This window comes from Lacinutrix sp. MEBiC02595 (assembly GCF_053601555.1).
In genome coordinates, this window is record NZ_JBSHNU010000243.1 from 576,714 (window position 1) to 692,056 (window position 115,343).

Below are 115,343 nucleotides of genomic sequence, written 5' to 3' on the forward strand. Positions count from 1 at the left end.
AGCTTTTAAAGGATACATTCGAAATCCAGATTGTGTGTCTGTAAGTTTAATTCCGGTTTCAAACCAAAACCAGAAGTTAGAAAACTTATTACCAAAGCTACTTTTTCCAGGAACTGTTTCATGACTCATGTTACGCGCTCCAATAAGTAATAGGTTTTTATTTTCCGATTGCTCTAAAGCGGCTACAAATACTTGTATGTCTTCTGGGAAATGTTGTCCGTCAGAATCTATAGTAATGGCATAATCATAACCTAAAGTCGTTGCTTTTATAAAACCTTGACGTAAGGCATTTCCTTTTCCTTGGTTTTTAGGAACTAGAATATGCTGTACTTGAGTATAGTTTTCTAGAATTTGAGAAGTGCTATCTGTAGCGCCATCATTAATAATAATAATATTTTTAGTGTATTGCAAAACCCCATCGATTACACGTTTTAAGGTGCGCTCGTTGTTGTATGTTGGGATTAACACACAGATTTTCAGTCTGTTTATTTTATTAATTAATAGCTCGTTAGTCACTTAAGAAAGTGTTTTCTTTTTAGGACTCTAAAATTAATGATTTTTCTTCATCTGTAAAGCCTTTAGACTGTAAAATATAGTCTTTTATGTGTTTTTTTAATGCGGAGGATTTTATGCCATGGAATTGTTTTAAGATGAAATGTTTATCTTCATCTATATTGCCTTTGTATTTTAAAAGCTTTGGTGTGTTTTCTTGAATACCAATACGTATAAAACGAACTTCTATATTGTTAGGGGCTTTTTCGACTGCATATTCTACTAAAGTAACACCTGCTATAAAGTCCTCTTTTTTTTCTTTTAGTGTTTTTGCATGCTTAGCAACTAATGCCATTGCAGCTCCTTTATATGCTACAAATTCTATTTTATCCTTTTTGGTAACTTCTGCTAGTGACGTATTAAAAGCTTCGGTTTTTGTCTTGTCTTGCGCTGCAATTTTATAAGCATCTCTTACGGTATTCAAATCTAAAGATTGAATAGTAATTAAAAAACTGGCAATAAGTACAAGTATAAGTTTCATTTTGAATTTTTATAAACCTACAAGGTTTTAGCTACTGAAATAAATGCAGCACCATGCCTTGCACGTTATTTTTCTATAAAGTTACTAGTCAATTTTAATGCCACAGTTTCATCAAATTTGGTTATATTTTTTACTTTATAGCCTTCTTCCGTTTCACTAATATCTATAGTTAGCACTAAATCTGGTGTTTTCTCCGGATTTATAATGGCCATAAATTTAATGTTGCTGGAGGATTGCATCATTAATTTTTTACCAACGACTTCTTCCGTTAACTCCTTAATAATTTGCATCATGCAAACTCCTGGAGTTACAGGGTTTCCTGGAAAATGTCCTTTAAAGATGTCGTGATCTTTGTTTATTGTAATGTTTGCAGTTGCCAAATTCTCGGCAACTGCTACATTATTTACGGTATAAAAGTCTTTTAATTGCATCGTTTTAGTTGCTAAAATCAAATTTATAAGAAACACCAATTTGAAAAACGCCATTTAGATTATTATCATCTCTTTCATCATCATAATAGTAATCACCACTTCCGCTATCTCCAAATTCAGAAAAACCGTCGTCATAATCAATAATACCTTGTTTGTAACGTGCTTCCACAGATAAACCAAAAGGGAAATCATAACCAATTCCTCCTGTAAAGGTAATATCTATTGGAGCGGTATCATAAGAATTATAATACGGATCATAATAAGAGTCATAACGATAATTGCTTTGTACATTATCACTAACTTTTACATCGATTCCAGGTCCTACTAAGAAATGTAATCCAAGGTTTTTAATTGGTGAAAATTTATTGATTACAGTTAAACCTACATATTGTAAATCAAGATCATCAACGCCAGAAATATCATATTTTGCTCCTTGTCTAGAATAGGTGACTTCTGGTTGCAAGGCATAAAAATCTGCTAATTGCATCTCTAAAAAAGCGCCAATATAGAAGTCTGTCTTTTGGTCTGTTTTTAAGTTACTTACATTTGCAAAATTAGCACCAGCTCTAACTCCTGGTTTTAAGGTTACTTGCGAAAAAGCGGTTGTACCGGCAATAAGTAATGCTAGGCTTAAAATAATTTTTTTCATTTGTTTTTTGTTTGTTGAAAATAATTTGAGGCTGGTAAAGTATAAAATTTAGTTCTTTTTAAGAAGTATTTTGCCATCATAAAATAAATATGCTTCTTCTAAAAAGGATACCATGTCTGGCCAGTTTGCAGCAGATTCAAAATAGTTCTGATAGTATTTATTGGTTTTGATGGTTAGAATGTTATCGGTAACGGAAGCTTCACTAGTAAAACCTCCAGTTTGATTTTGAACATTTTTATTCAGTTTTTCTAATCCTTGTACCGAATATCCTTCCGGAATAGTTAACGATATATTATTGCTATACGATCTTGGATAGTTCATATAAACATTGTTATCGCGTTGTTTATGTTCTTCGTCGATATCTGCTTGTCCGCCAATAAGTTTTCCTATTAAAAGGATATAATTATTACCAGCTTTTCGAATAAGTTCTTCTTTTAAAGTAAACGCTTCTTCGAATTCTAAAGGGTCTTCCACTCCAAAACGGCCATTATTGAGCACCTTAAAAGTATAATCGTCTATTTCTAGATCGTATTCGTTTTCGGTTTGTTTTTCTAATTGTTCTAGTTGTTTTTCCTTTTGCTTATCTAATAAACTTTTATATTCTTTTTTATAACGAAGTCTGTCTTTCTCTTTTCTGACTTGATCTAAAACAGGTTCGGTACCATACTTTTTATGATCTTTATAGATGTAATCATAAAAGTTTAATCGATCCTTTTGTGCATCTATCTTGTTGTGTCCTGTTGTTGCCGAAATTCTGTTTATTTGCATTCCAGAAAAATCATCAGGAAGTGTAATTGCAATAGATTCTGTAGTGTTATTTATTTTGTGATCGGAAGCTGGTAAACTCGTTAATTGAATATCTTCAATATGTTTTCTGTCTACCACTTTTAAAGCATAGGCATCCGAGTTTTCTAACAAAGGTGATATTTGATTCACTGTTGAAAATTGATTGAAATGCTCTATATACAAAGGTTTTTCGGTTAGAATTTTTAGTACAAAATCTACATTGTCTTCTATCAGTAAATCTTTAATTGGGCCATTGTATCTTTTGGTACCGATTAATATTTCATAATCTATTTTATTGTCTTTTAAAAAGGCTGCAAAAAACTTGATAAATTGGGCATCCGAATTAAATATTATCGGATTCTTATAATAGCCATACGGATACATAATATCACTTTCATCTAACACAAAAGCTTCTACATAATTAGTGAAGTATTTATGACGAATAAAATAAAACGCTTCTTTTACCTTTTCTTCTTCCGTTGTAAAACTTTTATCTTTTAAGAATCTTTCTACATCTCCAAGATTTCCATACGGACTGAATTTATCTTCATATAGATTAAAAATTTCTTCCTTTTTAATATCCTTTTTTATGGTATTTACATCGGTTGGCATAAATGCATCTGCTCGTTTTTCATGCTTTCTTGTTCTAGCAAACAACACTTGAAACTTATACGCAGGAAGTTCTACTAAAGGATAAAACCATCTTGGAAAATCATTAGATGCCACATTTTGCATGGTGAAACCATAAAGTCTTGTTTTGTTTTCTTTGGAAAGTGCTTTGTATGTTTCTAATTCTGGAGCATTATTGTAGGTGTTTAAACTCACAAAGAAATCTTTTTCGGTTTCTAAAGAAAATTTAAAATCTAGAATCGGATAATGCTCTCCTACAATATCTTCAACGTCATCAAATTGATACAAATCATTTTCACTGACAATGATATTGGAGTAGAAGTAATAGTCTAAAATATCTCCTTTTTCCAGGTTCGGAATTGCTAGTTTGTTTTCGTCTTCTTCTTTAATCGCTTCGTTATCTACATCTATTTGAATTTCTTCACCATCAGGTTTAATGATTTTAACACCTAATATAAATGTGTTTAATAAACCTTCGATATGTGCTGTTTTTTGAAATTTAAATTCTGAAAAATCATTCACAGCAACTTGGTCTAATAGTTTAATTTGCTCGTGTTCTATTTTTGTATATTCTATGCTATTATGCGGTCTGTTGTAAATATATTTGACCTCTCTATATAGTATTATTGCAGATTGGTCTTCTAAATCTGTTGGTATAGTAATAGCGCTAAAATCTTTTTTCTCGCTCCAAATATATTCTTTTACACTAGCTTCCTTTTTTAAATGTTCTTTCGATTTTTTTTGTGCGAAAGTAGGTACGCTCATTAAAAATACTAGGGTTATAAGTAATGCTTTATTCATATTTAATTAAGACTTGGTTAGTATTATTTGTTCGTTATAAATAGCATTTAATTTAGTTATTGCAGCATTCCATGCTTCAAAATCATCTGTAGTAATCGTTGCTTTTTTTATTTCGAATTCCTTTTTGTAAACAATGTAATCGGATTCTTTTTCTAAAGAAACACTAATTTTAAAGTTATCGTTATCTACAGTAAAAGATGCTGGTAATGTAGAAACTGTGTAGGTTTCTGGGATTTTTAACCGCATTTCTGTAAGTACGTCTTTCTTGTACGAAAAATTGTAATTGGTTTGTCTTTCTTCAAAAGTATAGTTATCAAATTCTTTATAAAAGTCTAAATCAATATACATTTCATTGTCAAAAGAAGAAACGGCATTGTTGTGTTTTAAAGCATAGTTAACATCAATAGTTGCTTCTCTATTTTCTAGATTAGAGGTTTCTATATCACTAACCAAAACGTTTCTATTGTAACTGGCTAAATAATCTTTTAGTGCTTCCTGTTTTTTATTACTTTTTAAATTATTGAAATTGTATAAAAAGTCGGCTCTACTTTCTCCTTCATACGCTCTGGTAGCTAGGCCTTCAATTTCTTCATTTATAATAGTTGCATTAAATAAAAAAGACTCTTTGTTTCGGGTAGATGTGCTTGTTGGTACTTCTTCTAGCAAAAACGAATCGTTATCTTCTATCATACTTTGCTTGCCTTGAATTCTTTCGGCATATTCACCAAAGGCATTAAATTTTTCGGTAGGATCTAGAAATATTTTTTTTCCATCTTTAAATAAAGTACAAATCATGTGATTGTCTACAGCAAGAGATGGCGTACTGTAATTGTATGCAATTCGTTTGGTACCAATCCACGTTAATCGAGCATCAAAACCTGCAATAACGAGCATTTCTTTCGCTAGGTTAGCCATTCCTTTACAGTCACCATATCTTTTTTTAAGCACGTTTTCTGCAGTTTCTGGTTTAAAACCGGCAATACCATCTTCAAAAGCAATATATCTAATATTGTCTTGTACCCAATAGTAGATGTTTTTAATTTTTTCTTCGTCTGTTGTAGCGTCTTTAGTTAGTTCTGCAACTTTTTGATTTAGTAACTCGCTTTCGTGACTAATATCTTTAGTTAAAGATTTATACCAGGTATATAAGTCTTTGGTTTCGTTAAAAAGCGTTTGTTTTTCGCCTTTAGAAGTAAAATCTTTAGCTAGTAATAGTATATGCGGATAAATGTAACTTGGTCCAGGAGAGCCTTTTTCATCATAATATGCATCTAAATTCGATACTTTATAGGTGATGATTCTTTTATCTCCTTCTTGTTTTTCGGTTTTCTGAATGTCGAAATTTTCAAAATTATTTTCAAATAAATCGACGTTTAGCCATTCCGGAATTTCAATGACAATCTTTCTGCTTAAACTAGGATATTCGCTAGTAAAATAAATACTTGTAAAGTACTTGATGTCTTTGGTGTGTTTTATCGATTCGAAAAAATAGGTGTAGCCTTGTGTTGGGAAATCCACATTAGCGAACTTTACACGAGCGTCATTATGAAATAAATCGTTGTCTGTATAGGAAACATCTTTGCTAAGAATACGTGCTTCTTTTTTATTGCGATAATAGAATTGAAATTTTTCAATTTTGGATTCACCATCATAAAACACGGGTTTTTGAATATCAGATCGATAATTGATATTCATTAAGTGTTCCGTAGTATAATTATTTACAGCAACTTTATTGTCTTCGATAGAGAAAGTAACTAGGTTATCACTTTCTAATAAAACAATATCTTCTTCTTCATAAATAGCTCTTAGTTCTTTTGCTTTGGAAATATCTTCTGGCGTTGGATCAATTTTTTTCTGACAATAACCAATAAACGGAAGCAGCAAAATGATTAAAAATATTTTTTTCATTTTGTAATAGATTTGAGGTTGATTTTTAGCTTAATATTAGAGTGAATGATCTCTATATGTTGTGCAATATTATCCTTTAAATCGGTAAACAGAAATCTTACTTTTTCTTTATGGCTATTGGCTCTAATGATTTTAGTGATTTCTGGGGATTCAAAGTAGTAGTAGGTTTTATTGTCTAAACTTGTTTTTTTTATGGTTTCATTAGTAATGGTGTAGGTTTTTTCAGCTATTAAATGCTCCGTAATTAAAACTTTGAAATCTTTTTTTAATACGTTGATTAGTATTTTTTTATTAAGATCATCTAGAATATAATTTACGGTAAAGGTGTCTTTATTAAAGGTGAAATCCAAAAGCTTGTTTCCCATTTCTGTGGTAAAAACAATTCTGTGGTGTTGTTCGCCTATTTTTTTTACAATAAAAATCCCGCCAAAAGAATTTTCATACACTTCTATATTGGCTTTGTAAATATAATCTTGATTGGGATTAGCAAAATATGGATTAATAATATTGCTAGTTATAGCAGCTGCTTCGAAGTTGTTCTTTTTAGGAAACGATGCACAGCCAATAAAGATAAAGCATATACTAATTAGTAAATATCGCATTATCTAATGTTTGGTTTAATACTTTATTGCTGAATACGATTCTTGTATAATCTTGTGAAGGTTCTACCATTTTTACTTCTATTACATCTCCTTTTGTATTGAATGTAATATGAAATGCTTGAATGTATTTTGCGAATTTTTTGTCTTTCGGACTAAAATAAACCAAGCTGTTTTGGTCTTTACGGAAGTATGTTATGCTAAACTCATTTTCATCAAACATATCGCCTTTTACGCTGCTTATAATAAGTTTGTTTAATTGTTTAAACATTTTATTACTGCCAATATCCACATTGCTTTTATTGCCTTCGTCGTTAATATAAAGGGTTTCGTTTTTAAATAAAACCGAGTATTTAAACGGATCTAGATATTCCCATTTTACTAAATCTGGCGCTTGAAACGCTAATTTTCCAGAGGTTTCAATATCGTTATCCAAAAAATCTAAATGTTTGTATTGTACAAAATCACTAGAAATGGTTTTGGTTGTATTTGCTAATGCTTTTACTTTTGTTTTTAAAGCTGCAGCTTCTGTGGTATCCATTGGTGTTTGTGCGTGCGCAGCAAAAACAGTGAAGAATAATATATATACTAGCTTACGCATAGGCTTTTATTTGGAATAAGTTGTCTATTGTAACAGACGTTATTTTTTGTTGTTGTAAAAATAACAATAACTGTTCCAAAACAGCAATAGTTTTGTCGCTAGTATCGTGTAATAGAATAACATCGCCCTTTTTAAGGTTTTTGGTTACTCTTTTTAATATTGTTTTTTCACTTAAATTTCTAGTGTCTAGCGAACGTTTATTCCACCCAATAGAATGTAATTTAATAATTTGTAAAGCACGTTTTATTCGCGGATTTGTAACGCCAAAAGTTGGTCTGTATAGTAATGCTTCTAAACCTATTTGTTGTTTAATGATGTTGTTGGTTTGTTGTAATTCTGAAACGATTTCTTCCACCGAAAAAAAGCCAAACTTAGTACTATGGGAATAGGTGTGGTTACCAATAGTATGTCCTTGTTCTACAATGCTTTTGAAGGTTTCCGGATGCATTTCTATTTCTTTCCCAATACAGAAAAAAGTAGCTTTCGCATTGTAGGTATTAAGAAGCGCTAAAACTTTTGGTGTGAATTCAGGATTTGGGCCGTCATCAAAAGTAATTGCGATTTGGTTTTTAGATGTTTTCGGATTGGAATTTAAGGACGTATAGTGATAGTTCCAACCAACAAAAGAAGAACCTGCAACGGTAATTAAAAACCAAGCAAACAGGAATAAAATAATAAACCAAAACGAAAAACTATAAAAGCTGTAAGCAAGTAACAAACCAATTAAAAGAAGGCTTGAGATAATATTTACAGATTTAAAATTTAGCATTGTTTAAGTAACGTGAAACTATGATTTTCTCCACGATACTGGTTGTATAATAAGATAGTTTTAATAGAAGTTGTTGCTTTATCATTGCGTTTCACAACTTCTGGAAGTGTTTGTGTTTTTAATACTTTTGAAGCTAACCAAAATCCAAAAGAAGATGCGGTGTTAAACTCACCACATAAATGCTTGTAGTAACCTTGTTGTGTGTTTTTAAAACCTTCCGATAAAGTAGTATAAAAAGAATCAAACTCTATATCGCCATTGTTTCCAAGAACTAAAAGATCTATAGCTTCTATATTAAGGTTGTTTTCCTGTAAAAAACGAGAAGCTTCCTGTAAAAGTTCAGCTTCCGCTAAAGTATTATAAGTTTGTATGGCAACAAGTTCTCCGTAAGAAGATGCTTGTTTTTCGTTAGAAAGTACAAAGAAATTTGCACCTTCACCAAAAACAGCGCCTTTCGTTTTAGATTCTAATAGTTGGGAAACTTTTACGTTTTCCTGTTTTACTAGATGAACTGCTTTTTGAATTTCTGTGGTATGTTCCCCTAATTCATCGACACCACCAACTAATATGTTTTTTTCTTCGTCTAATTCTAATTGCAATTTTGCGTCTAACAAAGTAGATTCAAAAGAATTACTAGAATGCACGTAGGTGAAATTATAGCCTTTACATTGTAACTCTAAAGCTATTTGTCCGCCAACGGTATTGTGTGTAGATTGTATAAAGGAAGTAGGCGTAAGGTATTGCTCGTCATTATCTATAATAGCACTTACAAATTTTTCAGAATCGCGTACGCAACCCATTCCGGTACCGGTAATAATGGCATCTACATTGTCTAAACCAGATTCTTGTACTGCTATTTTGGAAGCTACAACTCCCATTTTAATTCCTTTTGCCATGCGTCTTGCAGCAGCTGGTGGAATATAATCTTTGTAATTCGGATTTATCGCAGGAATTACATTGGCTTCGTAATCTTCAATTTCTGTTAAAAAGGAAGCGTTATCCAATGTTTTTTGAGCAGATATGGAAGCGATACTATTTATATAAACGGTCTTCATAATTATTGCTCTTTTGAAAATATTACAGTAGAACAATTTCCTCCAAAACCAAAAGAGTTAGACATCACAGATTGCAATGGCTTTTCTTTTAATTCTAATTGTGGTGTAATACTAAATTCCTTCATCTGTGTTTTAAAATTCAGATTTGGGTAAATGATATTGTTTTGCAATGCTAAAACGGAATATACCGCTTCAATTGCTCCAGCAGCAGCCAAGGTATGTCCGGTATATGCTTTGGTAGAACTAAAATCTGGAACGTTTTCACCAAAGACTCTTATAATGGCTCTTCCTTCGGATAAATCATTATTTCCAGTTGCAGTTCCATGTGCATTTACATAATCGATATCTTCGGCTTTGTAACCCGCAATATCTAATGCTTTTTGCATGGCTAGTGTTGCACCATCGCCATTTTCTGAAGATGCAGTTTGGTGATATGCATCATTGGCATTACCATACCCTTTTACGTAAGCAAGCACTTTTTTGTTTTCTGCTTGTACTACTTTGTCGGATTCTAAAACTAAAAAAGCAGCGGCTTCACCAAGATTTAAACCTTTTCGGTTTTCATCAAAAGGTGTGCTATACGTATCCGATAAGATCATCAAGGTTTTAAAACCGTTAATGGTGAATTTAGATAAGCAATCTGCTCCACCAACAATCACACGATCTAGTTGACCAGATTTTATTAATCGAGCGCCTAGCATTATGGAATTTGCTGCCGAAGAACATGCCGTACTTATTGTGGTAACTAGGCTTTTTTCTATACCTAATTGTTCTGCTATTTTTTGAGTAGAATCTCCAGCATGATGTGCTGAAATATATTTCTGAGTGCTTTTATCTTCTAAATATTCATAATAATAACGCTCTGTCATGTCCATGCCACCAACGCTTGTTGCCGAAATTAAACCTGTTTTGTATGCGTTAATATCTGTGATACCAGCATCTTGTATCGCTTGTTTTGCAGCTACGACGCCAAGTAATGCGGTTCTTGAATAATTATTATCTGAAGGTAAACCAAGTTGTTGTTCTAATGCTTCATTAGTAAAATCAATCTCACCAACCATAATATCATTGACATGATTGGTTTTAATTTTAGAAACACGAGAGATTCCTTTTTTACCATGTATAAGCGATTGGTAGTTTTCTGCAACATTGTTTCCAATGGCAGAAATAATTCCCATTCCTGTTATAGCAACTCCTTTACTCATATTTACTTCCTGTGAAAACAGGGTTTTTTAGATTTCAGACCTGCCAGGTTTTTAAAACCTGGCAGGTCTCTTTTTTAAGTTTGTTACTTAGATCTGTGTTCTGTAATATAAGCAGCCATGGTGTTAATAGACTCAAAAATAGAACGTCCTTCTTTTGGGTCTGTTAATTTAATACCATAACTTTTATCTAACATTACAATTAGCTCTAATGCATCAATAGAGTCTAAACCTAAACCATCACCAAAAAGCATATCATCATCTGCGATGTCTGCAATAGTCATGTCTTCTAAGTTTAATTGCTCAATAAGGTTTTCTTTTAATTCTTGTTTTAATGCCTCCATACTATGTATTATATAATTTTATTATGTCTTTTTTACTATGTGTTATTGTGCCTTCTGTAGCCACTAAATATAAAAATGCTTCGTAGTTGTCTTCGCCATCAAATTCTACCCAGCCACAAAGTACTTGATCTGCTTTGTTGCTGGATAATAAACTATTGGCATACGTTAACAAATGTGTTGCGTTAAAGTTTTCAAAGATAAAAAAACTATTTTCAGAATACAGCTTATATTTTATACTTATCTCACCAATACAAATATTTGGTAATGTATATACAAAAACCGCAGGACTAGGAAAGTAGCTTTCTTTGTTTTGAATAGATTCTTGGTGTTTTCTGTCGGTATCTAAACTAGATGCTTTGTTAGAAAACACGATGGCAATGTTGTTTTCTTCTTCAGAAGAGAGGTTTTCGTTTTTTAATAGAATATCGGCAGTTAAAAAAGCAAGTTTACTCAAATTATCCATTTTAAAAAATTTTGGATATTTCGTGTTCTGGTCTTTGTAAGCAGCTTTTATAAAAGGAGAAAACGATTCCTCTTCGTCTTTATATACCACAGAACCGTTTAAAGAAACTTGATTGTTCTTTATACTGCAATAGGATTTTATGTGGTAATTGGTATTCATCTATTATGCTTTGCTAAAAGTAAACATCGTGTGATATTCACCAATTTCAACATCTTCGTTAAGTTGTAAACCAGCTTCTTCTGCTATTTCTTTAAATTCTGTTGCTTTGTACATTTTAGAATTCCCATTTGCAATTACGGTAAAGTAAAGCGATGTCGCTTCTAAAATAAATTTAGCATTATCAAATTTCTGTCTGTCGGTAAAGGTTTCTATGATGATTAATTCTGAGTTTTCATTCATAGAATTCACACAAGTTTTAAGCACTTTTAGGATTTCTTCTTTAGAAAAACAATCTAAAAACTGACTCATCCAAATCGTTTCCGCATCACTTGGTATTGTTGGGTTGTCAGACAGCCAATCTATTTCATGACCTTTTACTCGGTCTTCAAAACCTGCTTTTTTAACATTCGCTTTCGCTTTGTTTAATTGTCCAGGAAGATCAATCATTGTTATGTTTACATCGCTATTGTAAGTACAACATTTTACGGTGAATTTCCCTGTATTTGCCCCGATATCAAATATTTTCTTACGGTCTTTTTTAAATAAAAGACCTAAAGCTTCTGTAAAGATGTCATCCGAATAATGATGGTCAAAGTCAAACCAAGATTTTTGTTGTAAAGGTGTAAGTTGTGATAAGCCTTCGTAAACCGTTGGCCAATCTCCAAGTTCTTTTAAACCCGTTGGTTCTCCTGTTTTTATAGCTTCGTCTAAATGAAATAAACCTTTATAACAAACCTCATTCGTGAAATTAATATTTACGTTAACCGTTTCGTTATATGCTAAAAAGTAACCAATAGTAGTAAGTTCAAAATGTGCTGTTTCGTTTTTGGAAACAATGTTTGAACTTTCAGCAATTTCTAATAATACACCAACACCATAGGTGCTAAGTTTTAATTCTTCAGCAATTGCTTCTAAAGTGATTCCTCCTTTTTTTCTTTTCTCGAAAATAAGATCGAAAATACCAAGTTTTCTTAAAGATACTGTTGCTTGAAATACAAAAGGAGCCATTGCTATTTTTTGTGCTTCTTGAATTGCGTCTATAGCTTTTATAGATGGGTTTGACATATTTATTTAGTTTTTTGAAATAATATTGCTGTATTACAACCTCCAAATCCGGAAGCCGTTTTTAAGAATCTATGACTGTTTTTTTTAGTTGTTTCTGTGATTACGTTAATTGGTTTAGTAACTCCGGAAGTCTCAAAACCTAACGATTTATACAACGTGTTATTTTTTAAGGAATGCATTCCAACAATGGTTTCTACCAATCCGGAAGCACCTAAACTATGTCCGAAATAGCCTTTTAAACTATGTAAAGGAACACTGCTTAAGTCCATTCTGCTAAACGCAATGGCTTCCATTTCATCGTTGAACATGGTTGCTGTTCCGTGTGCTGAAATAAAATCGACATCTTCTGCTGTAATATTTGCTTGCTTAAATGCAGATTGCATGCTTCGGTATAGACCTTCACCTGTTCTGGAAGGACCAGAAATATGGTTTGCATCATTACAAGAACCTTCGCCTAAAATAGTAACGGATTCTTCCGCTAGATTATTAGGGTTATTAGTAACTAAAACACTTGCTGCAACTTCCCCGATATTTATTCCTGTTCTATTAACGTCATAAGGTTTACAGGGTTCGCTGCTTAAAGCTTGAAAAGAATTAAATCCAGATAAAATAAACTCTGTAATGACGTCTCCACTGGTGATAAATACGTGGTCGTAAGTGCCTTGTTGTATATATCTTTTTGCAATTGCAACGGCTAGAATTCCAGAAACACAAGCATTAGAAACAACAATTGCGTCGTTTTTAAAATGGAAAAAATCTTTGATTTGATTACCAAGCTCACTTAAGTACGCTCTGTCTTTATGAAAAGGATTGTTTGTATCTAAAGCATCTACGTTTCCTTTTGTAGTAGAAATAATTAGTCCTACACGATCATTAATTTCTATGTTTGAAGCATCTATGACGTTACTTAAAGAAGTAATCATCATTTGTTCTAAACGCGTATAATCGGCTTTCGGATTTAGGGTATTAAATTTTTCTTGTAAAGCTTCCGTAGGAATTAAAGAAGTATAAAAAGGTTCTGGTAATATCGATTTGTCATCTATACGTTGTAAACCGGAAACCTCATTGCTAATGTTAGCAACAACCGCTTCACTAGTAAAACCTAGTGACGAAATAATATTGTTATGTGAAACGTACACTTTACTCATCTAGTAAGCCTACGGTTTTTTTCCATTCCATAAAAAATTCTGGAATAGCTAATGATAAATCTCCTTCACCAATTTTATCTACAAATACCTGAACGGTTTCTCCTGTGCATACTAATTGCTCTTTTTGGTTATAAATTTCATAACGAAAAACCATTTTAGCAGCAGGACTATCTATATAGATTGTTTTTATGGTTGCAACGTCACCATAGCGTAAAGGTAATTTGTGGTCTGTACTTGATTTTACAATTGGTGTTGCGTATCCATACTCTTTTTGGTCGAGGTAAGAAATACCATGTTTTCTGCCAAAAGATTCACGCCCATCTTCGAAATACTGAATATAATTTCCATGCCAAACAATACCCAACGGATCTGTTTCTACAAAGCGTACACGTACTTGATTGGTATGTTCTACGAGTTTATTAGACTGCATTTTTCTTTTCATTATAAACAATAGCGATTAGCGTGGTTACTATAAAAAATACAAATAGTAAACCTATTTCTGGTAAAATTTCTACAAGACCGGAATTTCGTAAAAATACGTCGTAAAATGCATTTAATCCCCAATTCATTGGAGAAATATTAGATAAAGTTTGCATAAACTTAGGCATAATAAATACAGGAACCCAAACACCACCAAGTGCCGCTAAAATAACAACAAACGTAGCGCCAAAAGGAGCAGATTGTTCTTGTGTTTTTGCAACGGTACCAAGTAATAGACCTAAACCAATTGCTGCTAAACCTGAAAATATAGCAACAACAAAAAGTAGGGGTAAGCGTCCTGAAATATCCAACGTTGGTAAGCCCATTATTGGGAAAAGATACACGCCAATGGCAAGCATTAACATAAACTGGATAATACAAACACAGAGATAGACCAATGTTTTTCCTCCTAAAACCGTGGCATAAGAAACTGGATTTGTACGTAAGCGCACAAAAGTACCTTGACTTTTTTCTTTAACTATATTGATAGACAAAGGCACGATTATAAAGAAAATGGCAAATAATGTCCAAGCAGGAACGTTGTGTTGTACCGAGTTTGGTTTTATTTCTTCATCATTCTTTATTGGTAAAATTTCTTTAAAGCTGATAAAATTATCGGTTTCAAAAATAGCTTCTGAAGGATCATCTGTTATTTGTTGCTGAAAGGCTTTATAGATAGACTGTGTTTCAATTTTTGAAATCATTTTATCTATTCCGTTTTTAACCGAAGACTTAAAAGTAAGCTGTGTTGCAGGGTCAAAATAGAGTTTTACTTCTTTTTTTGGAATAGGAAGGATTTCGGTTTCGCCTTCTTCATCTAAACCAAATTTAGAAAGAATACCATCTACGTTTTGCGTTACTTTTTTATTTAAATCGGAAGAAAGATTTTCTGGAATAATGATCGCAAGTTGATACTTTCCCGAAAAAACCAAGTCCTTAGCAACGGTTTCATTCTCTTTTACAATAACTTGAAAAGTGTTAGAATTTGCTAATCCATCTTGTATCGTTTGCGAAACGGTACCTTTGTCATTGTCTACAATTAAAACAGGGATTTTAGCATCGCTAATTGTTTTAAACGTGCTGTCTTGAATGATGGTTATGGTAATAATAAGTACTAATGGCATTACAAATAATACCACGAGACCTCCAAAATCTTTAATTAGAAGTAAATACTCTTTATATGCCGAAGCCCAAAGTTTACGCATGATCTCTTAAGGCTTTTCCTGTTAAACTTAAAAATACATCTTCTAGATTATGAGCACCTTTATGGTTACTTATTAGCGTTTCTGGTTTTCCTGTTATTATCAGTTTCCCATGATCTATTATAGCAACTCTGGTGCAAAAAGATTCGGCCTCATTTAAATGATGCGAAGTATAAATTATGGTAGTTCCTTTTTTGTTTAAACCTTGAAGAAACTGTATGATTACATTTTTAGATTGTACATCTACACCAACGGTTGGTTCGTCTAAGAATAAAATTTTTGGTTCGTGCAAAATACTTGCAATAAGATTTATACGACGTTTCATTCCTCCAGAAAAAGTTTCTATTTTTTTATTGGCAAATTGTGATAGCCCTAATATTTGTAAATACTCTGCTATTTTTTTATTTAAATCCTTTCCATGTAAACCATACATGCTTCCAAAATATTTTAGGTTTTCGTTGGCGGTAAGCGTAGGGTAAAGTGCGTACTCTTGCGGTACAATACCTATACGTTGTTTTAGTTCGTTTTTATTGGCTTGATAGGTTAAACCGTTAATAGTAAAAGTACCGGAAGTTGGTTTTATTAAGGAACATAATATAGAAATTAAGGTCGTTTTTCCTGCTCCATTTGGACCAAGAAGACCGAATATTTCCTTTTCTTCAATAAACAAATCTAAATCGACTAACGAAAAATTTTCGGCAGTCTTATATTTTTTAGATATGTGTTCAATACGGATCATATTAAATAGCTTTTTTTAAAGCTTTAAAAAACACTTCTTCTTTGTCTGCAATAGCTTCTAACTGTGAAGCTACTTCGTTATAACCATCTGCTTTTGCTCCTCTATTTTTATAAATTCGGGAAGCATCTACAGCAAAATCACGCCATAAATCACCAATTTGTGTCATTTCTTTAGAAAGATCTGCTAGTTTAGGATTGTTTAATATTTTGCTAGACTCTTGTAAAAATGCTGCAAAAATATATCGGAAACCTCCGCCTCCAGTTCCTATTTCTTCTTGCATTCTTACTATTTGCCCTAAATAATGATTTGCTTTTTTAACGCCTAGTTTTTTAGGCCATTTTCTTATTTGCTTTGCAGTAAAACGAATTCCTTTAACACCAAGAACAGGCATTGGAGCTAACATATCTCTGCAGGTATGTTTAATTCCTTTTAGTATTGCTTTTTCTAAATCAAGTTCTTTTGGGAAATTTGTTGGGTAATAAATATGCCCTTTTGGTGGTAAAGCGCCTTTCGCAAATCTTACTTTTTCAAGTTCTTTATCTGTTAAAGTGGTTACCGTTTCCATAACCGGATCACTTATTAAATAGGTGTCTTCCGTTTTTCCGTAAACGACTAAATTGTGTGCGTTAAAATGAAAACGATATTCGTCTGGAAAATATGTTAAGTTGTAAACACCAACTTGTAAACCAACCGGATTATTATTGTTTAGGTTTTCATCTAAAACAGCTTTCGCTTTTATAGGATCTTTAAATTTTTCTCGTTTTATTTTAATACCAACACGTTTCGCAAATCGTTTAAAAATAAAACCAGGCATTGCTCTGTATGTAATTGCAGGAGCATGATTTACTTTTAAAAATGGAATATAACAAAACAGCAATCCAGAACCAATACCAAAAACCATTGGCTCACTAACATTAAAGCCATGATGTTTCATTAAATTAGAAACCACACCATTTTCGCAATGCGCAGATTGATGATGTGTAAAGTTAATTTGCATGTTGTAGGTTTTTAAGTTGGTCTATGGTAATTTCAAAAACATCTGCATATTTTTGAAGGATTTTATTGGATAATTTATTAAATACATTGGGTTTAAAATGACGTTTTACGCGCCATTGCCAAAGGCCAACATAGCTTGCTAAAATTGGAAGATCCATTTTATGAAATTCCATATAATATTCTATCGGACTGGTTTGGTTGTTTTGGACTCTTTTTTTAGCGTCGGCAACTCGTTGATTAATATCGTCAATCGCATTGTCTAAAGCAATGGTTTTAGGATCCCAACCGGTTGTGTGTGCAGTTGTATATTCTCCGTTTTCATCTACAGCATAGCATAATTCTCTAAAATTTGCGGACTCTAAATTACTTTTATCCTGAGGTACTTCGCTTTTTTTCATGACCTTTAATTTTTAGGTATTTCCTGAATAAACAAATTCATTTCACAAGATAATAATTCTTTGTTTGAAGTAGCAATAGTGCACTCTAAAGTACAAATGCTATAATGATTGGCGTCAAACCTAGATTTTAAATTTGCATTCGATATTATGATCTCTCCAATGGAAGGAGACGCAAATATGGATACTTTTTTTATAGCGGAAATAAAACCGATAAGCTTTGTTCCTTCTCCTTCTAGATCATCTTCTTCAAAGTAGCTTTTACCAACAATAGAAGAGCAAGTCTGCGCTGCGTTTTCAATGAGACCTAATTCATTAAACCGCATGTCTTCATCTACAAAAATGCAATCTTCTTTTATTTCAAACGAAGTGGTTACGTGTTCATCATCAATAGATATTACATGGTCTACCATTAAAAATGGCGTACGATGTGGTAAAAATTTTGTGATATCTAGTGACTGAAACTTATTCATTAGCTAGCAATAACGGTTTTCATTTGTGCAAAGGCAATTTCCTCTTTATCTTGATTAAAGGCTTTAACTTCTACCATTGTTACTCCCATAAACTCATGAAGTATGGTTGCTTCGGTTGTAATGGTTTCATTAAGTTTTGGAAGCTTCTGTACTTCTACTTTTTTTATAGAACCAATATAACCTGTTGGTGCTTGTTCTCCTTTTAAAAAGAAGTCGTAACCAGTGTGTAAGGCAACGGTTTGTGCTAAGTTTTCTATCAAGCCAGATTCTAAAAAATAATTATCTTTTACAAAAAGGTTGGTGTCTAAAATAGTGAAACTAGACACAATTTTATCTGCAGTGAAATCCAACAAAGTATCTACCATTACAAATGGTGTTTTTTGCGGAATTAAATGCGAAATATCTGTTATTGGTAAACCCATTTAGCAAACAGTTAAAAGTGCATAAGCATAAGCAAAACGAGCACTCTCTGGAACAGAAAGTAATATTTTGTCTCCTTTTTTAAGTTTTCCAGAACTTGCTAATTCTTCTAACATGATGTAGATAGAACCTGCTCCTACATTACCTACTTTGCTTAAGTTCATAAACCAGTTTTCCCAAGGTATTTCAACACCTTGCGCTACCATTTCTTTATATAAACTGTCTTTAAAGTAATACGAAGAAACGTGTGGTAAATAGTAATCTATATCTTCTGGTTTTAGGTCGTGTTTTGCAATAGCCATTTTTAAGCTATCCACACCTTTTACTAGTATGTTTTCACTTAGAAGTTTGACATCTTGCTTCATGGCAAATAATGATTTTTTACTCCATTGGTCGGAAGGATATTCACTCCAAGGTTTTAAAAACCCATCTTCTAATTTGTCACTTCCTGCATACATACACGCTTCAATTTCATGTGCATATGAGTAGCCTTCCATCCATTCAATTTTTAAAGGGTGGTTTCCTTTTGGTTCGCTTTCTAGTAAAAAAGCACCAGCACCATCGGATAGCATCCAACGCAAAAAGTCTTTATTAAAGGCTAATATTGGGTTGTCTTCTAATGTTTCTAAGTGTTTTACTTCTTCTTCAAAAGTATCTGACATCATCCAAGAAGAGGTACGTTCCGATCCTGTACAAACCGCATTTTTAGTTTCCCCAGATTTTACAGACATGTATCCATACTTAAGGGCATTCATCCCCGAAACACAAGCACCAGAAGGCGAATTAATTTCCAAGTTTCCGTTTTTTAGAAAACCATGAACCATTGCTGCGTGTGATGGTAAAATTTGATCTGGACTCGAGGTACCACAAGAAAGTAACTCAATATCTTCTGCTTTAAAATCTGCATCACATAAGGCAACTATTGCTTCTTTTGTAAGTTGTGCGTTATTGTGTGTGATATTGCCATTATCATCAATAGCATAATATCTGGTTTTAATTTTATTGTTACGCAAAACAATACGTCTTCCTTTTGAAGTCTTACCGTTTATGGTACCTAATTTTTCTTCCATCTCGTCATTTGAAATTGGACGATTTGGTAAAAATTTTGAAATTTTGTTGATGTAAACTTCCTTCATATTAATGCCTTACTCTATATAATTTACAGACGAATAGTATAATTTGTCTTTTTTTATTTTATGTATTGATAACACATAAGTCAACAAAAATAAGATAAAAACAATTGGTGCAAGAATCCAAATAGCAAATAATAAGTAATAAGTAAAAAATTTAACCCAAAAACTACGTTTCGGACTATTTTTATCGCCTTTAGATTGAATTAATTTGGACCATTTAGAAAAAATAACGTTTGCTCGGCTATCTGTAACTACTAAAAAGGGCTTAATTAGAATTGCACCTTGTTTTAAAAGGTTGTCTTGTAAATTGTTGAAATTGTTTTCTTTTAAATGTTTTAATATAATTGGACCAAACTTGACAGCTTCATCGATATCTTTTTGCGAAACTCCTGGTTTAGGAAAAATACCAAGATATTTTTCTTTTTTTCCAGACATTAACCACTTTTCAATGGTAATAACGCTTATGTGATTGATATGACGGTCTACCAAAGCAATATTACCAACTAGATTGGCTTCTAATGCTTTTAGTTTTTTCTTCATTTTTTCCTGCGCCATAATCCACATGTTTCGACAAGCAATCACTGTAATTACTGGTGTGTTTTTGAAGATTTGTTTTGCTTCTGGTGTGCTTAAAAAGGAATTTATAGGAATAGATGGTGTTAAGTACCACACTTGATATCCTAAAATAATGAGATCGTATTTTTTGTTAAGAATATCTAATGAAATTGGTTTTACTTTTTCTGGGACTTGTTGAAAGGTCTCTGGAAAAGCACCATAAAACGCATCTGCTTTCCACGGAAAAGGGAAAGGAGTTTCCATTTTTATATCGTGATAATCTATTTGTATAGCATCATTGGCTAAAGGAGAAACTATATTCTTTACAATTTCTGTTAATTGTCCAGATTGAGAATAGTGTATAACTAAAACGTTTTTCAAAAGATAGATTTTTTGGTAATTTCGGAATAAAAGTCTAGATATAGAAGTTTCGCTCTTTGTAAATAATAGAACTTATTAACTTTTACGAAAGGTGTAATAAAAATGGAGGTATTCTTAGTTTTTTTTATCGAAAGCCCCCCAAAAATCAAAATAGTTAAACCATTGTAAAGGATATTTGTTCAGCATCCAAGAAACACTTTCTGTATATTCTTTTAAAAGTGCTTGTGCATCTCTATGTTTTGCTTCTGCTTTTCTAGTAAATAGATGGTAATGCTTGTTGGTTTCTTTCATTACATACACAAAAAGTACAGGAACTTTTAAACGGGAAGCTAGCATAAATGGGCCGGCAGGAAATTTTGCTACTTGGTCTAATAAGTCTTGTGTTAGGTGTTTGGATCCTGTTATGTATCTGTCTCCTGTAATGACAACAAGTTCATTTCTTGTAAGTGCCGCATTAATTTCGAAAATATGACCTAAATCTTCTTGTATTAGAATAATCTTTACTTTCGGTTTATCGGTTACGCTTTCTAGGTATGCTTTAATATTAGAATGTTCGGCATCTGTAGTTAAAATACTTATGGAAGTATTTTCTTCAAGCTCACCAAAAAAGTGTTCGGCAATTTCAAAATTACCAACATGGGCACTGATTAAAATGCCTCCTTTTTTTTGTTTTAAAGCTTTGTCAATAAGTTCGAATCCATCAAAATGATAGGTGAATTTATTTCGTAAACCCGAAGATATCGCTATTTTATCTATAATGGTTTGCCCAAAAACATAATAGCTTTTATAGATATTTATAAAGCTTTTAAGTTTAGAGTTTTTACGTCTTTCCCGAAAATAATAGTAACTAGCTTTTGTGCTATCTTTAGAGAAGAAGCAAAAGTAAAGCGCAACAAAATGTAGAATGAAGTATGCAGAACCAATTCCGAATGTCTTCATACAAAATACAAAAATCTTGTATCCAAAAACAGTTCCTCTGGACTTTCCTTGCCATTCAGCAGCCATAAATATTTAAAGTAAAGTGTTTAGTCTAATTTTTTTTCAATTAGATCATAGAAATCTTGAAGGGATTCTACATTCACAAAATCTTCTCCAACTAATTTTACGCTGAAGTTAGACTCTACTGCAACCACAAGGTCAACAAAGTCTAAACTATCTAATTCTAGAGTGTCTTTTAAGTTTGCTTCAGGTGCTATATCATCTGATTCCACTTCAAATTCATCTATAAGAAAGTCGTTTATTTTTTCAATAATAACTTCTTTAGTCATTCTGTATTATAATTTTTTTATTATTAATGCTGAGTTTGTTCCGCCAAATCCAAACGAATTCGACAAAAATACATCAAATTTTTTATCTAGCGTTTTACTTACTAGATTTAATTTTTTAGCATCCTCGTCTGGGTCTTCTAAATTAATGTTTGGTGCAATAAAATTATTTTGCATCATTAACATAGAATATACAACTTCACTAGCTCCAGCCATCCAGCATTCATGTCCTGTCATGGATTTTGTAGAACTTACATAAGGGCCATTTTCTCCAAAAACTTTAACAATAGCCTTCGCTTCATTAGTGTCTCCTACAGGAGTGGAGGTTGCATGCGCATTAACGTAATCTATTTCTGATGGTTTTAAATTAGATTGTGCAATTGCTTTTGCCATTGCTCGTGATGGTCCGTCTACGTTTGGTGTAGAAATGTGCTCGCCATTGGACGAGAAACCATAACCAATAATTTCGGCTAAAATTGGTGCTCCACGTTTTACAGCAGATTCATAGCTTTCTACAACTAGGGTTGCTGCGCCACCACTTGGTACTAAACCATCTCTGTTTTTATCGAAAGGTCTAGATGCTTTTTCAGGATTTTCTAGGTTCATGGCAAAAACACCAAGTCCATCAAAACTTCCCATGGCATATTTATTTATTTCTTGCGCTCCTCCGCAAATAATGCAATCTTGTAAGCCACTTCTTATTAATTGGAAAGCCATACCAATGGCATGAGATCCACTAGCACAAGCTGCACTTATGGTGAAATTTACACCAGTAAGACTAAAAAGAGTAGAGAGGTTCATGGTTACTGTAGAGTTCATCGCTTGAAAAATAGCGCCAGAACCAACAAGTGTGGTATCTTTTTTTTCTCTAATTTTATCTACAGAGTCTACAATAGCCTTTGCTGTGCTATCGTTACCATACAGAATACCTACTTCGTTTGCTTTTAAAAAATCGATATCTATTTTAGCATTTTCTAAAGCTTCGGTCGTTGCAACATATGCGTATGCACCTTCGTCACCTAGGCTAATGCGCTCTCTTCTTGTAAGTTGTTTTTTTAGGTTTGGTTTTTCTACCATTCCTGTTAATGGAGAACGATAACCAAAATCTTTTCGTTCTTGGTCATAGACAATCCCAGACTTTCCATTGTATAATGAATTCTTTACTTCTTCCAGATTTTTTCCTATGCAGGAATAAATACCCATTCCTGTTATAACAACACGTTTCATACTAACTGTAAGATTATTTAAGAGTAAATTCCTCCATTAATATTTATTACTTCACCAGTAATATAAGAAGACTTTTTGGAAACTAAAAAAGAAACTAAATCTGCGACTTCTTGTGCTTCACCAAAACGATTTGCGGGAATCATTTTTTTAAGTTCTTTTTCATCTAATGCTGCCGTCATATCCGAATTTATAAATCCGGGAGCTACAGCATTTACAGTTATTTTACGTTTGGCAACTTCTTGGGCTAGTGCTTTTGTAGCAGCAATAATTGCTCCTTTTGCAGCAGAATAATTGGTTTGCCCTGGCGTTCCTTTTACACCAGAAACCGATGCTATGTTTACAATACGACCATAACGGTTTCTAAGCATTTTTTGAATAGCATAATTGGTAACGTTGAAGAACCCATTTAAAGAGGTGTTGATTACGCTTTGCCAATCTTCTTTTGGCATCCACATAAATAAACCATCTTTGGTGATACCTGCATTATTAACAACTACTTCTATTAAAGCATCTGGGTTTGCTTCTTGCCAAGCATCTAATTTAGATTTTACTTGTTCAGCATCTGTTACATTAAAACCTATGATTTCTCCAGTATTTCCTGCTGCTAGCACTGCTTTTAAAGTGTCTTTTGCAGCTTCTTCATTACTGTTATAATTTATTAATATATGATAGTCTGTATCTATTGCTAGTTGTGAGCAAATGGCTTTACCAATTCCTCTGGAACCACCTGTTATTAGGGCACATTTCATTCGTAAGTCTTTTAGATTTGGGGTGTTAATTAAATAATTCTAGTTGTTTAAATTCCATGTTTTTTAATACTTCACCTTTCGTATTAATTAAAACCCATAGTTTTTTGTCTTTCACTCGAGCTAAACCGTTTATAAAACCTTTTTCGGCATTCTTTTTAAAGAGTGCGAAACCTCCAGCTGTAATAACATATTTGTCCGTAATCACTTGTTCTCCGGAAGTATTTATAAATCCCCAAAGTTTATCGATTTTTATAGGAGCTAATCCGTCTTTACTAAAAATTTCTGCATCTCTATATTGTAATGGAATAACTACTTTTCCCGTAGTATCAATATATCCCCATTTTTTGTCTTTAGAAACAGGAGCAAGGCCATTTACAAAAGCTCTTACTTTATCATAAGTTGGTTCAATAATCCACTCTCCATTTTTATTAATGAAACCAATTTTGTCATTTTTCTTAGCGTAAGTAATGTCTCCATTTACAGAGAAATCCCAAATTTTTTGTGCGCCAGGAACTTCTTTAAATTGTCCATTAATAATTAAACCGTGAGTTTCTCCTTTTGTTGCAGTAACATTTCCGTTGTAAAATTTGCTAACGCCATCATATTCCGTTTTTACAAAATACTTTCCAGTTTTGTCTATCAATCCCCATTTTTCACCTTCTCTTACTTTAGCATAACCATTTTCAAAATCGAAAGCTTTGTTAAATTTAGGTTCAATAACTACGGTGCCAGAAGTGTTTATAAAACCAACATTATCTTCATGTCTAATTTGTGCTAGACCTTCTTCAAAATCGTAAATTTTATCTGTAGTAACATCGGTTAATACTTTTTCACCTTTTGTATTTATATAAAACCATTCTTTGTCTTTTAAAACAATTGCGATACCAGAGTTGAATGCCTTGGTTTTATCGAAAGCAGGTTGTATTGCCCATTCTCCTTTTCGGTTGATAAATCCCCATTGTTTTTTATCATTCATAGCTTCCGCTAAATCTTCAGAAAAGTTTTTAGCTACTTTGAATTTAGGTTGAATTTGCCAATCTCCTGTTTTAGTAATGTAGCCAAATTTGCCGTCTTGATTAGCAAGTGCTAGTTCTTGAGCAAAAGTTATTGCACTTAAAAAGAGTAATACGATTAATAGCGATTTCGTTTTCATGTGTTTAAATTTAATGGTTAATATTTATTACAAGAATCATGTATACACTTCTTTGGTTAGGGAAATGTTTTGTTTAAAATACTATTGTAATAATAAATTATTTTTATGCTTTATTGTTAATGATATAATCTTTAACAAGGTTAACATAAGGATACATAGTAACGTCTTCTGTAAATATAGGAACTATTTCTCTTATCTCATCATACAATTTTTTAGTTTTTGAGGAGACTTTGTCTTGAACTTTTAAATATTCAATAGCTTGAATTACAGTGATTAATTCTATTGCCATAACTTCAAATGCATTTTCAATAACTTTTTTGGTTATTAATGCTGCATTGGTTCCCATGCTTACAATATCTTGGTTATCGTTATTGTTAGGAATAGAATGTACATACATTGGGTTGGACAATGTTTGGTTTTCGGCAGTTGTAGAAGTTGCTGTAAATTGGACACCTTGCATACCGAAATTCAATCCTAATTTACCAAGATTTACAAAGGCAGGAAGTATATTATTTAAACTAGGATTTAATAAATAGTTTAATTGTCTTTCTGCAAGCATGCTCATTTTAGTAACTACTATTTTAAGCTTATCCATTTCTAGAGAAACATAATCACCATGAAAGTTTCCTCCGTGATATACGTGCTTCTTTTCTACATTTACAATTGGATTATCATTTGCAGAGTTTACTTCTTCTATTAAAATATTTTCTACACTACTTAAAGTGTCTAAAACCGGACCTAAAATTTGTGGTACACAACGTAAAGAATAATATTCTTGTACTTTATCTTGAAAAACAGAAACATCATCATTATTTGCTTCGTACAAATGATGCTCTCTTTTTCTAGTAAGTTTGCTGTCTGTTAAATGCTCACGCATACTTTTAGCAATATTTTGTTGTCCTTTATGTTTTTTGGAATTGTTTAATTCTTCCGATAAATGATCGTCATATGCTTCTACAATTTCATTAATTGCTGCAGAGCAAGAAATCATCCAGTTTAACAAGCGTCTGGTGTACATGGTGTTTACAATACCAATTCCTGTCATTACAGAAGTACCATTCATTAGGGCTAAACCTTCGCGAAGTTCTACAGAGATAGGTTTAAGGTTTTCCTTTTCAAAAACAATTGCAGTTTCTAATCTTTCTCCTTTATAAAATACTTCTCCTTCACCAATTAAAACTAATGCTAAATGCGCAAGTTGCACTAAATCTCCACTAGCACCAACGCCACCATGTTCGTAAATTAAAGGAGTAATGTCTCTGTTTATAAGTTCTGACATTAACTCAATTACAGATTTATGTACGCCGGAGTTACCTAAAGATAAGGTGTTTAGTCTAGCAAGCATAGCTGCTTTTACATACTGAGGTGCAATTGGATTTCCTGTTCCAGATGCATGACTACGAATTAAATTGTATTGTAATTGAATACGCTCTGAATCTTTAATTTTGTATTGTGCCATTGGTCCGAAACCAGTGTTTACACCATAAATTACTTTGTTTTCTGAGAATTTTTTCAGAAAATCAAAGCTTTCTTCTACTGTTTCAAAAACAGAATCCGCTACCTTAATTTTACTGTTTTCTATTATAATTTTGTAAAAATCTTCTAATCCTAGTTTTCCGTTAAATGTTAGCATCTATATGTTTTATTCTGACTATTTTTAATAAATATTTTAATAACTAAAAGTAAAGTAGTTATTTTTGTGTGCGCTAATTTAATATAATTAAGATAAAATACTATAATGATTATGAATGAAATACATGTGGATGTTTTAATTATAGGAGCTGGACCTTCTGGTTGCGTTGCTGCTTCTTACTTACACAACCAAGGAAAGCAGGTCAAAGTAGTGGAAAAGAGTGTCTTTCCAAGGTTTGTGATAGGAGAGAGCTTACTACCAAGATGTATGGATCATTTTGAAGAAGTTGGTCTTTTAGATGTTTTGAAAGATTTCGGATTTGAAAAAAAACATGGTGCTCGGTTTTTAAGAGAGGATGTGGTTTGTAATTTTGATTTTAGTAAAAAGCATACCGAAGGATGGGATTGGACTTGGCAAGTGCCTCGTGCAGATTTTGATAATATTCTTGCAACCGAATTAGTAAATAGAGGCGTAGATATTGCTTTTAATAATGAAGTGGTAGATGTTGTGTTTGATACAGATGGCACTTCTATTACTAATATAAAAGATGAAAATGGTACTACATATAAAGTACACGCAAAACACATTATAGATTCTAGTGGTTATGGTCGCGTTTTACCAAGAATACTTGGATTAGATAAACCGTCCTCGATACCAGAACATTCTTCGATTTTTACACATGTAAAAGATTTAAAAAGACCAGAAGGAGAAGAAGGAACCATTATTACTTTTGACGTTTTAGATAAAGACACTTGGTTTTGGGTGATCCCTTTTTCTAATGGAGATACTAGTATTGGTTTTGTTGGTTTAACCGATTTTATCGATTCTTTTGAAGGAGATACTGCCGAAAGAATGCAGAAAATGCTGAAGCATTCTAAATATTACCACAAGCGTTTTGAAGGATTAGATTTTAAATTTCCGCCGGTTACTATTAAAAATTATGCTAAATCAGTAACGCAACTTTATGGAAAAGGCTATGCTTTAACAGGAAATAGTGCAGAGTTTTTAGATCCTGTTTTTTCTTCAGGAGTGACTTTTGCAACAGAATCTGCCTTAAAAGCAGCAAAACTTATAACGAAAGAGTTGAATGGCGAAACGGTAGATTGGGAAACAGATTACACCGGTTATATTATGAAAGGTGTAAATGTATTTTCAACCTATGTAAAAGAATGGTACACAGGAAACTTGCAAACCTTGTTTTTTCATAGACCAGAAAATCCAGATATTAAAAAACAAATTTGTGCGGTACTTGCGGGATATGTTTGGGATGATACCAATCCTTTTGTAAGAAAACACGATAGACTAGTTAAAAATCTAGCTTATTTAATAGATATGGAAGTAAAAGAAAAAGCGAACCTTTAGGTTCGCTTTTTGCTTTTCATTAGAGAAGACTTATTTAATTTCAACTTTAATTAAAACGTCTTCTTTTTTCTTTTTATAAAACTCAATTACAAATTGGTTGTCCGCAGTTTTAATAACTCTGTTGTTGCTAAATTGAAAAACCTCTAGCTTATTTGTTACATTTCTTGTGTCTAGAATATTGTCTTTAGAAACGGCTCCTGTAGCATCATTAATCTTATATGCTGTTAAGTAACCACCTTTGCCATCGGTATGCGTTGCGGGTACTTCATAAAGTGAAAGATCTATGTTTTTTACATTGTCTAAGAAAATTAAATAGTGATTCCCTTTGGTAAACAGATAAGAATAAGACATTCCTCCTTGATAAATTTTACTAGTATCATAAATACTACCAAACATTTTAGGAGATCCACTTTGCCTTTTTGGAAGTTTTTTCATCCAAGCTAATTTACTAGAAGTATCTATTTTAGCAACAAGCATATCTTTATAGTGGAAGGTGTAAGATTCGCCGCCACCTCCATATTGATTAAAATTATGGTGCACTTGAACATAGGTTTGTTCTCCAATTAATAAAAGACTACCATCTGGATTAATAATTAGATCTTTTAAAAGTAAATCGACAAATTCTGCTTTGTCTTTCTTATCTTTTTTCTCCATTTTTTTTTTGCCTCTTTTGCCTAAATATTGGCCAATTATTTCCGCTGGAATTTCATAAGTGTTTTGATCTACAATAGTGCCTTCTTTGGAAAGCTTAAAAGTAAATAGGCCATCGGCATTTCCTCTTTTTAAATCTTTTCCTCTATGTGATTTTTCGGAACCACTTATTAGTTTGCTGTAAAAACCTGCACAAACCATTAAGTCATTATCCAATTCAAAAAGAGAAATACCATTAATAAATTTATCCTCTAAATTCATTTTCGATTTTTGAATTTCAGAATTGTTTTCCGAAAAAGCCAACATTTCAATATGGTAATTACTTTTATCTCTCTTTTTGTCATCATTACTATCATCATGAAATACGCGTACTACCATATATCCTTTTCCTCTAGAATCTACAGCATAATCTAAGATGTCCATTTTTCTTTCGGTATAAGGCATTTTATAGTCTTCAGACCATAACTTCTCTAATGCCGAGTTGAATACGTTAACGCCTATAATATCATAACTCTTGGTGTCTCTTTTTACTGTAGGTTTGCGTCTGTACTGAATCAAAATTTTAGAAGCATCTTTAGATGTTAAGAAACTAAATTTATTGACAATACCACTACCAAAGAAAGAACCAGAATTCGTGTAGCTTCGTTTTGGCGAACCAGCTAATTTACCATGAACAGTAATCAGGTTTTTTGCTTCACCAATAAACGCTCCAGTGCTAAAATTAATTTCTCTGTAGTATAAACGTTCTTGTTTGGTTTTTTTGCCAGACCAAGAAGAGTAAAAGAAATAGTATTTGTCTTGTAGCTCTAGCATGCCTTCAACTACATAGTTGTCTGGGAAGTCTTTATATTTTTTTTCTGAAATAAGGTTTAAACCTTCTACTCCAAATTTTTGAATTACGAGCTGTTTTTTCCAAGGTTTTACCGAAAGAATTTCATTGCCTTTATTGAAATAATATTTTACGGGAGCATCATAAACTGGATAAGGAGCACTTACATTAAAATTATAATCAGGTGATATTTCATTTTGAGCGTTCGCAGCAAAAACATAAAAACAAAGACAAAGAAGCAGGTATATCTTTTTCATAAGGATATTTATAGGTTAACTCTTACAAACATAACCAAATATTTATCATCTTCAAAAAGATAGTTTTAAAGGAAGAATTTAGTCAGTTGGTTTATAAAAGTATTGGTTAATGAGAGTATTTCATGAACGGTTAAGATTGGTGCTAAAAGAAAAAGCGAACCTATTGGTTCGCTTTTTAAATACTAAAAACAGCTATATACTATTTTGTGTTCTTATAAAGGTGTTTAGCAAATGCTCTACCAAAAATGATGTAAGCATCGGCAATTCGTTGACCAGAATTAAAATCGTAACCACCTTTTCCTTGACCTTCTATTTTTGTATAATCTACAGAGAATATAACATCCGATGGGCTATCTGTTTTATAAACCGATAAAGTAAGCTCTAATTTAGAATTTTTTCTAACGACACCAACATTGTATCCAGGGTACATGAAGGTAGTATGGATTTTCATTGTGTATTCAGCACCTATATCTTTACCAACTTTAACCATGCCATCTTTAATTCTATCGTTAAAGGTTTCAATAAAATTTGGCTCATAAAACTCTTCTCTATCTGAAAACCAAGATGCTTTAAATTTCTCTCCAGTACCTGCTTCTTTTTCCTCGCGTTTCGCCATTTTATCTTTTAAAAATGCTTCTTCGCTATCGTACTTAGGGATTTCAAGGTTTGAATAATCAAATTCTACATTGTATGCAGTGATGCCTTTAAGGCTTTCCCAATCGCCTTTTTGAACGTTTGCTTTTTGCGCCAAAAGTGCTGTAGAACATAATAATACTAAAATAAGAGATAATTGTTTTTTCATTTTTATGAATTTAGATTCCCGCTAAAATAACGAATATTATGCTAAAGTTAAAATTAACCTTTTGTTTTGCTTAATTGTGAAAGCATTTCTTTGGTAATATCTTCTAGTGAAAAGGCATGTTTCCAGTTCCAATCTTTTTTTGCAATGTTATCATCTATACTTTTTGGCCAAGAATCTGCAATAGCTTGTCTGAAATCTGGTTTATAGGTAATTTTAAAATCTGGAATCTGCTTTTGTATAGAAGCAGCAATTTCTTGAGGTGTAAAACTAATTGCAGCTAAATTGTAGGAAGATCTAATGCTAAGCGTATCTGGTTCGGCTTGCATAATGTCTACTGTGGCTTTTATAGCATCATCCATAAACATCATTGGAAGTTTTGTGTCTTCACTTAAAAAACATTCGTAAGCTTTGTTTTTTAGTGCTTCATGATAAATTTCTACCGCGTAATCTGTGGTTCCTCCTCCAGGTAACGTTTTCCAACTAATAATTCCTGGATAACGAATACTTCTAACATCTACACCATATTTTTCATGGTAATATTCGCACCAACGTTCACCAACTTGTTTTGTTATTCCGTAAACCGTTGAAGGTTCCATAATGGTATGTTGCGCAGTGTCTTCTTTAGGAGTTGTTGGTCCGAAAACAGCAATACTGGATGGCCAAAACACATGATCAATTTGTTTTGTTTTGGCTAAATTTAATACATGAAAAAGAGAATTCATATTTAGATCCCAAGCTTCCATTGGGTATTTTTCACCCGTTGCACTTAGTAAAGCAGCCATAAGATAGACTGTTTTCACGTTATGGTTTATGCAACAATCTTTAATAGCATTAAAGTTTTTAGCATCTAGAATTACAAAAGGACCAGCATTTACTAGTTCTAATTTTCTGGTATTAATGTCACTTGCAATAACATTATCTACACCATAAATGTCTCTAAGTTTATACGTAAGCTCAGAACCAATTTGTCCGCAAGCGCCAATAATTAAAATTTTTGAAGTCATTAATTCCTGAAATTTAAGGTGGTCAAAAATAACAAGTTTTTAAAGAAGAAAATATAAAATTCACTTAAAATAATAACAGTCTAAAGTATTTAATAATAAAAGTAAAGAATACAATATATTTGTAAACACAATAGTTAATTATAAATGAAAGCATTACTATACATTACCTTCATATTTTGTTTTTTTTCATGTAAGAAAACAGATGCAACACAAGAGTTAGAAACTACCAAAGATGAAATTTCTCTAAAAATAACGAAAGAAGACATATCTAAACTTAAATATACCCAGTTTATTCTAGATGCTAAAACAAAAAACTCCCCAGAATTTTGGCAAAAGTATACCGAATTAAATGATCTAATTTTAAAAGTAAATCAAGCTGATTTGTCTTTTTTTAAGGACAATAATGAATTGCTAATCGCTTTTATTAAGGACTTAAATGAAACCATTCCAGAAGAAGTAGATACACCAGCAATCCAGGCTAGATTAGTTGCGTTAGAAACGCAGATGCTAAAGCTAGAAGGTGTTGTTAATTTATCGCAACCAGGAAAAAAGGAAAAGCTTTTAGTGGTTAGAGATTTTTTAACTGCATTTTCAAATCTTAATCTTCAAATAAATAAGAAGTTTGAAAAAGAAGCTCAAAAAATTGAAAAGCCCTATTAATATGAAACATGCATATGTCTTCTTTTTATTAGTAGTAATTACATCTTGCACTAAGAAAGTAGAAGAGAAACAGAAGATTTCCTCTTCAGAGATTAAAAAAGAAATTAATACCAATTTAGATGCTTGGCATAAAGCTGCTGCGGAAGCAAACTTGGATGCCTACTTTAATTTAATGACTAAAGATGGTGTTTTTATAGGTACAGATGCTACCGAAAATTGGCAAAACGAAGCTTTTAAAGCTTTTTCAAAACCGTATTTTGATAAAGGGAAAGCATGGAATTTTACTGCAATAGAAAGAAATATTTATATATCGGAAGATAAAAACACGGCATGGTTTGATGAGTTACTAGATACGCAAATGAAAATTTGTAGAGGATCTGGCGTTCTAAAACGGGAAGATAATACATGGAAAATTGCACACTATGTTTTGTCTATTACAATACCTAATGACAATGTAAATGAGGTAGTGAAAATTAAAAAAGAGTGGGATAGCCTGTACGCTAAAAATCTATTAGATAAGGCTATGGATTAGCTTTATTATGTTTTATTCCAGTAAGCGCCTTTCTATTTATAGTTAGGCTTTTTTTTTATTAATTTTTTGTTAAGATGTAACGGAATTAATATTTAGCAGTCTATTTAGTATTAAATTGTAACCAAAATTAAACACTAATTATAAATGAAAACCAACTTTAAAAAACTATCACTATTTAGTGCTGTCGCTTTTTTAGGATTAGTATCTTGTAAAGAAGAAGCTAAAAAAGAAATTGCTGTAGTAGAAAAAACGCCAGGAATCAACTTAGATTATATGGATACTAGCATACCTGCTAGCGAAGATTTCTTTAAACACGTTAACGGGAAATGGCTAGAAAATAACGAAATCCCAGATGATCAAGCAACTTGGGGAAGTTTTCAAGAACTTCGTAAAAAAACAGATGATGATGCCTTAGCTATTTTAAAATCTGCTATGTCCAATAATAAAGATTTAGGGAATATTCAAGTACTTCCTGGTTCTGACCAAGAAAAAGCAGTATTCTACTACCAAACGATAATGGATACTATTAGCAGAAACGAAGCTGGTATTGATCCAATAAAACCATATTTAGCAAAAATTGAAGCGATTAAGAATGTAGATGACCTACAAGCCTTCATGATTGAAATGGAACCAAAAGGTGGTGCAGGTTTATACGGGTTTGGTGTTGGTAGCGACCCGAAAGATAGTAACAGAAATGTTGCCTATTTAGGAGGAGGAAGTACCGGATTACCAGATAGAGATTATTATGTAAAAGACGATGCCGATTCTAAAGAGAAAAGAGAAAAATATGTAGCACATATCACTAGAATGTTACAATATTTAGGAGATAGTGAAGCCGATGCAAATGCGCAAGCAAATCAGATTTTAGCTTTCGAAACTAGATTAGAAGAAGCTAAAATGGATAAAGTAGATCGTCGTGATGCTCGTAAACGTTACAATCCTCGCTCTATTGCAGAAGTTCAAAAAATGGTTCCTGCAGTAAACTGGAAAAACTTTTTATCTGGTATTGGTGTTAAAGAATTAGACACTGTAATTATTGGGGACTTAGGATACTTTAATAGATTACAAGAAGTATTAGCAGAAGGAAACGTTAGTGATTGGAAGGCATATTTAAAATGGGATGTTTTTAATGGCGCTGCTGGACTTTTAAGCACAGATATTGAAACTGCTAATTGGGAGTTTTACGGAAAAGAGCTTAATGGATCTAAAGCGCAAAGAGCAAGAGATGAAAGAGCTTTAGGTTCTTTAAATGGAACTATTGGTGAAGCTTTAGGGAAACTTTATGTGGATAAAAAATTCCCGCCAGAAGCGAAAGTGAAAGCAGAAAAAATGATTAAAAACGTTATTTTAGCTTTCGAACACAGAATCAATAAGTTGGAATGGATGAGTCCGGAAACGAAAGAAAAAGCGATTGAAAAACTAAGAGCAACGAAAGTTAAAATTGCATATCCAGACACATGGAAAGATTATTCCGCTTTAGATATTAGTAGTGTAGAAGATGGAGGTTCTTATCTTCAAAACTCTCTAAATGCTAGCGCATGGAATTTTAAAAAGGATATCGACAAATTAGGGAAGCCAGTAGATAAAAGCGAATGGTATATGGCACCACAAGTGGTAAATGCTTATTTCAATCCTGCGTATAACGAGATTGTTTTTCCTGCAGCTATTTTACAAGCGCCTTTTTATAACTATACTGCAGATGATGCTGTAAATTATGGAGGAATTGGAGCCGTTATTGGTCATGAAATTTCACACAGTTTTGATGATTCTGGTTCTAGATATGATAAAGATGGAAACTTAAATAACTGGTGGACTGATGAAGATTTGACGCAATTTGAAGGTTTAGGAAAAGCATTAGCAGATCAATATAGTGCTATTGAAGTTTTACCTGAAACCAATATTAATGGTGCATTCACTTTAGGTGAAAATATTGGTGATTTAGGTGGTGTTCTTGCTGCTTATGATGCTTTGCAAATGAGTTTTGAAGGAAACAGACCAGCCGATATTGATGGATACACAGCAGAACAACGTTTCTTTATGTCTTGGGCAACCGTTTGGAGAATTAAAATGCGTGACGAAGCATTAAAGACTAGAATTAAAACAGATTCACATTCTCCAGGAATGAATAGAGCAGTACAACCTTTATTAAATATAGATGCTTTTTATGAAGCGTTTGGTATTAAAGAAGGAGATAAAATGTACATCGCTCCAGAAGATAGAGTAAGAATCTGGTAAGATTTTTAAGATATAGTATTTTAAAAAAGGCAACTCGTTAGAGTTGCCTTTTTTTATTCTATAACAATACTGTTTTTGGTTACAATAGCATCATTTAGTATAAAGGGTTTTGGCATCATATATGTTTCCCGTTGCGTTACATTAAGCTCTTTATTTGTTAGTAAATCGTAAGTAGCTTCATAAACCTGTATACTTGTTTTTTGCGAAACAGGAACCGTTAAAATCATGTCTAAAGGCTCATTGTCTGCCACGTAATAACTAAATAAGCGATTGTTTAATCTTTCCTTAAAAACAGTTCCGGTAGTTTCGTCTTTCTTAGCAGAGATGCCGTTTATTACAAAAGAATTAAAAATGTTAGTGCTGTCTGAAAAGATTTCAAAACGCGCTGCATTTCGTTGAGAGGTTACGCAGATTGCAATTTTTCGTTCGCCATTAATAATTGTATCGTGGGATATTTCAATCTTAGGTTTTGGAATATTTCTTACTGCAGCGTTTTTTGTAAACGTAAAACTAGACTTGTACTTACTACCAATCGTGTTTTTAGAAAGTGCCGTTGCACGGTCTGGATTGTCTGTTAAAAAACCTTCCGTCCAACTGTCTAAAAGAGCATCATAGGTTGCCCAAACCGCTGTGTTTTCATTGGTATCTAAAACATATAAAAGACTGTTTGGTTTTGGTGTGTCTTTGGTGAATTTGGAGTTAAAATGTGCCGTTATAAGAAAACCAATTCCGAAGCATAAAAACAAATAAGACCAACGTTTTTTGTGTTTTAAAAATCCGAATACGGAAACTAGTAACCCAAAAATTAGGACCACAAATATTGCAGAAACAAACAGTATTTTTAAGCCTAAACCAACCGGAAACATTTTTACTAAAGGCGACATAATAAACAATACCGGAATTGCTAATAACGCTAAAAGAATAAGACTAGGTTTTTGTTGTCTAATCATTAAAAACAAGCTTAATAAACCAAAGTATACCGGAATAATAAAAAAGCTAGCACCTTCTAGTTGTAGAGCAACTAATACACAAATAAGCAACCAGAAAACTAATGGAGCGATGAGTAGGTTTACTGGTTTTTCAGAACCTTTAAATACATGATAACTATAAAAACAGATAGCCAAAGTTAAACAAGTAAATGCTGCAATGTAAGCGTGACCATTATAGGTGAAGCCATGAAGCATTTCTTGGTATTTGGGATACAGAAGTTTTAAAATTTCCCAACCAAAAAAAGTAAATAAACCTCCAATAACAAGGCTTAAAGAAAATGGAATAAATCCTTTAAGTATGTCTTTTGCATTAAGGGATTTCTCTTTAAACCCGTAAATAAGTAGTGCGATAAATCCAATAATACCTAAAATTAACATGGGCCAAATCCACGAAAAAGGATAAATAACCGTTTTAAAAATAGGGACATTAAAGTAAATATAATCCTCGGTACTTTTAACATTGTTGAGGTTGGCATTACTAAAGTGATGGAGTAGTGGCATGAGGTAAGAACCTTGATGCTCTAAAGTATTTCTATCTAATCTTTCATAGGTATCTAAAGCGGTGTGGTAATCAAAATGATCATCGATAAAAGCAAAGTTAAAACCATCAATATCTTTATCGGCTCTAAAACGCGTTAAATCGGTATCATTAGGAAGCATTTTATAAATGCTATATGCTAAGGAGTTTGCAACTGGGAATTCGGGATTAGCCTTTACAAACTCTTTCATTAAGTTTGCGTTTCCTTGGTTGGTTTCAATAAGCATATAACTTGGTCCGCCAGAACCACGCGCTTCAAAATTTAAAACCAAACCAACATCTTTCGACCAAGGATGCCTGTTTACAAAAATATCTGCACCATTTAATCCTAGTTCTTCACCGTCTGAAATAAGAATAATGATATCGTTTTTCGGCGTTTTATTTTCTGCTAAAAATGCGCGAATACCTTCTAAAATAGTGACCACTCCAGAACCGGCGTCACTAGCTCCAAAAGAAGAATGCGGATTGCTATCATAATGCGAAAGTAGGAGCAAAGCTTTACTGTTATCACTTCCTTTTATTCTTGCTAAAATGTTTTTAGGCTTCGATAGATTTCCCCATGGACTCATAGAGTAATCCTCTTGTATTTGAGTTTCTAATCCAAGCTTTTCGAGTTCTTTTATTATATAATCTCTCGCTTCTTGGTGTGCTTGATTGCCTAGAAAATGTGGTTTTTTAGAAATTTCTTTTAATTGGATTAATGCGCGTTGTGTAGAAAAAGAAGTTTCAGGTGCGTCTATTGTCGAAATTGTATTTGGCAGCAAAGCATCAAAACTACAATAGATAGCAAGACATATAATTAGGATAGCAATAATTTTTTTAAACATGTTTTTGGGATGTGATATTTCTCTATAAAAGTAGGAAATAAATACAAGGATTTTTTCTTTTAGGATAAATCGCTTAAAATCAGTATATTCAAGTTTATTAAAAGCTAATATTATGGGTATAAAAAGTTTTCAAGGAGCAAGGAAACAGCAGAGTGCTGTAGACCAAACGCAATTAAAAGTAAGTGATTATATGACCAAGAATTTAATCACTTTTAGACCAGAGCAATCTGTAGATGAAGTTATAGAATCCCTTATTATGAATAAGATTTCTGGAGGACCAGTGGTTAATGCAAACAACGAATTGGTTGGTATTATTAGTGAAGGAGATTGTTTAAAGCAAATTAGTGAAAGTAGATATTATAATATGCCGATGGCGCAAGACAATGTAGAGAAACGCATGGTTAAAAATGTGGATACTATGGATGGTAATATGAATATTTTTGATGCTGCCAATATGTTTTTAGAATCTAAACATAGACGTTTTCCAATATTAGAAAACGGTAAATTAGTGGGGCAAATTAGCCAAAAAGATATTCTTAAAGCTGCGTTACAATTAAAAGGGCATACTTGGAAGTAAACTTAACTTTCTCGCTTTACCAAAGCATAATAATCCCCTTCTAAAGGCAAATAACCTTGATCATATACAAAGTAGTAGACTGTTCCTGCTTTGGTAGTGTAGATACTTGTAAAGTAATTAAAGTCAAAACCTTTTTCTATAAGTTTTGCTCTAGAGCTTTTTGTTTTTTTCTCTGGGTTTAGCCCTTCTAGAATTCTGTAGTTTTTTCGCAATCTATTGTTGGTGTTGCGTATTAAATTCTTACTGTCTTTATTTACACTATTATTGTATGCATTTCTACATGCATCGCTACAAAATTTCTTGTCTATTCTTCCAATAATTTTATCACCACATTCTGGGCACTGTTTTTTCATCGTTATTTATTTTCTAGTGTATACCAACGTAAGTTCATTTGCTCTTGTTCAAAATAAAAGTCTTCCACATAATGCAAACCTATTTTTAATAATGCGTTATGCGAAGCTTTATTTCCTATTTCTGTAGTAGCATATATTTCTGGTAGTTTTAATATATTAAAAGCATAATCTAAAGACGCTTTTCCAGATTCGGTTGCATAGCCTTTTCCCCAAAACCGTTTTATAAGTCGGTAACCAACATCATAATATTTCGTAAAACCATTCATGTTGTATTCGGTGTTTAAACGTAAGCCAGACCAGCCAACAAAATCACCTGTACCCTTTTCTATAACAGCAAATCTACCAATGCCTCTTTCTTTGTATTGCGTGAATACGCTTTCCAGTATTTTTTGAGATTCCGCTATCGTTTTTACCGGTTTATTACCCAGATATTTATGTACTTCAGGATCCGAATCTAAAGCAAACATTCCTTCAAGGTCTGTTAGTCTAAGTTCTCTTAAAAGGAGTCTTTCTGTTTCTATATGAAATTTCATTTATTCTCTTTTGTAGCTGAATTGTACCTCTTCCGTTTTACCATTTTCTTCCATAAGCATATCATTAATTATTTCAGAATTTTTTGTTTATTTTTCTTTTGAAAGTAAACGAATACTACATGATAATGCACTTAGAAATCGGTAACATGTCCCCAGTTTTCTCCAGATTTAATTCGGTATAACTGCATTTCAGAAATACCAAATTGCTTAGCAATTAAGCGCATTCTAGTTTTGCGGTTTGGGTCGAATAATTTTCGTTTAATCATCTTTACTTTGGCTTCGGATAACTTAAAATGTCTTGTGTTTTTTTTCCGTTTTCTTTTGCCTTCTATAACTAGAGGGTTTTTCAAATTGTGCGTGGTAACCTCTTTTCGAGTAGCCCAGGACAAATTAGAAATCTCATTATTTTTTTTGTCAAAATCTTTATGAATTACAAAAGGTTTTTCTTCTGGGTTGTCTATAAATGATTTCGCCATGATACGATGTACATAAACTAAATCTGTTTTTCCAGTTTTTTTTATTGCTGAAAATGCTTCGTAACCATTAATCACAGAACATTTAAAGTTTAGTTTTAATTGTTGATGCTTTTCACTGAAAACTCTTCCCAATGAAGATACATGGTACTTTTCTTTACTATGCCAAGTATCTTTTGAAATCAATTGCCAGTGTTCACCAGGTAATTTGGTCAACATAATTAAGTGTTTTTAGAGGTTTTAAATATACGAAATTATTCGTTTGCAAACGACTACAAACATTTACAAACGATTTTAAGTGCGTAACAACCGAATAAAATTTGTGTGTTGTTTCATCTTTGCAGTGTTGAATGGAACTAATGAAATTCAATATAATAAAAACCTTATCTTATGAATACGTTAAGAAACAAAGTACAGTTAATTGGAAACTTAGGAAACGATCCAGAAATCATTAATTTAGAATCTGGCAAAATGCTAGCTAAATTTTCTATCGCTACCAATGAAAGTTATAAAAATGCAAAAGGCGAAAAGATTACAGATACACAATGGCACAATATTGTAGCCTGGGGCAAAACTGCAGAAATTGTAGAAAAGTTTGTTACCAAAGGAAAAGAAATTGCAATAGAAGGGAAACTAACCACTAGAACTTGGGATGATAAAGAAGGTGTGAAACGCTATACAACAGAAGTGGTTTGTACTGAATTGTTGATGTTTGGGAAGTAATATATGGTTAAATAATGCAAATAAAAAGCGGCTTAGGCCGCTTTTTTTTAGCTTAAAAATCAACTTATTTTTTTAGACTGCTTTACCATTACATTTAAAACTAATCCTATTATAATTAAAAGAATGGCAAATAAACTTAGTAAGCTGTAGTTTTCATTTAACCAAACCGCACCAATGATCATGGTGAAAATAACTTCAATATATTTTAATGGCGCTATTTGGTTTATTTCGCTACTTTGCAATGCCTTGGTCATGTAAACTTGTCCGAAGTACCCGAAAACACCAAGACTTAGCAGTAATAACCATTCTAAACCTATTGGGTTTTTCCAATTATTTATGGCTAAGAGACCTCCAATAACGGCAGATATTATCATAAAATAATTAACAATAACTATTGGGTGATCTCTTGTTCCAATTTTACGAATTATAATAGGAACTAGACCTGTAAATATAGCAGATATTACCGCAAGCATTAAGCCAATATTGTTCATCTGATTATCAAACCCTTTTAAAAGAACAACTCCAAAAAACGCGATACCAAAACAGAGCCATTGAATATATTTTATTTTTTCTTTAAGTAAAAACAGTGCAAATAAAGCAGAAAAAATGGGAGATATATATCGAATAGAAACCGCAGAACCCATAGACAGATGTTTTATTGCCATAAAAAATAAGGTCATACCAGCAAAACCAACGAGTCCTCTTGCGACTAGAAGTGCTTTTTTATTACCAAGAAAGGAGATTTCGTTTTTTAAAAGATAAGGAATGGTGAAAATTAAAGAGCCAATAGATCTAAAAAAAACGATTTGATAGACATTAAAATCACCTAATTTTTTAACAAAAACATTTAGTAGTGCAAAGGCTAAAGCACTAATAGACATATAGATTATAGCTTTTTTGTGCATAAACTAAATTATATTGCGCTAACTAATTAAGCGTTTAAGAGATGCTTTAAAACTTACAATGACCTCTTTTTTAAGTTCTTTTCTATTTGTTGTGTTTGAAATTTCAATATACTCAATTGGTAATTGGTTATTAATAAAAATAGAAGAATTATCTTGTTTGAAATTGGAGACCATAATGGCAGCATCTACACTACCATCATTTATGTTTTTTAAGCATTGTTCTTCTTTTTTTTGAGAAGAGAAAGATTGAAACACAAGTAATCTATACCCGTGTTTAAAAGAGAATTTTTGTATTTCTGAAATGATGCAGCCATAAAAAGAATCTGCTATTTCGGGAACAATTATCGCTAGTGTTTTAGTTTGCTGCTTTCTTAAAGATAAAGCAGTAAAGTTTGGCACATAATTGTGTTTTTGGGCAATCGTTTTTATTAAAGTCCGTGTTTTAGAGCTTATATCTGTTTTATCATTTAAAGCCTTAGAAACTGTAGAAACAGAGAATCCGGTTAAAATGGATATACTTTTAAGTGTTATTGTAGATTGATACATTAACAGTTAGTTTTTTAGCTTTTGAATAATGTCTATGGACGTTTTTGTAAGCATTTTTATTTTTTCCAAATCGTAATTACCATCTTTAGTTTTGGCAATAAGTTTAGAGCCTATTCCTACGCAAGTAACTCCGGCATTAAACCATGAGGATAAACTTTCTTGTGTTGGTTCTACACCACCAGTGGGCATAATACTAGTCCAAGGTTGTGGTCCTTTTATTGCTTTAACATAGCTAGGGTTATACGCATTACCAGGAAATAATTTTACTATCTCACAACCAAGTTCTTCCGCTTTTGCTATTTCTGTTAATGTTGCGCAACCAGGAGACCATAATACTTTTCTTCTGTTACATACAATAGCAATGTCTTCTCTTAAAACAGGTGTTACAATAAAATTTGCACCTAATTGCATATAGAGGGAAGCAGCGGCTGCATCTGTAACCGAACCAACTCCCATTATCATTCCTGGTAATTCTGCTATTACGTATTTATTAAGTGCTGCAAAAACTTCGAATGCAAAATCGCCTCTACTTGTAAACTCTAAAAGTCTTGCTCCACCATCGTAACAAGCTTTTACTATTTTTTTACTTCCTTCTATATCTTCATTATAAAATAAAGGAACTAAGCCTGTATTTTGCATTACTGTTGCAACTTCAATTCTTGAGTATTGTGCCATTTTATTTTTTTATCTGGAAACCTTTCCTGAGGCATCGCCATTTAATAATTTATCAATTTCATCTAGGGTGATTAAATTACAATCACCAGAAATGGTATGTTTTAGGCAGCAAGCTGCTACCGCAATATTTAACGCTTTTTGCTTATCGGTAGCGTTGTTTACTAATCCATAAATTAATCCACCCATAAAAGCATCTCCACTACCAACTCTATCTACAACAGGAGTTACTTCTTTAACATCTGCATTATAAATAGTTTTACCATCGTATAAAATACCGCCAATACGTTGGTGTGATGCACTGACAGAATACCTTAGCGTTGTAGCTGCAGTATGTAAATTAGGACATAATTTAAATATTTGATCGTATAAATAAGGTAACGATTTTTCGTCTTGATAGTTCGGATTTGCTTTATCTTTTCCTAACATAAAAAATGCCGTATCAATATCTCCTAAAATAATATTGCTATACTTTAAAAGTTCTGGCATTACTTCTTTTGGTTCTTTTCCGTATTGCCATAATTTGGATCTATAGTTTAAATCGGAAGAGATAGTAACGCCTAATTTATGTGCCACTTTGATTGCTTCTAAACATTCGTCTGCAGCAGACTGAGAAATAGCAGGAGTAATACCACTCCAATGAAACCATGTCGCATCTTTTAAAACGGATTCCCAATCTATAGAACCTTTTTCAATAGTTGCCATAGAACTATGTGCTCTATCATAAACTACGTTGCTACCACGTGTTCCAGCACCAGTTTCTAAGTAATAGATACCGAGTCTATCGCCACCGTAAATAACATTTTTAGATTCTACATTGAATTTGCGCATCTCTTTTAATGCACAAGCTCCAATTTCATTTTTTGGTAATCTAGTAACAAATTCGGCAGTAATACCATAATTTGCTAAGGATACTGCTACGTTAAATTCTCCACCACCATAAGAGGCTGCAAACTTTTTTGCTTGCGAAAATCTTAAATGGCGCTCTGTGGAAAGTCTTAACATAATTTCACCAAATGTGACGATCTTACTCATTTCTTGAATTTAATTTATTACTTTTAAATAAAAGCCAAATAGTTTTATTACATAATAATTCTATTTGGCTTTTTAAATATCTAATTCTAGATTCCTAATGCTTGTCCGCCACCAATTTGGATAGTTTCCGCAGTTATGAATGACGCATCTTTACCTGCTAAGAAAGAAACAACTCCAGCCACATCTTCTGGTTGTCCTAATCTACCTAACATAATATTGTTTGCCCATGAAGCAAAAACTTCTGGTTTTGTTGCTTTAATTTGTGCATGAAATGGCGTATCAATAGTACCTGGAGATACAGCATTAACTCTAATACCATATTCTGCTAAATCTTTTGCTAATGCTCTAGTAATTGCATGAACTCCAGCTTTAGATGTTCCGTAGATTCCTGCTCCAGGTCCACCAGCAGTCCATCCTGCATTAGAGGTATAATTAATTATAGAAGGGTGTTCTCCATTTTTCAGGAAAGGTATTGCAGCTCTGGATGCATAAAAAACAGAATCCAAGTTTAAAGCCATAACATTTTTGTAAAACTCAGTAGTCATTTCTTCAAATCTAGAACGTCCACCTAATCCACCTGCATTATTCACAAGTACGTCAATTCTTCCATACTTATTTCCAATTGCTTGAATGTTAGAAGTTACTTCCGCTTCATTCGTAACATCAAAGCCATGGTATTCTGCTGTAATTCCTTCGTCGGTAAGCGCTTTCAGTTTTTCAGCTCCAGCTTTATCATCTATACCGTTTAAAATTACCGTATACCCATCTTTACCTAATCTTTTTGCTACTTCAAAACCAATACCTCCTGTGGCACCTGTAACGATAGCTACTTTTTCTTTTGCTTTATTCATTTTTTCTAATTTTATTCTTTAATATTTTTTTTATTTTTTCTAATTATTCTTTAGGTTTTAAAGGCTCTATTTTAGGGCATAATAACCAAACCGCTAAAAGCGCTATTATAGCTAAAGCGCCACCTATTAAAAAAGCAGGTGTATAATTTCCTCCTGTCGTGATGAATGTAACTAAAATGGTAAGTCCAGCTGCACCAAGTTTGGCTGCCATACCTGCAAAACCTGACAATGTGCCTACTATTTTTCCGCTAAAAAGATCACTTGGTAAAGTTTGTATATTACCTATTGCTACTTGAAATCCAAAAAGTAAAACAGCCATAATAATCACTGCTTGCATAGCAGATGCAGGTGCTTTTAATAGGAAGAAGCATGGAATCATTATTAAACAACCTAAAGTGATCGTCATTTTTCGTGTTTTATCTACAGACCATCCTGCTGTAATTCTATTTTTTGCAAGTAAACCACCAAAAATAGCTCCAATCATTGCACCAACATATGGTACCCACGCCGAGAATGCTATTTGTTTAACATCCATTCCAAAAACTTCAGAAAGGTAGATTGGTATCCAAACGATAAATAGCCACCAAATAGGATCAATTGCTGCGGATGCTATTATTACTCCCCAACTCTCTTTATGTTTTAGTAATTGGCTAGTGTCGGGAGCGTAACCTTCATCAAAACTACCATCTTCATCAATATCCTGATTTCTTTGTCCGGATAGAATATATTTTTTTTCATCATCTGTCAACCAAGGGTGTGATTTAGGAGCTCCTTTTACTACGTATAACCAAGGTAGTAACCATAAAAACCCAAGTACTGCTACAACTATAAATATTGCCTTCCAATCGAAATAAACAGATAATAGCCCGATCACTGGATATGCTACGATACCTCCTATAGCTGCTCCTGAATTAAAGATTCCTTGAGCAAGAGCTCTTTCTTTAGTTGGAAACCATTCTGCATTAGCTTTAGCGGCACCAGGCCAATTTCCTGCTTCCGCAATCCCTAATATAGATCTGAAAATTCCAAAACTTAACAATCCTTGAGCAAATGCATGCATTAGAGTAGCAATAGACCATACACCAATCGAAATTGCAAAACCAATTCTGGTTCCTATCCAATCAAAAATTTTACCAAAAAGGGCTTGACCTCCAGCATATGAAAGTATGAATACTGTTGAAATTGTACCATAGATTGCTTTATGTCCATCCTTATCCATTTCTGGAAATAAATCATTAGCTATGTCTGGCCAAAGCGCTCCAAAAGCTTGTCTATCTATGTAATTAATAACTGCAGCCAAAGCCACAAGTCCTACTACCCACCATCTTAGTCCTTTTACCTTCATGCTTGTTTCGTCTAGTTAGTTTATATTTTTAATCCTTATAACAGTATTGATATAATTCACTAAAATGATCTTTCATTTTTTGTTTTGCTAATTGCGGATCTTGCCTTTCAATGGCATCGTAAATAGCTTGGTGTTCTTCAATACCTTTTTGTGCTAAGTTTTTATTACAAACATGATATTTTTCAAAATTGGTAATAATTTCAGGTGTAATAATTAACATGAAAGTATTCATAGAGCTATTGCCACTTGCTTTAGCTATAGCTAAGTGAAATAATAAGTCTTCTTGAACAGCATCTTCCCCATTTAAAACCTTTTTGGAATATGCATCTATTGTTGCTTTCATTTTTTTTAAATCCGCTTCCGTTCTTCTTATCGCGGCTAATCGTACTGTTTTTAATTCTAATAAGATTCTAGTTTCCACTAGTGATTTGAAATCTGGATCCTCTAATCTTAAAATATCGTTAATCATACCATTCATGGCAATGACACCAATGTTTGCTACAAATGTTCCGCTTTGCGGAATAGATTTTAGTAAGCCATATAACTCTAGTTTTTGAATAGCTTCTCTAACATTACTTCTAGACACTTCAAATTTTTCGGCTAGTACACGCTCTGCAGGTAGTTTATCTCCAGGTTCTAGATTTTTTAAGTTTATTAAATCTCGAATACTAGCAATGATATGTTTTTGGACATCAAATTTTTCCGTTTTTGTAGTGACCTCTAATTTCATAAATTAATGTTTTTTATTGCTGTTTTGTTTAAGTGGCTAAATTTACTAAAATCGAATAGAAGTATAATCTATAAGCCAAACTTTAAGGCCTTTTATAGACCTTTAAAGCTTAACTAAATCACAATAAGACTAATCAAAATATTTTTAATGTGTGACTTCTAAATCGTAATATCTAACTTTAGCAAAAGCATCTTTATCTCTACTTTGAAAATAGTTTCCTGCTTTAAAGTAGTTTTCAAATACTCCCCATTTTTTCATGTGTATATTTTCATACACTTTATATTCGTTTTTGTTTAAAATGATAACCATTTTACCATCCGATATTTCTACTTCTAGAGTGAATTTTTTAAAGCCTACTTCTTGTTCAAAATTAAAACCGTCATCATCTCCCCAAGCATCTTCATGTAGCATTTCTTCTTCGGTAGCATTTAAATCTTTAAGCACTTTAGTTTTCACTCTAATTTTACCTTTATCCCAGTATATTTTTAACATTGGAGGAGCATTATTATCTTTTTGACCAATTAAATCTCTTTGGTCATCTGTAAGTCTTCCATGTATTTGCATGATAATTACTCTATGGTATTTACCTTCACTATCTCGTGTTACCTCATCCATTGCTAATTTACCTTTCATGTAAGCACCTTGCTTAAAGGTCCAGTTAACATTGTTGTTTCCAGGAATCATTTGCTCTCTTAGCTCTGATCTAGAGTATTTGGTATTAGCGGTAGTTGCCTTACTAGGATATGCATAAAATACTAAAGCTCCTCTGGTAGAGTCATTGTACATGTAAGGTTTTATTTCTTCATTGGTTGCATAATTAACAACAACATCTTTTCCTTTAAAACTTTTTGCTTTACCATTTTCTCCATCTGGAATTGTTAATGACCAATGCGTTAAATCTATTTCTGGAAGTTTATACTTTTTCTTTTTTTTCTTCTTTTTTTTAGATTCTACTTTGGCTTCAGTAACTGTTTTATTAGATTGGCAATTCCCATTTAGAACTGAAGCAAATACGAATAATGCTATTAATTTAATTTTTATGCGCATTTGATTCAGTTTTTAAATTTATTTATAATTAGTTAAGGGCTGTAATTGTTACAGAATCGGCACGAATTTCTTCATCACCACTGTTATATCCGTATGTACCACCGGCAGCTCCACCCATACCTCTTACAAAAAGAGCGACACTATTATTAGCTCCTGCATTAAATGTATATGTAGTAGTATTATAATTGTCATTACCAGGGTTCACTATTGTCTCTGTTAAAAGATTGTTTGTAGTGTTTTCCACTTGAGCAACAGTTGTATAACCATAACCAGAACTTGGATATTCTGTAGCAGTAGCATAATAAGCTGGTGTATAGCCGCTAACGTATCCTGCTCCAGATAAAACTCGTACTTCGAGCATACTATCCATTGGAGGCGTATTGTTTTCTAAGCCTTTAAATGAAGTAACTATCGCTATAGAATACTCTGCATTTGGAGTAACTTCAAATTCTTGATAGATATGATCTGGCTCGTTATTATCAAATTTAAGAACGTTATCTGAACCTCCATTACCAGAACTAGATTCCCCTTGTTCTCCTATATCATCATTATCCCATCCAGAACATGCACAGTCACTTGAGTTTCCATTATTTTTAGGAAGTTTATCAAAATCGGCATTGATTAAAGTTGGGTTTGCAACTAAAGGTTCTTCCGGCTCTACCACGTCAAATGTTTCTGAATAGGTACTTACTACTCCTAAATTATCTGAAGCAGTTAAAGAAACCGTATATGTACCTTCACCCGGATAAACAGTAGCGCCATCTACATCTGTTGATGTATCTCCATTACCAAAATTCCAAGCGTAAGTTGTAGCACTTGTAGAAGCATTGGCAAATGTGTAACCTTTCCAAGCTTCTCCTACACCTTGTCCTTGTGAATAAGAAAAGAAAGCATTTGGAGGCGTTGCATCTTCTATAGAATTTTCACCAATTGGTTCGAATTGTTCAAAATCGTCACAGCTATTAATTAAGGTCACGGTTGCCATTGCAACGATAACCCAAAAACTATTTTTTAATTGTTTTTTCATTGTTTTTGTATTTTAATTAGTAACCAGGGTTTTGTGATAAAAGACCGTTACTTAAGTTAATTTCTCTTTGTGGAATTGGTAATAAAAGATCAGAAGCATTAAAAGTTCCTCCTGTAGCTGTAGAAAAAGCAGATAACACATTTTGTGCTTCGTTGAATCTAACTAAATCAAAAAATCTTTGATTTTCGAAAGCTAATTCTACGCGTCTTTCATCTAATAATTCTTGTTTGGTAATATTATTGTCATCATCAGCAAGTAAACCTGCTCTTAATCTTACAAGCTCGAAAGAATCTAGGGCTGCTTGTACCGAAGTACTACTTGTTCCTGCCATAATTGATTCTACATGCATTAAAAGTACATCTGCATAACGTAAAACAATCCAGTCATTTCCAGCAGAAGTAGGATCTGTAGATGTCGGTGATATATCTAAGGTAGCATCTCCATCAGGTATGTATTTTGCAACTTGAAATTGTGATGGTTGTTCTGTATCTACGCGATAAGAATACGGTTTTCTATCTCCTCCTAAAGCATCTATTACCGTTCTTACATCTTCTGTAGTATAGTTTACACCACTTGTTCTACCAACAGCGTTTAACCACTCTGCAGAAAAGTTTTGACTATCTTGAGAAGAATCTCCTATATATCCTATAGAAAAGATTAATTCATTATTTAATTCTGTATAAAATACATCTTTAAAATTTGGTTCTAATGTAAAACCACTTCCCATTACTGCTTCGCATAAAAGTTGTGCGTCTAAATAATTAGTACCAAGTGTTAAATATACTTTAGCTAGTAACGTCTGAGCTGCAGCTAAAGAAGCACGAGATACATAAGTGTTGTCTAAACCATCAATAGCAGTTAATAAATCGCTTTCAATTAATTCGTAAACAGTTGCTTTATCTACTCTTGTATACGCTAGCGAATTGTAATTTGGATCTGTAATTTCAAGAACTCTATCTATTAATGGAATGTCTCCGTATAAACGTACTAAGTTAAAATATGCGTAAGCACGAACAAATTTTGCTTCTCCTTCAATTTTTGCACGATTTGCATCTGTTGCAATATCTAAATGTGCTAAAACCGTGTTTGCTCTAAAAATTACATTATAAAAACTTCTGTAGTAGTCACTTACAATTCCGTTAGTTGCTACAACGCTGTAGTTTTCAAATTGAGCAGCTTCTCCTTCACTACTTTTAGTTCGGGTATTATCGCTACGCATTTCGGTTAGATAAAACTCTACTTGTAATGCATGGTTGTCGCCATTGCTTGTAGAGTTTTCACCTTGTATTCCATCGTACATGTTTACAAGAGCTGCTTCTAAATCTGCTTCAGAAGCAAAGTAAGTATCTGCAATTAATACAGATGTCGGTGCTGGGCTTAAAAAATCTTCACCGCATGAAAATAGTGTTACGGCTAGTATGAATAAATTAAGCTTTTTAATGTGTTTTGTTATGTTTTTCATTTTTATTATATTAAAATTGAACATTTAAGCCTACTGATATTGTTTGATTTATTGGAGAACCACCTCTTTGGTATCCATATGTTGTAGATAATTGTGTGCCAGAAGTATGATAAATAGATTCTGGATTAAAACCTGTATAATTATCTGCAGTAAAGTACATAAGGTTTTGACCTGTTGCATATAATCTAAGTTTACTTAGTTTTAATTTAGAAATTAAACTATCCGGTAAAGTGTAACCGATGCTTATTGTTCTTAATGCTACATAAGAAGCATCTTGTATGATAGAATTTGTGAATATTTTTTCTTTAATAAATCCTTGATTAGGTGTTGAAGAAACATAATCTTGAGAAGAGTTAAAGTGATTAAAAATATATTGATCTGCCATATTACGAACTTCTGCTCCGTGACTTCCTTGAAACATGAAAGACACATCGAAACCATAAATTTGAAAGTCATTAGATAAACTCCAAACTAAGTCTGGGTAAGGATCTCCTAAAATTGTTTTATCATCATCATCAATTATTCCATCACCATTTAAATCTTTTACATATACATCTTGAGCTTGACCTCCAATTGGATGGTAAGGGTTTGAAATGAATTCTAAAGGAATTTCTTCATCTACAACCCAACCGTAAAAAGATGAGATAGGATTACCTTGTAGGTTAACCCATTCTGCAGCTCTCTTTTCATCGACATTTTGAATTTGACCATTAGATTCTGCAAAGTCAATTAATTCGTTTTCGTTTTTAGATGCTATTAAAGTTGTGTTCCAAGAAAAATTCTCTCTTGAATAATTACGCGAACGTAATTCAAATTCCATACCACTATTCTTAACTTCACCAAGGTTTACTAAAGCTTCATTGAAACCAGTTGTAGAAGAGATAGGGTTGTTTAATAATAACTGATCACTTGTTCTTTCATAATAATCAAAAGAACCAGAGATTATATTGTTAAAAAAACCAAAGTCAATACCTGGGTTAAATTCTCTTAAACGTTCCCATTGTAGGTCTTCATTGGCAATATTTAAAGGGTTGTACCCGTTAATTGCACTACCATTTATTACTGCTGTAGATGTATCCAGTAAAGAAAGAGATGGGTAATGGTCAATTTGATCATTGTTTGTATCTAAACCATCATTACCAGTGAAACCATAACTTGCACGTAATTTTAATTTACTAACAATATTACTGTCTTCTAAAAAGCTTTCATTACTAAGTATCCATCCAACAGAAAAAGCAGGGAAGTTTCCGTATTTAGAATTATCACCAAAAATAGAACTACCATCACGTCTAAAACTAGCAGATACTAAGTATTTGTTGTCGAAAGCATAATTTGCTCTAGCAAAAAATCCGATTAATGCTTTTTCGTATTCTTCAGATTCGAAATCTATTATAGTTGTTCCAGCAGATATTGTTTGTAATTTATCTGAAGTATATCCATTTGCAGATTGTCCGTCATTGCTAAAATTCCATTTTTCTGCAGCAAAACCAAGAATAGCAGAAATGTCATGCTTACCAAAGTTTTTGTCATAAGAAAAATAGTTGTCTGTAGACATGTGTATACGCTGTTCGTTAAATAAATCTAATTGCGCGGCATCTGCTCCATTTCTACTAGCTTTTACACCTTGCCATCTACGTTGTTGTGTGTTTTGTAAATCTCCACCAAGTGTAGATTTAAAGCTTAATGCATCTGTAATATCATATTTTCCATAGATACTTCCAAAAAGTTTGAATTTATCATCTGTACGATCGCGTTCTAAAATTTTGGCAGCAGGATTTGTGTTAGAAGTATTACTAATACTTGTACCACCACTTGCCAATGTAGTTCCTGAATCTAAATCAAAATTATCAAACATACGTTGTTGCGCATAATCACCAATTTGTACATCTGCATAAGCACCACCATCTCTTAAACGGTTTACATATTGAATGTTGTCTGCAGTAACATATACTGGTAACCAAGATGGTTGACGTAAGATATCATGTGTAGATCCATCAAATCTTCTTCTATTTGTGATAGAAGGCGATAGGTTAACACCAAAAGATAATTTATCACTTAATTTAGTGTCTACTTTTAATTTAAGACTGTATTTTTTATAATCATCTGTTAATAAAACACCTTCATCATGTACATAGTTTATTGCTGTACTAAATTTTGTTCTTTTACTACCACCTCTTGCGGCGAAAGAGTGACTTGAAATAACACCACCATCAAAAATAACATCTTGCCAGTTTGTATTATCTCCTAATAATTGCTTGAATTTTGTTCTATCTGAAAGCATTCCAGTTGCTGCTAACTCTCTTTCAGCAGTTTCTTTTACAGTGAATGTGTATGCATCACTATGTCTAGCTTCTTTAAATCCTGTAAAAGTATTATAGCTAAATTTGGTAGGACCTTCCTTACCATCTTTAGTTGTAATCATAATAATACCATTAGCTCCACGAGATCCATAAATAGAAGAAGATGCAGCATCTTTTAGTACTTCAAAAGATTTTACATCATTCATGTCTAACGATCCTAAATAGTCATCGTCTACTACTAAACCATCTACAACTATTAAAGGAGTAGAGTTACCTGTAATAGATCCAGCACCACGAATAGTAATAGTTGGTGCAGAACCAGCCTCACCTTCTGTAGCAGCAATGTTTACACCAGATACTTGACCTACTAAAGCGTCATCTACACGAGAAACGGCTATTTGATCTAAATCTTCGTTTACTACTTTAGAGATAGATCCTGTTAAGTGACTTTTCTTTTGTGTACCATAACCAATTACAACAACCTCATCTAAATTATTAGCATCTGCAGCTAAAGACATGTCGATTGTACTTTGATTATCAATAATTACAGTTTGTGAGATATAACCTATATAAGAGAATTGTATTACATCACCTTTATTAACTTGTATTTGGTAGTTACCATCAAAATCAGTACTTGTACCCGTACTAGTACCTACAATAATTACATTTACACTCGGTAAAGGCATGTTGTCATTAGCATCTACCACGAGCCCTGTTATCGTTACTTTTTCTTGGGCAAAGGCAGAAATGCACATAAAGAGTAATGCAAATAATGCCGATTTAGCTTTTAAATTCATAATTAATTTTTAAGTTTTAGTTAATTAATTTGTTTTACTAAAAACACAATTATTAGGCAAGTATCAATATGTTTGTTACTTTTGTAATGTTATGTTTTATTACATAATTACTTCCGTCGAAGAAGTGTTTTTAAAAAGGGTAGGCTTTAAAACCTGTCCTTTTTTTTTGGTATTAATCCAGTAAAAAAAATTGGTTTACCAGATTGGTTTACCAAATATATATAAAATTTTGTTAATTACAACGTTTTCGTGAATTTTATATGGTAAATGAGTATATGTTTGAGTTAAAATAGCAAAGATTTGCTTTAAGTGTAAGGGTTTTACCGCTGTTTTGTAAAGTCCTCATATATAGGAGTAAAGGAATTATTTCTCAATATTCCTTCTTTATGGTAAGTTACTTCATGCATTTCTAGAGGTGAAATGTATATAGAATCTCTAAAATCCCATAAAACTGTTTTTTACCTCTAGAAATTGCTAGTATTTTTTTTAAGACTTATCTGCAAAATAAGATACTGCATCACCACTTAAAAAATCTTCTCTAACGGGACTAAAAGTATCAATTAATTCTCCTTCTTCTAAACAAACTGCACTATGTAATAAATTAGGTTCAATATAAACCCCATCTCCTGCTTCTACAATTTGCTTTTCTCCATCTATTTCAAATTCAAATTTACCAGAAACACAATAGGTTGCTTGCGTATGAAAATGTTGATGTGGAGCACCTAATGCACCTTTGTCAAACTTCACTCTTACCATCATGATTTGGTTATCGTAACCTAAGAACTTTCTGGATACTCCGCCACCAAGAACTTCCCATTCCATATCTTTTGTGATGACGTACTTTTCGCTAAATCTTTTCATAATATTTATTTTTATTAGTTTTTATATTTTTAATGTCCACTTCGACTGTGCTCTGTATGACACTTGATTTATTTTTTTATTTGAAATAATAAGAACCAGACCATTCATAATTCTTATCGTTTATTTTTACATTATGTTGTCCTTCTTTAGAAGCATCTCTGTTTGCTGTTATAAACAGTTTTGTATTCCCTTTTATATTGGTGATTTGTATTGCAGTATAATCTGCAGTATCTAAAACCACTTTTAAAGCTGTAATATTACTATTAGAGTTTACTGCGGATTCTGTAACCGGACTATAGTTTCCGTGTGCTTCAATTGCCGAAACAAAAATAGTGTTTTTAGCATTTTTTCTTCTTAACATGAAAGCAGCTTCACGTCTTAAATTAAACTCTGGATCGTTTGCTCCAATTCTAGTAAATAACAATTCATCCTTAGTATTGGTTACAGATGTTAAGGTGTAAAAGTTCCCTTTATTTAACCACGATAATTTACTGTTATCACTAGTTGCTTTTGCGGTTCCTTCTACAAATAGATGTTGATATCCATTTTTTGTTCCTAAAGGGTTTAATGTCTTAGGTGTTTTGTAGTCAAAACTTGTTTGTATTACTTGTCCTAAGAAGTAATACGGAAAATCATATTGATTTGCTTTGTTAGAAGTCACTTTCATGATATCTAATATGTATGGTTTCTCGAAATCTCCATCTTTTATAATGGCCATGGTACGAAGCATCTCTGTTCCAGGATAGGCATTACTTTCTTTTGCACTAGCAACTTGAATGTTTTCATTTTCTGAAGAAAAATAGTTTAGTACCGAATGGTGCTGACTTCCTACTTCATACTTCGCATTAAAATGAGACGTTTCGTTTTGTGTTACTGTATTATGTGCAATGGTTTGTTTTGCCCAAGTCTTGTTTTCCTTTAGGTAATTTCCACCACCTTTTTGTTCGATATTAACAAAGCGTGCTAAACCGTAATCTTGAAGAATTTCTTCGCCTTTTTCGTATAAAGAATAAGATAGCTTATCATAATGACCATGACTAGATCCTTGCGCTGCATACTTAAACACGAGTTCTATATCTTCATTTCTTAATATGGCAACACCACCTTGTGTACCATTTGGTCCATCGGAAAGATTAATAGATTTTTTGAGGAAAGGAGTTGCTTTACCATTTTTTATTCCGAGTGCTACAGCAAGACCAGAATCGTCTAACAACACACGGTCTTGTGCAGAGGCTATGCTTAATAGACCTGGATCTTGAGTTCCAAAATGATACGAAATATCTACTGCCGTAACTAAGGCACTGGTGTAATACGACATTCCTTTTTGACCATCGTTAAGTGGGAAAAAATCGCCATCCGCATCCGATAAATTCAGAAGTGCATTAATCGATTTTAAAAGTACGCCATCTTTATATTCAAATATTTTTAATTCTGGTTTGACGTTGTGTAATCCTTCCGCAAAAATTAAAAACGGATACATCGCGTAGCGTTGGTAATATGGTCCTTCGTTATAATATCCATCCGGAGAAAAAGGCTCTTCTATATTCGCTAAAAAGCCTGCTTTTCCGTCTTTATTTAAAAAACCACCATCATCATCTTTTTCTTTAGTATCTAATTTTAAATCTTTAATTCCGTACAAAGCACGATCAATTAATTCTTGGTCATTCATTACTAAACCTATCATTCCAACAGCTGCATTTCCCCAGGTACTATGGTTGTGTACTCTTTGGTAAAATTGCGGACTATCTATAGAAATGTGATCTGCAAACGGTTTAAATAAGTTAGTTTCTAGTTTATTGCGTTCTTCTTCCGATAAATAATTATAGATACAATCATAAGCCTGACTTACATATACCAACCAATTCGAATCATTTAAACATTGCCAGAATAATTTTCCTCTTGCGTACGATCTTGTTTTTGGATGCAATGGTAATGTCTTGTACATCGCTTCGTATTGCATCAACATGTCTTTTACATACTTCGCATATTTTTCGTCTTCTAAAATTTGATATAAAACACCTGCTTTTTGCAAAACAATCATGTTTCGTTTATGACGTACATGTGTATATCCTCCAGAATAATCTATAGGAATTGGCGTGTCTATACCTAGTGCAATTTCTGCATCTATTTCCTCTTTAACTGCTTTTAACGTTTTATCAAAAATTGGAATATTCCCCAATTGTGCTCTAATGTCTTTAACGCCTTGTGCAGTTAAAATTAAATTAGGATGCGCTTGCAAATTAGATGTTGCTGTTTCCTTATTGGACACCGTTGTGTTTTCTTTTTTGCATGAAAACAACAAGCATAAAACAAAGATTAGAATAAAGTGAAAAGAGAATTTATTTTTCATAAAAAAGATCTATTGTATTGGTAATATAATAAAACTACATATTATAAACACCACCATTAATATCTAGCGTAGCTCCCGTAATAAAACCGTCGTATTCTGAAGCCAAGTATAAAACTGCTCGTGCTACATCGGCAGCATTACCTGCCCGTTGTATTGGTATACCTGCAGTTGTGGCAGCTGCAGATTCTTTTGTGGTATGTGTATTGTGAAAGGAGGTACCAAGAATAAGGCCTGGAGAAACCGCGTTCACTCGAGTACCTTGTGCACCTAACTCTGTAGACAACGCGCGTGTAAATGTTAAGATGGCACCTTTACTCGTAGAGTACACAAGAGATCCTGGATGACCACCTTTACGTCCTGCAAGGGATGCTAAATTAACAATACTGCTATTGTCCTGTTTTGCTAAATATGGAGCAGCTGCTCGCGTAACAAACATCATTGATGTAAGGTTGATGTCCATTACCTTATGCCAGAACTCCGTTTCCATTTCATTCAGCATTTTTCGTGCAACCAAAGAACCTGCGTTATTGATAAGGATGTCTAAACCTCCAAAAGCTTCTACTGTTTTTTCTACCAGTGCATTTGCATCGGCTTCTTTTGTTAAGTCACCAGATATGGCAACTGCTTTTACTCCTTTGCTATGTGCGTAATCTACTAATTGATTCGCAGTATCTGCACTAGAAAAATAGTGAATAGCGACATTAGAACCACTATCTATAAAATGTCTGGTAATAGATTCTCCAATTCCTTGAGCACCTGCTGTGATTAGTATATTTTTACCTGTTAATTTATTATTTGTCATCGTAATTAGAGTTTATTTTACTTTATCATTTTTATTGAAATAGCCATCGTTAGATACTGCATTTTCACTTACCGAAATACTTCCTGTTTTAAACCATACTTCCGCGTAGTTTCCATCTGCATATTGTTTTGCAATATCGCCACCATGTGTTTCTGCACCAGAACACCAGTTTTTATTTATTTCTGGAGATTTTCCGTTGGTTTGGTTATAAGCTCCTAATTTGAAAAAACAACCTTCACCAGCGTAAGCGGCTTTGCGTTCTACACCATCTTGACCAATTGGTACAAATAGTTTTTGTGTTTGTTCTGGGATATCTGCTTTTGTTGCGTATTCAGATACTAATAAGTTTTTTGTAAATGTTTTTGTTTCATGTCCTTCACTTGTGAAATTTAAGGTCATGATACCATCTTTAACTTCTACTTCATAGCTGAACGGTTCACCAAGAGCAATACCATCTTTAGGTTCTTCAGGATAGGTATCTGCGGTTTTACCAACGACAGAAAAGTCATTTCCCCAAACTGCTGAAGAATAATCCCATCTTCCAGAATTGTCATCACCTTCCGTATTTATTTCGTAATGCCAAAAAACAGATCCTTTGGTATGTCCTGGGAATTTTTTGTAAAATATTTTAAGCGGTTCGTTTTCATGTTTATCTGCACTATGGATTTGACCAACAACTACAGCATGTGAAGCAGCTACACGCGCATCTCCAGTAGCAGAAACTTGCATCACTTTAAGAGTTGCAGTTAATTTATCATTAGCCGTTTCTGGATACCATTTTTTGGTTTGTGCCAATTCGGTTCTTGTATTGTTTGAAGTTCCGTGTGTGCTTCCTGCATTTGGTGCTTTAAAAACTACCCAATCACCATCGCTATCCTGTGCTGTGTAAAAGAAGTCTTTGTCTTCCAAATTATTTGCAATTCCAACATTAGCGCCATTTCCTAAAACTAATTTCCAATCATCGAAAAACGGAATGACATCACTTGCATATACTGTTTTTTCAATCTCTTTTTCTTCGGCTTTTACCTCTTCTTTTTTATCTGTATTCTTACAGCTACTCAGTGTGAAAATGGCACATAAAATACAAAGTGCTATTGTGGTGGTTTTTTTATTCATTTTTATATTTTTTAAATTCATTTTAAGGTCTTAAATATCGATTAGAAATATTCTGTTAAGGCTATAATTCCGTTATACGAAATAATCAAAGAGAATAGTAAAGCTGCAGATAATCCTATATTAACAAAAATACCAGTCTTATATCCTTTCATTATTTTTTTACTGTTGATCATCATTATAATGCCAAGAATTACTAGCGGTAAAACAAATACATTAAATACTTGTGATAGTATTTGAATTTCAATAGGATTTGCTCCAAATGCAGGACCAATTAAAGCTACTAAACAAGCAATAGCCGTAATGATTCTAAACTGACGTGAGTTGGTGTCTAATTCTCCCGATTGATAATCTGCAACTAATAAAGGTGCGATTAATAAACACGGGAAAATAGAGGATAAACCAGCGCTTAATGCTCCGAAAAAGAAAATAGTAACGGCCCATTTACCAGCAACAGGCTCTAAAGTATTTGCCATATCTAATACATGTGTTACTTCTTTGCCTTGGTAAAATAAAGCACCTGCAGCAACAGCCATGATCACACCACTAATTACAAAAATTAAAATAGCAGCTGTAATAGCATCCTTTTTTTGCTGATCTAGGTTTTTAATAGTCCATCCTTTTCCTTTTACAAAAAGTGGTCTAGATAAAAATGTAGCCGAAGCCATTGTAGTACCAACAAAAGCAGCAACCAACATTTTACCGCCAACCACATCTGGTATTGTTGGTATTAATCCTTTTACAACATCTAAAGGAAGTGGTTGCACAAAGCATAAGGAAAGTACAAAAGATATTCCCATTAAGGTTACAAAAATGACAAGTATTTTTTCGAAGAAAGTGTACTTACCAACTAACATTAAAAGATAAAACGTAACGATAATCACAATGGCTGTTATTAAAACGGTCTCATATTTATGGGCTGCTAAACCTTCAAAATTTATAGATAAGATTTCAAAAATAATATTGGAAGAGATTCCTAAAATCCCCATTAACGAATTCCATTGTCCAAACGTAATACCAACTATAATTAATATGGCTAATATTTTTCCGTATTTAAAGTGTTTTTTAAATCCGTAAAGCGCAGTTTCACCAGTTAATAATGCGTAATTACCATAGGCAAACATTAAAATACCAGAGAACAAACAACTTAACAAAAGTACCCAAAGTAGTTGCATATTAAACTTACTTCCTGCAACAATCATAGAGGTTACACTACCTGTGCCAATGGTGTAACCAATAGCGAAAATACCAGGGCCAAACCCCAATATTAATGCGATAATTTTTTTGAGAAAGGATTTTTTAGGTTGTGTTACGTCCATAGTATATGTTGGTTTGATTCGTTTGTGTTATTTCCAGATGGTATGATGGCTTTTTACACCATCATCATCTATTCTTTTATAGGTGTGTGCTCCAAAATAATCGCGTTGTGCTTGTAGGATGTTTGCATAAGAATTTTCTGTTGTAATGCCGTTAAAAAACGGAATAGATTCTCCTAAACAAGGCGCCGTAATATCATTAAGAATACATTGCGACACTACCTTTTTTGCAGCAGGTTTGTATTGTTTTATCGAAGCTATAAGTTGCGTGTTGGTTAATATGTTTGTCGTCTCTTTAAAAACAGAAACCAATTCTTCCATTAAAGTGGATCTTATGATGCAGCCGTTGGTCCAAATTCTAGCAATCTCGCTTAAATTTAAATCCCATGAGAATTTATTGGAAGCTTCTGAGATGAGTTTAAATCCTTGGTAATGATTTATAATTCTGGCAAATTGATACGCTTCTAAAATTTCAGAGGAAGTACTATGTACTACGGAAGAATTTTCGCTTTTAAAAATTTTATTTAGCTGAAGACGTTCTTCTTTGTAAAACGAGATATAACGAGAGAATAGGGCAGAAGCGATTAATGTGCTGGGTACTCCTAGTTCTGCGGAAGCAATAGTGGTCCAGTTTCCTGTACCTTTATTTCCTGCTTTATCTAATATTTTTTTTACTAACCAATCGGTACCTTCCTTTTTTCTTAGAATATCTATGGTTATTTCTAACAAGTAGCTATCTGCTGTGCTTTTCCAAGTTTCTAAGGTATTAGCAATCTCGTCTAAATTTTGTCCGGAAGCTTCTAAAATAGTACAAACCTCAGCAAGCAATTGCATTTCTACATACTCTACACCATTGTGTACCATTTTTATAAAATGACCACTTCCTTCTGGTCCAACATAGGTACTGCACGGTACATTGTTTTTGTCTTTTGCTGCAATTTTATCTAGAAAAGGCTTCACCTTATTATACGCTTCTAAGTCGCCGCTTGGCATTATAGATGGTCCGTTTAATGCGCCTTCTTCACCTCCTGAAACACCAGTTCCTATAAAGTGAATGCCTTTCGTTTTTAAATAGTCACCACGTTCTTTCGTTTTTAAATAATTGGAGTTTCCACCATCAATTAAAATATCGTTTTTTGATAAATACGGAAGCAGATCTTCAATAACATAATCTATTGTCTTTCCAGCGTTCACCATCAGCATTATTTTTCTTGGTGTTTGCAAAGCGTTTACAAAAGCGGAAATATCATCAAAGGCAGCAGCTTCAGATAATTCGGAATAACTTGCTTTAAAGTTTTTAGCAACATCTTCTTCAACGCCATCGACATGCCTGTTAAACATGGCGATTTTAAATCCGTTTTTTGCTAGATTTCGGCATAGGCTTTTTCCCATGACACCCAAACCAAATAATCCAAATGCTGATTTATCCATTAATCCTTTTTTTATCGTTTTTATAATATTTTCTGGTGTTGTGCTAATGTCGATTTTCAAAGCATCTTTAGGTTCTTCTAAAGTATCAAACTGCGATTGTAATAATTCCGAAGGCATAAAGTGATCTGATCTCTTATGCATTCTATTGTAAATCTGATTAAAAGTGCCACTTAAATACACCCATTTTGTTTGGGCTTCGATATTTAAACTTAATATATCTCGATACTTTTGTTTTAATGCAGAACAGACAATGACACAACTATTTTTAGTGCGTTGCTTTTTCGCTAAAGCATTCAATGTTTCTAACCAACCTTGTCTGTCGTTGTCATTTAAAGCTTCACCACTAGACATTTTTTTAATGTTAGCCTTTGGATGAAAATCGTCACCATCAAAAAAAGGAATATCTAATTCTTGCGCTAATAGTTTTCCGATAGTGCTTTTACCACAACCCGAAACTCCCATTATAAATATTACTTTTTTCATCTGCTTATACTTATTATTTTTATTTGTCAGATGTAACATCCATACAATTATTCCGCTATGCGACTAAATTTTAGCTATGGATGTTTCAAGATTTCTTTGTTTTATTCGTTGGGATTTGTTCCTTCTCCTACAGTTGCATTTTTAAACCAAACTTCTGTGTAACTTCCGTTAGCATATTGTTTTACTATATCACCATCGTAGGTTTTAGATCCTGTTTTAATATTAGCTTGATTATAGGCGCCTTGTTTGAAATAATTGATTTCGCCAGCATATGCAATTTCTCTTTCTACACCTACTTTTCTTCTGGAAGCATACCTATCTATAATCTGTTGTGGAATTTGCGCTTTTGTAGCAAAATCGGATTTCAGTAAATTTTTTGTAAAGGTGATAGTCTCATGTCCTGCACTGGTAAAAGTTAAATACATCATACCTTTATAAATATTTACCTCGTAACTAAATTCTTCGCCTAATGCAATACCATCTTCTGGCTCTGCAGGACTTGTAGTTGCATTGTCTCCAACGTTAGAAAAATCATAACCCCAAACTGCAGTAGAGTAATCCCATCTTCCAGAGTTATCCCCTTTGGTGTTTATTTCATAGTTCCAAAAAACAGCACCTTTTGTATGGCCAGGGAATTTTTTATAATAGATTTTTAAAGGCTCATTTTCATGTCCTTCATCACTATGAATTTGTCCAACGACAACTGAAAACGCAGAGGAAATATCGGCATTTCCAGTTGTAGAAACGTGTTGTACTTTAAGTGTTCCTGTTAGTTTTCCGCCAGTTTCTGGAATCCAATGTGCTTTTTCACCAAGTTCTGTTCTTGTGTTACTAGATGTTTTTGAAGTGATACCAGAGTTTGGTGTTTTGTATACCACCCAATCCGTTTTACCATCATTTTCTACATAAAAGAAGTCGTCTTTTTGAAAGTTTACTAAATCCTCCACGTAGGTTCCGTCGCCTAAAAGAATTTTCCATTTATCCATAAATGGAATGACGTCACTTGGCTGTTTTTTTGCTTGTGCCGTTTCCTTTTCAACTGGTACTTCTGGAGTAGTTTTTGTATTGTTTTTACATCCAACAATTAGTAGAAGCGTAAAAATTGTAAATATTGATTTTTTCATTTGTGGATTCATTTTTACATTTTGATTAATACATTAGTGTCATAACTAGATTTTCTTCCGTCTTAATTTGTCCGGAATTAGTTACTGTATTTTCAGATTCTACATTGTTTTTTGCTCCCCAAAGAATAGACACAAATTTCACATCATTATTTTTAAATGTGTTGTTGTGGATATTCACATTTACAATTCCGTTATGATTAAATAATCTTTTGTTTTTCTCATTTGCACCACAATTTGTGAATGTGCTGTTAGCTACTAAAAGGTTTCCTCCAATAGTAGACTCGTCATAACCACCTCTATAATAATCCACAACATTTTGTTTTACGTTGTTGAATTTACAGTTGTTAATGGTTAAATATTCGGTGTTATAATCGCCTCGATCGTTGGTTTCTTCAGATAATTCTATACCATTTTCACAGTCTGAAATGGAAGTGTTTTCAAAAGTAATACGTTCGGAAAAGGATTGTTTATACGCTCTTAAAACATAGTTGAAATCACTTATTTCTGTATTAGTAACCGTTAATCCGAAATGATTCGACATATTCTCTTTTAAACTAGCAAAAGCATAGTTGGAAGCATTTCCTTTTAAGATCAAATTGTTTACTGTCAGTTTTCCTTTAGGTTGTAAAGAAAATAATGGCGTATCGATTGCGCCTGAAAAAACGAGTTGTGCTTTTCCTTCGGATTGGATAGTCAGTGTTTTATTAATTACTATAGATTTTGAAATACCGTAAATGCCTTCCGCTACAGCGATAATATCACCATTATTTGCAGCATCTATTTTAGTTTGTAATTGTTCTGCTTTAGTTACCGTATGCGTTATTGGGTCTTTTGCTTTCATTTCGTTAGAATACCAAGAAGCACCATATTTGGATTTATCTAAAATGTTAGGATTATTAAAATCTACACCTACAACGGCACCAATACTTTTGCTGTTTTTTCTAGAGTTTCCAAATAGGTCGTTTTCAATAGTGTTGAAATCAAAACCATTATAAGCTTCTACATCACTAGGAATTCCTGTTGGAAACATGATGTTATCAGATACTTTTTTCAGCGTTAAAGATGCAGCGATAATGCCGCCATCAAAGTCTTTGAATTTTACACCTTGATTATCTACAATATTATTTTTAAAAGTAACGCCATCTGCTTTGTCATTTTCAATAACAATACTTTCTAGACCTTTATCATTATACACCACATTATTAGCAACAGTAGTTCTAATTGCTCGTGCAGAACGGATTTCGGACTTAGGCAAAACATCTGCTTGTGCAATATTGGTACCTACACCAAATTGCCAAGGCGAACTACAATTTACGTATGTGTTATATGCAACCACCACATCGGTTACCTGATTGTACCGGTTTAATGGGGATTTTGGAATACCATTCATAACTGCCAACGGACTTCTAAAGCTTTTTCCTTTTAAGTTGAAAAAATAATTATTGGTAACCCAATGTCCTGTATTTATAATTCTAATTCCACCATATTGTTCATTTACGCCATCACCAATAAAGTAGTTTCCATCAATAGTTACGTAGTTTCCATGACGCGTAACTACAGAACCTTCACTTTTATAAAAAACATTATTTCTAATTTCGTTGAAGTTAGTTTTACTTGAAATGATTTCTACTTCGCCATTACATTCCTCAAATAAGTTATTTGCAATGGTGGTGTTACTAGGGCTCATAGAAGTAAAGCTACTTCCTAACTGAATCGTTTCACCTCTTGCTCCACCTTTTCTTGGGCGTGGTCCAAAATGATTGTTTATAATTTTATGGTAATTTTTAATGCTTTCCACACCTTTTAGATCCACTCTTACTGTTGGTCCGCCGTTTGTTTTTCCAGCAAGATAGGAGTTGCTTAGCTCGTTATGTCTTCCATAAAACTGTACCCAAAGATCATCATCATCACGTTGTGGTTTGTTGAAATCTACAATAACACAGTTTGTAACTTTACAGTTATTTGCAATCGTATTTTTGTCTAAACGGAAAGCGATTACATTTTCGGATGGAGAATATCCATTTCTAAAATGTAGACCACTAACTTCTAAATATTCACCACCAAAAGCTAGGTTGGAAATCCCTTCAATAAAAACTTGACCTTCGGTTTCTGCTTTAATGGTTATAGGATTGTCTTTGGTTCCTTTTCCTGTGAATTTTATTTCGACATCTTTCCAAATTCCATTAGCTAAAACAATGTTGTCTCCAGGTTTGCTATTCTTAATGGCGTTGTTTAATTCTTCTATATTGGATACTGTATTTACGCTAGTAGTTTCTGTGTTACTGCAAGCGACTAGTAGTAAGGTTAGGATTAAAATGGAAGCTATTTTTTTCATAAAAGAATTATTAATACGTTGTTGTTTTTTAAAATACAAAAAGCCTTTCGGTTTAGAAGGCTTTAAAATTGTTTTACTTAATGCGTAACACTTAGGCTATAATATTTTACATACGAAAATGCATCTGCATCGGTAGTTGTTAAATAATTACCTGCTTTGAAGTAGTTTTCATAAGGCCATTTGTCTAGACTAATATCTTCATAAACATAAGGTGTATCTGTGTTTAGTTGTATTTCGATTTTAGCATCCCTTGCTGTTATTCTGAAATCGAAAGCGGCATTACCAACATAGCCAAGATTTACTTTAATGTCTGTCCATGTACTGCTAGATGTTTCTAATAAATCGTCTCCATCGGTGGTCTCCTCTAGTAACGATTTTTTGTGGGACCATATGTAGCCATCTTTCCAATAAATCTTTATTAATGGAGGACCATTATTGGAAGAGAATCCATGTGTATTCATATCTTCTTGAGAAATGATACCATGAATTTGCATGACAATTACTTTGTGATACGTATCACTAGATTGTGTGTTTTCGGAAACGGCATCGACTTTTAAGCGCCCTGTCATTTCACCACCTTCTAATAAGGTCCAGTTTTCACTAGAGCTATTTGGGTTTATAAGCTCTCTTAATTCGGTTCTAGAGTACGAGCTGTTTGTGGTAGAGATATCTGGAAATGTATAAAATAGCAAGGAAGCATCCGTTGTATCATCATACATATATGGTTGTACAGGCGCTAATGTTCGATACCCAAAATTTATTAATTGCGAAGGGGAATACTCATCCGGACTACCATTACTGTTTTCATCGACTGGTAAAGTTACTTTCCAATTAGAGAAGTCGATATCTGCATATGCTATGATTTCTTCTTCTTCCGAATTATCGTTTTCTGGTTCTGTTATTACCGTATTCTCTGATGCATTGTCGGCAGTAGTACAGCTAAAAACTATAGACACAATACAAATTGTGAGTACTTGTAATAGTTGGTTTTTAGTGTTTGTTTTCATCAATTGTTGTTAAATACGGCTAATTGGTTAACCAGATTGGTTTACCAAATATATGTATATATGTTTAACAAACAAATTTTATATTATGTATTTAATAAAAAACAATGCATTTTGTGGCGTTATTAGCAAGAATAATAATGAATTTATATTAAATGAACAGCTATGAAATTAAATATTTAAAGAAGCATTGCTTGTCTGTGTTCGTTGGATTCATTCCGTTTAAAGTGTGCTATGATTGTTTCCATTAAGAACGGATAATACGAGCTAGTTTATTTGTTGTTTTTCATCTTTTTTTGTTGCGGTCATTAGAGTAAATGTACTGTTTAATAAAAACGACTTTTTAAAATAAAAGTTTTTAAATCAGCTTGTTATCTGTTTTTTTGTTATTTTTATTAAATCTCCCTTCTACTTTTAATAGCATATTATAAACTCTTTAAATTTTATAATTATGTTAGGTGATACTTTAAAAATTGCATTTGGCGAACTTGGCCAAAAAGAAATTAGCGGTTCTGCACACAACGAACGTATTTTAGAATACCAAGAAATGACTGGTTTAGACTTTGGTAATGATGAGGTTGCTTGGTGCAGTATTTTTGCAAACTGGGTAGCGTTACAAGCTAATTTGGAAATGTCTAATAGTGCTATGGCTAGAAGCTGGTTGAAGGTTGGTAAAAAAACCGATTGGCCACAACCAGGGGATATTGTTGTTTTTTGGCGAAATGATATTCATAGTCTTTTTGGTCACGTCGGATTCTTTTTGGGATATACTAAAAGTGGAAAATCTATTTATTGCCTAGGCGGAAATCAATCGGATGAAGTAAATATTCAAACGTTTACATTAGATCGGATTATTGAATTTAGAAGTTTAACGGATGATTTAGTGGAAGACTTAGAAATTCCGACAGGATATCTAAGAAAAGGGGATAGCAGTGAAAAGGTGAAATTATTGCAAAAAATATTAATCCAGCTAAATTACCTTACCGGAAGTGCAGATGGTGTTTTTGGACCTAAAACAGAAACGGCTCTTAAAGCATTCCAAACCGCTAACGCTATTACCGTTGATGGTATTTATGGTAGTCAATCTAGAGCGGTTTTTGAAAGTCTTTTGAATGGGTAAATGAAACGGATTCTTGTTTTATAAAAGGTAGACTTATTTTTTAAGAAAACTCATTTTTATAGTATATGGTCTTTTATTCACCCACGTGGTGTAATTCCATTGCATAGATTTGTTTGTAATTTCTGTGATTTTTACTTTAAATCTGTCCGTACCACCATTGCTATTTTCTATTTTTAAAACAACGTCATACAGTCCTGTTTTTTTTGAAGACTTAGATACGTCAAAAGAAATGTTTCGTTTTCCAAAAGAACAATAAAGATCGTTTATTGCGTAACTTCCAGTATTGTTTAATTCGCTAAACCTCCAAAGACTTTGCTCAAAGCAAAAATTGGTTACATCATTAAAAAGAGTTATTCTATCGTACATGTCTGGTTCTACATAAGATACTTTATTAAGTAACCAGAAATCTTTCAGAATGTGTTCTGAAGAAACATCGTTAGACGATTTAAAAGAGAGTAATAAGATACACACTAGGGGAATGAGTACTAATTTTTTAATCATTTTGCTATTAATGTTGCTAGCATTACAGTATTAATATTCTGTACAACCAGGCCCTCACACTGGTAATTCGGAATTCTAAATAATGTTTTTAAAAATATTAAATAAAAAAAACTTTTATTAAATATTTCACTGCTATTGTTAGGGTTTTTAGGGGTTTTTGTCCATCTTTTAATCGACAAAGTACGAATATAACACATTAACGGTCATTTTACCAAAGGTTTTGTAGGTTTTTTACGATTTTTTACAACTATTCGTTTTGTTTTGAGGGAATATATTTTTCAAACACATTCTTTTTCAGAATTTAGCAGTGCTTTATTCGTATAAATCTAAATATGTATTAATTTCTTGAAAAAGCATCATAAACATTAGCATCATATACTAATCGACTTTAATCTTAAGATGCACAAAGCAGGCAAAATTGTTGTTAAGTAATAAGAGGTAGGTATGCCTTTTCTGAAGCTACATAGCTAAGAGGTATAGATCTTAGATTACCTAAGCGTTTTGTAATGCGGTTTTAGTAGTAGGTAAAATGCAGGGTGTTGCACATGTATATAAAAACGCTCTAATTTATTTTTTTGGTTTTAAACAATTTATTTTTAAAAGACGTTAGGATTTGTTTTTCATAAAAGGTTATACGAATTCCAAAAAGCAAAATTAAACCGCCTAAAACCATTTGTAGTGAAATGGTTTCATCTATAAATATCCAAGCGAAAATAGATGCTAAAATACCTTGTCCTAATAAACTTAATGAAACTCTAGTTGCGCGCATATGCTGTGTAGCATAGCTAATAAGTAACCATGCTAAAAGCTGACAAAAAACAGCTTGAGCAATTAAAACCAGCCAGCCTGCATTAGAAAAACCAGCAAAAGGTTCGTTTAAAGCATAACTTACTATTGCTAAATGAAGGGAAGATGCCATTAAACTTATCGTCATAAATGAAATGACATTCATGGTTTTTAAAACCTCTTTACTAATCAGCATATAAACGGCATACAAAACACCAGAAAGCACACCAAAACTAAAAGGTAAATCAAAATCAAGATTTCTAAATACCGTAAAACCAACGAGCATCATCATACCAAAAACGGCAATTATTGTTCCTATCCAAAAATTAGTTTTAGGTTTATCTTTAACAAATAACAACGAAAAAATACCAAGCCAAACAGGTGATAAGTTGGTTAGTAAAGATGCTTGCGTAGCAGTAGATTCTTGAATAGCAATATTCCATACAGCAACATCACTACCAAAGATAACACCACAAATAATGGCTAAAATGGCAGTTTTTACATTCGGAATTTTAAGTTGCTTGCTTATTAAAGCATAAGGTAATAACAACAGTAAGGAAAACAACATTCTATAGAATGCAGAAATAACTCCTGGAGTTAGGTTTAACTTCACCAAAATAGGGAATATAGAAATACACAGTATTCCAATAGCCAATGCGATTCTTGCCTTTTTCATCTAAAAATTATTTAGCGACTTAAAATGAATCGGCAAAAGTAGTTCTACTTTACGGATTTAATGATACTAAATTAATAATTGATGATTAAATCGTATCCGGTTTTTACTTTTTTTTACTTCTGTAGTTTTAGTTGAATGCGTTTTCGTGCTACATCTACTTCTAATACTTTTACAATAACCTGTTGGTGTAAATTAACATGTGCATTCACATCACTTACAAAGCTGTCTGATAAATTGGAAACATGAATCAAACCACTTTCTTTAATCCCAACATCTACAAAACAACCAAAATTGGTAATGTTATTTACAATTCCTGGTAATAACTGACCTTCCTCAAGGTCATTAATCGTTTTTATATTCTGATTAAAAGAGAATTCTTTGGCTTCTTGTCTAATATCTAAGCCTGGTTTTTCTAGCTCTTTTATTATATCTTCTAATGTTAGTAAACCTACGATTTCTGAGCTGTAATTCTTTACGTTTATTTTCTGAAGTAAAGCGGTGTTTCCTATTAGCTCTGCTACAGATACCTTTAAATCCTTCGCCATTTTTTGCACTACCTTATAACTTTCAGGATGTACTGCAGAATTGTCTAACGGATTTTTAGCATCTTTTATTCTTAAAAAAGCAGCACCTTGCTCAAAAGCTTTTCCGCCTAATCTCGGTACCTTTTTTATCTCGTTTCTAGAAGAAAACACCCCATTTTCATTTCTGTAATTAAAAATATTTTCGGCTAGTTTTGGTCCAATACCAGAAACATAACTTAGTAAACTTTTACTCGCCGTATTAATATTTACACCAACACTATTTACACAGTTTTCTACTACAACATCTAGCTGTTTTTGAAGTTTACTTTGGTCTACATCATGTTGGTATTGTCCAACACCAATAGACTTCGCGTCAATTTTCACGAGTTCTGCTAAAGGATCTTGCAAACGTCTACCAATAGAAACCGAGCCTCTAACGGTTACATCGTAGTTTGGGAATTCTTCACGAGCAATTTTAGAAGCTGAATAAATACTTGCGCCAGCTTCACTAACCACAAATACTTGCATGTCGTTTTTAAAATGAATTTTCCGAATTAAAGCTTCCGTTTCCCTGGAAGCTGTTCCGTTTCCAATCGCAATGGCTTCCATTTTGTAAGTGTCTGCCAAAGCGCTAATCGTGTTCATGGCTCCAATACTATCGTTTTTTGGCGCATGCGGATAAATGTTTTCATGGTGTTGGAGTTGTCCTTGAGCACCCAAACAAACCACTTTACATCCAGATCTAAATCCGGGATCTATGGCTAGCACACGTTTTTGTCCGAGTGGAGAACCTAATAATAACTGTTTTAAATTTTTGGCAAAAACAGTAATTGCAGATTCGTCTGCTTTGTCTTTTGCATTTTGTAATGCTTCGTTAGATAAGGAAGGTAAAAGCAAGCGTTTATAGGCGTCGGCTATTGCTAATTCTATTTGATGCGCACATGCATTTTGTGAACGTATCAATTTATTTTCTATTTTTTGTAAAGCACGTGCATTATCGATCTCGATCTTTACGCGGATAAACCCTTCGGATTCTGCTCTTAAAATAGCAAGTAATCTATGCGAAGGAATTCTGTTTAAGGACTCTTCCCATGCAAAGTAATCTCTGAATTTTTGTGCTTTTTCGTCCTCTTTTTTTGTTTTTATCACTTTCGTGGAAATGATTGCGTAACGTTCCAGCTGGTTTCTAATGTTATTTCTAACATCTGTACGTTCGTTAATCCATTCGGCAATAATATGTCTTGCGCCATCTAAAGCATCTTCGGTGGAAGTGACTTCTCCTTTGATATATGTATAAGCTATGGATTCTATATCGTTCGCATTTTGGCTCATAATAATCTTTGCCAAAGGTTCTAATCCGTTTTTTCTAGCAGTTTCTGCCTTGGTTTTTCGTTTCTTCTTATAGGGTAAGTATAGATCTTCCAGTGTGGTTAAATCGGTACAACCTTTAATTTTTACTTCTAATTCTGAAGTTAAAACATCTTGTTCCTTCAAGGCTTTTAAAATGGCTGCTTTTCGTTTCTCTAAAGCTTCAAATTGCTCTTTATATTTTACAATATCTCCAATTTGTACTTCGTCTAGATTTCCAGTAGCTTCTTTTCTATATCTAGAAATAAAAGGAATGGTGCAGTCTTCGTTTAAAAGTGCAACCGTATTTTTTACTGAAGTTTCTGGTAATTGGGTTTTGGAAATTATAAAACGTAATAAGTGGCTCATTGGTTATGCTGAAAAAATTAAAAGGATATAAAAAATCTCGTTTTCAAAATAACAATGAAAACGAGATATATACAAATGTAAATAAAATTTTAATTACCAGTTTGTTGATTGGCTTCATCAATCATTGTTTGATTAGGCAAAATAGCCACATTTACACGTCTGTTTTTTGCTCTACCTTCTGCAGTTGCATTGTCGTGCATTGGTTGTGATTCCCCAAACCAATTGGTTGTAAAACGACCATAACTTAAGCCTTGACTCGTTAAATAATTAGTCACTGCATTCGCTCTATTTTTAGAAAGTGTCATATTGTAGTCTTCATTACCAGCGCTATCTGTGTGGCCTACTACTAATATGTTTGTGTTAGGATACTCTTTAAAAATACCTACTAGTTTGTTTAAAGTTTCTTGGGAAGCAGTATTAATATTGTATTTTTCTGTAGCGAAATAAACACCGCTGTTTTCATCAAAAGTAACGACAATACCATCGTCAATACGTTCTACTGTTGCTCCTGGGATTTCTTCTTCAATTTTTTGAGCTTGCTTATCCATTTTGTTTCCAATAAGAACACCAGCGCCACCACCAACAACGCCGCCAATAACCGCACCTAGTTCTCCATTGCCTCCTTTTCCTATGTTGTTTCCAAGAATGGCACCTAAAAGAGCGCCACCTGTAGCTCCAATAACAGCACCTTTTTGTTTGTTGTTTGCATTTTCAACCGATTTACAATTACTTAAGCTAATTGCTAAAAGCATTGTGAAAAGTATTATTCCTGTTTTTTTTATAGTATTTTTCATAGGGTTTTAAAGTTTTGAAAAGTTAATAGTTATTGTAAACGGTTTTCCTTCTAGAGCTACCGTTTGTTTCCACTGCATCTGCGTATCCGACAATGCAGTTAGGTTTAATCGGAAGCCAGTATTTGTTTCCGATTTGTTTTTTTCGTTTGTAGGTTTTAGTAAGAAATCATATAAACCAGTTAGTTCATCAATTTCTTTAATAGTAAATACAAAGTTTCTTACTCCTTCTGTACATTCGGTACTATTTACAGTGTAGGTTCCAGTATTGTTATTCGGAATGAAATTCCATGTACTACCTTCAAAGCATTCTTTTGAAGCGTCGCCCAATAGTTTGACATTAAAAGTTCCTATTTCGCTGTACGTAATGTTATCTATTACCCAATCGCCTTTGATTACTTTTTTGGATTGTCTAACCGTTTTCGTTGTGCCACAAGAAACGAGGCAAACGGTTAATAAGCATAGTATTAAATGTTTCATAAATTAGTTTTAAGTTTTTTTTCAATATAAATTTTATACTAGATAGGGAATGACATTATCCAATAAAATGATAACGCATACCATAATTTAAGTACTAGTAAAGGTACGAGATACGCGGTGTGAATAGATTTTTGAACCCTTAGTTTTGGCTAAAATTTAACTAAAATAAATGTGTATATAAGTCCGTAGTAAAACAAACAGTAGTACTGCTATTCTTGAGGAAGTATTTGTAGATGCAGGTATTAAATAAGAGGTGACTTTTTTGAAGTATGCGGCGCTCTTTGATTAGATGGTAATAATTTGTTTTATAGAAATTGGGTTAGGGATTAACCGGTAGGAAATATATAATAAAAAAACCTCGAAGTTCTATACTACGAGGTTTTTATTAATATGGGTTTACTATGCTTTTTGAAATTGCATATTAACCGTATATCGTTTGTTTTTAACATACACAACGTAATTCCATTGCATCGAATCGTTGGAAAGCTCTGTTATTTTAATTCTGTAATCTTGCGCTTTTCCAGCTTTATTCTCTGCATTTAAAACGATATGAGAATACCCTGTTTTTTCTTCGGTTTTAAGAAATCGATACGAAATTTTACGCTTGCCAATAGTACAATAAAGGTCATTTATTGCATAGGTGCCAACCGAGTCTTTTGAATTAAAATACCAACGACTATCTTTAAAACAAAGGTTTGTTGCATCATTAAAGAGAATTGTCTTGTCATACATGTTGGGTTCTACAAAAGATACTTTTGTGAGTAACCAACTATCGGAAAGACTAAACGTTGCTATCTTTTTTTTAGGTATTGCAGTTTTACAGGATATAACAAATAAAAGAATAGAGAGCAGGATTAAATTTTTCATTTTAACGTTTTTATAATTTTTAAAATGAAGTATTAGTTTCTAAATTTTGTAAACGTATATATTTTATTGGTCTTATTGTATGAACCCCATATGGTTATGTCTTGGTATTTGAAGATCGTTTGAAGTGCGTTTTCTTTTCCGCTTTTATTTACAATAAATGTATCAATTTTATCAAAACTATTTACAGGGATATCACCAGAAGTGTGATTGAAATTTTGGTCTAAAACACTTAATATTCGTGTAGATTTTGTTGTAAGATACGATTGGAATGCGGTAGAAAGCAAACCGCCAACTATTGCGCCTAATGCACCTCCAGTCATTGCGCCAACCATTGCTAAATTTCCTGAAGAAACGTCTTTGCTAGCACCAAGAGTTAAAACATAATTGTCATTTATCTTATAGGCTATAATACCTACATTAGAATACACTATTTTGCGTAAAAACTTTGACGTTTTTTCTAATTCTCTATACGTATCAAATTCTCCGCCTTCTTGAATGATTGGTGTGTTTTTAAAAGAGATAGGTTCTCCTTTGTTAATTACGAACTCTTTTTGTAGTGTGTTTGTTTTTAAGTTATAAATAGCGAGGTTTAACTTTTCTGTTGTTGCGTATACTCTAAAAAAATAATCATCTAGTATATAGGAGTTTGTATTTGCTCCTGTTTGCTTTTTAATAAAGTCTTGGTTTTCTAATACTGTTAGTTTGTGCGCGTGTTCTTTAATATTGAAATCAACAATAAATGTATTCTTATTAAAAAGATTATTTGTTAATCGTAATGTGTTTTCATTTAAATATAATTTGGTTTTAGCCGAAGTAGTTTCTAAAGAATTGGGCGAGTTGTTCGTGATATATGCAATGGTTTTTTGCTCTGAGCCTTGAAAGATTAAATCGTGAAATTTTTTACTAAGTCCATTGTCGTTTTCGAAAATTTCATTGGAAAAATCGGCAACTTGAGATTTAGCTTTTCCATGTATATTAAAAGTATATAGTTTTAATATGGACGATTTTTTTAAGGAAGTCACTAGGAATAAACCACCTTCGTGATTCACAAATTGAATTACTTTTTCTTTTTTAGGAAGCTCAAAGTTATTATTAGTGAGAGCACTTTCTGTTTGAAAATTAATTTGAATGCTCCCTAATTTGTTTCCATTAGAATTGGTGAAAAACAGATTGTAAATTTTATTATCTGAAGTAACTTCACCAATAAAAATATCCGATTTATCGGGAAGCGTATCGACTGCAAATGTGTTTGTTAGTTCTTGCTTATTGTTAAACAAATAGCATAATAAACCAGATCTTGTTTTATAAAAAAGTGCTAAATCACCAGTTTTAGTGTTTGTAATAGGGATAACTTCTTTTATCCTTTCTTCAGATAACGGATTATTAATTACTAATTCTAGCCAATTTTCTTGTGCAATGGACGTAATCGATACGCTAAGTAAATAAAAGAATAAAAGAATTTTTTTCATCTTAACTAATATGTAACCCATTGCTAACATTTGCATCATCGGGATTTACAAATACCAATTTACCATCGGGCGTTTCGGTCATTAAAATCATTCCCTGACTTTCTACACCACGTAATGCTCTAGGAGCAAGGTTTACTAAAACAGTTACTTTTTTACCAACAACTTCTTCTGCTGTAAAGCTTTCTGCAATACCAGAAACGATGGTTCTTACATCAATTCCTGTGTCTACTTTAAGTACTAAAAGCTTTTTTGCTTTTGGCATTTTTTCGGCTTCTAAAATAGTACCAACACGAATATCTAATTTTGTAAAATCTTCAAAATCTATCGTTTCTTTTTGTGGTTCTACCACTGCATTTGCTATTTCATTAGCTTTTTTGCTAGCTTCTAATTTGTCTAATTGTTTCTGAATTTCTTCATCTTCAATTTTGGAGAAAAGTAATTCTGCTTTTCCTATTTTATGTCCAGCTGGAAGTAAGATTTCTTTGGTAGAAACTTCATCCCAAGACGTTTCATTTTCACTAGATGTGCTATTAAGTATTCCTTTTAATTTTGTGGAAGTAAACGGTAAAAATGGTTCGCTTAATGTCGCTAAAGCGGAAGCTATTTGCAGTGCAACATACATAATCGTTTTTGTGCGTGCTTCGTCTAATTTAATAACCTTCCAAGGTTCTTCGTCTGCTAAATATTTGTTTCCTAATCGAGCAAGATTCATTAATTCTTGTCCTGCTTCTCTAAATCGATATCTTTCAATAGAGCTAGAAATTACATTTGGATATGCTTTAATTGCAGCAAGTGTTTCTTGGTCTATTTCTGAAAAATCAGCTGGTTCTGGAACAATTCCTTCGTAATATTTATTCGTTAAAACAACTACGCGGTTAATAAAGTTTCCAAAAATGGCCACTAATTCGTTATTGTTTCTCGCTTGAAAATCTTTCCAAGTAAAATCGTTATCCTTACTTTCTGGAGCGTTTGCGGTTAATGCATAACGCAATACGTCTTGCTGATTCGGGAAATCTTCTAAATATTCTGGTAACCAAACCGCCCAATTTTTAGAAGTAGAAAGCTTTTTACCCTCTAGATTTAAAAACTCGTTTGCTGGTACATTATCTGGTAAAATATAAGAACCTTCCGCTTTTAGCATTGCTGGAAAAATAATACAATGAAATACAATATTGTCTTTACCTATAAAATGGACTAATTTAGTGTCTTTGTCTTTCCAATATGGTTCCCAATCTTTACCAACTCGTGCTGCCCATTCTTTGGTAGACGAGATGTATCCAATTGGAGCATCAAACCAAACGTAAAGTACTTTTCCTTCTGCTCCTTCAAGAGGTACAGGAATTCCCCAATCTAAATCTCTGGTTACTGCTCGCGGACGTAAACCATCATCAATCCATGATTTTACTTGTCCGTAAACATTCGGTTTCCAATCCTTTTTATGTCCTTTTAGAATCCATTCTCTTAAAAACTCTTCATGTTTGTTTAAAGGTAAAAACCAGTGTTTGGTTTGTTTTAAACTTGGTACATTTCCTGTGATTGCCGATTTTGGGTTTATTAAATCGGTTGCATTATGACTAGTTCCGCAGTTTTCACATTGGTCGCCATAACTTTCTTCAAATCCACATTTCGGACAAGTACCAACTACAAATCGATCTGCTAAAAACTGATTAGCTTCCGCATCGTATAATTGCTCTGTGATTTCTTCAACAAATTCATTTTTGTCATACAAAGTTGTGAAAAATTCAGATGCTGTATCGTGATGAATCTTCGCAGTAGTACGTGAGTAGTTATCGAAAGTAATTCCGAAGTCTTCAAAAGATTGCTTAATAATAGCGTGGTATTTATCTACAATGTCTTGTGGCGTTACGCCTTCTTTTTTCGCTTTAATAGTAATAGGAACTCCATGTTCATCGCTTCCACAAATAAAAGCAACATCGTTTCCTGTTAAACGCATAAAACGCGCATAAATATCTGCGGGCACATAAACACCAGCTAAATGACCAATATGAATTGGACCGTTAGTATATGGTAAAGCAGCAGTAATAGTATATCTTTTTGACATTGTAAATTTCTTTTTGAAGCCACAAAAGTACGCTTTTTAAGAGGGATTTAGAAAAAAAATGTACATTTACATTATGACTAGAAAAGGAATCTTTTTACAATTGTTTTGTGTGTTTTTATTCTTCGGAATGGTATCACTTACCGCACAAAATGGAAGCATTAAAAACACTACGAATTTGATACAACCAGATTATTTAAAAGCAGGAGATACTGTTGCTATTGTTGCACCTTCGGGAATACTTAAAAACAGAATTGGTGAAGTGGAACAAGCAAAGGCTTTACTTAAAAGTTGGGGTTTGCATGTGGTTGTTGGAAAACACGTTTTTAGTAAAGACAATCACTTTGCAGGAACCGATGCAGAACGTTGTGAAGATTTTCAGAAAGCATTAGACGACCCAACAATTAGTGCTATTTGGAGTGCGCGAGGCGGTTATGGAACGGTACGGATTTTAGATAAATTAGACTATACTACGTTTAAGGAAAATCCGAAATGGATTATTGGATATAGCGATATTACAGCACTACACAACCAAGTGCATAACGAAGGATTTCAATCTTTGCATGCATTAATGTGTGTAAGTTTAACGAAAGATTTAGGCGATATAAAAGAAAGTGTGGCTACTTTTAAAGATGCACTTTTTGGGAAGCCGATTGCATATACTTTAAAAGGTTCTTCCTATAATAAAACAGGAACGGTTACTGCTCCAGTTGTAGGTGGAAACTTGACCATTTTACACACTATGTTAGGTTCTAATACGAGTATCGATACTACGGATAAAATTTTATTTATTGAAGAAATCGGTGAATACAAATACCATATTGATAGAATGCTGCAAAGTTTAAAACGTGCTGGTTATTTTGAAAACTGTAAAGGCGTTATGGTTGGAGATATGAGTAAGATGCGGAAGAATACAACTCCTTGGGGAACTTCGGTTGAGCAACTTATTTTAGATGTTTTAGCGGAATATGATTTCCCTGTCGTTTTTAATGTTCCTGCTGGTCATGAAAAGGATAACCGCGCATTGATTTTGGGTAGAAATGCTACGATAACTGTAGGGAAAGATAAAAGTACGGTTGTTTTTGAAGAGTAAAAATTTGTTATCCGGAAGTAGATTTAGGATGCCTTTTTAATATGGATTCCGCATCTAGTGCGGAATGACAGAAAAATGAAATAATAGGAATAGGAAGAAGGATGAGATTTCTGCCTGTATAATAATAAATTAGAGGAGGTTCCCACTTTCGTGAAATTAAATTTAGCTGGCTTGAAGAGATTCCTGCCTGTATAATAATAAATTAGAAGAGATTCCCACTTTCGTGGGAAGTGAACATGGCACAACATAACGAACTTGGTGAAAAAGGAGAACAGCTTGCAGTAGATTTTCTATTGCAAAACGGGTATGCAATTATGGAACGCAATTACCGATTTCAAAAAGCCGAAGTAGATATTATTGCCAGGCAAAAAGATACACTTGCTATTGTAGAAGTAAAAACCAGATCTACTATCGATTTTGGGAATCCGCAAGATTTTTTAAAACCGAAACAAATACAGCGAATAGTTAAAGCAGTGGACCATTATGTAACCACTAATAAACTAGATGTGGAAGTGCGTTTTGATATTATAGCTATCGTTAAAACCAGAAACAAATTTGAAATAGAGCATTTAGAAAATGCTTTTTATCATTTCTAAATACTACGGAAATGAAACTTCTTTTCATCCTTTAGGTATACGAAATAAGAATAGTAGCAACCTTTTGCAAATCGGTTTCGCTAATCTCCGTTTTAGGAGCTAATGGAAATGCTTGTTGTCGAGGTCTGCTAATAAATGCAGCTCTCCAGTCAGCCCAAAGTGCGCCAGCAACATCCCAACCATGTGCAGCAATAAGCATACATTCTTCTGGTTTTACGTTCATTTTATGGGCTGCCCAATCATAAACATCGGTAAAAGGCTTGAATTTACCAACAGACTCAATACTTAATAATGCATCAAAATAAGGTGTTAAACCTACGTTTTCAAATTTGTTTTTTAAGCTTTCTGTGTCCGAATTAGTAAGTGCTACCAAAGTATATCCTTCCTTTTTTAATACTGCTAAGGCATCCTTAACTTCTGGATGCGGCGGTAAATTCTGCATGGCATTTGCAACAATTTTTCTTGCTTCATCTTCAGAAATTAGAATATCATTATTTGCAGCCACCATTTGCAGAGCAGCAGCACCAATATGACCAAAAGGTTTGTATTGTCCGCTTGCGGAAACCACTAACGAATATTGTAACATCGTTGTAAACCATAAAGATAGCAAGTCCTCTTTTCCGCCTAAAGCGGCTCCAACCTGTTTTTTCATAGCGGTGAGATCTAAAAGGGTTTCGTTTACATCAAAGAATAATACTTTAGGTTTGGTTTTCATTTTATGAAGATATGTAATATTTTACTTTCGGTTTACTCTAGAAGCATCAAGAACTAATTTGCTAATGCAATTTTATTAATGGTAAATTCCATTTCAGAAATATCTGCAGTTACCTCATTAATCCTAGAGTTGGTGAAATATAGATAACCATCGTATATGCTAAAGGTATCTGCCCATTTTATGGTGTCACCTTCCACTAAAGTATGTATACTACCATCTGGTTTGCGATACTTGATTTTGTTATGTTCTAAATCGGCATAATATAAGTTTCCGTTTTCGTCAAAAATCATTCCGTCGGGTGCAGCCGTTTTAGCTTCCAAAGTTACTGCGTTTTCAATATCTTTCTCATTGTCTAAAGTCAGTGCTTTTGTGGGGATGCTGTATAAACTATATCCTGAAAGTGCGTGATAATATAGCTTATCGTTCTTGGTATCTAAAGCAATTCCATCGGAATTTACAGTATTTGTCCATTTCTTATTTTCAAAAGTTAAAAAATCTACTTCTGCTGCTGTGGAAGAATGGTTGTCTAAAACTCTAGTGAACTTTTCCGTTTTTAAATCTAAAATGACTAATCCAGAATTACCAGAATCTGTGAAGTAGATTTTGTTATTCTTTTTGTCAAGACGTAAATCGTTTATGTAAGAATTAGGATGATAAGCGTCTTTGTTCAAAATATAAGTATGCTCTAGTTTTTTGGTGTTTATATCAAAAACAAAAATTCTAGGTGCATCTACAACTTCTTGAAAAAGGGGACTTCTAGTATCTAAAACATAGATAAGGTGGTCATAAACAACTACCGATTGTACCCCAACAAATTTATTGATTTCTATTTTGTCTCCTATTTTCCAAGAGTTCCATGCTTCATTTGGAAAAGGAGCGTTTGTACCATTTGTAATTTCTGCTACAGCATTTTTAACGCCTTTTCTCCATCTTGGAAAGTTTACAAAAATACGACCTGCATTACTTATCGAAATTCCGGTTACTTGCTGCCCTTTAAAAGCAGTTATTTGTGTCACTTTTGGAGTTTCGTTTTGCACCGTAACAGGTGTGGTTTCCACTTTATTTTCTGTTTTTTCTTTACAAGAAAGCAGTAAAACAGAAAGGATAAGGATGTAGCTGAAATTTTTCATTGTTTTGTTTTTCTTAATAAAAATACATTATTTTAACTTGTGTAAAGCAGATACTATTTCTGAAGGTTCCGCACGCGCTGTATAATCTGCATCTAAAAAAGCATACGTAATAATTCCGTTAATATCAATAACATAAGTGGCAGCTAAAGGTAAGGTATTACTAGTATCTCCATTTACCTTGTTTAAACCAAAACCAGCGTTGTACATAGAAGCGACGTCTTCTGTTAATGTGTAAACTACACCATATTCTTTTGCAATAGTGTTTCCTACATCACTTAAAACGGTGAATTCTAAATTGTTTTTTTCGGAAGTACTCAAGGAATTATCCGGTAATTCTGGAGTTAAAGCTAAAAGTGTAGCGCCTTCGTTCTTAAATTCAGGTAATTTTTCTTGTAAAGCGTGCAATGTGATATTGCAATACGGACACCAACCACCTCGATACCATGTTAAAACTACTGGTCCGTTTTTAAGTGCATCGCATAATGTAACCGCTTCGTTTAAGGCGTTTTTTAAAGTGAAATTGGGTGCTTTGTCACCAACATTTAAGGCAGTATCTAGTACGCCAGATTTAGCAACACTTGCAATGCCGTCGGCATATATTTGTTTCTTTTCGTCGGTAAATTTGGCAGCACCAGCTTGACGTACTTTATCTAATAAAACGTCTAATTCTCCAGTGTTTTTATTGTTGTCCATGGGTTGTGTTTTAAACAATGGGTTGTATTAAACCGATTGTTGTTCTTTAATTAATTCGGTTAAAACTTGTTTAAAAGTGTCTACAGGTTGTGCTCCTGTAACGGCACTTTTACGATTAAAAACAATAGTTGGTACAGAGTTTACACCCATGTTTTTCCAATAGTCTTGTTTCGTTCTTACTTCTAAACGTGCTTCTTCAATATCTAATTTGGTTAAAGCTTCGTCAGCAGGAAGACCAACACTTAAAAGCACTTCTTTTAAAACATCTTTTTTAGACACATCTTTTCTATCGCTAAAAAAAGCTGTAGTCAATGCCATTTTTAGTTCGGTTTGTTTTCCGAAGTCTTTAGCATATTCTAATAAAACGTGCGCGTCAAAAGTGTTCACCATACGCATTTCATCAAAATAATCGAATTTAAAACCTAATTCTGCACCAGCTTCCGTCATCATTTGCTTCGATTGGTTTTGTTGCTCTGTAGTAGAACCATATTTTTCTGTAATATGCTCATTTACATTTTGACCTTCAGCTGGCATATTCGGGTTTAACTCAAATGGTTGCCATTCTATTTCAATTTGATCTTGAACACCAAGTTCTTGGATTGCTTTTTCCAAACGTTTGTAACCAATGGTACACCATGGACACACCACATCGGAAACGATATCTATTTTTAATTTATTTGCCATAACTTTGTTTTTTAATTGAATTTTATATTGATTTCTATTACGCTAATCTATTTGCTGATTAGATTAATGTTTAGAAAGTCGTTTTCCTTTTGTTGATCTTCTGTGATTTTATCTTTTGACACAAGATTTAAAACCATAGAATTAACGATTCTACTTTTGCTTAAATCCTCCTTAATAATTAAAGCTTTATGAAACAAACCTAAAGTACCGACATTAGCTTTTGGACTGCTGTTATTAAGTATAACAATAGAATAATGATCATTATCTACAGATTTTATTTTTGAAATGAAAGGTTGTAATACATCCTCTTTCTCTTTAAAAACAGGCGTAAATTTATTAAAATAATCTTCAGGCGTTTTAAATGCTTTATTCGCATAAGCATGATAATCTGCCAAATGCAATTCACTTTTAATGGCACTAGGTTCGTAACCCAACATTAAAATAGATTGGTCTGCAGCATTGTCTACATGAAAAGGTGTGTTTACCTGCTGATCAAAACGTACAAGCCAATGATAGCTTAGTTTTTTGTTGAATTTTGAAACACTAAGTTTTGATAGTTCTTTTTTTAGATCTATCATAATAGACCTAAATTGATAAGGTGTTATTTCTTTTTTACTGAAAACTAAGTGCATAAAGCCATGTGCTTTCGTAGTAGTTCTAAAAACTGTTTGGAAGCTCTTGTTTGCTATATGTGTTATAGTTTCCTCTTTAATTTTCATTAATACACCGTTTGGGTTTCTGTTTTAAAAGGTAACCAATTCACTAATTTGAAGTTCTCCTTTTACATTGCTATAGTTTTTTATATCTGCTGCAAAGGTTTCGGCATGAGGTCCAAAAGACTCTTGAAAAGCGGCTACACTATCAAATTTTAAATGTGCGATGGCAACATAAGGAGCAGGTTCACCAGGAACTCTGCTAGCCAATCCTAAATCTAATTCTAAACCTTTTAAAGCGCTACCAAGAGCATCTACGATCATTGGTAAATGTTTTGTTTTATAATATGTTGCATCAAACTGTACATCTTTGCCGTTTGGATACATTACGGATACTTTTATCATAATTTTTTTTTATAAAATTAATAAACCTTCCTCAAAAAAAGAGGAAGGCTTACAGCTATTAATCTGCAGTTTTAGGGACTACATTTTTATTTTTTCCAAGCAAATTTTTGGAAAGCTTCATCTACAGGTGTGTTTGCGATGTGGTTTGTGTAATTACTAATTACTTTTTGAGATAATCCTAAAATAATCTCTAATACTTGTTGCTCGCCATATCCAGCTGTGTAAAATGCTTCTAAATCTTCTTGAGATACGTTACCACGATTACGTGTTATAGATAATGTTAACGTGCGTAATGCCTCTAATTTTGCATCTGCTAGAGGAGTTTCATCACGTAAAGCATTAATAATAGCATCATCAACTTTCATCATTTTAGCGATACCTGTATGTGCAGGTACACAGTAATGGCAAGCGTGCTCTACGTTAATTGTTTGCCATACTACAGTAAGCTCATCATTATTAAAAGATGTTTCTGTAAATAATTGGTGTAAATCTTGGTATGCCTTCAATAATTGAGGTGAGGCAGCTAATACACCGTGTAAACCAGGGATCATTCCGTAAGCTTTTTGAGAATCTTCTAATAATGGTTTTGCTTCAGCTGGAGCAGACTCGATATTGTGAATTTTTAAAGTTGTCATAATTTTTATTTTTTATGTATTGTAAATGTTAATTTTATCTAAACGTTCGTTTAGTTATTGTTTAAAAAAAAAGTTTTAAATATTTTCGAAAGTCATTTCTATATAATCTTCCATTTCTTGTTTTGTGTTTACTCTAGATGCTGCTGCTAAACCATGTTTTGCTAATAATAAATAATTCGCTTGTTTTGCTATCGTTTGCGCATCTTTTGTAGCATCCATTTGTAATTTTTCTATAATGATGGATTTTAAATTATCCATAAATGTATTCATTTGTAAAGTGATACATTCATCTTCTTTTTCAGAAAACTCGTTATACGTATTGGTTACAAAACAACCTTTTATTTCGTCGGTTTTAAAATTGGAACTTACAGAATCATAAAAGAATTGTTTTATATCTGCAACACCATTTGTTCCGTTTTTTAGCTTTTGTAAAATAGCACTTACTTTAGACTTATAAAGATTTAAGCTTTCTAAAAACAAACCATGTTTGTTGCCAAAACTAGAATATATAGAGAACTTGTTAATGCCCATTTCTTTTTCAAGCATGTGCATCGATGTAGTTTCATAGCCATTTTTCCAGAAAAGGTGCATCGCTTTTTCTACTACTTCTTGTTCTTTATATTGTTTCTTTCTGGCCATGTTTGCTTTCCGTGAAAACGGAAGTGTTTTCTAATTACACGACAAAACTAACCAATCGTTTAGTAATAAAAAAACGTTTTAACTTTTATTTATAGTTTGCTTGAAAAGGAATGTTTTAGTTTTGCACTTTGATACCTATAAGGATGCCTTTATAATTTGTAGAGACCAATAAGATATTCATGAATAACGAGGAAAATAAATCTAAAAAAAGAAAGCTGCCGTGGCCAACTAAAGATGCCATGGAACAGGTTTATGAAAGGAATCTTTGGGGAAGTAATTCTTCTGATTTTTATTCTGGTGTAGGATCGCATGATGCGAATATTGTAAATCCGTATATAGATGTTATAACTTCCTTTTTAACCTCTTTTAAATCGCCGCTTGTGGTTTGCGATTTAGGCTGTGGCGATTTTAATGTAGGCAAAGAATTGGTGAAGCATACCAAAAAGTATATTGCTGTGGATATTGTTTCCGATCTTATAAAACATAATAAAAAAGAATTTACAGCAGATCATTTAGAGTTCCATTGTTTGGATATTGCAGTCGACGATTTGCCTTCTGGAGACTGTGTTTTATTACGACAAGTATTACAGCATCTCTCGAATGCTGAGGTGCAAAAAATACTATATAAGTTAAGTGAATTTAAATATGTGATTATAACAGAACATGTACCGGAAGGTGATTTTATTCCTAATGCAGCTATTATTTCCGGGCAAGGAATCCGGCTAAAAAAACAAAGTGGTTTAGATGTGTTATCTGCTCCATTTCATTTTAAAGTACAAGAAGAAAAACAAGTATTGTCTGTTGTTTTAAACGATAATAAAGGCATTATTTTAACGACCATTTATAAAGTTTAGAAACTTAAAGATCCCTTTATTTCTCTTAGGAAATTCCGTTTCCTTGTATTCAAAATTATTGAGCCATTTTATTTGGTTGGTAGTAAAACCATCATAACATTCTAAAGGAATTATTTCGTATGCTTTTAAGGTTATAAAAAAACGTTCTAACCCACCAAAAGGATAGTTTCCTGTAGAGAATCTTACTATTCCGTATTTTTCATTATGCTTTTCTAGACTGTCCAAATCTACTTCAAATCCGCATTCTAAATAATTAAAAATGGAAATCGGATCAAACTCGCCTAGATATCCCGATTTTTCATTGTCATATTGTAAATAGCTTTCTAGAAAATCATTTGCATAATTAGGAATTTTCTCGTGATATCTATGAAATTCTGGTTTTTGGTCTAAATAATCATTTAGTTCTTTTACTGCCTCATCCATCTCCTCTTCATTTTTCATACTATCCCAATCCATTTCTGGTGCGCTTTCATCGTCTTGAAAATTAAAACCAGGTTCTCTAGTTTTAACCATATGCGCATATAATTTTTGAAAATCTAAATATTTAGAAGCGTTCTGGATATTAAATTTGATGTAAAGCATGTAACTGTTACTGATTTTTCAGGAAACTAAGATAGTAAAATAGGAAGGCATTAAATAGTTAGAATTTTAATGAAAATATTTCTTCCTGAAATGTATTGGTGTTTCTCCGGTTTTAGCTTTAAAAAATTTTGAAAAATAGGCGTAATCCGAAAACTCTAATGTATTTGCAACATTGGCTAAATTATTATTGGAGTGCACGATCAGTCTTTTAGATTCTAGTACTATTCTTTCCGAAATTAGCTGACTTGTGGTTTTATTTATGGTTTGCCTTACTACTCTATTGAGGTGCTTTGTTGTTATATTTAATTTATCAGCATAAAATTTTGGTAGTTTCTCGGTATAGAAATGCGTGTTTATCGCAGTTTCTAAGTTTTCTAGTAATATAGAATAGCTGGGAGAAACAAGCTTTTCTATATTTATATCTGCTGTGTATGCTCGTGTTAATTCTATATAAATACTATTTATAAGGTTTACTATTTTTAGCTCTTTTAAAAGATTGTCTTGTTGGTATTCGGTATAGGCCTCTTGAAATTTTAATTGTAATTCCTGTCTTTTTTCTGGAGGTACTTCTAATAAAGGCGGGTTTTGATAAGAATAAAAAAAAGGAAACGAATGTAGCGTATGATCTAAAAACTTCATGTCGTAAAATGCTTGCGAATGGAAAAAGATATAGCCTTCTGGTTTTGTATCAAATTTCCAGAAATGTGTTTGCCCAGGTTTTAAAAAGAAAACTTTCCCTGGGTTTATAGTATAAGAATTAAAATCAATTTCATGTGTTCCAGTTCCTTCCGTAAAGAGAACACAGAGATAGAAATTATGGCTGTGTGGTTTGTTAATTAAGTTCTTGTTCCTTTCTATATGGCTAGAAAAAGAATTGATATACAAATCTTTTAATGGCTTTGATTTTTGAAACTCATCAATTTTTAAAACGGGTATCTTCATAGTAAATGTCCTAAAAGTACAAAAAATGGCGATTATTCTATAGGATTATTAAGGTTTTATTCTTCTAATTTTGTGGTATCATTAATTTATAGATTATGAGCGTAGTTTTAAATGCATTAAATTGTAAATGTCCCAATTGTAAAAAAGGAAATATCTTTAATAATAGAGGTAGTTTGTTATTGTTTAAGATCCCGAAAATGAGCGCTAGGTGTAGCGAATGTGATTTTAAATTTGAAAGAGAACCAGGTTTCTTTTTTGGGGCTATGTTTGTGAGTTATGCGCTTGCTGTAGCGCAAATGATAGCAAGCCTTATTGTGTTTTGGTCTTTTATTGATTTGTCTCCAATACGCGTATTTTTGATTATTACTTTAATCGCCTTTTTACTGGGTGCTGTTAATTATAGAATTTCAAGATCTATTTGGATCTATATGTTTTATTAGTCCAAATTGAATATTTCGTAAGTATATTTTAAAGAAAAAGGGAAGCTACATAATCTTATGCAGTTTCCCTTTTTTTAATTTAAATTATATATTCTCGACAATTTCCAGTGTATTAGATGCTTTCCACAAATTTCAAAAATACTTTTTTGTGCAATTCTAAATCCAGATTTGGAGAAAGTGATGCGCGTACAATATAATCTTTATCGCCTTCTTTGGTTGTTCCTTGCGTTGAGGTTGCAGGAATAGTCCAATAACATCCTTTTAATTGTCCGTAGCTAACACAGAATTTACTCTCATCAGGAATCTCTGTAATCATTAAATTAATTAATCTTAAATTCAATGCTCTTTTATAGGTTTCTCTTTCTTCATCGGTATTTCCTTTGGTAGGAAGATCTAATGAAAAAACGGAAGGTGTAAAGCCTTGTTCTGCTAATTCGGAAGAAACAAAATTGATTTTTGATCCAGGTAATGCTTCATGAATAAAGTTTACAAACGCTCTCGTGTTTTTATATGCATCCGTGATTCTCTGATTCATAGAAGGCATTTGCTTCGCTAATATTTCATATTGAAAATCGGTAGCCTCATTATCACAAAGCGTTAGATGCATTTCAATTTTTTCCATTAAAGCAATAGTTCTTTCATTTCCTACGCAATACCCAGCAGTACATTTTCCGCCACTAGGGAATTTAGATCCGCTAGCAAATGAAATAGTTCGAACCGTTGCAAGGATGTCGTCTTCGCCTAAAAAGTGCACATTCGGACAAAAAGTTTGATCTAAAATAAACACTGGGTCGATTGCAATTTCTCCTGCTGCTGTTTTACGTTCTTTAGTTAAAGCTTCTTTTAGCTGTATAAGATCTGGAACTTCAACTCTTGGGTTTGTAGGAATTTCGGCAATGATTAAAGGAACAGCATCTTGCGCAGCAATTTGCGTTAATACGGTATCAATACTTTGCACCATATCATTATCACCATCGACTAATAAATCCACTATTTCTACATTATCAATACAAGCAGCAACACGTCTTGCTTGGTCATTGGTACCACCATAACAATTTGGAGGAACAATAATTTTGATCGCTTTTCCTTTGTGGTTTTCTAATGCATCATGCACTAATCCCATTAAAATGGCATACTGAATCGATAATCCGCTAGAAGCAACTAAAGGTTTTGTATTGGTATTCGTGATTTTATTAATAGCATTTAGAACGCTTGTTTTGTTTGCTGTGTTCTTTGGTTTGTTTTCTACGGAAGACTTCGTTACTAGTGATTTTAATGCAGTAAGCGAATTGTCTGGAGTCATTGCAATGGTCTCTCTTCGTCGTACATGTTGAATATCGGAAATGTAACTTTCGTTTTCTTCGCCATTTATTATTAGAATACTTCCTAAGTGATTTTGAAGACGAATAAAAAAGTCTATCTCTGGATTAATATCTAGAGCATTCCATGTATCTTGTTTAGAAAGGAAAATAGTACTACCATTAAACTCCGGAATATCTTTGGAGCTATCTACTTTCTTCAACTCAAAAGTATAGCCATAAACACGTTGTATTACTTCTGCATCAAAAAAGGCAGGTAATGTATCGGTATATAGAATTTGAGTCTTTTTATTATCTAATAGATTTTTTCTTAGAATTGCTAAAACAGGAACTGTTTGCGAAGAAAAACTAATTACACTTTCTGGTTTTAGTCCTTGTTCGTTGGCAATTGCCCATTCTAAGACACAAGATAAAGGATGACCTAAACGAATATAATCATATGCGGTAGGTAATTCATTTAGTGCGGATTTTGTAGCGTTGTTGTTTTTAAATAAGGTTTCAAACTGATCTAAAAATTGCGTTTTCGCTAATTCTTCGTTATAAATATCTAGTCGATGGGTGGTTAGATTTAGCCAAGCAGTTGGCATATTTTCTAATACTTCTTTAATATATATTAGTGTTTTGTTTGCTTCCATAATGTTCCCTTTTAAATAGGTTGCAAAGGTACGTTAATTAGATTTTTTCTGGCGTCTTGTAGTGCGTTTTGTCTAACTTGTTTTTTCGAATAGAGTTGTCTTTTCTAGGTCTTGATTTTGTGAATAAAACAGAATAGAAATTCTGTGATTGTTTTATAGAAATAGACTAGAAGCTAACAATTAGTAAATCCAATAATGGTGGTAGTTAATTTATAGGTTGCTATACAACTGCATTACTTCGGATGCATTTAGAGCAGCATTATAAATACGAACTTCGTCTATAGTTCCTTTAAAGGTGTCACCGGGTAGGCCTAATCTAGAACCAATTATTAAAGGTTCTGCATTTGTGTTTGTTTCCCCGTTAATACTTTGAGACCCTTGAAGCGTTCCGTTAACATATAACAACATCTCCGAATCTTTTAAAACGCCAGTTATCAAATACCATGCATTAGTTTGGTAGCCTTGTTTTCTAACTTGATTTATTGTTTCCCCATTTTCTGTAGTTATTGTAAATACAATGTCGCCAGTTTGTGATAAAGAAATGTCATAAGGCAAAGTGCCTGAACCATTTACAATAGCTCCTTTTTTAATAATTCCTTGCGTTTTTATTTCCTGAGGATTAACAAGTGCAGAAATTGTAAATGCATCGGATAAGTTAAATACGGCATGGTGATCGATTTTTATTACATCATCCACACCATTAAAAAGGAAAGCGCTGTTTTCTACAGCATTCATATCTGAAGTCAAAATAGCACCTTCAACCGTTCCATTATGGTCGAAATTTACTTCGTTTAGAGAGTTCCCGTTAAAAGGATAGTAAGCAATTAGGTTTTCAGAGTGCGCATCGGTGATTGCTAAATCATCCTTGTCATCCTTAGTACAAGAGTTTAGTGTTATAAGTAGTAGTCCAAAAAGTAAGAAATAGTTTTTCATCGTGGTAGGTTTATCTATACTTACAAGGACGTAACAATTATTATACCACTTCACTATTTTTTTTGTTAGGCTGTTGTTAAATTATAAGATGTAGTATTGTGGTTGCGAACTTGGTTAAGTAAAAAATATGCGATAAAATAGTTGAAGATTTTATAGTTTGTTTTTTCAGAAATGATTTAAATATTATTCATCTTCGTTCTCCATTTCTTCTTTCTCTAAAACAATAGGATGGTCTTTATAAAACGTTTCTAAAGCAGTAAAGTCATCTGGTTTTGCTAGGATGTTTTTATCCGCATCTAGAATAAAGTAGGTTGGTGTTGCAGAAACACCGTAAGCATTACCTATCGAGTTGTCCCATTTACCTTCGCCATATACATGAACGAATTCTGGGAAATCATAGGTTTTGTCCTTCCATCTATAAATATCATTTTCTAAAGCAACCGCAATGATTTTTAATTTACCTTCTTCTAAAGTTTTAGAGTATGCATGTAGCTTTGGTAATTCTTCTAAACAATGCGAACAAGTACTGCTCCAAAAAACTACAACATATTGTGCTGCTTCTTTATAATCATACAGTTTAGTAAGTGCTACTTTTTTGTCTTTTGTGATTTCTAAAGTAAAGTTGGAAGCGCGCTCACCAATAGATGTATTTTTATAAACGGTAAGTTTTTCTATTAAAGTGTTATCTCTCTTAGCTTTTGCTATTGGCAATAAATAAAGGTCTGCAATATAGTTTGCAACTTCCTCTTTTTTAGTATCTGCAAACTGATTAAAAAGTACTTCTGTAATAATCTCTTTAATGGTAGGATTATCTCCAATTGCTGCGATAACTGCATCTACATTGTTTTTGTAACCAAGATTTTCGTCTATCGGATTTGTAAACGTAAACACATAATTTAAAACGGTTTCAATTAAAAAACTAGAGCTTTGTAAAGTGGCATCGCTAAAATCTATATTACTAAAATAATTAGCTTTTAAGTTTTTGGAGAACGTCTGCGCATCTTCCATTTCTGATGGAATATATGGCTTACTAGCTTTTATAAAATGGGAAGCTAACATACCTTTGGAAGCTTTTTCAAATTCGTTTTGAGTTTCGGCTAATACATCAAAAGCTTTACGGAATTCCTTTTTACTTTCTTTATTACTAGAGTAATATGTATTTATGTTTTTGCTAACCGTTTGTAAACTTTCTGTATAAGCGCCTAATAATTTGTTTTCTTGAGATGTTATGTATTTTACGCCTTCGTCTAAATTAAAAGTTAGTTCTATATCTTCTTTTGCATTATAAATAAGGTCAAAATTATACTCGTCTTGCGGTAAAGCATAAACGATTCGATACATCCCTTTTGTAACGGTAGTATCTAGTTTGAATTGAAAATTACCAATGCTATCGATTTCTGCGTTATTTACATAAAGCGAAGTCGTTGGGGTTACTTTATAAAGTATGGCGAATTTAAACTCGTCTGCAGGAGTGAATGTTCCTTTAATAGTATGTTGTGCTAATAGAATGCTTGGTAAAAAAGCGATTAAAAATAATAATCTTTTAGTCATTGTAATTGGTTTTTTATTCTAATTCAAAGGTTATGCCAAAATAGGTTTTAAAGCGTTTAATGCTTTGTCCACAGTGTTTATTCTATCAAAAGTAAGTAATAGTCTTAAGCCCGATCTGGTTTGTTTTTCTTTCATTTTACATGCTAGCGGATTTGCTTGTATGTATTTCAAAACTTTGGTGAAGCCTGGACTTTGGTAAAAAGCACTTTGTTGATCGTTGATAAAATAACCAACGAGCTTGCCTTTTTTCATTATGATTTTTTCTAAACCTAATTTGGTTGCTATCCATTTTATTCTAACCGAATTGAACAAGTCTACAACCTGTGTTGGTAGTTCTCCAAACCTGTCTATAAGTTGGGTTTCAAAAACGGTAAGTTCTTCTTCGGTTTTAATATTATTTAATTGCGTGTACAGATTTAATCTTTCGGTAATATTGTTGACATAATCGTCAGGGAATAGTAGTGAGAAATCACTATCAATAGTAATATCTTTTACAAATTCTTTCTCTTTTCCGTCGTCTTCGTATAAATCTTTAAACTCGTTTTCTTTAAGTTCTTCAATAGCTTCATTTAATATTTTCTGGTAGGTATCAAAACCAATATCATTAATGAAACCACTTTGTTCTCCACCAAGTAAATCTCCAGCACCACGAATTTCTAAATCTTTCATGGCGATGTTAAATCCGCTACCAAGTTCTGTAAATTGTTCGAGAGCAGTAATCCGTTTTCGGGCATCATTAGTCATTGCAGAATATTCTGGTGTTATAAAATAACAGAATGCTTTTTTGTTCGATCTACCAACACGACCACGCATTTGGTGTAAATCACTAAGTCCGAAATTATTCGCATTATTAATAAAAATAGTATTTGCATTAGGAACATCTAATCCGCTTTCTACAATGGTGGTACTTACTAAAACATCGAAGTCCCCATTCATAAAAGAAAGCATTAATTGCTCTAGTTTTTTACCGTCTAATTGCCCATGACCAATACCTATTTTTGCATCTGGAACCAGGCGTTGAATCATTCCTGCAACTTCTTTGATGTTTTCTATTCTATTATGAATGAAGAAAATTTGTCCTCCACGTTGAATTTCATAACTAACTGCATCACGAATTGTTTCTTCGCTAAAGCGGATCACGTTACTTTCTATAGGATAACGATTTGGAGGTGCAGTGGTAATTACCGACATATCTCTTGCTGCCATTAAGCTAAACTGAAGCGTTCTTGGTATTGGAGTTGCTGTTAAAGTCAACACGTCTACATTGTCTTTTAACGTTTTTAGTTTTTCTTTTACAGCGACACCAAATTTTTGTTCTTCGTCTACAATAAGTAATCCTAGATCTTTAAATTTTACATTTTTATTTACTAGTTGGTGTGTGCCAATAATAATATCTACATGTCCTTTTTCTAGTTTTTCTAGGGTTTCGCGTTTTTCTTTTGCAGTTCTAAAACGGTTGAGGTAATCTACAGTAACCGGAAATTCTTTTAAACGTGCTGCAAAGGTTCTAGAATGTTGGTATGCTAAAACGGTTGTTGGTACTAAAACGGCAACTTGTTTTCCGTTATCTACGGCTTTAAAAGCAGCACGAATTGCTACTTCGGTTTTACCAAAACCTACGTCACCACAAATTAGTCGGTCCATTGGTCTCTCGCTTTCCATATCCAATTTAATGTCTGCAGTTGCAGTACTTTGGTCTGGCGTGTCTTCGTAAATAAAAGAAGCTTCTAACTCGTGTTGTAAGTAAGAATCGGGTTTGTATTGATAGCCTTTTTCTAGTTTTCGTTTTGCGTAGACTTTAATAAGATTAAACGCAATTTCTTTAACTCTAGATTTTGTTTTCTGCTTTAAAACTTTCCAAGCTTTACTACCCAGTTTATAGACTTTTGGTGGTTTCCCATCTTTCCCATTGAACTTGGTGATTTTGTGTAAAGAGTGAATGCTTAGATATAAGATATCCCGTTCGCCATACACTAATTTAATAGCTTCTTGTTTTTTGCCTTCGACATCAATTTTTTGAAGTCCGCCAAACTTACCAATACCATGATCTATATGTGTAACATAATCGCCAATATCTAGATTTGTAAGTTCTTTTAAGGTTATAGATTGCTTTTTAGCGTACCCATTTTTTAAATGGAATTTATGGTAACGTTCAAATATTTGATGATCGGTATAACAAATGATTTTATTGTCGTGATCTACAAAACCCTGAAACAGAGAAAGTACTATAGTTTTATAGCTAACATCCTGTTCTACGTCTTCAAAAATATCATGAAATCGTTTTGCTTGTTGCTCACTTACGCAAGCGATATAATTGGTAAAACCTTTATTATGATTGCTATTCAGGTTTTCAATAAGTAAGTCGAAATTTTTATTGAAAGCAGGTTGTGGTGTTGTTTTGAATTCTATAGGTTGAGATGTCTCGACTGCGTTCGACATGACAGATGTGCTTCCAAATTCTACGATATTAAAATCTAGAAATTGTTTTTTTAGTAAAGTTGCATTACAGAATAATTCTTTTGGTTCGGCATGTTTTATATCTTTGGAAAGATTCTCAAATGCTTCTACTGCTTTTTCGTAGAGCGAATCTACTCTAGCGAATGTTAAGTCTGCATTTTTGGTAAATATTACTGTTTTTTGTGCAATATATTTTAAGAAACTTTGTCTGCTTTCTTCTAAAAATTTATTAGCAACATTTGGTATGATGCTTATTTTTTTAATCTGTTCGGTAGAGAGTTGTGTTTCTACATCGAAGGTACGAATACTATCTACTTCGTCGCCAAAAAACTCAATTCTATAGGGCTCATCATGACTAAAGGAAAATACATCTACAATTCCTCCACGAACCGAAAACTCACCAGGTTCGGTTACAAAATCTACCCGTTTGAATTTATATTCGAATAGCATTTCGTTTACAAAATCTATGGAGAGATTGTCATTTACAGAAACCTTTAATGTATTTTTTTCTAGCTCACGACGGGTGACTACTTTTTCGAATAGTGCATCTGGATACGTAACAATTATTGCCGGTTTTTTACGCGAATTTATTCGGTTTAATACTTCGGAACGAAGCAAGACATTGGCATTATCTGTTTCCTCAATTTGATAAGGTCTTCTATAACTTCCTGGGTAGAAGAGTACATCTTTACTGTTTAGTAATTGTTCTAAATCGTTGAGGTAAAAAGCTGCTTCTTCTTTATCGTTAAAAATAAGCAAGAATGGTTTGTCCGCTTGTTTAAAGGTTTGCGAAATTAGGAACGAAAGCGAAGAACCAATAAGTCCTTTAATATGTGTTTTTGTTTCGGTTTTGGCAATAGCAGTTTGCAGTTTTTGCGATTGCGAAGACTGTGCGTAGGTTTGCGAGAGAAGTGTTTTACTCACGTATTTTAGTTTTATGTAAAGATAGTATTTACATTTTTTTTGTCATGAATAGCGGCATGTTTTTTTTTGTTTTTTATGAAATTCTATTTCTTTTATAGTAGAAGTCTCGAGAAGTGATGCCGATGTTATGCATTAGGGATTGCAGTGTCTAGCTTTTGGCGCGTGTGCGTTTTAAGCCAAAACTAATAACGGAAAGCCCGACGTTACGTAGCTTAAGCGAAGTAGCGGAATGCCCTAAAAAAAGCTATTAATAATGTTTTAAAAAGCGTTTTGTTTAATTATCTTTGTGGCACTTAAAAAAAAGAATATATGTCAATTTCAGATTTATTTGATAGTGGATTTAAAAAGCGTAATGAAGACCATTTTGCATCAATTGTTAGAGTTGCAATGGATGATGGTGTTATTACAGATGAAGAAAAGGCGTTTTTAGATCGTTTAGCTAGAAATTTAGATATTAGCGAAGGGGATTATGCAATAATTTTAAAGGATTATGCTTCCCACCATATTAATCCTCCAACTTCTTACGATAATCGTTTAGAGCGTTTATATGATTTGTCTAGAATGGTTTATGTGGATCATATTAAAGGAGATAATGAAGAACTTGTTTTGCGTAAAATTGCAGTTGGTTTAGGTTTTAAACCTGAAAACGTGAAATATGTAGTAGATAAGGCACTTGTTTTAGTTAGTAATAAAGTGGATTTAGATACTTTTATGGAAGAAATTAAAACAATGAATAAATAATAATTTTATATTATTTGGTATTAAAAAAGGCGATCTATATAATAGTTCGCCTTTTTTTTATTTTAAGTATTTTCGAATGGTTTTTAGTAAACTTTTCTCGTCAAAGGGTTTGCTAATAACATCGTTTATTTTTGCCTTTTTGTAGCGTTTTAAATCTTCAGGAAACACTTTTCCTGTTAAAGCTATAATTGGTATTTTTTTGAGTTCTTTTTCTGGTAGTTGTCTAATTTCTATGGCAAGTTGATCTCCAGTCGTATTTGGTAGATTTATATCCATTAAAATAACATCTGGCTTTTGGTTTTTTATGGTTTCAATTAGATTTTCAGGATTGGTAACGATATCTAAATAAAACTTTCCTTGCGCTGCTAAAATTTTAAGAACGGAAAGTTGCGTTATTTCCGAGTTTTCTACTAAAAGAATATGGTATTTATCTTTTTCTAGTTTTTCTACGGTAGCAACTTCTACTTTTTTATCTTTTGTTTTGGTATCTAACTTAAAACTTAAGTTTAGCGCTAAAGAAGTCCCTTCATTAAAGGTGCTATCAATAGAAATATTGCCATCCATTAGCGATACCAAGTTTTTTACAATGGCTAATCCTAATCCGGTGCCTTTGTTTCTTTGGTTCTTGTCTATTTGAGTAAAACTTGTAAATATTTTTTCTAGGTTTCCTTCTTCTATACCAATACCGGTGTCTATAATTTGAAAATGGATACTTGCTTTATTTGCTCTTACTTGATTTAAAGAAACATGTAAAGTGATACTACCTTTTGTGGTGTATTTAATTGCATTGTCTATTAGATTACCAAGTATTTGCTTTAATCTATATGGGTCGCCAATGATTTGTGCGGGTAGTTTTTCTCCAATAGTATTAAGAAAAGTTAATCCTTTTTCTTCGGCTTTTATTTTATAGGTAAAAATAAATTCTTCTAAAAACTCATAAAGGTTAAAAGAATCTTCTACAAGATTAAGTTTGCCAACTTCTATTTTAGAGATATCTAAAATGTCTTCAATCATATGTTTTAAATGATTGGAAGAGGTATTGATAATATTTAAGTAATCTTTTTGTTCGGAGTCTAGATTGGTTTTTCCTAAGATATCTACAAAGGTACCTATACCAGAAAGAGGTTCTCTAATTTCATGACTAAAATTAGCGATGAAGGTATTTTTAAATTCTTCTTTTTCTAGTAAATATTTGTTTTTTAATTCAAGAATTTGGGAGTCTATAACCGATTCGTTTCTCTTTTGCGCAGTTAATTGGTAATTACTGTAATGCGTTGTTAAGTCTTGAATTATTATTAGCGAATGTGTTTCAGAAAAAGTTTTGAGCGTAATATCTGCTATTATGTCTTCATTGTCTGTCGCTAAATGAATACATGAGAATAGAAACTCTTGGTTTTTTTCTGTGTCTAATAAGGAGGTGATGCTTTCGAAAAAAGGATGTAAACTAGTTATGTCCTGCTTGGTAATCTTTGAGAAGAAAGCGTCATCAGAATCTAAGATAACACCTTTTTTGTCAATAATTAGATATTGAATAATAGCTTTTTCATGCGCTATTTTATATTCTGCAAGCATTATTCTTGAGTTTATGAAATTAATTGTTTAGCTAATGTAGAGAATAGATCATTAACTTTAGTATTTGCTTTTGCACTTGTGTAAAAATCGGTGAACGGCCCAAAAACATCGCTGTTCTGCTTAATAAAGTCTTTTGTAACTAAATCCTTTTTGTTTCCAACTACTTTTACTGGGATGTTTGGGTAGTTTGTTTTGATAAAGTTTAAATCACTTTCTAATTGCTCATAGGTAGTAGGTCTTGTAAGGTCGAAGACATATATCATACCACTAGTACCTAACATATAAGATGGTCTTGTGTTGGTTATATCATCATTACCTTCTAAATCCCATAGGATTAAAGAAACGGTCTCTTTTGGAGAAATTACAACTTCTTTTTTTAATATGTGTACACCAATAGTTACTTTATAGTTGTCTGTAAAGGTGTCTTCGACAAAACGTCTTATTAGTGAAGATTTACCAACGCCAAAGTGTCCTAGTAAAACTATTTTTTTAGAGATATTCATTAGCAAAATATGCTTTTAATTTTTTAGTTAAAGATTCTTTATTACTTAAATCTGTTTTGTTTATTGTGTTTTGCGCAAAATCTAGTAGTTTGTCTTCTAATGCACTTTTATGTGTAGCATTAAATATGCCAGAAATCACAACTGCTATATAGTAAGATGAGAAATTTTGAATATAAATACTATAGGTTTCATATTCAATAAGTTCTAGGTTTTGATTGTTTTTTTTAAATGCATCTTCCACAAAGCTTTTTATTGCTGTGAGCATTCCTGCAACCATATCTTCATCTATATCATCTGTTTTGGAGTATTTGGAAATGAGTAAACCAGACCCTTTTTCAATAACCATAAACTGATTTAATTTAGGAGCATGTTGCTCTTGTAAAATTAAATCGGCCTCGCTAACACCAGAAGTTTTAGCTTTAAATTTACGTTTAAAACTTTTGAAAGAAAAGGTGTTGTCTATTTGTTCGTTTATTTTTTCGGATAAAAGTTTAAATTCATTCTGAATGTACTTTTTTATCATTCTACCAAGAATAGGATATAATGCTTCTACTACGGCATCTTGCGAGTTTTTGATCTCTGTTTTTAAGGCTTCTGTAATTGCAGGGCCTAGTGTTTCTGGTATTTCTAGAACAAATTTATTTAATTGATCTTGAATAATTGGATTTACCTTTTCGGATAAATTTGTTTTTTGATTTATGGTTTCTTCAAGAATTTTAATTTTCTCATGAATAGATAAAGCGTATTCCCTCTCATCTGTTAATAAGATGTCTTTAAGAATTTTAAGTTTATCTTCTTGATTCATAAGTGCTAGTAATTTGTATTACTTGCTTATTTTTTCCCCAAGATTCATTAGCAAATCGCCTAACAGTTTTCTGTCTAATTTCTTATCATCAAGAGCATCTGCTTTGTCATTAAAAGAATTTTCAAGATCTGTAATTCTTATGTTAATGTCGGTGCTTAAGTTATCTATATTTTGAAGCAATTCTTTTCTAACGTCATCTACCAAGTTTTCTAATTCTTGTTTTTTGGAAAGGATGTCATTTTTTACAGATTCAAACTCACTATCGTAAGCCTGCATGTTTTCCCCAAAAATAAGCTGTTTTATTGCATCAATTTTGGTGGAAGCTTCTACATCTGAATTGTGTGTTGCTGTATTGCTATTTGTAAGTTTATCTTTAGCCATTATGGTTTAGCTTTTGTTTAAAAAAGTAATGTACAAAAATAATGAAAAAGTAAGGACTTAAACTAGTAATTTTTAAGCGTTTTGCATAAATTCTTCTGCTTTTTCTACCATATTTTTACTTCCGCATAAAAATGGCACTCTTTGGTGAAGTTCTGTAGGTTCAATTTCCATAATTCTGGTATAGCCATCACTAGCTTTTCCGTTTGCTTGTTCTGCTATAAATGCCATTGGATTACACTCGTATAACAAACGTAGTTTACCTTCCGAATTTTTAGAACTTTTAGGATACATGTAGATTCCTCCTTTTATCATATTTCTATGAAAATCGGAAACTAAAGAACCAATATATCTGCTTGTGTATGGTCTATCACCTTCTTCCATTTGGCAATATTTAATATAGTTTTTAACACCTAAAGGAAAGTGTACGTAATTACCTTCGTTCACCGAGTAAATTTTACCATCTATAGGAAATTGCATGTTTGGATGTGATAAATAAAAGGTACCAATTGCCGGATTAAGAGTAAAACCATTAACACCATCTCCTGTTGTGTAAACAATCATGGTAGATGTTCCATAAACAATATAACCTGCCGCTACTTGTTGGTCTCCTTTTTGTAAAAAATCTTCTAAAGTAACAGGGGTTCCTACTGGAGTTACACGTCTATAAATAGAAAAAATAGTACCTACAGAAACATTTACATCTATGTTAGAGGAACCGTCTAAAGGATCTATTAAGACAATGTATTTATTTTGGTTGTTTTCGTCTTGGCTATTAATTGCAATAAAATCATCTTCTTCTTCACTTGCAATACCACAAACTATATTTCTTTTTGTAAGTGTTTGTATAAATTTTTCGTTGGCATAAACATCCAGTTTTTGTTGGTCTTCTCCTTGAATGTTGGTATCTCCAGCTGCACCGATAATATCTACTAAACCAGCTTTGTTTACTTCATGGTTTACCACTTTTGCAGCTAACCTGATAGAGTTAATAAGTCTAGATAACTCGCCAGAAGTATATTTAAAAGATGTTTGATTTTCTATAATAAATTCTCCTAATGTTTGTTTTGTTCTAGACATAATAGCTTTTTAATAGTTTGTACAAATATCGCTTTTTTTAGCAAACTATAACGTTATCGTTTTACTTTAATGCATAAAAATTAATGGCTTTAAACTATATTTGAGAATAAAATAAGCAGATGGACTTTATAATTAGAGAGGCAACTATAAAAGATGCAAAACAAATCTTAGGTTTAATTGTAGAATTGGCAGTTTTTGAAAAGGAACCGAATGCCGTAGAGGTAACGGTACAGGATTTAGAAAAAGACGGATTTGGAACGAGTCCTGTTTTTAAATGTTTTGTTGCGGAATACCAGAATGAAATTGCAGGTATCGCTGTGGTTTATGACAGATATTCTACTTGGAAAGGAAAAATAATACACCTTGAAGATCTTATTGTAAGTCAAAAATATAGAGGCAAAGGACTTGGTACTTTACTTTTGAATCAAGTGGTTATCTATGGGAATAAACTTGGTGTAAAAAGAATCAACTGGGAAGTTATTGATTGGAATGAGCCTGCAATTAGTTTCTATGAACAAAAAGGGGCAAATGTACTTCGTAATTGGGATGTGGTGCAATTGGATGAAATGGGAATTAAAAATTATTTATTAAATATATGATAGTTTTTAAATTTGGAGGCGCATCTATTAAAGATGCGGAAGGTGTAAAAAACTTAGTGAAAACCTTACAAACTGTTGGTTTTGAAAATACCTTAATTGTGGTTTCGGCAATGGGTAAAATCACCAATGCTTTAGAGCTAGTTATAGATAAATATTATAAAGATAAAGCCGCATTACAAAGTGCTATTCAAGAAGTGAAAAAGTTTCACAATGAAATTTTATTAGATTTATTTACGAATGAGAATCATGTGGTGTTTGCTAGAATAAGTGCTTTATTAGACGAATTAGATTCCTTTTTTAAAACTAATAAATCGCCAGATTATAATTATGTTTATGATCAAACGATATGTTATGGTGAGTTAGCATCTACAATAATTATTAGTGCCTATTTTAATGAAGTAGGTTTAATAAATAGTTGGTTAGATGTAAGAGAATACATTAAAACAGATAATTACTATCGAAGAGCAAATGTAAATTGGGAAATAACGCAAGCCCAAATTAGTGCTAAATTTAATACCAATACGTTAAACATTACGCAAGGTTTTATTGGTAGCGATGCTAATAATTTCACAACTACTTTAGGAAGAGAAGGAAGTGATTATACCGCAGCCATTTTTGCCTATTGTTTAAATGCGGAAAGCGTAACGATTTGGAAAGATGTACCAGGTGTTTTAAATGCAGACCCGCGTTATTTTGAAAATGCACAATTGCTAAACAAAATATCCTATAGAGAAGCGATTGAGTTGGCTTTTTATGGTGCTTCTGTAATTCACCCTAAAACCTTGCAGCCTTTGCAGCAAAAGGAAATCCCTTTGTATGTAAAGTCTTTTTTAAATCCGGAAGCCGCAGGAACTAAGGTGAGTAAAGGTGTAGATTTAGATCCCAAAATACCTTGTTTTATAGTTAAGAAAAATCAGGTGTTAATTTCGCTTTCGTCTTTAGATTTCTCGTATATCGTAGAAGAAAATATTAGCGAAATATTTAGTTTGCTTCATTTATATAAAATGAAAGTAGATGTCATACAAAACTCGGCAATTAGTTTTTCAGTGTGTATAGAAAACAATTATAATAATTTAGGTAAATTGATCCAACATTTAAAAGCGAAATTTAGAGTGGTTTATAACGAAGATGTTTCGTTATATACTATTAGACATAGTAATGATCAGGTGGTTAAGCAATTGGAGAAAGATAAGGTGGTGCTTTTAAAACAATTAACGCAATCCACTACGCAGATCGTTACTAAGTAAACATTTATTACATTTGCGCTTGCGTATATATTTTTCCGTACGTAAGAAAGTGTAAAAATATTAGCATAAAAAAACAAATATGAGTCTAGTAACAGCAAAAGAAGTAGCAAAAGCCATACACGTAGATAAGTATGGTTTTCTTGGTACATTCTTTGGTTGGCTTTTAATGAAGGTTTTAAAAATATCGACCTTAAATAGAGTGTACAATAGAAATAAGCATTTAGAAGGTTTGCCTTTTTTAGAAGCTATTTTAGATGAATTCCAGATAAAATTCGAAATTCCTGAAGAAGATTTAAAACGTTTGCCAAAAGATGGCGCATATATAACGGTCTCTAACCATCCGCTTGGTGGAATAGATGGTGTTTTGCTTTTAAAGTTGATGTTAGAGCAAAGAAAAGACTTTAAAATAATTGCAAACTTCTTGCTTCATCGCATTGCGCCAATGAAACCTTATATTATGCCTGTAAATCCTTTTGAAGACAGGAAAGATGTGAAGTCTAGTGTTGCTGGTTTTAAAAATTCTATTTTGCATTTACGTGATGGGCACCCACTTGGTTTGTTCCCCGCGGGAGAAGTTTCTACCTATAGAGATGGTAAGTTGGTAGTCGATAAACCTTGGGAAGAAACAGCAATCAAGCTTATTAAAAAAGCAGAAGTTCCTGTAGTACCCATTTATTTTCATGCCAAAAATTCGAAATTGTTTTATAAGCTATCCAAAATTAGCGATACGTTTAGAACTGCAAAATTACCATCCGAAGTTTTAACACAAAAACGTAGAACTATTAAAGTACGAATAGGAAAACCAATTAGTGTAAAAGACCAAGAGGAGCACGAAACTATTGAAAGTCTTTCGGAGTTTTTAAGGAAGAAAACCTACATGTTATCGCATGCTTTTGAAGATGAACCTAAAATTTTAGAGAATCTTTCTAATACATTAAAAACGCCAGCAAAACCGCCAAAGCGTATTGTGACTCCGGTAAGTAAGGAATCTATGATAGAAGAAGTGGAAGCCTTAAGACAAGATGATTTAAGGTTGTTGCAAAGTAAAAACTATGAAGTCTTTTTAACGCCAGCAAGCAAAATTCCTAATGTACTTCATGAAATTGGTCGTCTACGAGAAATTACATTTAGAGAAGTCGGTGAAGGTACTAATGAAGCTATCGATTTAGATGATTTTGACAACTATTACCACCACATGTTTCTTTGGGATAACGTCACCAATACCTTAGCCGGAGCATATAGAATGGGACTTGGTTCTCAAATATTTGCTAAATATGGTATTGATGGATTTTACCTTCAAGATTTGTTTCGATTTGAGCCAGAATTATATAAAATGATGAGCCAATCTATAGAAATGGGTAGGGCTTTCATTATTAAAAGTTACCAACAAAAACCAATGCCTTTATTTTTGCTTTGGAAAGGAATTGTACATACTACATTGCGTTATCCGGAACATAAATTTTTAATTGGTGGTGTAAGTATTAGTAATCAGTTTTCAAATTTCTCAAAATCTTTAATGATCGAGTTTATGAAATCCAATTACTACGATCCTTACGTTGCGCAATATGTGCATCCTAAAAAAGAATTTAAAGTCGTTTTAAAAGATGCAGATAAAGACTTTGTTTTTGATGCCGCGGAAGCAGATTTAAACAAGTTTGATAAAATTATAGACGAAGTAGAACCAGGTGCATTACGACTTCCTGTGTTGCTTAAAAAATACATTAAACAGAATGCTAGGTTGGTCGCTTTTAACGTAGATCCTTTATTTAATAATGCGGTAGATGGTTTAATGTATATTAAAATTGCTGACTTACCAGAAAGTACTGTTCGTCCAGTTATGGAAGAATTTCAAGCCGAATTAGAACGCAAGTTTACTAGTGAGAACTCTGAAGAAGAATAAGTTTAAAATGAAAAGTATCCTTGGGATTTTACTAATGTTTTCTTGTTTTTCGTATTCCCAGGAAATTAAAAATATGGTTTTAGATGCGAATACAAAAGAACCATTAGAAGCGGTATCTGTGTATTTTAATGAAACGACTATAGGTACAACTACAAATACAAAAGGCTATTTCACAATAACAGACAAAGTCTCTCCAAATGCTACTTTAGTAATTAGTTTTGTTGGTTATGAAACCAGGTTATTTTCTTTAGACGAAATAAGAGGATTAGATGTGGTTTATTTAAAAGAAAAAGCAACCAGTTTAAATGAAGTTGTATTAGAAAGAGATTATTGGAGTAGAGAAAAAAAACTAAAAATATTTAGAAGAGAATTTCTGGGTAATGATATGTCGTCTTCCTCTTGTAAGATTAGTAATGAAGATGCCATTCGGTTAATTTATATAGCATCTGAAGATATATTGTACGCATACTGTGAAGTCCCAATTCTTATTAAGAATAAGCATTTAGGGTATGATGTAAAATATAATTTAGTAGATTTTGAAATTAAATTTAAACAAAGTTTAAGTGGGTTAAAATTGGTTGAAAGTGTGGTCTACAGTGGAACAAGTTTATTTGCGGAGCAGAATAAAAGAACCAAGAAGAAACATAATGTACAACGAGAAAAGGAATATTTAGGCTCTGCGCTTCACTTTATGAGGTCTTTGGCAAAAAAGAAACTCTTAGAGAATAATTTTGAGATTTTTATAAAAGACCCTTCCGGAACTTCTAATCTGTTTTTCCCAGTAAATGCCTATACCTATTTAATTGTTGAAGATCAAGAAGATCAAAACGTAAAACTTACCGTAGAGAATAGAGAAATTGTTATTTCCTATGATAAAAATGTACAATCTACGCTTGTTACTAAAGCAGATTCTAATGTGTTTTTGATAGACAGTTATGGAATACACGCACCTGTAGATAAAATGTTTTTTAGTGGCTACTTTGGTAATAAAAGAATAGCGACTATGTTACCCGCAGATTATCAATTTTAGTGTTATATTGTACTTCATTTCTATGGTAATTGGTTCTTTTAAGAATGAAATTTATGATATAAATAGTTCTAATTCTAACCTGAAATCATGATCAAAAAATACGTTTTATTGCTGCTTACTATATTTTTGTGTGTTGCTTCTTTTGCGCAAACCATTCAAGGTCATGTTTATGATAAGAATACAAAACAGCCTTTAGAAAGCGTTTCTATTTACTTTGATAATACTACAATTGGCGCCGTTACTAATAATAAAGGATATTTTAAGATTGATTATTCTAGTAATACGACTTCTCCTTTAGTAATATCCTATTTGGGGTATAAAAAAATAATTAATCAAGAGTGTAAGCCAAAGGAAGACTATGTTTTTTATTTAGAAGAAGATTTAAATTCTTTAGATGAAGTTGTTTTAGAAGTTAAAGACGAATGGAGCAGAACGAAAAAAATGAAGGAATTTAAAGAGCAATTTTTGGGTAGCACTAAAAATGCTAAATCTTGTAAAATTTTAAACGAAGCAGATATAACGTTGTATTATAATAGTCCTAAAAAGCAATTAGTAGCCTATGCAAGTAAGCCTATAATAGTCCTAAACAAGAGTTTGAATTATAAGATTAAATATGATTTACAAGAATTTTCAATAGATTACACGCTTCGGGAAGTACTTGTAGGCAATAATCTTAAAACCAAAAAAAAAGTGTACCAAGTGGAGACCGTTTTTTATGCCGGAACGACCCTGTTTAGTGATATAGAAGAAGAAACGAATCCGAAGATTTTAGAAAAAAGAAACAAAGCATTTGATGGCTCTATATTACATTTTATGAGAGCATTGGTAAATGATCAATTAGAGGAAGAGGAATTTGTTATTTTACAGGAAGGAAGTAAAGTAGCACCAGAACATTATATCTCTATTCGCAAGACGGAAAGAGAAGGTTTGGTTAAAGTGCGAATTTCAAAAGAAATGGAAGTGGTTTATAAAAATAGAAGGCGTTCTTCTATTCTTCCTATTGCTGAAGAATTTACGGTAGATGCATTAGGTGTTTATAGTCCAATAAAAAGCCTAAATTTTAGTGGAGATATGTCTGTAAATAGAATGTCAGATGCATTACCATTAGATTTTCGTTTAGAAACTAACCTATTTTAATTGAAATTCTGGGTAAGACTATTTTATAGTTTACCTTTATTTATAGGGGAAATAGAACCGCTTCTTAAGCACTTGCGTGTACTTGAATTTTCACAAAAAAGTCATTCATAAGTCTTCTACAAGCATTTAGCTTTTCGGTATTAATCGAATAACTTAAACTTTTACCACTAGCAGATTGGTCTAATAAGCCAATTTTTTTTATTTCACTTAAGTGCTGCGAAATAGTAGGTTGCGCTAAACCAATTTCTTTAACAATATCATTACAAATACAACCAGACTCGCAACAACTAATATATTTTATAATAGCAACTCTTGCAGGATGGCTAAACACTTTAGCGACTTTGGCTAAGTAATTATTTTCTGCTTCATGAATGTTTAATTTGGTAGATCCCATACGTTTAGTTTTATATAAAGTATAAATATAATAGTAATATTGCAATATTACGATATGAGTTATAATAAAAAAGCCAAAACTTATGTTTTGGCTTTTTATATGTTAAAGAGATTTAAACCAATCTTGAAAGTATTCGCCCAAAATTGGGGTTAATTTCTTTTCCCCACTTAAAGCTCCTATTAAACTCATTACCCAAAGTATAACTAGAACTAAACTTAAAATCCAGCCGACTAACGGAATAAAACCTAATAGTAATAAACAAAGACCTAAACCTAAAACTTGTCTAATATAAAAAGAACCATATTCTGATTTCTTTTCTCCATTATTCATGACTAAAGCTATCACCCATCCAATTATAGTTAGGTGTGCAATAATAGCAACATTTTTACTATCGCTTAATACTTCTTTGGCATCTTCGGCAAAGTCGCTTGCTTTTTCCTTAGCGTCCTCGGCAAAATCACTAGCTTTATGCGCTGCTTTTTTTGCTCCTTCCTTTACGTCACCTATCATATCCTCTAGGTCATCGCTTAAATTTTTTTCGTCTGCCATTAGTTTTGTGGTTTAATTGATTGACTTCTAAATTAATGAAAAAAAGCTAGATTCTCATCTAGCTTATGTTTAATTGTTTGTTTATTATCTATTTAGGGCCAAAAAGTCTTTGAAAAAAACTTTTTGTTTTCACTTTTGTTTCTTCCAATGCTTCTTTAGCATCTTCGGCTAAGTCCTCTAATTTTTCGCTAGCCTCATTTGCAAATTCTGTTGTTTTCTCTGCTACGTTGTCAAAAGCTTCCTTTGCATCTTCTGCAAACTCACCAGCTTTTACTTTGGCAGTATCCATAGCTTCTTTAGCATCACCTTCAATAAATTGGTTGGCTTTGTCTTTAGCATTTGTAAACGCTTCTTTGGCGTCTTCTGCAAACTCGCTAGCTTTTACTTTGGCAGCATCTATAGCTTCCTTAGCATCACCTTCTAAAAAGGCATTGGCTTTGTCTTTAGCATTTGTAAAAGCTTCTTTAGTATCCTCGGCAAAATCTTCTAGTTTTTCTCCAGCTTCCTCTGCTAATGTACTTGCTTTATTTTTTGCATTTTCTAAAGATTCATTAGCATTTTCTTTTAAATTTTCCGATTTATTTGCAATAGCATCTGCAGCATTATCTAGCGAGTTTGCTATATTATCTATTGGATCGTTTATTTTATCTTCTATGTTTTTATTTTTTGTAGCCATGGTGTTTTAATTTAAAATGTTATTGAAGTTAACGGTTTTTATTTATAGAAACGCTTTATCTATTGGTTCCCAAAGTTCAATTTTGTTGCCGTCGTTATCTAAAATCCACCCAAATTTCCCATATTCGTATTCTTCCATTTCACCAATAATAGTAACGCCTTCTTCTTTTAAAGTTGCTAATAATTCCTTTAAGTTTTCTACACGATAGTTAAACATAAAGTCTTTTTTAGAAGGTTCAAAATGTTTGGAATCTGTTGCAAAAGGACTCCATTGTGTAGAGCAGTCTTTTCCTTCTTTGTCTTTCCACCAAAAAGTAGATCCGTAATCGTCGGTATTAAAACCTAAATGTTTTTTGTACCAATCTTTTGCTGCTTTTGGATCTTTCGTTTTAAAGAATAACCCGCCAATTCCTGTAACTCGTTTTTTCATTGAAAATGTTTTTTCATTCCCTTGAAAAAGGGAATCTTATTAATGTATCCTTTATTTCTTTTTGATATTGTTTTCATAAATACCAACCCAATCTTTTACCGTTAATTTGGTACATAGTTCTGCAATTAAATGGAACGGAATTTCTTCTATTTTTTTAAATCGGATACAGCTTTTCCCCATATCTAATTTGCGTTTGCAGTGTTTTGGATATTCGGAAACAAACCAATCATGTATCTCTGGTTTTGCATAAATGCCCATATGGTATAGGTTTATAGAATTCTTTTGTGAAGCAAAACTCATAAAAGGCAATGGTGTTTTTGGATCACAATGATAACCATCGGGATATATAGTATGTGGTACCACATAGCCAATCATACCATAAGAAATTACTTCTTCAAAACCTTTTGGTAAATTATCTGTAATGGTTTTGCGTAATTTTTTTAAAACCGTTTGTCTTTCTTCTGGGACTTGATTTATATAATCTTCTGGTGAACTTGCTTCGTATTGCATGGTATATCAACTCGTTTAGTTGGATTTTCTAGTTGCTATTTTTCCACCAAGCCAAGCCATTGGAATATAAGCTATTACAACATCTGTAAAGGCAAACCATGTTGGTCCTGGTAACATATAATTTACAGCAATACCTCCTAATAAAAATAGTACTCCGATAGCTAACGCAAATTTCATTTTATGATTAAATGCTATAAGACCAGCAATTAGTGCTCCAATAAGCGAACCTAAAGCATGCCCTAAAAATGGAAAAATAAAATGATGCGCTTCTAGCGTTGGCATTACTTCTGCCAAAGCATGCATGTCATTTGGGTCGATACCTTGAATTGGGAATAGTTTATTTCCTAATTGAATAAGGGACATGTTTATAAGACTACCACCGAACCAGCCGAAGATTACTGCTAAAATATTTCTAAGGATAGGATGCATCGTTGATGGTTTTTAGTGATTTAAATTTAGTGAATTTATTTTTATGAAAAATGAACCTTGCTAAAGCTTAAAAAAAAGTTGTATTTTATCTACTATAGTTTGTGCTAGTTTTTCTTTACTTTCTATAGTCCAACCTGCAACATGCGGAGAAAGTAAAACGTTTTCTGCTTGTATTAAATACTGAAATGCTTCTGGCATCTCAATTGCGCTCGATGTGACACTTTTTTTAAATAAATTTTCGAACGAAGCTTTTTCGTATTCTAAAACATCGAGTCCTGCTCCTAAAATTTTACCGGATTGCAAAGCGGAAACTACATCTTTAGTAACGACGCTTTTTCCTCTTGCGGTATTGATAAACCAGAATGGTTTGGCGAATTTGTTAATAAAATCTGCGTCCACCATATTCGTGGTTAAAGGAGTTTCTGGGGTATGTAGGCTAATTACATCTGCCTCATTAAAAAGCACTTCTAAAGGGACTTGTTCTGCATTAGCATCTCCAACGTTATCTTTTAAATCATAGCATAAAACATCTATTTCAAAACCACGAAGCTTTTTTGCAAATGCTTTTCCCATGTTACCATAACCAATAAGACCAACGGTTTTTCCGTCTAGTTCGATTCCTCTGTTTTCTTCGCGTAACCATTTACCAGCCCGTACTTCTTGATCTGCTTTATTGAGTTTGTTAAATAAACTAAGTAACATGGCTAAACTATGCTCACCAACTGCGTTTCTGTTTCCTTCTGGAGCCGAAATTAAATGGATGCCTTTGCTTTTTGCATAATCACAATCTATGTTTTCTAATCCTGCACCAACACGGCCTATAAATTTTAGGTTGGTTGCGGCATCTAGAAAGGTTTTATCTATGCTAAAACGACTTCGTATTATAAAGCCATCATACTCGTGTATTTTATTAAGAATGTCTTGTTTTGAAGATGTGTAATCTTCGTGATTAGTAAAGCCTAAATCGTTTAATTGATTTATTAAAAGTGGGTGGTTGGAATCTAAGTGAAGGATTTTCATGGTTTTTTTGTGCGAAAGTGTAATCGAATTGCTTTTCTATAAAGTAAAAGTACAATATTTTACGCTTTCGTATTCTGTTTTTTTAACAGGAAAGATGCTCTTTGTTGTTTTGTATTTGCGTTAGGGATTGAACGGCATGTTTGAGCTCTTTTTATTTTTCATAAAAAAGCGAGTAGTGAAAGCGCGACCCTTGTGGTAACGCCATAATTATTAAAAACCTAAAATAAGTTTTGCGATGGAAAAGTATAATAGTATACCAAATACGTCATTACTGGTGGTGATAAATGGTCCGGTTGCTACGGCAGGATCAATACCTCTTTTGTCTAAAAAAATCGGGATAAATGTGCCAATAAGTGCTGCCATTACTATCACTGCAACTAGTGCTATTGCTATGGTTATAGAGACTACATATGGTGTACCAAATACAAAATGTGTGATGAGTAAACCTATAACTGCGATGGCGAAACCGTTTACTAAACCTAAAAGAAATTCTTTAAAAAGGCGTTTTAAAATATTACCATCTATGCTGTCATTTGCTAAACCTTGCACAACAATTGCAGAGGATTGTACACCAACATTTCCGGCAGTTGCCTGTATTAAAGGCACAAAACTTAAGAGCACAATAAAACTGCCCATGTCTTGGTTAAAATGCTCAATAATACTTGCAGCACCTAAACCACCAAACATACCAATTAATAGCCAAGGTAGGCGTGCTTTTGTTAGTTTCCAGATACTATCATCTGCTTCTACATCGCGGGAAATACCTGCTGCTAGTTGGTAATCTTTTTCGGCTTCTTCTCGAATAACATCTACAATATCATCAATGGTAATTCGACCAACTAATGTTTTATTTACATCGACTACAGGAATTGCTTCTAAATCATATTTTTGCATGATTTTGGCAACTTCTTCTACATCTTCGTGCACATCTACATAATCTACTTTTGGGATGTAAACGTCAGAAATATGTGCTTTTGTAGAAGCCATTAACAGGTCTTTTAGCGATAAGCGACCAATTAGTTTTCCGGCATTATCTACAACATATATGGAGTGTACGCGTGTTACATCTTCTGCTTGCGCACGCATTTCTTTTACGCATCTATTAATAGTCCAGTTTTCGTTTACTTTTACCAATTCTTTTGCCATGAGTCCTCCGGCAACATCTTCATCATAGGTTAAAAGCTCTTGAATATCTGCTGCGTGTTCGGCATCTTCAATTTGGGCAATTACGTGTTCTTGACGTGCTTCTGGAAGTTCGGAAATAATATCGGCAGCATCATCGGTATCTAGTTCTTCTAGTTCTTCGGCAATTTCTTTTACGGAAAGATTAGCTAGTATTTTTTCACGATTGTCATCATCTAGTTCTAAAAGAATTTCGGATGTTTTTTCGCTATCTAAAAGTTTGAAAATATAAGTAGCTTGTTCTAGATTAATTTCATCTAGAATTTCTGCAATATCGGCATGATGAAAATCATTTAATAGATTAGAAAGTGCGTCGTCATTTCTAGCATCTACCAATTGTGCTACTTGCTCAATAAGCTCTTCACTTATTTGAAACTTAATATTTTCGTTATTTTCTTCCACTAAATCCTAATCTTTTACATCATTTTCAATTAAAGTAGTGAGCGCAATAAACTGTGCGACACTTAATTGTTCTGGGCGTTTGCCAAAGATAGCATCTTCTCTTAAACTATCAGATAAATTGAGTGTTTTTAAACTGTTACGAAGTGTTTTTCTTCGTTGCTGAAAAGCAGTTTTTACTACTTTAAAAAGCATCTTTTCATCACAAGCTAAACTGTAATCCTTTTTTCTTGTAAGACGAAGTACTCCAGATTCTACTCTTGGAGGCGGATTAAAAACTGCTGGTGGCACGGTGAATAAATATTCGGCATCATAGAAAGCTTGCGTTAAAACGGAAAGAATCCCGTAGACTTTAGATCCTTCTTTAGAGCAAATACGTTGTGCTACTTCTTTTTGAAACATACCAGAAAACTCTGGAATTTGATCGCGCATTTCTAATGTTTTAAAAACGATTTGCGTAGAAATATTATACGGGAAGTTACCAATTATAGCAAAAGGTTCTCCTTTAAAAACCTCGTTTAAATCGTACTTTAAAAAATCTTTTTCTATAATTCTAGATGCTAGAGTTAAGTAGTTGTTTTTTAGGTATTCTACAGATTCGGTATCTATTTCTATGACGTGTGTGGTAACCTCTTTTTTAAGTAAATACTTTGTTAAAACACCCATTCCCGGACCAATCTCTAAAACGGTTTTGTAGTTTTTTAGCGTTAGGGAATCTGCAATTTTTTGCGCAATGTCTTCGTCTTTTAAAAAGTGCTGCCCTAATTTTTTTTTTGCTTTTACTTGATGGTTATGTGCCACGTAATTATTGTTTAATCTGTTAATGCTAACTCCAATGAAGAGCAGGCTTTTGCTTTTTGTACCGCTAAATAGGTTCGTGTTATTTAGAACGACAAAATTAGGCTATTTAAAAGTAACATGGTATTCATCTACAATTTGAAGTTCTGTTCTAAAAGCTAGCATTTTATCTGCAAACTTTTTTTGTCCTTCTGTTCTTAGGCGTTCTGCATCTTCTTTATAATACGCATCTAAAGCTTCTCTGGAATAACTGGTGTACTGAATAGAGTAGGTGTGGCCTTCTATTTTGTCTTCTACTAATACTTTGGTTAACGTTGCTTTTTCAAATTTCCCTGTTCCAAGTACTTGTGGAATGTGTTCTTTTATCCAAATTAACCATTCGTCATGAATATCTTCTTCAAAATTTAGAGTAACGTTATAGATATATTTTGTTTGTTTCATAGTTTCTTATTTCTTTTTTGTCACCTGTAGCTTCTAGATCGGTATTCCCGTGGATATCGACTTCTAGTTCTGGAAGTTTTAGTGTTCGTTTAAAGTTTTTGCAAATAACAGAAGTTCTTCTTCACTATCAAAAGGTTTCACTCGTTTTTGATAGGTTAATCCTAATTTTTCTATCAATTTAATAGAAGGAGCGTTTGTAGGTAAAGTAATTGCTACAATAGTTTGAAGTTTGAAAACTTCTTTTGCTAGCTTTAAAACTGCTATAGAAGCTTCATAACCATAGCCTTTTCCTTCATTTTCTGGAAGCATTGCAAAACCAATATCTACATGTTCTAGTGTATCGCGTTTTAGGAGTCCGCAAGTACCAATAGGTTGGTTGTCTCCTTCTTTTAATCGGAGTACATAAAAACCAAATCCGTTGGTATTATAGCTTTTTATGTGACTTTCGGTAATACGTTGTTCTGCCTCTTCTATAGATTTTACATTTCGGTCACCAATATATTTAAGCCAATGTGGTGTGTTTACTAACTCTAAAAAGAAAGGAGCATCGTCTATAGAAAATTTAGATATGGTTAGTCTTTCTGTTTCGGCTACGATCATTTTTTTTTTTTTTTTGGATTTCTGTATGGATTAGAAAGTTCGAAGTGACAATTTTAACTAACAACTAACAACTAACAACTAACAACTAACAACTAACAACTAACAACTAACAACTAACAACTAACAACTAATTAATAGCATCACCACGAAGCATCCTGAAATTTTTTCTGGCTTCTATAAAGTAAATGCTGTCTTGATGATTAAAGATGATTTGTTCGTACAGTTCTTTTGCCTTTTCTGGTTGCGCTAAATGATCGTTGTATAATTTTGCTAGATAAAAAAGTGCATCATCTGCAAGAATTTCTTCTTTATAATCTTTTATGATTTTTGCATAATTATTGGCTGCTTTTTGGTATTGTTTTTTGCTTTCAAAAAGTTGTGCTTGTTTGTATAGTGCTTGATCTATTATAGTTTCGGTTTTATGCGCTTCCATAATTTTGTCTAGTACGTTAATTGCTTCTTGCGTTTTATGCTGATAGGCATACAAATCTGCTTTAGCATATAGTTTTAAGGCGGTTTGTGTAGAGTCTTCGTATTTGTTATCTGAAATCAGTAATTTTAAATCCAATGCATCGTTTGCAATCAGTTGCGAAGTGGAAGATTTTAGAATTTTTAATTGGGATTCTGCCCATTTAAAATCACCTTTATAGTAGCTTGTTTTTGCTACTTTAAAACGTGCTTCTTGAGATATGGTACTATTTTTTAAGCTTCGCTGAATTTGGGTATAATAAATTAATGCTTCGTTAAATTTTTCCTCAAATACTAAAATGTCTGCCAATTCTAATTTTACTTCGGAAGCTTGATACGTTGTTAATCGCTGTTCTAAACTTTCTTTTAAAAATTGAATTGCTTGTGTTGTATCGTTTAAATGGAAAGCTAAAAAATGCGCATAGGCTATTTGTAATGGAATGGTACCCGCAAATTTACCATAGGTTTCTAAAAGGTTTATATATTTTTCATTTAGGTCGGGATAGTCTTTAGGGTCTGCGTTTTTAGTTTTTATTTTTAAAATATTATTTTCTGTTTTTAAAGTAATTTCTGGGTCTTGCGAAGTTTCTATAATGTACTCGAAAATTTCTATAGCAATAGCATCTTGGTTCTCATTAGTTGCTATTAAAGCTACATTTTCTATTCTGTATAAGCTTTCCGGATTTCTTTTAAAGATGGCTTTTTCTTGGGTAAATGCTTTGTAATATTCTTTTTGCTGAATGAATAACCAGCTTAATAAATTATTAAATAGTAAGTCTGGCGTTTCTTGAATTTTTTTTAGTAGTATTTTCTTTAAGAGGATGTTATTTGGGTTGTTCTTGTCTTCGCTTATAAATTCACTAAAAGCACGTTTTATGGTGTTTACATAATTTTCATTGGTTTCAATAAAATTTATATAGCTAGAAAACATTTTTTCTACATCGCCTTGCTCTCCATAGATTCTAGCCAATTGCACATTAAAATTATACGCTGGTTTAAGCTGCATTGCTTTTTCATAGGTAATAATGGCTTGGTCTAAAAGGGAGTGTTCTTCAAAAGCACGAGCAATATCGTAGGCGGCATTAACGTCTATATCTACCGCTTCTAGGGCTTTGTTATAGTTTATATTGGTGTTTTCAACATCTTTTTTTAATTGGTAATTATAGCCAAGCTCTACGAGTAATGCTGGGTATTTTATAATAGATGTTTGTAGTAGTTCTTGGGCTTCCTCTAAGTGCTCCAGCTGTTGGTGTGTTTTTGCTAACTGAATAAGATAAATGTAGTTGGTAGGGTTCTTGTCGTAAAGTTTTTTGTAAAGTATTTGTGCTTTTTCAAATTCTCCGTTTTTAAAATATTCTTTAGCCAAAAGGTCCTCTTGCGCGAAAGCATGAAAACTAAAAAGAAAACAAAAGATATATAAAAACTTCATAAGATTATGGCAAGTACTTTGCGTAAATATAAGAAATGTAACTAGTAGATATTGTAAATATTAGGTTAAAAAAATGCCTGAAATGTTATTTCAGGCATTAACCAATCTAAATAATTGTGCTATTAATCAATGTCAATTTAACATGATTCAAATACTTGATCGGGGCATTTTTATTTGTCTCTTATTATTACGTTATATTTTTTTGCGAAAACGTTAAACCATAAAACGAAAAGAAGTAAAATCTTTTTCTTTTTAAGAAGGTTTAATAATCTATGATATAAAACTCAGGTTTTTTTTTGAATTAACCATGCGTAATAGAATATATTCGTTAAACAACGTTATATTTTAGCGTTTCATCGGTAAAGATGAGGGAATTTACTACACTTTGTGCGTTTTTACAACCGTATTTTAGTTGATGATTTTAAAACCTGTATAAGGTACTAATGCTTCCGGAATAACAATACCATCTTCGGTTTGGTAGTTTTCAAGAATTCCCGCTAGCACTCTAGGTAAAGCTAAAGAGCTTCCGTTAAGTGTGTGCGCAAGTTCGTTTTTACCTTCGCTATTTTTAAAACGTAATTTTAAACGGTTTGCTTGGTAGTTCTCAAAGTTAGACACACTAGAAATTTCTAACCATCGGTCTTGTGCTGTAGAGAATAATTCAAAATCATAAGTCATTGCAGAAGGAAAACCAGTATCACCACCACAAAGTCTTAATATTCTGTATGGTAAGTTAAGTTCTCTTAAAATATTTTTGACGTGCTCTATCATGCCATTAAAGGCGTTATAGGAGTTGTCTGGATGTTCTACACGAATGATTTCTACTTTATCAA

114 protein-coding genes (2 of these 114 cut by a window edge) are annotated in these 115,343 nt (G+C 32.8%); 17 read left to right on the top strand and 97 right to left on the bottom strand.

Annotated elements, in window-relative coordinates; translation table 11 throughout:
* The 30 genes from ACVCZW_RS16175 to ACVCZW_RS16320 all read right to left on the bottom strand — a co-directional run.
* On the bottom strand, positions 1–516 hold the 5' portion of the coding sequence (locus ACVCZW_RS16175; protein WP_452232901.1) for a DUF2062 domain-containing protein. The gene continues 681 nt to the left of window position 1, outside the view; 516 of the gene's 1,197 nt are visible here — the first part of the coding sequence; the start codon lies at positions 514–516; the stop codon falls past the left edge of the window.
* A gap of 19 nt (positions 517–535) precedes the next feature.
* Positions 536–1,033, bottom strand: coding sequence for a hypothetical protein (locus ACVCZW_RS16180; RefSeq protein ID WP_452232902.1), 498 nt, complete (start codon positions 1,031–1,033; stop codon positions 536–538).
* A gap of 65 nt (positions 1,034–1,098) precedes the next feature.
* Complete coding sequence (locus ACVCZW_RS16185) at positions 1,099–1,464, bottom strand: 3-hydroxyacyl-ACP dehydratase (RefSeq protein WP_452230725.1); 366 nt, start codon at positions 1,462–1,464, stop codon at positions 1,099–1,101.
* Between the two features lie 4 nt (positions 1,465–1,468).
* On the bottom strand, positions 1,469–2,113 hold the full coding sequence (locus ACVCZW_RS16190; RefSeq protein ID WP_452230726.1) for a porin family protein: 645 nt from the start codon (positions 2,111–2,113) through the stop codon (positions 1,469–1,471).
* A 48-nt stretch (positions 2,114–2,161) separates the two neighbouring features.
* Positions 2,162–4,330: a hypothetical protein gene (locus ACVCZW_RS16195; RefSeq protein WP_452232903.1), complete on the bottom strand. Its 2,169-nt coding sequence runs from the start codon at positions 4,328–4,330 to the stop codon at positions 2,162–2,164.
* Positions 4,331–4,336: 6 nt separating this feature from the next.
* Positions 4,337–6,238: a transglutaminase-like domain-containing protein gene (locus ACVCZW_RS16200; RefSeq protein ID WP_452232904.1), complete on the bottom strand. Its 1,902-nt coding sequence runs from the start codon at positions 6,236–6,238 to the stop codon at positions 4,337–4,339.
* Positions 6,235–6,840 carry a hypothetical protein gene (locus ACVCZW_RS16205; protein WP_452232905.1) on the bottom strand — a complete coding sequence of 202 codons (606 nt, stop codon included), beginning with the start codon at positions 6,838–6,840 and terminating at the stop codon, positions 6,235–6,237. The genes ACVCZW_RS16200 and ACVCZW_RS16205 overlap by 4 nt, the downstream gene beginning before the upstream one ends.
* A complete protein-coding gene (locus ACVCZW_RS16210) occupies positions 6,821–7,438 on the bottom strand; it encodes a LolA family protein (protein WP_452230730.1) in 618 nt (205 codons plus the stop codon). Before ACVCZW_RS16210 ends, ACVCZW_RS16205 begins: the two co-directional genes overlap by 20 nt.
* Positions 7,431–8,207 (bottom strand): polysaccharide deacetylase family protein, encoded by a 777-nt coding sequence (locus tag ACVCZW_RS16215; RefSeq protein ID WP_452232906.1) that lies wholly within the window; start codon positions 8,205–8,207, stop codon positions 7,431–7,433. Before ACVCZW_RS16215 ends, ACVCZW_RS16210 begins: the two co-directional genes overlap by 8 nt.
* Complete coding sequence (locus ACVCZW_RS16220; RefSeq protein ID WP_452232907.1) at positions 8,201–9,262, bottom strand: beta-ketoacyl synthase N-terminal-like domain-containing protein; 1,062 nt, start codon at positions 9,260–9,262, stop codon at positions 8,201–8,203. Before ACVCZW_RS16220 ends, ACVCZW_RS16215 begins: the two co-directional genes overlap by 7 nt.
* Before the next feature lie 2 nt (positions 9,263–9,264).
* Positions 9,265–10,467, bottom strand: a complete 1,203-nt coding sequence (locus tag ACVCZW_RS16225; RefSeq protein ID WP_452230733.1) for a beta-ketoacyl-[acyl-carrier-protein] synthase family protein — start codon at positions 10,465–10,467, stop codon at positions 9,265–9,267.
* A gap of 83 nt (positions 10,468–10,550) precedes the next feature.
* Positions 10,551–10,808 (bottom strand): phosphopantetheine-binding protein, encoded by a 258-nt coding sequence (locus tag ACVCZW_RS16230; protein ID WP_452230734.1) that lies wholly within the window; start codon positions 10,806–10,808, stop codon positions 10,551–10,553.
* A gap of 1 nt (position 10,809) precedes the next feature.
* Positions 10,810–11,430, bottom strand: coding sequence for a 3-oxoacyl-ACP synthase (locus ACVCZW_RS16235; RefSeq protein ID WP_452230735.1), 621 nt, complete (start codon positions 11,428–11,430; stop codon positions 10,810–10,812).
* Between the two features lie 3 nt (positions 11,431–11,433).
* Positions 11,434–12,495 (bottom strand): methyltransferase, encoded by a 1,062-nt coding sequence (locus ACVCZW_RS16240; protein ID WP_452230736.1) that lies wholly within the window; start codon positions 12,493–12,495, stop codon positions 11,434–11,436.
* A 2-nt stretch (positions 12,496–12,497) separates the two neighbouring features.
* Entirely contained in the window at positions 12,498–13,643 is a 1,146-nt protein-coding gene (locus ACVCZW_RS16245) for a beta-ketoacyl-[acyl-carrier-protein] synthase family protein (RefSeq protein WP_452232908.1), read from the bottom strand.
* The gene (locus tag ACVCZW_RS16250; protein ID WP_452230738.1) at positions 13,636–14,073 is read right to left on the bottom strand and encodes an acyl-CoA thioesterase; all 438 of its coding nucleotides are present in this window, start codon (positions 14,071–14,073) and stop codon (positions 13,636–13,638) included. Before ACVCZW_RS16250 ends, ACVCZW_RS16245 begins: the two co-directional genes overlap by 8 nt.
* Positions 14,063–15,328: an ABC transporter permease gene (locus tag ACVCZW_RS16255; RefSeq protein WP_452232909.1), complete on the bottom strand. Its 1,266-nt coding sequence runs from the start codon at positions 15,326–15,328 to the stop codon at positions 14,063–14,065. The genes ACVCZW_RS16250 and ACVCZW_RS16255 overlap by 11 nt, the downstream gene beginning before the upstream one ends.
* Entirely contained in the window at positions 15,321–16,064 is a 744-nt protein-coding gene (locus tag ACVCZW_RS16260; protein WP_452230740.1) for an ABC transporter ATP-binding protein, read from the bottom strand. Before ACVCZW_RS16260 ends, ACVCZW_RS16255 begins: the two co-directional genes overlap by 8 nt.
* 1 nt (position 16,065) lies before the next feature.
* Positions 16,066–17,061, bottom strand: coding sequence for a BtrH N-terminal domain-containing protein (locus tag ACVCZW_RS16265; RefSeq protein WP_452230741.1), 996 nt, complete (start codon positions 17,059–17,061; stop codon positions 16,066–16,068).
* The gene (locus ACVCZW_RS16270) at positions 17,051–17,458 is read right to left on the bottom strand and encodes a hypothetical protein (RefSeq protein ID WP_452230742.1); all 408 of its coding nucleotides are present in this window, start codon (positions 17,456–17,458) and stop codon (positions 17,051–17,053) included. The genes ACVCZW_RS16265 and ACVCZW_RS16270 overlap by 11 nt, the downstream gene beginning before the upstream one ends.
* Before the next feature lie 5 nt (positions 17,459–17,463).
* Positions 17,464–17,928, bottom strand: a complete 465-nt coding sequence (locus ACVCZW_RS16275; protein ID WP_452230743.1) for an ABC transporter permease — start codon at positions 17,926–17,928, stop codon at positions 17,464–17,466.
* Complete coding sequence (locus tag ACVCZW_RS16280; RefSeq protein ID WP_452230744.1) at positions 17,928–18,350, bottom strand: hypothetical protein; 423 nt, start codon at positions 18,348–18,350, stop codon at positions 17,928–17,930. Before ACVCZW_RS16280 ends, ACVCZW_RS16275 begins: the two co-directional genes overlap by 1 nt.
* Entirely contained in the window at positions 18,351–19,484 is a 1,134-nt protein-coding gene (locus ACVCZW_RS16285) for a beta-ketoacyl-ACP synthase III (RefSeq protein ID WP_452230745.1), read from the bottom strand. It lies immediately after the preceding gene.
* A 9-nt stretch (positions 19,485–19,493) separates the two neighbouring features.
* A complete protein-coding gene (locus tag ACVCZW_RS16290) occupies positions 19,494–20,417 on the bottom strand; it encodes a dialkylrecorsinol condensing enzyme DarA (protein ID WP_452230746.1) in 924 nt (307 codons plus the stop codon).
* Positions 20,418–20,531: 114 nt separating this feature from the next.
* Positions 20,532–21,422: an LpxL/LpxP family acyltransferase gene (locus ACVCZW_RS16295; RefSeq protein ID WP_452232910.1), complete on the bottom strand. Its 891-nt coding sequence runs from the start codon at positions 21,420–21,422 to the stop codon at positions 20,532–20,534.
* 20 nt (positions 21,423–21,442) lie between these two features.
* Positions 21,443–21,685: a phosphopantetheine-binding protein gene (locus tag ACVCZW_RS16300; protein ID WP_452230748.1), complete on the bottom strand. Its 243-nt coding sequence runs from the start codon at positions 21,683–21,685 to the stop codon at positions 21,443–21,445.
* Positions 21,686–21,691: 6 nt separating this feature from the next.
* Complete coding sequence (locus tag ACVCZW_RS16305; RefSeq protein ID WP_452230749.1) at positions 21,692–22,909, bottom strand: beta-ketoacyl-[acyl-carrier-protein] synthase family protein; 1,218 nt, start codon at positions 22,907–22,909, stop codon at positions 21,692–21,694.
* A gap of 17 nt (positions 22,910–22,926) precedes the next feature.
* Positions 22,927–23,658: a 3-oxoacyl-ACP reductase FabG gene (gene fabG / locus ACVCZW_RS16310; protein WP_452230750.1), complete on the bottom strand. Its 732-nt coding sequence runs from the start codon at positions 23,656–23,658 to the stop codon at positions 22,927–22,929.
* A gap of 25 nt (positions 23,659–23,683) precedes the next feature.
* A complete protein-coding gene (locus tag ACVCZW_RS16315) occupies positions 23,684–24,811 on the bottom strand; it encodes a WG repeat-containing protein (protein WP_452230751.1) in 1,128 nt (375 codons plus the stop codon).
* 103 nt (positions 24,812–24,914) lie between these two features.
* Positions 24,915–26,444: an HAL/PAL/TAL family ammonia-lyase gene (locus tag ACVCZW_RS16320; RefSeq protein WP_452232911.1), complete on the bottom strand. Its 1,530-nt coding sequence runs from the start codon at positions 26,442–26,444 to the stop codon at positions 24,915–24,917.
* A 111-nt stretch (positions 26,445–26,555) separates the two neighbouring features.
* Between ACVCZW_RS16320 and ACVCZW_RS16325 the strand changes: the two genes are divergently transcribed.
* Positions 26,556–27,806: an NAD(P)/FAD-dependent oxidoreductase gene (locus ACVCZW_RS16325; protein WP_452232912.1), complete on the top strand. Its 1,251-nt coding sequence runs from the start codon at positions 26,556–26,558 to the stop codon at positions 27,804–27,806.
* A 30-nt stretch (positions 27,807–27,836) separates the two neighbouring features.
* On the opposite strand, the gene ACVCZW_RS16330 is transcribed toward ACVCZW_RS16325, so the two are convergent.
* The 3 genes from ACVCZW_RS16330 to ACVCZW_RS16340 form a co-directional block, all read right to left on the bottom strand.
* Complete coding sequence (locus ACVCZW_RS16330) at positions 27,837–29,543, bottom strand: hypothetical protein (RefSeq protein ID WP_452232913.1); 1,707 nt, start codon at positions 29,541–29,543, stop codon at positions 27,837–27,839.
* 199 nt (positions 29,544–29,742) lie between these two features.
* Positions 29,743–30,345, bottom strand: a complete 603-nt coding sequence (locus tag ACVCZW_RS16335) for a hypothetical protein (RefSeq protein ID WP_452230756.1) — start codon at positions 30,343–30,345, stop codon at positions 29,743–29,745.
* Between the two features lie 53 nt (positions 30,346–30,398).
* A complete protein-coding gene (locus tag ACVCZW_RS16340; RefSeq protein WP_452230757.1) occupies positions 30,399–31,349 on the bottom strand; it encodes an NAD-dependent epimerase/dehydratase family protein in 951 nt (316 codons plus the stop codon).
* Positions 31,350–31,493: 144 nt separating this feature from the next.
* Here ACVCZW_RS16340 and ACVCZW_RS16345 point away from each other — a divergent pair, with 144 nt between their 5' ends.
* The 3 genes from ACVCZW_RS16345 (at position 31,494) to ACVCZW_RS16355 (ending at position 34,776) form a co-directional block, all read left to right on the top strand.
* The gene (locus tag ACVCZW_RS16345) at positions 31,494–32,009 is read left to right on the top strand and encodes a hypothetical protein (RefSeq protein ID WP_452232914.1); all 516 of its coding nucleotides are present in this window, start codon (positions 31,494–31,496) and stop codon (positions 32,007–32,009) included.
* A gap of 1 nt (position 32,010) precedes the next feature.
* The gene (locus tag ACVCZW_RS16350) at positions 32,011–32,541 is read left to right on the top strand and encodes a nuclear transport factor 2 family protein (protein ID WP_452230759.1); all 531 of its coding nucleotides are present in this window, start codon (positions 32,011–32,013) and stop codon (positions 32,539–32,541) included.
* A gap of 144 nt (positions 32,542–32,685) precedes the next feature.
* Positions 32,686–34,776, top strand: a complete 2,091-nt coding sequence (locus ACVCZW_RS16355; protein WP_452232915.1) for a M13 family metallopeptidase — start codon at positions 32,686–32,688, stop codon at positions 34,774–34,776.
* 53 nt (positions 34,777–34,829) lie between these two features.
* On the opposite strand, the gene ACVCZW_RS16360 is transcribed toward ACVCZW_RS16355, so the two are convergent.
* Positions 34,830–37,130 (bottom strand): M28 family peptidase, encoded by a 2,301-nt coding sequence (locus ACVCZW_RS16360; RefSeq protein WP_452232916.1) that lies wholly within the window; start codon positions 37,128–37,130, stop codon positions 34,830–34,832.
* A gap of 112 nt (positions 37,131–37,242) precedes the next feature.
* On the opposite strand from ACVCZW_RS16360, the gene ACVCZW_RS16365 reads away from it, so the two are divergent.
* Positions 37,243–37,707, top strand: a complete 465-nt coding sequence (locus ACVCZW_RS16365) for a CBS domain-containing protein (RefSeq protein WP_452230762.1) — start codon at positions 37,243–37,245, stop codon at positions 37,705–37,707.
* Between the two features lie 2 nt (positions 37,708–37,709).
* Here the strand turns inward: ACVCZW_RS16365 and ACVCZW_RS16370 are convergent, their stop codons facing one another.
* The 3 genes from ACVCZW_RS16370 to ACVCZW_RS16380 form a co-directional block, all read right to left on the bottom strand.
* The gene (locus ACVCZW_RS16370; protein ID WP_452232917.1) at positions 37,710–38,060 is read right to left on the bottom strand and encodes a hypothetical protein; all 351 of its coding nucleotides are present in this window, start codon (positions 38,058–38,060) and stop codon (positions 37,710–37,712) included.
* Positions 38,061–38,062: 2 nt separating this feature from the next.
* Positions 38,063–38,593, bottom strand: a complete 531-nt coding sequence (locus tag ACVCZW_RS16375) for a GNAT family N-acetyltransferase (protein ID WP_452232918.1) — start codon at positions 38,591–38,593, stop codon at positions 38,063–38,065.
* Between the two features lie 131 nt (positions 38,594–38,724).
* Positions 38,725–39,285: an HNH endonuclease gene (locus tag ACVCZW_RS16380; RefSeq protein ID WP_452232919.1), complete on the bottom strand. Its 561-nt coding sequence runs from the start codon at positions 39,283–39,285 to the stop codon at positions 38,725–38,727.
* A 171-nt stretch (positions 39,286–39,456) separates the two neighbouring features.
* Between ACVCZW_RS16380 and ACVCZW_RS16385 the strand changes: the two genes are divergently transcribed.
* Positions 39,457–39,789, top strand: coding sequence for a single-stranded DNA-binding protein (locus tag ACVCZW_RS16385; RefSeq protein ID WP_452232920.1), 333 nt, complete (start codon positions 39,457–39,459; stop codon positions 39,787–39,789).
* 59 nt (positions 39,790–39,848) lie between these two features.
* On the opposite strand, the gene ACVCZW_RS16390 is transcribed toward ACVCZW_RS16385, so the two are convergent.
* From ACVCZW_RS16390 to ACVCZW_RS16485, 20 genes are all read right to left on the bottom strand, one after another.
* Positions 39,849–40,694, bottom strand: a complete 846-nt coding sequence (locus ACVCZW_RS16390; protein WP_452232921.1) for a DMT family transporter — start codon at positions 40,692–40,694, stop codon at positions 39,849–39,851.
* A gap of 18 nt (positions 40,695–40,712) precedes the next feature.
* Entirely contained in the window at positions 40,713–41,240 is a 528-nt protein-coding gene (locus tag ACVCZW_RS16395) for a LacI family DNA-binding transcriptional regulator (protein ID WP_452232922.1), read from the bottom strand.
* Between the two features lie 6 nt (positions 41,241–41,246).
* On the bottom strand, positions 41,247–41,915 hold the full coding sequence (locus ACVCZW_RS16400) for a bifunctional 4-hydroxy-2-oxoglutarate aldolase/2-dehydro-3-deoxy-phosphogluconate aldolase (protein WP_452232923.1): 669 nt from the start codon (positions 41,913–41,915) through the stop codon (positions 41,247–41,249).
* Between the two features lie 9 nt (positions 41,916–41,924).
* Positions 41,925–42,947 carry a PfkB family carbohydrate kinase gene (locus tag ACVCZW_RS16405; RefSeq protein WP_452232924.1) on the bottom strand — a complete coding sequence of 341 codons (1,023 nt, stop codon included), beginning with the start codon at positions 42,945–42,947 and terminating at the stop codon, positions 41,925–41,927.
* Positions 42,948–43,033: 86 nt separating this feature from the next.
* Positions 43,034–43,798, bottom strand: a complete 765-nt coding sequence (locus ACVCZW_RS16410; RefSeq protein ID WP_452230771.1) for an SDR family NAD(P)-dependent oxidoreductase — start codon at positions 43,796–43,798, stop codon at positions 43,034–43,036.
* Positions 43,799–43,841: 43 nt separating this feature from the next.
* The gene (locus ACVCZW_RS16415; RefSeq protein ID WP_452230772.1) at positions 43,842–45,143 is read right to left on the bottom strand and encodes an MFS transporter; all 1,302 of its coding nucleotides are present in this window, start codon (positions 45,141–45,143) and stop codon (positions 43,842–43,844) included.
* Positions 45,144–45,171: 28 nt separating this feature from the next.
* Positions 45,172–45,873, bottom strand: a complete 702-nt coding sequence (locus tag ACVCZW_RS16420) for a FadR/GntR family transcriptional regulator (RefSeq protein ID WP_452230773.1) — start codon at positions 45,871–45,873, stop codon at positions 45,172–45,174.
* Between the two features lie 144 nt (positions 45,874–46,017).
* Positions 46,018–46,920: a polysaccharide lyase family 7 protein gene (locus ACVCZW_RS16425; protein ID WP_452232925.1), complete on the bottom strand. Its 903-nt coding sequence runs from the start codon at positions 46,918–46,920 to the stop codon at positions 46,018–46,020.
* Positions 46,921–46,948: 28 nt separating this feature from the next.
* On the bottom strand, positions 46,949–47,947 hold the full coding sequence (locus ACVCZW_RS16430) for a PKD domain-containing protein (protein ID WP_452232926.1): 999 nt from the start codon (positions 47,945–47,947) through the stop codon (positions 46,949–46,951).
* Positions 47,948–47,963: 16 nt separating this feature from the next.
* Positions 47,964–49,409: a RagB/SusD family nutrient uptake outer membrane protein gene (locus ACVCZW_RS16435; RefSeq protein WP_452230776.1), complete on the bottom strand. Its 1,446-nt coding sequence runs from the start codon at positions 49,407–49,409 to the stop codon at positions 47,964–47,966.
* 10 nt (positions 49,410–49,419) lie between these two features.
* Positions 49,420–52,506, bottom strand: coding sequence for a SusC/RagA family TonB-linked outer membrane protein (locus tag ACVCZW_RS16440; RefSeq protein ID WP_452232927.1), 3,087 nt, complete (start codon positions 52,504–52,506; stop codon positions 49,420–49,422).
* Between the two features lie 486 nt (positions 52,507–52,992).
* Positions 52,993–53,367, bottom strand: a complete 375-nt coding sequence (locus ACVCZW_RS16445) for a cupin domain-containing protein (RefSeq protein ID WP_452232928.1) — start codon at positions 53,365–53,367, stop codon at positions 52,993–52,995.
* Positions 53,368–53,443: 76 nt separating this feature from the next.
* Entirely contained in the window at positions 53,444–55,717 is a 2,274-nt protein-coding gene (locus tag ACVCZW_RS16450; RefSeq protein WP_452232929.1) for an alginate lyase family protein, read from the bottom strand.
* A gap of 34 nt (positions 55,718–55,751) precedes the next feature.
* The gene (locus ACVCZW_RS16455; protein WP_452232930.1) at positions 55,752–56,519 is read right to left on the bottom strand and encodes an SDR family NAD(P)-dependent oxidoreductase; all 768 of its coding nucleotides are present in this window, start codon (positions 56,517–56,519) and stop codon (positions 55,752–55,754) included.
* A gap of 12 nt (positions 56,520–56,531) precedes the next feature.
* On the bottom strand, positions 56,532–57,635 hold the full coding sequence (locus ACVCZW_RS16460; protein WP_452232931.1) for a polysaccharide lyase family 7 protein: 1,104 nt from the start codon (positions 57,633–57,635) through the stop codon (positions 56,532–56,534).
* A 41-nt stretch (positions 57,636–57,676) separates the two neighbouring features.
* Positions 57,677–58,951 (bottom strand): Nramp family divalent metal transporter, encoded by a 1,275-nt coding sequence (locus tag ACVCZW_RS16465; RefSeq protein WP_452232932.1) that lies wholly within the window; start codon positions 58,949–58,951, stop codon positions 57,677–57,679.
* Between the two features lie 27 nt (positions 58,952–58,978).
* Positions 58,979–60,862, bottom strand: a complete 1,884-nt coding sequence (gene gndA, locus ACVCZW_RS16470; RefSeq protein WP_452232933.1) for an NADP-dependent phosphogluconate dehydrogenase — start codon at positions 60,860–60,862, stop codon at positions 58,979–58,981.
* Between the two features lie 101 nt (positions 60,863–60,963).
* Entirely contained in the window at positions 60,964–61,986 is a 1,023-nt protein-coding gene (locus ACVCZW_RS16475; RefSeq protein WP_452232934.1) for a polysaccharide lyase family 7 protein, read from the bottom strand.
* Positions 61,987–62,011: 25 nt separating this feature from the next.
* Entirely contained in the window at positions 62,012–64,321 is a 2,310-nt protein-coding gene (locus ACVCZW_RS16480) for a chondroitinase-B domain-containing protein (protein WP_452232935.1), read from the bottom strand.
* A 77-nt stretch (positions 64,322–64,398) separates the two neighbouring features.
* Positions 64,399–65,328 carry a polysaccharide lyase family 7 protein gene (locus tag ACVCZW_RS16485; RefSeq protein WP_452232936.1) on the bottom strand — a complete coding sequence of 310 codons (930 nt, stop codon included), beginning with the start codon at positions 65,326–65,328 and terminating at the stop codon, positions 64,399–64,401.
* 448 nt (positions 65,329–65,776) lie between these two features.
* Here ACVCZW_RS16485 and ACVCZW_RS16490 point away from each other — a divergent pair, with 448 nt between their 5' ends.
* A complete protein-coding gene (locus tag ACVCZW_RS16490) occupies positions 65,777–66,445 on the top strand; it encodes a C40 family peptidase (protein WP_452230787.1) in 669 nt (222 codons plus the stop codon).
* Between the two features lie 33 nt (positions 66,446–66,478).
* Here ACVCZW_RS16490 and ACVCZW_RS16495 read toward each other — a convergent pair whose 3' ends face one another.
* The 8 genes from ACVCZW_RS16495 to metG all read right to left on the bottom strand — a co-directional run bounded on the left by ACVCZW_RS16495 (position 66,479) and on the right by metG (position 76,317).
* On the bottom strand, positions 66,479–66,946 hold the full coding sequence (locus ACVCZW_RS16495) for an H-type lectin domain-containing protein (protein WP_452232937.1): 468 nt from the start codon (positions 66,944–66,946) through the stop codon (positions 66,479–66,481).
* A gap of 562 nt (positions 66,947–67,508) precedes the next feature.
* The gene (locus ACVCZW_RS16500) at positions 67,509–68,408 is read right to left on the bottom strand and encodes a DMT family transporter (protein WP_452232938.1); all 900 of its coding nucleotides are present in this window, start codon (positions 68,406–68,408) and stop codon (positions 67,509–67,511) included.
* Between the two features lie 113 nt (positions 68,409–68,521).
* Positions 68,522–70,648 (bottom strand): Tex family protein, encoded by a 2,127-nt coding sequence (locus ACVCZW_RS16505; protein WP_452232939.1) that lies wholly within the window; start codon positions 70,646–70,648, stop codon positions 68,522–68,524.
* A gap of 89 nt (positions 70,649–70,737) precedes the next feature.
* Positions 70,738–71,442, bottom strand: a complete 705-nt coding sequence (locus ACVCZW_RS16510; RefSeq protein WP_452230791.1) for an OmpA family protein — start codon at positions 71,440–71,442, stop codon at positions 70,738–70,740.
* Between the two features lie 6 nt (positions 71,443–71,448).
* Positions 71,449–71,919 (bottom strand): lipocalin family protein, encoded by a 471-nt coding sequence (locus ACVCZW_RS16515; protein WP_452230792.1) that lies wholly within the window; start codon positions 71,917–71,919, stop codon positions 71,449–71,451.
* Positions 71,920–72,318: 399 nt separating this feature from the next.
* The gene (locus ACVCZW_RS16520; RefSeq protein WP_452232940.1) at positions 72,319–72,786 is read right to left on the bottom strand and encodes a hypothetical protein; all 468 of its coding nucleotides are present in this window, start codon (positions 72,784–72,786) and stop codon (positions 72,319–72,321) included.
* A gap of 32 nt (positions 72,787–72,818) precedes the next feature.
* On the bottom strand, positions 72,819–74,255 hold the full coding sequence (locus ACVCZW_RS16525) for a hypothetical protein (protein WP_452232941.1): 1,437 nt from the start codon (positions 74,253–74,255) through the stop codon (positions 72,819–72,821).
* Position 74,256: 1 nt separating this feature from the next.
* Positions 74,257–76,317 (bottom strand): methionine--tRNA ligase, encoded by a 2,061-nt coding sequence (gene metG / locus ACVCZW_RS16530; RefSeq protein WP_452230795.1) that lies wholly within the window; start codon positions 76,315–76,317, stop codon positions 74,257–74,259.
* A gap of 58 nt (positions 76,318–76,375) precedes the next feature.
* On the opposite strand from metG, the gene ACVCZW_RS16535 reads away from it, so the two are divergent.
* Positions 76,376–77,407: a S66 peptidase family protein gene (locus ACVCZW_RS16535; RefSeq protein WP_452232942.1), complete on the top strand. Its 1,032-nt coding sequence runs from the start codon at positions 76,376–76,378 to the stop codon at positions 77,405–77,407.
* Positions 77,408–77,643: 236 nt separating this feature from the next.
* Positions 77,644–78,003 carry a YraN family protein gene (locus ACVCZW_RS16540; RefSeq protein ID WP_452230797.1) on the top strand — a complete coding sequence of 120 codons (360 nt, stop codon included), beginning with the start codon at positions 77,644–77,646 and terminating at the stop codon, positions 78,001–78,003.
* Positions 78,004–78,034: 31 nt separating this feature from the next.
* On the opposite strand, the gene ACVCZW_RS16545 is transcribed toward ACVCZW_RS16540, so the two are convergent.
* The 8 genes from ACVCZW_RS16545 to ACVCZW_RS16580 form a co-directional block, all read right to left on the bottom strand.
* Positions 78,035–78,718, bottom strand: coding sequence for a haloacid dehalogenase type II (locus ACVCZW_RS16545; protein ID WP_452232943.1), 684 nt, complete (start codon positions 78,716–78,718; stop codon positions 78,035–78,037).
* 53 nt (positions 78,719–78,771) lie between these two features.
* Positions 78,772–79,848, bottom strand: coding sequence for an L-dopachrome tautomerase-related protein (locus ACVCZW_RS16550; protein WP_452232944.1), 1,077 nt, complete (start codon positions 79,846–79,848; stop codon positions 78,772–78,774).
* 27 nt (positions 79,849–79,875) lie between these two features.
* Positions 79,876–80,541: a peroxiredoxin-like family protein gene (locus ACVCZW_RS16555; RefSeq protein WP_452232945.1), complete on the bottom strand. Its 666-nt coding sequence runs from the start codon at positions 80,539–80,541 to the stop codon at positions 79,876–79,878.
* A 27-nt stretch (positions 80,542–80,568) separates the two neighbouring features.
* Positions 80,569–81,225 carry a DsbA family oxidoreductase gene (locus tag ACVCZW_RS16560; RefSeq protein ID WP_452232946.1) on the bottom strand — a complete coding sequence of 219 codons (657 nt, stop codon included), beginning with the start codon at positions 81,223–81,225 and terminating at the stop codon, positions 80,569–80,571.
* Between the two features lie 47 nt (positions 81,226–81,272).
* Complete coding sequence (locus tag ACVCZW_RS16565) at positions 81,273–81,944, bottom strand: hypothetical protein (RefSeq protein ID WP_452232947.1); 672 nt, start codon at positions 81,942–81,944, stop codon at positions 81,273–81,275.
* A 24-nt stretch (positions 81,945–81,968) separates the two neighbouring features.
* Complete coding sequence (locus ACVCZW_RS16570; protein ID WP_452232948.1) at positions 81,969–82,283, bottom strand: EthD family reductase; 315 nt, start codon at positions 82,281–82,283, stop codon at positions 81,969–81,971.
* A gap of 86 nt (positions 82,284–82,369) precedes the next feature.
* A complete protein-coding gene (locus ACVCZW_RS16575; protein ID WP_452232949.1) occupies positions 82,370–82,918 on the bottom strand; it encodes a carboxymuconolactone decarboxylase family protein in 549 nt (182 codons plus the stop codon).
* Between the two features lie 75 nt (positions 82,919–82,993).
* Positions 82,994–83,557 carry a TetR/AcrR family transcriptional regulator gene (locus ACVCZW_RS16580; protein WP_452232950.1) on the bottom strand — a complete coding sequence of 188 codons (564 nt, stop codon included), beginning with the start codon at positions 83,555–83,557 and terminating at the stop codon, positions 82,994–82,996.
* A gap of 179 nt (positions 83,558–83,736) precedes the next feature.
* On the opposite strand from ACVCZW_RS16580, the gene ACVCZW_RS16585 reads away from it, so the two are divergent.
* Complete coding sequence (locus ACVCZW_RS16585) at positions 83,737–84,411, top strand: methyltransferase (RefSeq protein ID WP_452232951.1); 675 nt, start codon at positions 83,737–83,739, stop codon at positions 84,409–84,411.
* Here ACVCZW_RS16585 and ACVCZW_RS16590 read toward each other — a convergent pair.
* Positions 84,388–84,993, bottom strand: a complete 606-nt coding sequence (locus tag ACVCZW_RS16590) for a hypothetical protein (RefSeq protein ID WP_452232952.1) — start codon at positions 84,991–84,993, stop codon at positions 84,388–84,390. The genes ACVCZW_RS16585 and ACVCZW_RS16590 overlap by 24 nt on opposite strands.
* Before the next feature lie 66 nt (positions 84,994–85,059).
* The gene (locus ACVCZW_RS16595) at positions 85,060–85,935 is read right to left on the bottom strand and encodes a helix-turn-helix domain-containing protein (protein WP_452232953.1); all 876 of its coding nucleotides are present in this window, start codon (positions 85,933–85,935) and stop codon (positions 85,060–85,062) included.
* A gap of 95 nt (positions 85,936–86,030) precedes the next feature.
* Here ACVCZW_RS16595 and ACVCZW_RS16600 point away from each other — a divergent pair, with 95 nt between their 5' ends.
* On the top strand, positions 86,031–86,375 hold the full coding sequence (locus ACVCZW_RS16600; protein WP_452230809.1) for a DUF983 domain-containing protein: 345 nt from the start codon (positions 86,031–86,033) through the stop codon (positions 86,373–86,375).
* Between the two features lie 112 nt (positions 86,376–86,487).
* Here the strand turns inward: ACVCZW_RS16600 and ACVCZW_RS16605 are convergent, their stop codons facing one another.
* From ACVCZW_RS16605 to mfd, 4 genes are all read right to left on the bottom strand, one after another.
* Positions 86,488–88,329 (bottom strand): cystathionine beta-synthase, encoded by a 1,842-nt coding sequence (locus ACVCZW_RS16605; RefSeq protein WP_452232954.1) that lies wholly within the window; start codon positions 88,327–88,329, stop codon positions 86,488–86,490.
* Positions 88,330–88,539: 210 nt separating this feature from the next.
* The gene (locus ACVCZW_RS16610) at positions 88,540–89,262 is read right to left on the bottom strand and encodes a LamG domain-containing protein (RefSeq protein ID WP_452232955.1); all 723 of its coding nucleotides are present in this window, start codon (positions 89,260–89,262) and stop codon (positions 88,540–88,542) included.
* 183 nt (positions 89,263–89,445) lie between these two features.
* Positions 89,446–90,813, bottom strand: a complete 1,368-nt coding sequence (locus ACVCZW_RS16615; protein ID WP_452230812.1) for a TlpA family protein disulfide reductase — start codon at positions 90,811–90,813, stop codon at positions 89,446–89,448.
* A 30-nt stretch (positions 90,814–90,843) separates the two neighbouring features.
* Positions 90,844–94,194, bottom strand: coding sequence for a transcription-repair coupling factor (gene mfd / locus ACVCZW_RS16620; protein WP_452232956.1), 3,351 nt, complete (start codon positions 94,192–94,194; stop codon positions 90,844–90,846).
* Positions 94,195–94,503: 309 nt separating this feature from the next.
* Here mfd and ACVCZW_RS16625 point away from each other — a divergent pair, with 309 nt between their 5' ends.
* On the top strand, positions 94,504–94,935 hold the full coding sequence (locus ACVCZW_RS16625) for a TerB family tellurite resistance protein (RefSeq protein ID WP_452230814.1): 432 nt from the start codon (positions 94,504–94,506) through the stop codon (positions 94,933–94,935).
* Between the two features lie 57 nt (positions 94,936–94,992).
* Here ACVCZW_RS16625 and ACVCZW_RS16630 read toward each other — a convergent pair whose 3' ends face one another.
* The 5 genes from ACVCZW_RS16630 to fbp form a co-directional block, all read right to left on the bottom strand.
* Positions 94,993–96,507 (bottom strand): ATP-binding response regulator, encoded by a 1,515-nt coding sequence (locus ACVCZW_RS16630; RefSeq protein ID WP_452230815.1) that lies wholly within the window; start codon positions 96,505–96,507, stop codon positions 94,993–94,995.
* An 11-nt stretch (positions 96,508–96,518) separates the two neighbouring features.
* Positions 96,519–97,010 (bottom strand): Rab family GTPase, encoded by a 492-nt coding sequence (locus ACVCZW_RS16635; protein WP_452230816.1) that lies wholly within the window; start codon positions 97,008–97,010, stop codon positions 96,519–96,521.
* Positions 96,997–97,815, bottom strand: a complete 819-nt coding sequence (locus ACVCZW_RS16640) for a cell envelope biogenesis protein OmpA (protein ID WP_452230817.1) — start codon at positions 97,813–97,815, stop codon at positions 96,997–96,999. Before ACVCZW_RS16640 ends, ACVCZW_RS16635 begins: the two co-directional genes overlap by 14 nt.
* A gap of 18 nt (positions 97,816–97,833) precedes the next feature.
* Positions 97,834–98,196, bottom strand: coding sequence for a fructose 1,6-bisphosphatase (locus ACVCZW_RS16645; RefSeq protein ID WP_452230818.1), 363 nt, complete (start codon positions 98,194–98,196; stop codon positions 97,834–97,836).
* A gap of 72 nt (positions 98,197–98,268) precedes the next feature.
* The gene (gene fbp / locus ACVCZW_RS16650; protein ID WP_452230819.1) at positions 98,269–99,273 is read right to left on the bottom strand and encodes a class 1 fructose-bisphosphatase; all 1,005 of its coding nucleotides are present in this window, start codon (positions 99,271–99,273) and stop codon (positions 98,269–98,271) included.
* A gap of 119 nt (positions 99,274–99,392) precedes the next feature.
* On the opposite strand from fbp, the gene ACVCZW_RS16655 reads away from it, so the two are divergent.
* The 5 genes from ACVCZW_RS16655 to ACVCZW_RS16675 all read left to right on the top strand — a co-directional run bounded on the left by ACVCZW_RS16655 (position 99,393) and on the right by ACVCZW_RS16675 (position 105,186).
* Positions 99,393–99,872 (top strand): N-acetyltransferase family protein, encoded by a 480-nt coding sequence (locus ACVCZW_RS16655; RefSeq protein WP_452230820.1) that lies wholly within the window; start codon positions 99,393–99,395, stop codon positions 99,870–99,872.
* The gene (locus tag ACVCZW_RS16660; RefSeq protein WP_452232957.1) at positions 99,869–101,119 is read left to right on the top strand and encodes an aspartate kinase; all 1,251 of its coding nucleotides are present in this window, start codon (positions 99,869–99,871) and stop codon (positions 101,117–101,119) included. Before ACVCZW_RS16655 ends, ACVCZW_RS16660 begins: the two co-directional genes overlap by 4 nt.
* Positions 101,120–101,198: 79 nt before the next feature.
* The gene (locus tag ACVCZW_RS16665; protein ID WP_452230822.1) at positions 101,199–103,019 is read left to right on the top strand and encodes a GNAT family N-acyltransferase; all 1,821 of its coding nucleotides are present in this window, start codon (positions 101,199–101,201) and stop codon (positions 103,017–103,019) included.
* Positions 103,020–103,026: 7 nt separating this feature from the next.
* Positions 103,027–104,049: a carboxypeptidase-like regulatory domain-containing protein gene (locus tag ACVCZW_RS16670; protein WP_452230823.1), complete on the top strand. Its 1,023-nt coding sequence runs from the start codon at positions 103,027–103,029 to the stop codon at positions 104,047–104,049.
* Between the two features lie 87 nt (positions 104,050–104,136).
* Positions 104,137–105,186, top strand: a complete 1,050-nt coding sequence (locus tag ACVCZW_RS16675) for a carboxypeptidase-like regulatory domain-containing protein (protein WP_452232958.1) — start codon at positions 104,137–104,139, stop codon at positions 105,184–105,186.
* 64 nt (positions 105,187–105,250) lie between these two features.
* Here the strand turns inward: ACVCZW_RS16675 and ACVCZW_RS16680 are convergent, their stop codons facing one another.
* From ACVCZW_RS16680 to serS, 13 genes are all read right to left on the bottom strand, one after another.
* Positions 105,251–105,580, bottom strand: a complete 330-nt coding sequence (locus ACVCZW_RS16680; protein ID WP_452230825.1) for an ArsR/SmtB family transcription factor — start codon at positions 105,578–105,580, stop codon at positions 105,251–105,253.
* A gap of 102 nt (positions 105,581–105,682) precedes the next feature.
* Positions 105,683–106,129 (bottom strand): YtxH domain-containing protein, encoded by a 447-nt coding sequence (locus ACVCZW_RS16685; RefSeq protein ID WP_452232959.1) that lies wholly within the window; start codon positions 106,127–106,129, stop codon positions 105,683–105,685.
* A gap of 88 nt (positions 106,130–106,217) precedes the next feature.
* Positions 106,218–106,805 carry a hypothetical protein gene (locus ACVCZW_RS16690; RefSeq protein ID WP_452232960.1) on the bottom strand — a complete coding sequence of 196 codons (588 nt, stop codon included), beginning with the start codon at positions 106,803–106,805 and terminating at the stop codon, positions 106,218–106,220.
* A gap of 42 nt (positions 106,806–106,847) precedes the next feature.
* Complete coding sequence (locus ACVCZW_RS16695; RefSeq protein WP_452232961.1) at positions 106,848–107,234, bottom strand: VOC family protein; 387 nt, start codon at positions 107,232–107,234, stop codon at positions 106,848–106,850.
* A 51-nt stretch (positions 107,235–107,285) separates the two neighbouring features.
* Positions 107,286–107,744, bottom strand: coding sequence for a DUF1801 domain-containing protein (locus ACVCZW_RS16700; protein WP_452232962.1), 459 nt, complete (start codon positions 107,742–107,744; stop codon positions 107,286–107,288).
* Between the two features lie 15 nt (positions 107,745–107,759).
* Complete coding sequence (locus tag ACVCZW_RS16705; protein ID WP_452232963.1) at positions 107,760–108,173, bottom strand: hypothetical protein; 414 nt, start codon at positions 108,171–108,173, stop codon at positions 107,760–107,762.
* Between the two features lie 60 nt (positions 108,174–108,233).
* Positions 108,234–109,193 (bottom strand): 2-hydroxyacid dehydrogenase, encoded by a 960-nt coding sequence (locus tag ACVCZW_RS16710; protein ID WP_452230831.1) that lies wholly within the window; start codon positions 109,191–109,193, stop codon positions 108,234–108,236.
* 210 nt (positions 109,194–109,403) lie between these two features.
* Positions 109,404–110,777 (bottom strand): magnesium transporter, encoded by a 1,374-nt coding sequence (gene mgtE / locus ACVCZW_RS16715; RefSeq protein ID WP_452230832.1) that lies wholly within the window; start codon positions 110,775–110,777, stop codon positions 109,404–109,406.
* Positions 110,778–110,783: 6 nt separating this feature from the next.
* Complete coding sequence (gene rsmA, locus ACVCZW_RS16720; RefSeq protein ID WP_452230833.1) at positions 110,784–111,575, bottom strand: 16S rRNA (adenine(1518)-N(6)/adenine(1519)-N(6))-dimethyltransferase RsmA; 792 nt, start codon at positions 111,573–111,575, stop codon at positions 110,784–110,786.
* A gap of 102 nt (positions 111,576–111,677) precedes the next feature.
* Entirely contained in the window at positions 111,678–112,013 is a 336-nt protein-coding gene (locus tag ACVCZW_RS16725; RefSeq protein WP_452230834.1) for a DUF4286 family protein, read from the bottom strand.
* Positions 112,014–112,091: 78 nt separating this feature from the next.
* Entirely contained in the window at positions 112,092–112,613 is a 522-nt protein-coding gene (locus ACVCZW_RS16730) for a GNAT family N-acetyltransferase (protein WP_452232964.1), read from the bottom strand.
* 127 nt (positions 112,614–112,740) lie between these two features.
* The gene (locus ACVCZW_RS16735) at positions 112,741–114,447 is read right to left on the bottom strand and encodes a tetratricopeptide repeat protein (RefSeq protein ID WP_452232965.1); all 1,707 of its coding nucleotides are present in this window, start codon (positions 114,445–114,447) and stop codon (positions 112,741–112,743) included.
* Between the two features lie 471 nt (positions 114,448–114,918).
* A protein-coding gene (serS, locus tag ACVCZW_RS16740) for a serine--tRNA ligase (RefSeq protein WP_452232966.1) crosses the window boundary here: on the bottom strand, positions 114,919–115,343 show its end. The gene runs 847 nt beyond the window's last position; the window shows 425 of its 1,272 coding nt (coding positions 848–1,272); its start codon lies beyond the right edge, outside the window — the gene reads right to left on this strand; it ends in the stop codon at positions 114,919–114,921.

Bases quoted from the DNA above. Each gene is read 5' to 3' on its own strand.
- ACVCZW_RS16180 (WP_452232902.1), bottom strand. From the start codon at position 1,033: ATGAAACTTATACTTGTACTTATTGCCAGTTTTTTAATTACTATTCAA.
- ACVCZW_RS16185 (WP_452230725.1), bottom strand. From the start codon at position 1,464: ATGCAATTAAAAGACTTTTATACCGTAAATAATGTAGCAGTTGCCGAG.
- ACVCZW_RS16190 (WP_452230726.1), bottom strand. From the start codon at position 2,113: ATGAAAAAAATTATTTTAAGCCTAGCATTACTTATTGCCGGTACAACC.
- ACVCZW_RS16195 (WP_452232903.1), bottom strand. From the start codon at position 4,330: ATGAATAAAGCATTACTTATAACCCTAGTATTTTTAATGAGCGTACCT.
- ACVCZW_RS16200 (WP_452232904.1), bottom strand. From the start codon at position 6,238: ATGAAAAAAATATTTTTAATCATTTTGCTGCTTCCGTTTATTGGTTAT.
- ACVCZW_RS16205 (WP_452232905.1), bottom strand. From the start codon at position 6,840: ATGCGATATTTACTAATTAGTATATGCTTTATCTTTATTGGCTGTGCA.
- ACVCZW_RS16210 (WP_452230730.1), bottom strand. From the start codon at position 7,438: ATGCGTAAGCTAGTATATATATTATTCTTCACTGTTTTTGCTGCGCAC.
- ACVCZW_RS16215 (WP_452232906.1), bottom strand. From the start codon at position 8,207: ATGCTAAATTTTAAATCTGTAAATATTATCTCAAGCCTTCTTTTAATT.
- ACVCZW_RS16220 (WP_452232907.1), bottom strand. From the start codon at position 9,262: ATGAAGACCGTTTATATAAATAGTATCGCTTCCATATCTGCTCAAAAA.
- ACVCZW_RS16225 (WP_452230733.1), bottom strand. From the start codon at position 10,467: ATGAGTAAAGGAGTTGCTATAACAGGAATGGGAATTATTTCTGCCATT.
- ACVCZW_RS16230 (WP_452230734.1), bottom strand. From the start codon at position 10,808: ATGGAGGCATTAAAACAAGAATTAAAAGAAAACCTTATTGAGCAATTA.
- ACVCZW_RS16235 (WP_452230735.1), bottom strand. From the start codon at position 11,430: ATGAATACCAATTACCACATAAAATCCTATTGCAGTATAAAGAACAAT.
- ACVCZW_RS16240 (WP_452230736.1), bottom strand. From the start codon at position 12,495: ATGTCAAACCCATCTATAAAAGCTATAGACGCAATTCAAGAAGCACAA.
- ACVCZW_RS16245 (WP_452232908.1), bottom strand. From the start codon at position 13,643: ATGAGTAAAGTGTACGTTTCACATAACAATATTATTTCGTCACTAGGT.
- ACVCZW_RS16250 (WP_452230738.1), bottom strand. From the start codon at position 14,073: ATGCAGTCTAATAAACTCGTAGAACATACCAATCAAGTACGTGTACGC.
- ACVCZW_RS16255 (WP_452232909.1), bottom strand. From the start codon at position 15,328: ATGCGTAAACTTTGGGCTTCGGCATATAAAGAGTATTTACTTCTAATT.
- ACVCZW_RS16260 (WP_452230740.1), bottom strand. From the start codon at position 16,064: ATGATCCGTATTGAACACATATCTAAAAAATATAAGACTGCCGAAAAT.
- ACVCZW_RS16265 (WP_452230741.1), bottom strand. From the start codon at position 17,061: ATGCAAATTAACTTTACACATCATCAATCTGCGCATTGCGAAAATGGT.
- ACVCZW_RS16270 (WP_452230742.1), bottom strand. From the start codon at position 17,458: ATGAAAAAAAGCGAAGTACCTCAGGATAAAAGTAATTTAGAGTCCGCA.
- ACVCZW_RS16275 (WP_452230743.1), bottom strand. From the start codon at position 17,928: ATGAATAAGTTTCAGTCACTAGATATCACAAAATTTTTACCACATCGT.
- ACVCZW_RS16280 (WP_452230744.1), bottom strand. From the start codon at position 18,350: ATGGGTTTACCAATAACAGATATTTCGCATTTAATTCCGCAAAAAACA.
- ACVCZW_RS16285 (WP_452230745.1), bottom strand. From the start codon at position 19,484: ATGAAGGAAGTTTACATCAACAAAATTTCAAAATTTTTACCAAATCGT.
- ACVCZW_RS16295 (WP_452232910.1), bottom strand. From the start codon at position 21,422: ATGGCTGCTGAATGGCAAGGAAAGTCCAGAGGAACTGTTTTTGGATAC.
- ACVCZW_RS16300 (WP_452230748.1), bottom strand. From the start codon at position 21,685: ATGACTAAAGAAGTTATTATTGAAAAAATAAACGACTTTCTTATAGAT.
- ACVCZW_RS16305 (WP_452230749.1), bottom strand. From the start codon at position 22,909: ATGAAACGTGTTGTTATAACAGGAATGGGTATTTATTCCTGCATAGGA.
- fabG (WP_452230750.1), bottom strand. From the start codon at position 23,658: ATGAAATGTGCCCTAATAACAGGTGGTTCCAGAGGAATTGGTAAAGCC.
- ACVCZW_RS16315 (WP_452230751.1), bottom strand. From the start codon at position 24,811: ATGAAAACGAAATCGCTATTAATCGTATTACTCTTTTTAAGTGCAATA.
- ACVCZW_RS16320 (WP_452232911.1), bottom strand. From the start codon at position 26,444: ATGCTAACATTTAACGGAAAACTAGGATTAGAAGATTTTTACAAAATT.
- ACVCZW_RS16325 (WP_452232912.1), top strand. From the start codon at position 26,556: ATGAATGAAATACATGTGGATGTTTTAATTATAGGAGCTGGACCTTCT.
- ACVCZW_RS16330 (WP_452232913.1), bottom strand. From the start codon at position 29,543: ATGAAAAAGATATACCTGCTTCTTTGTCTTTGTTTTTATGTTTTTGCT.
- ACVCZW_RS16335 (WP_452230756.1), bottom strand. From the start codon at position 30,345: ATGAAAAAACAATTATCTCTTATTTTAGTATTATTATGTTCTACAGCA.
- ACVCZW_RS16340 (WP_452230757.1), bottom strand. From the start codon at position 31,349: ATGACTTCAAAAATTTTAATTATTGGCGCTTGCGGACAAATTGGTTCT.
- ACVCZW_RS16345 (WP_452232914.1), top strand. From the start codon at position 31,494: ATGAAAGCATTACTATACATTACCTTCATATTTTGTTTTTTTTCATGT.
- ACVCZW_RS16350 (WP_452230759.1), top strand. From the start codon at position 32,011: ATGAAACATGCATATGTCTTCTTTTTATTAGTAGTAATTACATCTTGC.
- ACVCZW_RS16355 (WP_452232915.1), top strand. From the start codon at position 32,686: ATGAAAACCAACTTTAAAAAACTATCACTATTTAGTGCTGTCGCTTTT.
- ACVCZW_RS16360 (WP_452232916.1), bottom strand. From the start codon at position 37,130: ATGTTTAAAAAAATTATTGCTATCCTAATTATATGTCTTGCTATCTAT.
- ACVCZW_RS16365 (WP_452230762.1), top strand. From the start codon at position 37,243: ATGGGTATAAAAAGTTTTCAAGGAGCAAGGAAACAGCAGAGTGCTGTA.
- ACVCZW_RS16370 (WP_452232917.1), bottom strand. From the start codon at position 38,060: ATGAAAAAACAGTGCCCAGAATGTGGTGATAAAATTATTGGAAGAATA.
- ACVCZW_RS16375 (WP_452232918.1), bottom strand. From the start codon at position 38,593: ATGAAATTTCATATAGAAACAGAAAGACTCCTTTTAAGAGAACTTAGA.
- ACVCZW_RS16380 (WP_452232919.1), bottom strand. From the start codon at position 39,285: ATGTTGACCAAATTACCTGGTGAACACTGGCAATTGATTTCAAAAGAT.
- ACVCZW_RS16385 (WP_452232920.1), top strand. From the start codon at position 39,457: ATGAATACGTTAAGAAACAAAGTACAGTTAATTGGAAACTTAGGAAAC.
- ACVCZW_RS16390 (WP_452232921.1), bottom strand. From the start codon at position 40,694: ATGCACAAAAAAGCTATAATCTATATGTCTATTAGTGCTTTAGCCTTT.
- ACVCZW_RS16395 (WP_452232922.1), bottom strand. From the start codon at position 41,240: ATGTATCAATCTACAATAACACTTAAAAGTATATCCATTTTAACCGGA.
- ACVCZW_RS16400 (WP_452232923.1), bottom strand. From the start codon at position 41,915: ATGGCACAATACTCAAGAATTGAAGTTGCAACAGTAATGCAAAATACA.
- ACVCZW_RS16405 (WP_452232924.1), bottom strand. From the start codon at position 42,947: ATGAGTAAGATCGTCACATTTGGTGAAATTATGTTAAGACTTTCCACA.
- ACVCZW_RS16410 (WP_452230771.1), bottom strand. From the start codon at position 43,798: ATGAATAAAGCAAAAGAAAAAGTAGCTATCGTTACAGGTGCCACAGGA.
- ACVCZW_RS16415 (WP_452230772.1), bottom strand. From the start codon at position 45,143: ATGAAGGTAAAAGGACTAAGATGGTGGGTAGTAGGACTTGTGGCTTTG.
- ACVCZW_RS16420 (WP_452230773.1), bottom strand. From the start codon at position 45,873: ATGAAATTAGAGGTCACTACAAAAACGGAAAAATTTGATGTCCAAAAA.
- ACVCZW_RS16425 (WP_452232925.1), bottom strand. From the start codon at position 46,920: ATGCGCATAAAAATTAAATTAATAGCATTATTCGTATTTGCTTCAGTT.
- ACVCZW_RS16430 (WP_452232926.1), bottom strand. From the start codon at position 47,947: ATGAAAAAACAATTAAAAAATAGTTTTTGGGTTATCGTTGCAATGGCA.
- ACVCZW_RS16435 (WP_452230776.1), bottom strand. From the start codon at position 49,409: ATGAAAAACATAACAAAACACATTAAAAAGCTTAATTTATTCATACTA.
- ACVCZW_RS16440 (WP_452232927.1), bottom strand. From the start codon at position 52,506: ATGAATTTAAAAGCTAAATCGGCATTATTTGCATTACTCTTTATGTGC.
- ACVCZW_RS16445 (WP_452232928.1), bottom strand. From the start codon at position 53,367: ATGAAAAGATTTAGCGAAAAGTACGTCATCACAAAAGATATGGAATGG.
- ACVCZW_RS16450 (WP_452232929.1), bottom strand. From the start codon at position 55,717: ATGAAAAATAAATTCTCTTTTCACTTTATTCTAATCTTTGTTTTATGC.
- ACVCZW_RS16455 (WP_452232930.1), bottom strand. From the start codon at position 56,519: ATGACAAATAATAAATTAACAGGTAAAAATATACTAATCACAGCAGGT.
- ACVCZW_RS16460 (WP_452232931.1), bottom strand. From the start codon at position 57,635: ATGAATAAAAAAACCACCACAATAGCACTTTGTATTTTATGTGCCATT.
- ACVCZW_RS16465 (WP_452232932.1), bottom strand. From the start codon at position 58,951: ATGGACGTAACACAACCTAAAAAATCCTTTCTCAAAAAAATTATCGCA.
- gndA (WP_452232933.1), bottom strand. From the start codon at position 60,862: ATGAAAAAAGTAATATTTATAATGGGAGTTTCGGGTTGTGGTAAAAGC.
- ACVCZW_RS16475 (WP_452232934.1), bottom strand. From the start codon at position 61,986: ATGAAAAAATCAATATTTACAATTTTTACGCTTCTACTAATTGTTGGA.
- ACVCZW_RS16480 (WP_452232935.1), bottom strand. From the start codon at position 64,321: ATGAAAAAAATAGCTTCCATTTTAATCCTAACCTTACTACTAGTCGCT.
- ACVCZW_RS16485 (WP_452232936.1), bottom strand. From the start codon at position 65,328: ATGAAAACAAACACTAAAAACCAACTATTACAAGTACTCACAATTTGT.
- ACVCZW_RS16490 (WP_452230787.1), top strand. From the start codon at position 65,777: ATGTTAGGTGATACTTTAAAAATTGCATTTGGCGAACTTGGCCAAAAA.
- ACVCZW_RS16495 (WP_452232937.1), bottom strand. From the start codon at position 66,946: ATGATTAAAAAATTAGTACTCATTCCCCTAGTGTGTATCTTATTACTC.
- ACVCZW_RS16500 (WP_452232938.1), bottom strand. From the start codon at position 68,408: ATGAAAAAGGCAAGAATCGCATTGGCTATTGGAATACTGTGTATTTCT.
- ACVCZW_RS16505 (WP_452232939.1), bottom strand. From the start codon at position 70,648: ATGAGCCACTTATTACGTTTTATAATTTCCAAAACCCAATTACCAGAA.
- ACVCZW_RS16510 (WP_452230791.1), bottom strand. From the start codon at position 71,442: ATGAAAAATACTATAAAAAAAACAGGAATAATACTTTTCACAATGCTT.
- ACVCZW_RS16515 (WP_452230792.1), bottom strand. From the start codon at position 71,919: ATGAAACATTTAATACTATGCTTATTAACCGTTTGCCTCGTTTCTTGT.
- ACVCZW_RS16520 (WP_452232940.1), bottom strand. From the start codon at position 72,786: ATGAAAAATTTAATCCTGCTCTCTATTCTTTTATTTGTTATATCCTGT.
- ACVCZW_RS16525 (WP_452232941.1), bottom strand. From the start codon at position 74,255: ATGAAAAAAATTCTTTTATTCTTTTATTTACTTAGCGTATCGATTACG.
- metG (WP_452230795.1), bottom strand. From the start codon at position 76,317: ATGTCAAAAAGATATACTATTACTGCTGCTTTACCATATACTAACGGT.
- ACVCZW_RS16535 (WP_452232942.1), top strand. From the start codon at position 76,376: ATGTACATTTACATTATGACTAGAAAAGGAATCTTTTTACAATTGTTT.
- ACVCZW_RS16540 (WP_452230797.1), top strand. From the start codon at position 77,644: ATGGCACAACATAACGAACTTGGTGAAAAAGGAGAACAGCTTGCAGTA.
- ACVCZW_RS16545 (WP_452232943.1), bottom strand. From the start codon at position 78,718: ATGAAAACCAAACCTAAAGTATTATTCTTTGATGTAAACGAAACCCTT.
- ACVCZW_RS16550 (WP_452232944.1), bottom strand. From the start codon at position 79,848: ATGAAAAATTTCAGCTACATCCTTATCCTTTCTGTTTTACTGCTTTCT.
- ACVCZW_RS16555 (WP_452232945.1), bottom strand. From the start codon at position 80,541: ATGGACAACAATAAAAACACTGGAGAATTAGACGTTTTATTAGATAAA.
- ACVCZW_RS16560 (WP_452232946.1), bottom strand. From the start codon at position 81,225: ATGGCAAATAAATTAAAAATAGATATCGTTTCCGATGTGGTGTGTCCA.
- ACVCZW_RS16565 (WP_452232947.1), bottom strand. From the start codon at position 81,944: ATGAAAATTAAAGAGGAAACTATAACACATATAGCAAACAAGAGCTTC.
- ACVCZW_RS16570 (WP_452232948.1), bottom strand. From the start codon at position 82,283: ATGATAAAAGTATCCGTAATGTATCCAAACGGCAAAGATGTACAGTTT.
- ACVCZW_RS16575 (WP_452232949.1), bottom strand. From the start codon at position 82,918: ATGACAACTTTAAAAATTCACAATATCGAGTCTGCTCCAGCTGAAGCA.
- ACVCZW_RS16580 (WP_452232950.1), bottom strand. From the start codon at position 83,557: ATGGCCAGAAAGAAACAATATAAAGAACAAGAAGTAGTAGAAAAAGCG.
- ACVCZW_RS16585 (WP_452232951.1), top strand. From the start codon at position 83,737: ATGAATAACGAGGAAAATAAATCTAAAAAAAGAAAGCTGCCGTGGCCA.
- ACVCZW_RS16590 (WP_452232952.1), bottom strand. From the start codon at position 84,993: ATGCTTTACATCAAATTTAATATCCAGAACGCTTCTAAATATTTAGAT.
- ACVCZW_RS16595 (WP_452232953.1), bottom strand. From the start codon at position 85,935: ATGAAGATACCCGTTTTAAAAATTGATGAGTTTCAAAAATCAAAGCCA.
- ACVCZW_RS16600 (WP_452230809.1), top strand. From the start codon at position 86,031: ATGAGCGTAGTTTTAAATGCATTAAATTGTAAATGTCCCAATTGTAAA.
- ACVCZW_RS16605 (WP_452232954.1), bottom strand. From the start codon at position 88,329: ATGGAAGCAAACAAAACACTAATATATATTAAAGAAGTATTAGAAAAT.
- ACVCZW_RS16610 (WP_452232955.1), bottom strand. From the start codon at position 89,262: ATGAAAAACTATTTCTTACTTTTTGGACTACTACTTATAACACTAAAC.
- ACVCZW_RS16615 (WP_452230812.1), bottom strand. From the start codon at position 90,813: ATGACTAAAAGATTATTATTTTTAATCGCTTTTTTACCAAGCATTCTA.
- ACVCZW_RS16625 (WP_452230814.1), top strand. From the start codon at position 94,504: ATGTCAATTTCAGATTTATTTGATAGTGGATTTAAAAAGCGTAATGAA.
- ACVCZW_RS16630 (WP_452230815.1), bottom strand. From the start codon at position 96,507: ATGCTTGCAGAATATAAAATAGCGCATGAAAAAGCTATTATTCAATAT.
- ACVCZW_RS16635 (WP_452230816.1), bottom strand. From the start codon at position 97,010: ATGAATATCTCTAAAAAAATAGTTTTACTAGGACACTTTGGCGTTGGT.
- ACVCZW_RS16640 (WP_452230817.1), bottom strand. From the start codon at position 97,815: ATGAATCAAGAAGATAAACTTAAAATTCTTAAAGACATCTTATTAACA.
- ACVCZW_RS16645 (WP_452230818.1), bottom strand. From the start codon at position 98,196: ATGGCTAAAGATAAACTTACAAATAGCAATACAGCAACACACAATTCA.
- fbp (WP_452230819.1), bottom strand. From the start codon at position 99,273: ATGTCTAGAACAAAACAAACATTAGGAGAATTTATTATAGAAAATCAA.
- ACVCZW_RS16655 (WP_452230820.1), top strand. From the start codon at position 99,393: ATGGACTTTATAATTAGAGAGGCAACTATAAAAGATGCAAAACAAATC.
- ACVCZW_RS16660 (WP_452232957.1), top strand. From the start codon at position 99,869: ATGATAGTTTTTAAATTTGGAGGCGCATCTATTAAAGATGCGGAAGGT.
- ACVCZW_RS16665 (WP_452230822.1), top strand. From the start codon at position 101,199: ATGAGTCTAGTAACAGCAAAAGAAGTAGCAAAAGCCATACACGTAGAT.
- ACVCZW_RS16670 (WP_452230823.1), top strand. From the start codon at position 103,027: ATGAAAAGTATCCTTGGGATTTTACTAATGTTTTCTTGTTTTTCGTAT.
- ACVCZW_RS16675 (WP_452232958.1), top strand. From the start codon at position 104,137: ATGATCAAAAAATACGTTTTATTGCTGCTTACTATATTTTTGTGTGTT.
- ACVCZW_RS16680 (WP_452230825.1), bottom strand. From the start codon at position 105,580: ATGGGATCTACCAAATTAAACATTCATGAAGCAGAAAATAATTACTTA.
- ACVCZW_RS16685 (WP_452232959.1), bottom strand. From the start codon at position 106,129: ATGGCAGACGAAAAAAATTTAAGCGATGACCTAGAGGATATGATAGGT.
- ACVCZW_RS16690 (WP_452232960.1), bottom strand. From the start codon at position 106,805: ATGGCTACAAAAAATAAAAACATAGAAGATAAAATAAACGATCCAATA.
- ACVCZW_RS16695 (WP_452232961.1), bottom strand. From the start codon at position 107,234: ATGAAAAAACGAGTTACAGGAATTGGCGGGTTATTCTTTAAAACGAAA.
- ACVCZW_RS16700 (WP_452232962.1), bottom strand. From the start codon at position 107,744: ATGCAATACGAAGCAAGTTCACCAGAAGATTATATAAATCAAGTCCCA.
- ACVCZW_RS16705 (WP_452232963.1), bottom strand. From the start codon at position 108,173: ATGCATCCTATCCTTAGAAATATTTTAGCAGTAATCTTCGGCTGGTTC.
- ACVCZW_RS16710 (WP_452230831.1), bottom strand. From the start codon at position 109,193: ATGAAAATCCTTCACTTAGATTCCAACCACCCACTTTTAATAAATCAA.
- ACVCZW_RS16725 (WP_452230834.1), bottom strand. From the start codon at position 112,013: ATGAAACAAACAAAATATATCTATAACGTTACTCTAAATTTTGAAGAA.
- ACVCZW_RS16730 (WP_452232964.1), bottom strand. From the start codon at position 112,613: ATGATCGTAGCCGAAACAGAAAGACTAACCATATCTAAATTTTCTATA.